The sequence below is a fragment of the Streptomyces roseolilacinus genome, from assembly GCF_014649335.1.
GTDB classification, from domain to species: domain Bacteria; phylum Actinomycetota; class Actinomycetes; order Streptomycetales; family Streptomycetaceae; genus Streptomyces; species Streptomyces roseolilacinus.
This window is the reverse complement of the sequence record NZ_BMSV01000009.1, coordinates 115344-230686: the sequence shown is the minus strand read 5'-3', so window position 1 is coordinate 230686 and position 115343 is coordinate 115344. Positions and strand designations below refer to the sequence as shown.

At 73.6% G+C, this 115343-nt stretch carries 94 protein-coding genes, 1 tRNA gene and 2 pseudogenes (2 of these 97 cut by a window edge); 39 read left to right on the top strand and 58 right to left on the bottom strand.

Going from position 1 to position 115343, the window contains the following annotated elements:
- Positions 1–1849 carry the 5' portion of a serine/threonine-protein kinase gene (locus IE106_RS22385; protein WP_229840689.1) on the bottom strand. It extends 80 nt beyond the left edge of the window, so only the first 1849 of its 1929 coding nucleotides appear in the window; its start codon is at positions 1847–1849; its stop codon lies beyond the left edge, outside the window.
- A 310-nt stretch (positions 1850–2159) separates the two neighbouring features.
- On the opposite strand from IE106_RS22385, the gene IE106_RS22380 reads away from it, so the two are divergent.
- Together IE106_RS22380 and IE106_RS22375 are read left to right on the top strand one after the other, a co-directional pair.
- A complete protein-coding gene (locus IE106_RS22380; protein WP_189536902.1) occupies positions 2160–2558 on the top strand; it encodes a beta/gamma crystallin-related protein in 399 nt (132 codons plus the stop codon).
- A gap of 135 nt (positions 2559–2693) precedes the next feature.
- Entirely contained in the window at positions 2694–3566 is an 873-nt protein-coding gene (locus IE106_RS22375) for a hypothetical protein (protein WP_189536900.1), read from the top strand.
- A gap of 70 nt (positions 3567–3636) precedes the next feature.
- Here IE106_RS22375 and IE106_RS22370 read toward each other — a convergent pair whose 3' ends face one another.
- From IE106_RS22370 to IE106_RS22335, 8 genes are all read right to left on the bottom strand, one after another.
- Positions 3637–5052, bottom strand: a complete 1416-nt coding sequence (locus IE106_RS22370) for a GH1 family beta-glucosidase (RefSeq protein WP_189536898.1) — start codon at positions 5050–5052, stop codon at positions 3637–3639.
- Positions 5053–5112: 60 nt separating this feature from the next.
- Positions 5113–6018, bottom strand: coding sequence for a carbohydrate ABC transporter permease (locus IE106_RS22365; RefSeq protein ID WP_189537005.1), 906 nt, complete (start codon positions 6016–6018; stop codon positions 5113–5115).
- A 16-nt stretch (positions 6019–6034) separates the two neighbouring features.
- Positions 6035–6991, bottom strand: coding sequence for a carbohydrate ABC transporter permease (locus IE106_RS22360; protein ID WP_229840704.1), 957 nt, complete (start codon positions 6989–6991; stop codon positions 6035–6037).
- A gap of 26 nt (positions 6992–7017) precedes the next feature.
- A complete protein-coding gene (locus IE106_RS22355; protein ID WP_189537003.1) occupies positions 7018–8373 on the bottom strand; it encodes an ABC transporter substrate-binding protein in 1356 nt (451 codons plus the stop codon).
- A gap of 107 nt (positions 8374–8480) precedes the next feature.
- Positions 8481–9926, bottom strand: coding sequence for a GH1 family beta-glucosidase (locus IE106_RS22350; RefSeq protein WP_189536894.1), 1446 nt, complete (start codon positions 9924–9926; stop codon positions 8481–8483).
- A 76-nt stretch (positions 9927–10002) separates the two neighbouring features.
- Positions 10003–10851 (bottom strand): carbohydrate ABC transporter permease, encoded by an 849-nt coding sequence (locus IE106_RS22345; protein ID WP_189536892.1) that lies wholly within the window; start codon positions 10849–10851, stop codon positions 10003–10005.
- Positions 10852–10854: 3 nt separating this feature from the next.
- Entirely contained in the window at positions 10855–11862 is a 1008-nt protein-coding gene (locus IE106_RS22340; RefSeq protein ID WP_189536890.1) for a carbohydrate ABC transporter permease, read from the bottom strand.
- A 499-nt stretch (positions 11863–12361) separates the two neighbouring features.
- Entirely contained in the window at positions 12362–13714 is a 1353-nt protein-coding gene (locus IE106_RS22335) for an ABC transporter substrate-binding protein (protein ID WP_189536888.1), read from the bottom strand.
- 516 nt (positions 13715–14230) lie between these two features.
- On the opposite strand from IE106_RS22335, the gene IE106_RS22330 reads away from it, so the two are divergent.
- The gene (locus IE106_RS22330; RefSeq protein ID WP_189536886.1) at positions 14231–15259 is read left to right on the top strand and encodes a LacI family DNA-binding transcriptional regulator; all 1029 of its coding nucleotides are present in this window, start codon (positions 14231–14233) and stop codon (positions 15257–15259) included.
- A 401-nt stretch (positions 15260–15660) separates the two neighbouring features.
- Here the strand turns inward: IE106_RS22330 and IE106_RS22325 are convergent, their stop codons facing one another.
- The 4 genes from IE106_RS22325 to IE106_RS22310 all read right to left on the bottom strand — a co-directional run bounded on the left by IE106_RS22325 (position 15661) and on the right by IE106_RS22310 (position 20267).
- On the bottom strand, positions 15661–16047 hold the full coding sequence (locus IE106_RS22325) for a VOC family protein (RefSeq protein ID WP_189536884.1): 387 nt from the start codon (positions 16045–16047) through the stop codon (positions 15661–15663).
- A gap of 336 nt (positions 16048–16383) precedes the next feature.
- On the bottom strand, positions 16384–17481 hold the full coding sequence (locus IE106_RS22320) for a YihY/virulence factor BrkB family protein (protein ID WP_189536882.1): 1098 nt from the start codon (positions 17479–17481) through the stop codon (positions 16384–16386).
- 166 nt (positions 17482–17647) lie between these two features.
- Positions 17648–18244 carry a hypothetical protein gene (locus IE106_RS22315; protein WP_189536880.1) on the bottom strand — a complete coding sequence of 199 codons (597 nt, stop codon included), beginning with the start codon at positions 18242–18244 and terminating at the stop codon, positions 17648–17650.
- Between the two features lie 274 nt (positions 18245–18518).
- Complete coding sequence (locus IE106_RS22310) at positions 18519–20267, bottom strand: glycoside hydrolase family 6 protein (protein ID WP_189536878.1); 1749 nt, start codon at positions 20265–20267, stop codon at positions 18519–18521.
- Positions 20268–20957: 690 nt separating this feature from the next.
- On the opposite strand from IE106_RS22310, the gene IE106_RS22305 reads away from it, so the two are divergent.
- A complete protein-coding gene (locus IE106_RS22305) occupies positions 20958–23879 on the top strand; it encodes a glycoside hydrolase family 48 protein (RefSeq protein WP_189536876.1) in 2922 nt (973 codons plus the stop codon).
- Positions 23880–24005: 126 nt separating this feature from the next.
- Positions 24006–26693, top strand: a complete 2688-nt coding sequence (locus tag IE106_RS22300; protein ID WP_189536874.1) for a cellulose binding domain-containing protein — start codon at positions 24006–24008, stop codon at positions 26691–26693.
- On the opposite strand, the gene IE106_RS22295 is transcribed toward IE106_RS22300, so the two are convergent.
- The 6 genes from IE106_RS22295 to IE106_RS22270 all read right to left on the bottom strand — a co-directional run bounded on the left by IE106_RS22295 (position 26680) and on the right by IE106_RS22270 (position 31740).
- Positions 26680–28554 carry a rhamnogalacturonan lyase gene (locus IE106_RS22295; protein WP_189536872.1) on the bottom strand — a complete coding sequence of 625 codons (1875 nt, stop codon included), beginning with the start codon at positions 28552–28554 and terminating at the stop codon, positions 26680–26682. The two genes, IE106_RS22300 and IE106_RS22295, sit on opposite strands and share 14 nt — an antisense overlap.
- A gap of 88 nt (positions 28555–28642) precedes the next feature.
- The gene (locus IE106_RS22290; RefSeq protein WP_189536870.1) at positions 28643–29056 is read right to left on the bottom strand and encodes a hypothetical protein; all 414 of its coding nucleotides are present in this window, start codon (positions 29054–29056) and stop codon (positions 28643–28645) included.
- Entirely contained in the window at positions 28965–29393 is a 429-nt protein-coding gene (locus IE106_RS31020; RefSeq protein WP_373295972.1) for a helix-turn-helix domain-containing protein, read from the bottom strand. Before IE106_RS31020 ends, IE106_RS22290 begins: the two co-directional genes overlap by 92 nt.
- A 254-nt stretch (positions 29394–29647) precedes the next feature.
- A tRNA-His gene (locus tag IE106_RS22280) sits at positions 29648–29720 on the bottom strand.
- A gap of 115 nt (positions 29721–29835) precedes the next feature.
- Positions 29836–30447 (bottom strand): oligoribonuclease, encoded by a 612-nt coding sequence (gene orn / locus IE106_RS22275; RefSeq protein ID WP_189536866.1) that lies wholly within the window; start codon positions 30445–30447, stop codon positions 29836–29838.
- Positions 30448–30534: 87 nt separating this feature from the next.
- Complete coding sequence (locus IE106_RS22270; RefSeq protein ID WP_189536863.1) at positions 30535–31740, bottom strand: helix-turn-helix domain-containing protein; 1206 nt, start codon at positions 31738–31740, stop codon at positions 30535–30537.
- 1178 nt (positions 31741–32918) lie between these two features.
- On the opposite strand from IE106_RS22270, the gene IE106_RS22265 reads away from it, so the two are divergent.
- The 3 genes from IE106_RS22265 (at position 32919) to IE106_RS22255 (ending at position 35919) form a co-directional block, all read left to right on the top strand.
- Positions 32919–33440: a universal stress protein gene (locus IE106_RS22265; RefSeq protein ID WP_189536861.1), complete on the top strand. Its 522-nt coding sequence runs from the start codon at positions 32919–32921 to the stop codon at positions 33438–33440.
- A gap of 475 nt (positions 33441–33915) precedes the next feature.
- Positions 33916–35154: an alpha/beta hydrolase family protein gene (locus IE106_RS22260; RefSeq protein WP_189536859.1), complete on the top strand. Its 1239-nt coding sequence runs from the start codon at positions 33916–33918 to the stop codon at positions 35152–35154.
- A gap of 264 nt (positions 35155–35418) precedes the next feature.
- Positions 35419–35919, top strand: a complete 501-nt coding sequence (locus tag IE106_RS22255; protein ID WP_189536857.1) for a hypothetical protein — start codon at positions 35419–35421, stop codon at positions 35917–35919.
- A 60-nt stretch (positions 35920–35979) separates the two neighbouring features.
- Here IE106_RS22255 and glmS read toward each other — a convergent pair whose 3' ends face one another.
- The 12 genes from glmS to IE106_RS22195 all read right to left on the bottom strand — a co-directional run bounded on the left by glmS (position 35980) and on the right by IE106_RS22195 (position 51369).
- Positions 35980–37797 (bottom strand): glutamine--fructose-6-phosphate transaminase (isomerizing), encoded by a 1818-nt coding sequence (gene glmS / locus IE106_RS22250; RefSeq protein WP_189536854.1) that lies wholly within the window; start codon positions 37795–37797, stop codon positions 35980–35982.
- A gap of 68 nt (positions 37798–37865) precedes the next feature.
- Positions 37866–38141: a hypothetical protein gene (locus tag IE106_RS22245; RefSeq protein WP_010472110.1), complete on the bottom strand. Its 276-nt coding sequence runs from the start codon at positions 38139–38141 to the stop codon at positions 37866–37868.
- 178 nt (positions 38142–38319) lie between these two features.
- Positions 38320–40113, bottom strand: coding sequence for an IucA/IucC family protein (locus tag IE106_RS22240; protein WP_189536853.1), 1794 nt, complete (start codon positions 40111–40113; stop codon positions 38320–38322).
- Positions 40110–40676 carry a GNAT family N-acetyltransferase gene (locus tag IE106_RS22235; RefSeq protein ID WP_189536851.1) on the bottom strand — a complete coding sequence of 189 codons (567 nt, stop codon included), beginning with the start codon at positions 40674–40676 and terminating at the stop codon, positions 40110–40112. The genes IE106_RS22240 and IE106_RS22235 overlap by 4 nt, the downstream gene beginning before the upstream one ends.
- Entirely contained in the window at positions 40673–41941 is a 1269-nt protein-coding gene (locus tag IE106_RS22230; RefSeq protein WP_189536849.1) for a lysine N(6)-hydroxylase/L-ornithine N(5)-oxygenase family protein, read from the bottom strand. The genes IE106_RS22235 and IE106_RS22230 overlap by 4 nt, the downstream gene beginning before the upstream one ends.
- Positions 41925–43367, bottom strand: a complete 1443-nt coding sequence (locus IE106_RS22225) for a pyridoxal phosphate-dependent decarboxylase family protein (protein WP_189536847.1) — start codon at positions 43365–43367, stop codon at positions 41925–41927. Before IE106_RS22225 ends, IE106_RS22230 begins: the two co-directional genes overlap by 17 nt.
- 165 nt (positions 43368–43532) lie before the next feature.
- Entirely contained in the window at positions 43533–44414 is an 882-nt protein-coding gene (locus IE106_RS22220) for a siderophore-interacting protein (protein ID WP_189536844.1), read from the bottom strand.
- 4 nt (positions 44415–44418) lie between these two features.
- On the bottom strand, positions 44419–45456 hold the full coding sequence (locus IE106_RS22215; protein ID WP_189536842.1) for an ABC transporter substrate-binding protein: 1038 nt from the start codon (positions 45454–45456) through the stop codon (positions 44419–44421).
- A 211-nt stretch (positions 45457–45667) separates the two neighbouring features.
- Entirely contained in the window at positions 45668–46828 is a 1161-nt protein-coding gene (locus IE106_RS22210; protein ID WP_189536840.1) for an acyl-CoA dehydrogenase family protein, read from the bottom strand.
- 4 nt (positions 46829–46832) lie between these two features.
- Positions 46833–47750 (bottom strand): hydroxymethylglutaryl-CoA lyase, encoded by a 918-nt coding sequence (locus IE106_RS22205; protein WP_189537001.1) that lies wholly within the window; start codon positions 47748–47750, stop codon positions 46833–46835.
- Between the two features lie 14 nt (positions 47751–47764).
- On the bottom strand, positions 47765–49717 hold the full coding sequence (locus IE106_RS22200) for an acetyl-CoA carboxylase biotin carboxylase subunit (protein ID WP_308427895.1): 1953 nt from the start codon (positions 49715–49717) through the stop codon (positions 47765–47767).
- A gap of 20 nt (positions 49718–49737) precedes the next feature.
- On the bottom strand, positions 49738–51369 hold the full coding sequence (locus IE106_RS22195; RefSeq protein WP_189536836.1) for a carboxyl transferase domain-containing protein: 1632 nt from the start codon (positions 51367–51369) through the stop codon (positions 49738–49740).
- A gap of 96 nt (positions 51370–51465) precedes the next feature.
- On the opposite strand from IE106_RS22195, the gene IE106_RS22190 reads away from it, so the two are divergent.
- Entirely contained in the window at positions 51466–52095 is a 630-nt protein-coding gene (locus IE106_RS22190) for an SACE_7040 family transcriptional regulator (protein WP_189536834.1), read from the top strand.
- Positions 52096–52202: 107 nt separating this feature from the next.
- Here IE106_RS22190 and IE106_RS22185 read toward each other — a convergent pair whose 3' ends face one another.
- Complete coding sequence (locus IE106_RS22185; RefSeq protein ID WP_189536832.1) at positions 52203–52718, bottom strand: lamin tail domain-containing protein; 516 nt, start codon at positions 52716–52718, stop codon at positions 52203–52205.
- Positions 52719–52932: 214 nt separating this feature from the next.
- On the opposite strand from IE106_RS22185, the gene IE106_RS22180 reads away from it, so the two are divergent.
- Together IE106_RS22180 and IE106_RS22175 are read left to right on the top strand one after the other, a co-directional pair.
- Positions 52933–53712: a phosphatase gene (locus tag IE106_RS22180; RefSeq protein ID WP_189536830.1), complete on the top strand. Its 780-nt coding sequence runs from the start codon at positions 52933–52935 to the stop codon at positions 53710–53712.
- Between the two features lie 291 nt (positions 53713–54003).
- Positions 54004–54276 (top strand): hypothetical protein, encoded by a 273-nt coding sequence (locus tag IE106_RS22175; RefSeq protein ID WP_189536828.1) that lies wholly within the window; start codon positions 54004–54006, stop codon positions 54274–54276.
- Positions 54277–54355: 79 nt separating this feature from the next.
- Here IE106_RS22175 and IE106_RS22170 read toward each other — a convergent pair whose 3' ends face one another.
- The 3 genes from IE106_RS22170 to IE106_RS22160 all read right to left on the bottom strand — a co-directional run bounded on the left by IE106_RS22170 (position 54356) and on the right by IE106_RS22160 (position 57732).
- Positions 54356–55228: an acyl-CoA thioesterase gene (locus IE106_RS22170; RefSeq protein WP_189536826.1), complete on the bottom strand. Its 873-nt coding sequence runs from the start codon at positions 55226–55228 to the stop codon at positions 54356–54358.
- Positions 55229–55234: 6 nt separating this feature from the next.
- Positions 55235–56392, bottom strand: coding sequence for an acyl-CoA dehydrogenase family protein (locus IE106_RS22165; protein WP_189536824.1), 1158 nt, complete (start codon positions 56390–56392; stop codon positions 55235–55237).
- 104 nt (positions 56393–56496) lie between these two features.
- On the bottom strand, positions 56497–57732 hold the full coding sequence (locus IE106_RS22160) for a helix-turn-helix domain-containing protein (protein WP_189536822.1): 1236 nt from the start codon (positions 57730–57732) through the stop codon (positions 56497–56499).
- Positions 57733–57899: 167 nt separating this feature from the next.
- Between IE106_RS22160 and IE106_RS22155 the strand changes: the two genes are divergently transcribed.
- The 5 genes from IE106_RS22155 to IE106_RS22135 all read left to right on the top strand — a co-directional run bounded on the left by IE106_RS22155 (position 57900) and on the right by IE106_RS22135 (position 62130).
- Positions 57900–58505: a hypothetical protein gene (locus IE106_RS22155; protein ID WP_189536820.1), complete on the top strand. Its 606-nt coding sequence runs from the start codon at positions 57900–57902 to the stop codon at positions 58503–58505.
- A gap of 222 nt (positions 58506–58727) precedes the next feature.
- Positions 58728–59987, top strand: coding sequence for an AAA family ATPase (locus tag IE106_RS22150; RefSeq protein ID WP_189536818.1), 1260 nt, complete (start codon positions 58728–58730; stop codon positions 59985–59987).
- Positions 59987–60646: an RloB family protein gene (locus tag IE106_RS22145; protein ID WP_189536816.1), complete on the top strand. Its 660-nt coding sequence runs from the start codon at positions 59987–59989 to the stop codon at positions 60644–60646. The genes IE106_RS22150 and IE106_RS22145 overlap by 1 nt, the downstream gene beginning before the upstream one ends.
- A gap of 189 nt (positions 60647–60835) precedes the next feature.
- Positions 60836–61318, top strand: a complete 483-nt coding sequence (locus IE106_RS22140; RefSeq protein WP_268255322.1) for a type I restriction-modification system subunit M N-terminal domain-containing protein — start codon at positions 60836–60838, stop codon at positions 61316–61318.
- A gap of 326 nt (positions 61319–61644) precedes the next feature.
- Entirely contained in the window at positions 61645–62130 is a 486-nt protein-coding gene (locus IE106_RS22135) for a hypothetical protein (RefSeq protein ID WP_229840685.1), read from the top strand.
- Positions 62131–62231: 101 nt separating this feature from the next.
- Here IE106_RS22135 and IE106_RS22130 read toward each other — a convergent pair.
- Both IE106_RS22130 and IE106_RS22125 read right to left on the bottom strand, forming a co-directional pair.
- Positions 62232–62363 (bottom strand): annotated as a pseudogene (locus tag IE106_RS22130) (helix-turn-helix domain-containing protein); the annotation flags it as partial.
- A gap of 43 nt (positions 62364–62406) precedes the next feature.
- Positions 62407–63357: a helix-turn-helix transcriptional regulator gene (locus IE106_RS22125; RefSeq protein ID WP_189536811.1), complete on the bottom strand. Its 951-nt coding sequence runs from the start codon at positions 63355–63357 to the stop codon at positions 62407–62409.
- Positions 63358–63422: 65 nt separating this feature from the next.
- On the opposite strand from IE106_RS22125, the gene IE106_RS22120 reads away from it, so the two are divergent.
- Positions 63423–63797, top strand: a complete 375-nt coding sequence (locus IE106_RS22120; protein WP_189536809.1) for a VOC family protein — start codon at positions 63423–63425, stop codon at positions 63795–63797.
- A gap of 86 nt (positions 63798–63883) precedes the next feature.
- Here IE106_RS22120 and IE106_RS22115 read toward each other — a convergent pair whose 3' ends face one another.
- Positions 63884–65356, bottom strand: a complete 1473-nt coding sequence (locus IE106_RS22115; protein WP_189536807.1) for a PucR family transcriptional regulator — start codon at positions 65354–65356, stop codon at positions 63884–63886.
- Between the two features lie 132 nt (positions 65357–65488).
- Here IE106_RS22115 and speB point away from each other — a divergent pair, with 132 nt between their 5' ends.
- On the top strand, positions 65489–66466 hold the full coding sequence (gene speB, locus IE106_RS22110; RefSeq protein ID WP_189536806.1) for an agmatinase: 978 nt from the start codon (positions 65489–65491) through the stop codon (positions 66464–66466).
- Between the two features lie 86 nt (positions 66467–66552).
- Complete coding sequence (locus IE106_RS22105; RefSeq protein ID WP_189536803.1) at positions 66553–68241, top strand: thiamine pyrophosphate-binding protein; 1689 nt, start codon at positions 66553–66555, stop codon at positions 68239–68241.
- An 18-nt stretch (positions 68242–68259) separates the two neighbouring features.
- On the opposite strand, the gene IE106_RS22100 is transcribed toward IE106_RS22105, so the two are convergent.
- Entirely contained in the window at positions 68260–69087 is an 828-nt protein-coding gene (locus IE106_RS22100; protein ID WP_189536801.1) for an endonuclease I family protein, read from the bottom strand.
- 373 nt (positions 69088–69460) lie between these two features.
- Between IE106_RS22100 and IE106_RS22095 the strand changes: the two genes are divergently transcribed.
- The 5 genes from IE106_RS22095 to IE106_RS22075 all read left to right on the top strand — a co-directional run bounded on the left by IE106_RS22095 (position 69461) and on the right by IE106_RS22075 (position 77477).
- Complete coding sequence (locus IE106_RS22095) at positions 69461–70570, top strand: hypothetical protein (RefSeq protein WP_189536799.1); 1110 nt, start codon at positions 69461–69463, stop codon at positions 70568–70570.
- Between the two features lie 219 nt (positions 70571–70789).
- On the top strand, positions 70790–74533 hold the full coding sequence (locus IE106_RS22090) for an ABC transporter ATP-binding protein (protein ID WP_189536797.1): 3744 nt from the start codon (positions 70790–70792) through the stop codon (positions 74531–74533).
- Between the two features lie 378 nt (positions 74534–74911).
- Entirely contained in the window at positions 74912–75343 is a 432-nt protein-coding gene (locus IE106_RS22085) for a DUF8189 domain-containing protein (RefSeq protein WP_189536796.1), read from the top strand.
- A gap of 206 nt (positions 75344–75549) precedes the next feature.
- Positions 75550–75957: a hypothetical protein gene (locus IE106_RS22080; RefSeq protein WP_189536794.1), complete on the top strand. Its 408-nt coding sequence runs from the start codon at positions 75550–75552 to the stop codon at positions 75955–75957.
- 95 nt (positions 75958–76052) lie between these two features.
- On the top strand, positions 76053–77477 hold the full coding sequence (locus IE106_RS22075) for a S28 family serine protease (protein WP_189536792.1): 1425 nt from the start codon (positions 76053–76055) through the stop codon (positions 77475–77477).
- A gap of 73 nt (positions 77478–77550) precedes the next feature.
- Here the strand turns inward: IE106_RS22075 and IE106_RS22070 are convergent, their stop codons facing one another.
- Positions 77551–79395, bottom strand: a complete 1845-nt coding sequence (locus IE106_RS22070) for a glycoside hydrolase family 3 protein (protein WP_189536790.1) — start codon at positions 79393–79395, stop codon at positions 77551–77553.
- A 206-nt stretch (positions 79396–79601) separates the two neighbouring features.
- Between IE106_RS22070 and IE106_RS22065 the strand changes: the two genes are divergently transcribed.
- The gene (locus IE106_RS22065; RefSeq protein ID WP_189536788.1) at positions 79602–80381 is read left to right on the top strand and encodes an SDR family NAD(P)-dependent oxidoreductase; all 780 of its coding nucleotides are present in this window, start codon (positions 79602–79604) and stop codon (positions 80379–80381) included.
- 23 nt (positions 80382–80404) lie between these two features.
- Here IE106_RS22065 and IE106_RS22060 read toward each other — a convergent pair whose 3' ends face one another.
- From IE106_RS22060 to IE106_RS22045, 4 genes are all read right to left on the bottom strand, one after another.
- Positions 80405–81337 (bottom strand): hypothetical protein, encoded by a 933-nt coding sequence (locus IE106_RS22060; protein ID WP_229840683.1) that lies wholly within the window; start codon positions 81335–81337, stop codon positions 80405–80407.
- A gap of 299 nt (positions 81338–81636) precedes the next feature.
- Positions 81637–84492 carry a CHAT domain-containing protein gene (locus IE106_RS22055; RefSeq protein WP_189536786.1) on the bottom strand — a complete coding sequence of 952 codons (2856 nt, stop codon included), beginning with the start codon at positions 84490–84492 and terminating at the stop codon, positions 81637–81639.
- A gap of 76 nt (positions 84493–84568) precedes the next feature.
- Complete coding sequence (locus tag IE106_RS22050) at positions 84569–85354, bottom strand: sugar phosphate isomerase/epimerase family protein (protein ID WP_189536784.1); 786 nt, start codon at positions 85352–85354, stop codon at positions 84569–84571.
- A gap of 126 nt (positions 85355–85480) precedes the next feature.
- The gene (locus tag IE106_RS22045; RefSeq protein WP_189536781.1) at positions 85481–87064 is read right to left on the bottom strand and encodes a right-handed parallel beta-helix repeat-containing protein; all 1584 of its coding nucleotides are present in this window, start codon (positions 87062–87064) and stop codon (positions 85481–85483) included.
- Between the two features lie 597 nt (positions 87065–87661).
- Between IE106_RS22045 and IE106_RS22040 the strand changes: the two genes are divergently transcribed.
- Positions 87662–88243: a hypothetical protein gene (locus IE106_RS22040; protein WP_189536779.1), complete on the top strand. Its 582-nt coding sequence runs from the start codon at positions 87662–87664 to the stop codon at positions 88241–88243.
- A 76-nt stretch (positions 88244–88319) separates the two neighbouring features.
- Here the strand turns inward: IE106_RS22040 and IE106_RS22035 are convergent, their stop codons facing one another.
- From IE106_RS22035 to IE106_RS22025, 3 genes are all read right to left on the bottom strand, one after another.
- The gene (locus IE106_RS22035) at positions 88320–88826 is read right to left on the bottom strand and encodes a DUF6624 domain-containing protein (RefSeq protein WP_189536777.1); all 507 of its coding nucleotides are present in this window, start codon (positions 88824–88826) and stop codon (positions 88320–88322) included.
- Positions 88827–88949: 123 nt separating this feature from the next.
- Positions 88950–89830 (bottom strand): IS5 family transposase gene (locus tag IE106_RS22030; RefSeq protein ID WP_189536995.1). Its coding sequence is split into 2 segments (ribosomal slippage): positions 88950–89470 and positions 89470–89830, totalling 882 coding nucleotides; the frame shifts between segments, so codons are not numbered across the junction.
- Between the two features lie 119 nt (positions 89831–89949).
- Positions 89950–90519, bottom strand: coding sequence for a MepB family protein (locus IE106_RS22025; protein WP_189536775.1), 570 nt, complete (start codon positions 90517–90519; stop codon positions 89950–89952).
- Positions 90520–90643: 124 nt separating this feature from the next.
- On the opposite strand from IE106_RS22025, the pseudogene IE106_RS22020 reads away from it, so the two are divergent.
- A pseudogene (locus tag IE106_RS22020) lies at positions 90644–90958 on the top strand (IS982 family transposase); the annotation flags it as partial.
- A gap of 99 nt (positions 90959–91057) precedes the next feature.
- A complete protein-coding gene (locus IE106_RS22015) occupies positions 91058–91957 on the top strand; it encodes a MerR family transcriptional regulator (protein ID WP_189536771.1) in 900 nt (299 codons plus the stop codon).
- A gap of 94 nt (positions 91958–92051) precedes the next feature.
- Here IE106_RS22015 and IE106_RS22010 read toward each other — a convergent pair whose 3' ends face one another.
- The 6 genes from IE106_RS22010 to IE106_RS21985 all read right to left on the bottom strand — a co-directional run bounded on the left by IE106_RS22010 (position 92052) and on the right by IE106_RS21985 (position 97017).
- Positions 92052–92999 carry a phosphotransferase family protein gene (locus IE106_RS22010; RefSeq protein ID WP_229840701.1) on the bottom strand — a complete coding sequence of 316 codons (948 nt, stop codon included), beginning with the start codon at positions 92997–92999 and terminating at the stop codon, positions 92052–92054.
- 242 nt (positions 93000–93241) lie between these two features.
- Positions 93242–94549: a VanZ family protein gene (locus IE106_RS22005; RefSeq protein ID WP_189536768.1), complete on the bottom strand. Its 1308-nt coding sequence runs from the start codon at positions 94547–94549 to the stop codon at positions 93242–93244.
- 66 nt (positions 94550–94615) lie between these two features.
- Positions 94616–95014 carry a hypothetical protein gene (locus tag IE106_RS22000; protein WP_189536766.1) on the bottom strand — a complete coding sequence of 133 codons (399 nt, stop codon included), beginning with the start codon at positions 95012–95014 and terminating at the stop codon, positions 94616–94618.
- A gap of 748 nt (positions 95015–95762) precedes the next feature.
- Positions 95763–95957: a DUF397 domain-containing protein gene (locus tag IE106_RS21995; RefSeq protein WP_189536764.1), complete on the bottom strand. Its 195-nt coding sequence runs from the start codon at positions 95955–95957 to the stop codon at positions 95763–95765.
- A gap of 14 nt (positions 95958–95971) precedes the next feature.
- Entirely contained in the window at positions 95972–96166 is a 195-nt protein-coding gene (locus IE106_RS21990; protein ID WP_189536762.1) for a DUF397 domain-containing protein, read from the bottom strand.
- Positions 96163–97017, bottom strand: coding sequence for a helix-turn-helix domain-containing protein (locus tag IE106_RS21985; protein ID WP_189536759.1), 855 nt, complete (start codon positions 97015–97017; stop codon positions 96163–96165). Before IE106_RS21985 ends, IE106_RS21990 begins: the two co-directional genes overlap by 4 nt.
- 149 nt (positions 97018–97166) lie before the next feature.
- Between IE106_RS21985 and IE106_RS21980 the strand changes: the two genes are divergently transcribed.
- On the top strand, positions 97167–97598 hold the full coding sequence (locus IE106_RS21980; protein WP_189536757.1) for an ATP-binding protein: 432 nt from the start codon (positions 97167–97169) through the stop codon (positions 97596–97598).
- A 209-nt stretch (positions 97599–97807) separates the two neighbouring features.
- Here the strand turns inward: IE106_RS21980 and IE106_RS21975 are convergent, their stop codons facing one another.
- The gene (locus IE106_RS21975) at positions 97808–98866 is read right to left on the bottom strand and encodes a LacI family DNA-binding transcriptional regulator (RefSeq protein ID WP_189536755.1); all 1059 of its coding nucleotides are present in this window, start codon (positions 98864–98866) and stop codon (positions 97808–97810) included.
- 193 nt (positions 98867–99059) lie between these two features.
- On the opposite strand from IE106_RS21975, the gene IE106_RS21970 reads away from it, so the two are divergent.
- From IE106_RS21970 to IE106_RS21950, 5 genes are all read left to right on the top strand, one after another.
- The gene (locus tag IE106_RS21970) at positions 99060–100211 is read left to right on the top strand and encodes a Gfo/Idh/MocA family protein (RefSeq protein ID WP_189536753.1); all 1152 of its coding nucleotides are present in this window, start codon (positions 99060–99062) and stop codon (positions 100209–100211) included.
- Positions 100208–101380: a dihydrodipicolinate synthase family protein gene (locus IE106_RS21965; RefSeq protein ID WP_189536750.1), complete on the top strand. Its 1173-nt coding sequence runs from the start codon at positions 100208–100210 to the stop codon at positions 101378–101380. The genes IE106_RS21970 and IE106_RS21965 overlap by 4 nt, the downstream gene beginning before the upstream one ends.
- A 35-nt stretch (positions 101381–101415) precedes the next feature.
- Positions 101416–102195, top strand: coding sequence for a sugar phosphate isomerase/epimerase family protein (locus tag IE106_RS21960; protein WP_189536992.1), 780 nt, complete (start codon positions 101416–101418; stop codon positions 102193–102195).
- 283 nt (positions 102196–102478) lie between these two features.
- Complete coding sequence (gene recD2, locus IE106_RS21955; protein WP_189536748.1) at positions 102479–104710, top strand: SF1B family DNA helicase RecD2; 2232 nt, start codon at positions 102479–102481, stop codon at positions 104708–104710.
- 167 nt (positions 104711–104877) lie between these two features.
- Positions 104878–106167: a citrate synthase gene (locus IE106_RS21950; RefSeq protein ID WP_189536990.1), complete on the top strand. Its 1290-nt coding sequence runs from the start codon at positions 104878–104880 to the stop codon at positions 106165–106167.
- Positions 106168–106640: 473 nt separating this feature from the next.
- Here the strand turns inward: IE106_RS21950 and IE106_RS21945 are convergent, their stop codons facing one another.
- The 3 genes from IE106_RS21945 to IE106_RS21935 all read right to left on the bottom strand — a co-directional run bounded on the left by IE106_RS21945 (position 106641) and on the right by IE106_RS21935 (position 107894).
- Positions 106641–106877: a heavy-metal-associated domain-containing protein gene (locus IE106_RS21945; protein WP_189536746.1), complete on the bottom strand. Its 237-nt coding sequence runs from the start codon at positions 106875–106877 to the stop codon at positions 106641–106643.
- A gap of 63 nt (positions 106878–106940) precedes the next feature.
- Positions 106941–107522, bottom strand: coding sequence for a GNAT family N-acetyltransferase (locus IE106_RS21940; protein WP_189536744.1), 582 nt, complete (start codon positions 107520–107522; stop codon positions 106941–106943).
- Positions 107523–107696: 174 nt separating this feature from the next.
- Complete coding sequence (locus tag IE106_RS21935) at positions 107697–107894, bottom strand: helix-turn-helix transcriptional regulator (protein WP_189536742.1); 198 nt, start codon at positions 107892–107894, stop codon at positions 107697–107699.
- A gap of 326 nt (positions 107895–108220) precedes the next feature.
- On the opposite strand from IE106_RS21935, the gene IE106_RS21930 reads away from it, so the two are divergent.
- The 3 genes from IE106_RS21930 to IE106_RS21920 all read left to right on the top strand — a co-directional run bounded on the left by IE106_RS21930 (position 108221) and on the right by IE106_RS21920 (position 113437).
- Positions 108221–109723: a CoA-acylating methylmalonate-semialdehyde dehydrogenase gene (locus IE106_RS21930; protein ID WP_189536740.1), complete on the top strand. Its 1503-nt coding sequence runs from the start codon at positions 108221–108223 to the stop codon at positions 109721–109723.
- Positions 109724–109934: 211 nt separating this feature from the next.
- Positions 109935–112583 carry an alpha/beta fold hydrolase gene (locus IE106_RS21925; protein ID WP_189536738.1) on the top strand — a complete coding sequence of 883 codons (2649 nt, stop codon included), beginning with the start codon at positions 109935–109937 and terminating at the stop codon, positions 112581–112583.
- A complete protein-coding gene (locus IE106_RS21920; protein WP_189536736.1) occupies positions 112580–113437 on the top strand; it encodes an ABC transporter permease in 858 nt (285 codons plus the stop codon). The genes IE106_RS21925 and IE106_RS21920 overlap by 4 nt, the downstream gene beginning before the upstream one ends.
- A 124-nt stretch (positions 113438–113561) precedes the next feature.
- Here the strand turns inward: IE106_RS21920 and IE106_RS21915 are convergent, their stop codons facing one another.
- Positions 113562–114314 (bottom strand): helix-turn-helix transcriptional regulator, encoded by a 753-nt coding sequence (locus IE106_RS21915; RefSeq protein ID WP_189536734.1) that lies wholly within the window; start codon positions 114312–114314, stop codon positions 113562–113564.
- A gap of 320 nt (positions 114315–114634) precedes the next feature.
- Here IE106_RS21915 and IE106_RS21910 point away from each other — a divergent pair, with 320 nt between their 5' ends.
- On the top strand, positions 114635–115324 hold the full coding sequence (locus IE106_RS21910; protein WP_229840682.1) for a DUF4142 domain-containing protein: 690 nt from the start codon (positions 114635–114637) through the stop codon (positions 115322–115324).
- A 5-nt stretch (positions 115325–115329) separates the two neighbouring features.
- Positions 115330–115343, top strand: the 5' portion of a protein-coding gene (locus IE106_RS21905) for a class F sortase (RefSeq protein WP_189536730.1). Its footprint extends 625 nt past the window's final position; 14 of the gene's 639 nt are visible here — the first part of the coding sequence; it begins with the start codon at positions 115330–115332; its stop codon lies off the right edge, out of view.

Sequence of the window (115343 nt, the reverse complement as noted above, 5' to 3'; positions counted from 1 at the left end):
TGAGGACCATGCGGCCGCGCACCGGGCACGAGGACGCGGCCGGTTCGAGCGGGCTGAGGACCAGGCGGTCGTTGTGCGCACCGGCCAGGACGGACACCCAGGAGCAGTCCGCGTGGCGGCCCGCGCCGGTCGCGGTGGCGACCTTCGCCCCGACGTCGCCCTGCTTGATGGTGATCCTCATCCGGTCGTCGGTGTGCTGCGCGGCCAGCCGCCACGTGCCGAGGAACTTCGGATGGACGGCGGCGTCGCTGGTCGTGGCCGGTTCGAGGACCGCCTCGGCGCCGCCCATCAGCCAGTCCAGCTTGCCGTCCGTACGGAGGGCGAGCGTCTGCGGCGGGGGCGGCGCGCACTCCTTCGTGCCCTTCGGGACCGCCCGCGTCTTCCTGCCCCCGTCGAGAGTGATCTTCTCGTCGTCGACCGCGCGGAGCGTGTTCTCGCCCTCGCAGAGCGCCTCGGGGCCGGTCAGCCTCACCTTGGCGACCGACATGCCCTTCTCGCCCTGCGAGATCTCGAAGCGGCCGTGCACCCGCTCGCCGGACGACGTGCGGATCACGCCCTCCCAGGAGCCGAGGTACGGGTCGGGCACGGCGCCCTCGATCTTCTTCAGCTCGGGCGTCCCCTCGTCGTCCTTCTCGACGAGGATGCCGATGACGATCAGCAGGATCGGTACGAGCAGGATGCCGCCGAGGACCGAGCAGACGACGATCAGCGCGGTGCGCCCGCCGCTGCGGGCCGGCGCGGGCGGGGGCAGGGGCGCGTAGGTCTGGAGGTGCGGGACGGGCTGCACCGACGCGTACGGCGAGGGCTGCGCGGGCCCGTACGGGCCGGGGCCCGGCGGCGGCGTGCCGAAGGCGGTGGGCCCGTACGGCGACGGGGCCGGGGTCGGCGTCGGGGCGACGGCCGGGGACGGTGCCGGGGCGTGCGGGGACGGCCGGAACGACTGGGGCGCCTCCGCGTCCAGCAGCCGCGCCGCCCGCTGCCCCAGCTGCGCCAGGAGCGCGCCGGGCAGCCAGGCCCCCGCCGGTTCGGCGTCCCGGGTGGCGTCGACCAGTTCGGCCACCGAGGGCCGCCCGGCCGGGTCCTTGACGAGGCACGCCCGGATGAGCCCGGCCACCCTCGACGGCACGCCCTCCAGGTCCGGCTCCTCCTGCGCGATCCGGTAGAGCACGCTGTGGACGCCGCTGTCGGCGCCGCCGAACGGGGTGCGTCCCGTCGCCGCGTACGCGAGGACCGCGCCCAGGCAGAAGACGTCCGACGCCTCCGTGACGCTCTCCCCGCGCACCTGCTCGGGCGACATGAAGCCGGGGGAGCCGACCATCACCCCGGTCCGGGTCCGCACGTCGGCGGCGGCGCTGCGCCCGTCCAGCGCGCGGGCGATGCCGAAGTCGATGACGCGCGGCCCGTCGACCGTCACCAGGATGTTCGACGGCTTCAGGTCCCGGTGGACCAGGCCCACCGCGTGGATGGACGCCAGCGCCTGCGACAGCCCGCTCGCCAGGGCCCGCACGGACGTGTCGGGGAGGGGGCCGTGGTCCCGGTCGACGACCTCCGTCAGCGAGGGGCCCGGTACGTACCCGGTGGCCACCCACGGCACGGCCGCGCCCGTGTCGGCGTCGAGCACCGGGGCCGTCCACTGCCCGCCCACGCGCCGCGCGGCGGAGACCTCCTGGGCGAAGCGCTGCCGGAACTCGGCGTCCCGCGCCAGCTCCTGGAGGACCAGCTTCACAGCGACCGTGCGACCGCCCTCACTCCGCGCGAGGTACACGCGGCCCATGCCCCCCGCGCCGAGCCGGCCGAGGAGACGGTAGGGGCCTATCCACGCGGGGTCTTCGGCGGTGATCGGTTGCACCGTCGGATCTTCGCACAGCGGCCGGGGCAAAGGGCCCCGGGACCGGACCTCGTCGGGGCGCTCCGCGCCGCCGGGCGGCGCGGCCGACGCGTGCGGGTGCGCGGACCGGCGGCCGTGGACTCCCCCGTGCGCGGGGGTGGCCGATCACCCGTGCAGGACTCATACGGGCGGGGAATCAGTGGCGGATTCGGCCGCATCAATGAACCCTTTCCCACCGATTCCCGTTCCGCCAGGATGAATTCACAGCCAGTCGGCCCGGATAAGCGGGCGCTGGAAAACGAGGGGAAGAACGTTGAAGAAGAATCTGGCAATGTCGCTCGGTGTGGTGGTGCTCGGTGTCACGGGCCTGGTCGGCCTCGGGACGGCGAACGCCGGAGCCACGCCTTCCGCGACCCCCGCGGCGTCGGCTCCCGCCGACGGCCACGCGGGCGTCGCCGCGGCGAAGGCCCGCATCACGAAGGTCGTCGTCTTCCAGGACGCCAAGTTCAAGAACAGGAGCACGACCTTCACCAAGAACGTGCCGCACCTGAAGAAGTTCGGCTGGGACAACACGATCAGCTCTGCCAAGAACAAGGGGAACCGCACGGTCTCCTTCCACCAGCACCCCGACTACAAGGGCGCCAAGTTCGCCCTGGCGCCGGGTCACACGGAGGCCCACTTCAGCAAGCGTGGCATGCACGACAACACGAGTTCCATCAAGTTCCACTGACGGCCGGCGGTGTCGGCGGTGAACCGCTGACGGGCGGGGTGCGGCGTCCGGGGCCGCACCCCGCCCCCCCCCGCCTGTCCGCCCCGCGCACCACACGTCCGCCGCGCACCGCGCACCGTACGACGAGAGGTCACCATGCCGCCCTCCCGCGCCCGGACCACCACCGCGCTCGCCCTGCTGCTCCTGGCCGCCACCGCCTGCACGGCCGGGGAGCCCGGATCCGCGCCCGCCCCGGGGACCGCCGCCCCCTCGCCCGCCGCCCGGCAGACCGGGCAGCGGCTCCGACTGCCGCTGGACGCCTACGTGTCCGACGTGGCCGAGACCCACGCCGTGGAGGACGCGCAGGACGTCCTCATGCGGCCGTGCATGAACGCCCTGGGCCTGGAGTGGAAGCCCCTGCCCCGGGTGGACGCCCGGGACCTCGCGCCGTGGAACCTCGGCCGGTACGGGGCCGACGCGGCGGATGCCGTCCGCCACGGGTACCACTCGCCGCCCGACCCGCCGTCGGTGGTGCGGCGCGACCGCGCCTGGGACGAACGCGACGCCCTTCCGGACCGGGTGCTGCGCGCGGCCTACGGCCCCACCGGCCGGGGCGGGTGCCTCGAAGTCGCCCGGCGCCGGCTCGTCGGCGACACCGCCCCGCCCGACTACGGCGCCTACAACCAGCTGACCGGCACCGCCCTGGAGACCTCCCGGCGCACCCCCGAGGTGCGGGCCGCCGCGGGTAGGTGGAGCGCGTGCATGGCGGAGGCGGGCTTCGACTACCCCGACCCCCTGGCCGCCGCCACCGACGAGCGCTGGAGGACGCCCGAACCCACACCGGCCGAACGCGCCACCGCCCGCGCCGACGCGGCCTGCCAGCGGACCAGCGGGGTGATGGCGGTGTGGGCGGCGGCCGAGACCCGCGTCCAGCACGGCCTGATCCGGCGGAACGCCGACCGGCTGCGCGAGGCCAAGGCCCGCAAGGACCGCTGGCTGGCGGCGGCCCGCCGCGTCCTGGACCGCTAGGCCGCACGCGGCACGGCCGGGACCGCGCGCGCCCCGGCCGACACCCGGCCCCGGCCGGGGCGCGCGCCCGTCACGGCACGACCGGGTCCGGCAGGACGCCGGTGCGGGCGAGCCGCGCGTACCAGCGGGCGCTCGCCTTGGGCGTGCGGGTCTGCGTCGCGTAGTCGACGTGCACGATCCCGAAGCGCTTGGCGTACCCGTACGACCACTCGAAGTTGTCCAGCAGGGACCACACGAAGTAGCCGCGCACGTCGGCGCCGTCGGCCAGCGCCCGGTGCAGGGCGGCGATGTGGCCGTGGAGGTAGCGGATGCGGCGGACGTCGTGGACGGTGCCGTCGGCGGCGGGCCGGTCGGGGTAGGCGGCGCCGTTCTCGGTGACGAACAGCGGCAGGCCGGGCGCCTCCCGGGCGTAGTGGGTCAGCAGGTCGTACAGGCCGGTCGGGTCGACGCCCCAGCCCATGTCGGTGCGCTCGCCGGGCTGCTGGTGGAAGGAGACGCGGTCGGCGCCCGGCCAGGGGGAGTGGGCGCTGGCGCCGTGGCCGTCGTCGGCGGTGGAGGCCGGGCCGCCGGCGGCGGCCGACACGACGGTCGGCGCGTAGTAGTTGACGCCGAGCGAGTCCAGCGGATGGCGGGCGATGGTGGCCGGGTCGTCCGCGTGGACGAAGGACCAGTCGGTGAGGTGGGCGGTGTCGTCGAGGAGGTCCTCGGGGTACGCGCCGTGCAGCAGCGGCCCGGTGAAGACCCGGTTCGCGAGGGCGTCGACGCGGCGCCGGGCGTCCCGGTCGGCGTCACGGTCCGTCCGCGCCCGGACGGCGCAGGTGTTGAGGCTGATCGACAGCTGGGCGTGGCCGGGCAGGACGGCCCGCAGGGCGTGCGCGGCGAGGCCGTGGGCGAGGTTCAGGTGGTGGGCGGCGCGCAGCGCGTCGACGGGGTCGGTGCGGCCGGGGGCGTGGACGCCGGAGCCGTACCCGAGGAAGGCGCTGCACCAGGGCTCGTTGAGGGTCGTCCACCGCTCGACGCGGTCGCCCAGCGCGTCGGCGACGAGGCCCGCGTAGTCGGCGAACCGCTGGGCGGTGTCCCGCGCCGGCCAGCCGCCCTCGTCCTCCAGGGCCTGCGGCAGGTCCCAGTGGTAGAGGGTGAGGACGGGCGTGATGCCGCGGTCGAGGAGGTCGTCGGCGAGCGCGCGGTAGAAGTCGAGGCCCTTCTGCACGGCCGGTCCGCGCCCGGTCGGCTGGACGCGCGGCCAGGAGACGGAGAAGCGGTAGGCGTTGACGCCGAGCTCCGCCATCGTGCGGACGTCGTCGGGCGCGCGGTGGTAGTGGTCGGCGGCCACGTCGCCGGTGTCGCCGCCGCGGGTGCGGCCCGGGGTGTGGCTGAAGGTGTCCCAGATCGACGGTCCGCGGCCGTCCTCCTGGGCGGCGCCCTCGATCTGGTACGCGGCGGTGGCGGTGCCCCACAGGAAGCCGGGCGGGAAGCTGACGGGCAAGGGAGGTCTCCCAACGGGTCGGGACGGGGTACGGGTGGAGGGGGCGCGCCGGCGCGGGTGTCAGCCCTTGACGGCGCCCCGCATGATGCCGCCGACGATCTGCCGGCCGAAGACGACGAAGACGAGGAGGAGCGGGAGGGTGCCCAGCAGGGCGCCCGCCATGATCACGGCCTGGTCGGGGACGTAGCCGCGGCCCAGGCCGGTGAGGGCGACCTGCACGGTCGGGTTGCCGCTCTGGGTGAGCGCGATGACGGGCCAGAGGAAGTCGTTCCACGCCATGACGAACGTGAGCATCGCCAGGACCGCCATGGCGGGCCGCGCCGCCGGGAAGACGACGTGCCACACGATCCGCCCCGCGCCGGCGCCGTCGACGCGGGCGGCCTCGACCAGTTCGCCGGGCAGCGCGCCGAGCAGGTACTGCCGCATGAAGAACACCCCGAAGGCGCTCACCAGGGCCGGCAGGATCACCGCCTGGAGCCGGTCGGCCCAGCCGAGCCGCGCGACCAGCAGGTACAGCGGGACGGCCGACAGCTGCGGCGGCACCGCCATCGCGCCGACCACCACCAGCAGCAGCGCCCGGCGGCCCCGGAACCGCAGCTTGGCGAAGGCGAAACCGGCGAGGGTGGAGAACAGCACGGTCCCGGCGGCGACGGTCCCGGCGACGAACGCCGTGTTGCACAGCGCGGCGCCCAGGTCGGCGTCGGCCCAGGCGGTGGAGAGGTTGCCGGCGAGGTGGCCGTCGAACCAGAGGGGCGGCGGCGTCCGGGCGAGCCGGGTGGTGTCGCTGGACGCGGCGACCGCCGTCCACAGCAGCGGGAACAGCGACACGGCGGTGACGCAGGCCAGGACCGCGTAGGTGAGCGCCCCGCCCCGCCGGGGACGGCCCCCGTACGGACGGGGGCGGCCCGTGTGCGGACGGGGGCGGCCCGTGTGCGGGCGGGAGCGGCCCGGCCGGGTACGGGGCATGGGTGGCACGCGCATGTCAGCGGCCCCCTTCCCGCGCCGCCGACCGGGCCCGCGACAGGCGGACGGCCAGTCCCGCGGCCAGCGCGAGCAGCGCCAGCAGCAGGAACATCGTCCACGCGACGGCGGCGGCCCGGCCCAGGTGGAAGTTCACCCACCCCTGCTCGTACAGGTACAGGCCGAGCGTCTGGAACTGGTGGTCCGCGCCGCCGGTCGCGCCCGCGCCGCCGTTGAACAGCAGCGGCTCCCCGAACAGCTGGGTCGCGCCGATCGTGGCGACGACACAGGTGAACAGGATCGTCGGCCGCAGCGAGGGCACCGTGACGTGCACGAACTGCCGCCACCGGGACGCGCCGTCCAGCTCCGCGGACTCGTACAGCTCGGGCGGCACGGACTGGAGCGCCGCCAGGTAGATCAGCGCGTTGTAGCCCGTCCACCGCCAGACGACGATCGTCGACACCGCGACCTGCGACGACCAGCGGCCGTTCTGCCAGTCGACCGGGTCGATCCCGGCGAGGCCCAGCAGCCAGTTCACCATCCCGTGGTCGCGGCCGAACAGCAGCACGAAGACGAGCGTCGCGGCGGCGACGGACGTGGCGTACGGGGTGAGGACGACGACCCGGAAGAACGTCGAGCCGCGCAGCCGGTGGTGCAGCAGGTGCGCGATGCCCAGGGCCGCCAGCAGCTGCGGCACGGTCGACAGCAGCCCGATCGTCACCGTGTTGCGCAGCGCGTTCCAGAAGAACTCGTCGACGGCCAGCCGGGAGAAGTTGCGCAGCCCCACCCACTCCATGCGGGTCGGGGAGGTCAGTTCGACCCGGTGCAGCGCCGCCCAGCCCGTGTAGAGCAGGGGGAACAGCCCGAAGGCGAGGAAGAGGACGAAGAACGGCGCGAGGCAGGCGTACGGAGTCCACCGCCCGTCCGGCCCGGAGCCCCGCGCGGCCGGACCGCCCGCCGCCGGGTCCCCCGCGGACACGGGTGCGGCGGCCGCGGGGGGCGCGTTCACCGGTCGAGGGCGTTGTCGATGGTCCGCACGGCCGACCGCCACGCGTCCCCGGGCGGCTCGCCCCGCTGCTCCACCTGGAGCATCCCCACGTCGGCCAGGTTCTGGGCGATGACCAGGTCCTTCGGGCCGAGGATCGTCACCGGCACGCCGCGGGCGGCACGGGAGAACACCGCCCCGATCGGCGCCCCGCCGAAGTACGGGTGGCGCGCCCCGGCGACGGACGGCCCGGCGTACGCGGCGGACGCACTGGGGAAGCTGCCGCGCCGCTCGAACAGCACCGCCTGCTGCGCGGGGGCCGTCAGCCAGGCCGCGAGCCGCACCGCCTCCGCCCGGTGCCGGCCCGCCCGGGGGACGACCAGGAACGAACCGCCCCAGTTGCCCGGCCGGGGCGCCGCCGCCACGTCCCACCGGCCGCGCCCGGCGGGGCCCGCCTTGTCCTGGATGTAGCCGAGCATCCACGCGGGGCAGGACACGGTGGCGAAGGTGCCGTTCGCGAAGCCCTGGTCCCAGGCGGGGGTGAACTGCTGGAGCCGCGCCGTCAGCCCGCCCGTCGCGAACGCCGCCGCCACCGACCACGCCTCCCGCACGGCGGGGCTCGACCGGTAGACGACGGTGCCGTCCGCGCCGTAGAACCGCAGGGCGCTGGACCCGGTGATCGCGGCCATCACCCCGGACGCCGAGTCCACGAAGGCCGTACCGGCGGGGGCGTTCGCCCGGTAGCGCCGCCCGGCGGCCAGGTACGCCCGCCAGTCGCCCGCCCACAGCCGGCCCACCTCCTCCCGGTCCGTGGGCAGCCCGGCCCGGGCGAACAGGTCCTTGCGGTAGCAGACGGCCTGCGGCCCGACGTCCGTGCCGAGGGCGACCGTGCGGCCGTCCCGGGTGGTGCCCTGCGCCCACTTCCACGGCAGGAAGTCCTCCTTCCGCACGCCTTCGGCCGTGCCCAGCTCCACCAGCCGGTCCGCCTGGGTGGCGGTGATCTCGGCGATGTTGTTCACCTCGACGGCCTGGACGTCGGCGAGGCCGCTGCCGCTGCCGAGGTGGGTGAGCAGCTGCGGGTAGTAGTTCTCGTTCCGTGCGATCGAGGTCTGCTCGACGACGACGCCGGGACGCAGCCGCGTGTACGCGTCGTACAGCCCGGCCTCCGCGTAGCCGAACGACCCGAAGACGCCGACCGTCAGCCGGATCCGGCCGTCCGCCCCGTCGTCACCACCGCCGCCCGCGCAGCACCCCGCGAGCAGGGCGCCCGCGAGCAGGGCGGCGGCACGGGCGCGGCGGGCGCGGCGCGGCCGGCGGGGCCGGGGACGGGGGCCGGGGCGGTCGGGCGCCCCCGCCCCGCGGGTGCGGCTGCGCATCGCGTCCTCCCGGTACGGAACCTCCACCACGAACAAGGACGATTCTGTACGTACCGGGCGCCGCCGCCGTGCTCCCGCCGGGGCGTGTCACCCGCCGCCGGGCCGGGTCACACGGTGCCGCCCGGCGCGGGCAGCTCACCGCTGCGCGCCACCCGCGCGTACCAGTGCGCACTCGCCTTCGGCGTGCGCACCTGCGTCTCGTAGTCGACGTGGACGGCGCCGAACCGCTTCTCGTACCCGTACGCCCACTCGAAGTTGTCCAGCAGCGACCACAGGAAGTACCCGCGCACGTCCGCGCCGCTCTCCACCGCCCGGTGCACCGCCTCCAGGTGGCTGTGGACGTACGCGATGCGCTCCGGGTCGTGGACCGCGCCGTCCGGCCCGACCACGTCCTCGTACGCCGCGCCGTTCTCCGTGATGTACAGCGGCAGCTCCGGGTACTCCCGCGCCAGCCGCATCAGCAGGTCGTACAGGCCCGACGCGTCCACCGACCAGCCCATCGCGGTCCGCGCGCCCGGCGGCTGGTGGAACACCACGTCCTCCGCGGCCGGCCACGGGGAGAAGGCGCCGCCGCCGTGCCCGCCGTCCGCCATCCCCGGCTGGGCGCCGCCGGCCGCCGACACCAGCGTCGGCGTGTAGTAGTTGACGCCCAGGAAGTCCAGCGGCTGGTGCGCCGCCGCCGTGTCGCCGGGCCGCACGAAGGACCAGTCCGTCAGCCGCGCGGTGTCGGCCGCCAGGTCCTCCGGGTACGCCCCGTCGAGCATCGGGCCGAGCCAGACGCGGTTGCCGACCGCGTCGATCCGCCGCGCCGCGTCCACGTCGCCCGGTGCCTGCGTCAGCGGCCTGACCTGGTGCAGGTTGAGCGACACGCCGACCTCGGCGCGCGGCGGCAGGGCCGCGCGCAGCGCCTGCACGGCCAGGCCGTGGCCGAGGTTCAGGTGGTGGGCGGCGCGCAGCGCGGCGACCGGGTCGGTGCGCCCCGGCGCGTGCACCCCGGAGGCGTACCCCAGGAACGCGCTGCACCAGGGCTCGTTGAGCGTGGTCCACCGGTCGACGCGGTCGCCCAGCGCGTTCCCGACGAGCGCCGCGTACTCCCCGAACCGCTCCGCGGTGGTGCGCTCCGGCCAGCCCCCCGCGTCCTCCAGCTCCTGCGGCAGGTCCCAGTGGTACAGGGTCAGCGCGGGCCGGATGCCCGCGTCGAGCAGCTCGTCGACGAGGGCCCGGTAGAAGTCGAGGCCCTTCTGCACGGCCGGGCCGCGCCCGGTCGGCTGCACCCGCGACCAGGACACCGAGAAGCGGTACGCGGTCAGGCCCAGCTCCTTCATCAGCCGGACGTCGTCGCGGAACCGGTGGTAGTGGTCGACCGCCACGTCACCGGTGTGGCCGCCGAACACCTTGCCCGGCGTGTGGGAGAAGGTGTCCCAGATGGAGGGCGTGCGGCCGTCCTCGGCCGCGGCACCCTCGATCTGGTACGCGGCGGTGGCGGAGCCCCACAGGAAACCGGGCGGGAACTGGCGGGTCGCGGTGAGCGGCCGGGCTTCGGACGCAGTCATGGAGAGCGCTCCCAACGCGGAGGGGAATGGGTGGTGGAAGACGGGGGAGGAGCGGCGCGGGCGGCGCCCGGGCGCGTCAGCTCTTGACCGCGCCCGAGGTGATGCCGCCCACGATGTGCTTGCCGAGCAGGGCGAAGACCAGCAGCAGCGGAACGGTGGAGATCAGCGCGCCGGTCAGCACGATGGCCTGGTTGATGGTGTGGTTGCCGGAGCCCAGGCCGGCGAGCGCCACCTGGAGGGTCGGGTTGCCGTCCGGGGTCAGGGCGATGAACGGCCAGAAGAAGTCGTTCCACGCCTGGACGAAGATCAGCATGCCGAGCACGGCCATCGCGGGCCGCGCCACCGGGAACACCACGTGCCAGATGATCCGCAGGCTGTGCGCGCCGTCCACGCGGGCCGCCTCGATCAGCTCGATCGGCAGCGCCTCCAGCAGGTACTGCCGCATGAAGAACACGCCGAACGCGGCGACCAGCGACGGCAGCACCACCGACTGCAGCTGGTCCACCCAGCCCAGGTCGGTGATGATCTGGTACAGCGGGATGACGCTGAGCTGCGGCGGGATCGTCATCGTCGCCACCACCAGGGCGAGCAGGACGTTGCGGCCCCGGAACGGCAGCTTGGCGAAGGCGAACCCGGCGAGCGTGGAGAACACCACCGTGGACACCGCCACGAGCCCCGCCACGATCGTGGTGTTGACCAGCGCCTCGCCCATGTCGACCTGGTTCCAGGCGAAGGTGAGGTTCTCGAACAGCCGCGGCCCGGGCAGCAGCGGCGCCGGCGCCTCGACGACCCGCTCGCCCGTGTGGGACGCGGCGACGAGGTTCCAGTACAGCGGGAAGAGGGAGACCAGGGCGGCCAGGCCCAGCAGGACGTAGGTGACGGGGCCGGCGTGGTGCTGCCGCCCGGCCGTTTGCTTGAGCTTCATGGATCAGGCCCCCAGCTTCCTGCGGTTGACGCGGGCGACGAGCAGCCGGAGGCCGCCGATGAGCAGCAGGAGCAGCAGCATCACCCAGGCGATCGCCGAGGCCTGCCCCAGCGCGCCGGTCACCCAGCCCTTCTCGTACATCAGCAGGCTCAGCGTCTGGAACTGGTTGCCGCTGCCGCCGCTGACGCCCAGGCTGCCGCCGAACAGCATCGGCTCACCGAACAGCTGGGTCGCGCCGATGGTCGAGACGACGATGGTGAAGAGGATCGTGGGGCGGATGGACGGGATGGTGACGCTGACGAACTGCCGCCAGCGCGACGCCCCGTCGAGCGAGGCCGCCTCGTACAGGTCCTGCGGGACGGCCTGCATCGCGGCGAGGTAGATCAGCGCGTTGTACCCGGTCCACCGCCACGTCACGATCACCGAGATGGCGATCTGCGCGGGCCACTTGGAGGACTCCCAGCTGACCGGCTCGAAGCCGACCCAGCCGAGCACCGTGTTGATCAGCCCGTAGTCGCTGTTGAACAGCTGGGCGAAGACGAGGGTCGCGGCGGCGATGGAGGTGGCGTACGGGGCGAGGACGGCGACGCGGAGGAAACCGCGGCCGCGCAGCTTGTAGTTGAGCAGGTGCGCCAGGCCCAGCGCCATGAGGAGCTGCGGGACGGTGGAGATGACGCCGATGGTGAAGGTGTTGGCGAGCGCGTTCCAGAAGAAGTCGCTGTCCCACAGGGCGGTGTAGTTGTCGAAGCCCCGCCACTCGGGCTCGCCGCCCAGTTCCACCCGGTGCAGGGAGAGCCAGCCCGTGTAGATCAGCGGGAACAGCCCGAACGCCGCGAAGCAGAGGAAGAACGGGGCGACGAACACGTACGGGGTCGCCTTGAGGTCCCAGCGGTAGAGCTTGCTGCGCCAGCCGGTGCGCGCCGGGGGCGGTGTGGTCTTCCGGGATGCGGGGGGCGGAGGCGGGGCGGGCGGCGGTGTGCCGTCGGCCGCCGCCCGGACGGAGGTGGCCACGAGGGGCGTCCTTCCAGGTCGGTGCGTACGTCGGGGAGGCTGCCGGACCGCTCCGGCGCCCCGGGGTGCCGCCCGGGCGCGCACCGGTCCGGTTCGCGCCGGGCGGGTGCCCGTGGGTCCGGGTCCGGTGGCCGGGTGCCCGCGGTCCGGTGGCCGGGCCGGCCCGTCCGGGTACGGCCGCGGGGCGGTGGTCCCGGCGGGCCGTGGGCCCGGCGCGGGGCCGGGCGGGCCGTACGGCGGGGACGCGGTCGTGCGGGCGCGGTCGTGCGGCACGGGTGACGGGCGGGCGGCGGGTACGGGCGGCTGGTGCGGGTGGCGCGGGGCCGTACGGGGAGCCGGGCCGTACGGCCCGGCGCCGGACCCCGTGCGCCCGGCCCGCGCCCGTGGCGGGCCGGGCCCGCCGGAGGCACCGGGCGGGCCGCCCCGGCGGGCCGGGCCCGCCCGCCCCGCGCGGACCCGGCCGGGCGGCGGCGGGCGCCGCGCGGCCGGGCCGGACCGCCTACTGGGCGATCTTGTCGTCGATCAGCTTCTTCACGTTGCTCCACGCCTTCTCGGGCGAGGTGCCGCGCTGCTCGATGTCGAGGATGCCGTTGTCGGTGATGAAGGTCTTCACCTGGCCGTCGTGGCGGCTGACCGGCGCCGGGGTGATCCCGGCCGCGGCCGACGAGTAGATCTTGCCGACGGGGGTGTCGCCGAAGTAGTCGATCTTGGCGTTCTGGACGGTCGGCGAGGCCAGGGTCTCCTTGGTGGAGGGGATGTTGCCGTTGACGCCGAAGACCTTGGCGTGCTGCTCGGGCGCGGTCAGCCAGGCGGCCAGCTTGGCGGCCTCCTCGGCGTGCTTGCCGGCCTTCGGGACGGCGAGGAAGGAACCGCCCCAGTTGCCGGCCACGGGCGGGGCGGCGATGTCCCACTTGCCCTTGTTGGCGGGCCCGGCCTGGTCCTTGATGATGCCGGTCATCCAGGACGGGCAGGCGACGGTGGCGAACTTGGAGTTCTTGAACCCGGCGTTCCAGGTGCCCTTCTCGTCGAACTGGCGCAGCTTGGCGGTGATCTCGTTGCCGGCGGCGTCGACGGCGAGCTTCCAGGCGGTCTTGACGCCGGGGCTGTTCTCCCAGTCCAGCTCGCCCTCGTCGTTGGCGTACTGCTGGGGCTGGCTGGACAGCACGGCGTTGAACAGGCCGCTGGCGGAGTCGTGGAAGGCGGTCCCGGCGGGCGCGTTGCGCTGGTACGTCTTGCCGGTGGCGACGAACTTCGCCCAGTCGCCCGCCCACAGCTCGGCGACCTGGTTGCGGTCGGTGGGCAGCTTGGCCTTGGCGAAGAGGTCCTTGTTGTAGCAGATGGCCATGGGGCCGATGTCGGTGCCGAGGCCGATGACCTTGCCGTCGGCGGTGGTGGCCTGCTTGACCTTCCAGTCCAGGAAGGCGGAGGTGTCGGCGCCGCCGGTCTTCGACAGGTCGACCCACTTGTTGCCCATGGTGGGGCCGGTCGCCTCGGCGATGTAGCCGACCTCGACGGCCTGGATGTCGGCGAGGCCGCTGTTGCGGGAGAGGCGCAGCTTCAGGGTGTCCCAGTACTTCTGGCCGTCGGCGACGTTCGACTCGACGATCTTGATGTTGGGGTTCAGCTTCTCGTACTCGGCGTAGAGCTTGGCGCCGTTCTCGTTGTCGTAGCCGAAGGACCCGAAGGTGCCGATCCGCAGGGTGATCTTCCCGTCGTCGCCCGCCGAGGCGGAGCCGTCGCCCCCGCCGTCGCTGCACCCGGCGATCAGGGCCGCGCAGGCCGTGAGGGCGGTCGCCGCGAGTGCGGGGCGACGTCTGCGGGCCAGGTCACGGGTACTGCTGGAAGTGCGCATTCTCCACTCTCCTCGTCCAGGGTGGTGCTGGTTGTGCGCCGGGTGGGGCAGGGGCCGGAGCCGGGGAGCGGGGTCCTGTGCGGAGTCCTCCGCCGGTCCTCGGGCGGTCCTGATCGGTGCGGATCGGATCGGTGTGCGGCGGCTCGCGCGCCGTGGGGGCACGCATTCGTGGGAGCGCTCCCACGTGGTCATGCCCGGAAGGTTGCTGCCTGGCGGGTACGGGTGTCAAGAGATGAACGCGAATTGTTGCGGGAGGGGGGAGGTGGGTGTCCGCAGTGCGGTGACTGCCTTCAGGTCATCAAGGCGCCCGCTGGAGGCGACGGCCACGATCCGCTAGTTTGGGAGCGCTCCCACTACCCAGGGTCAATTTTCGGGTCTCCTGTTGGGGCCGTGGAGCGCGGCAGGCTCTACTTTGACTGCATCAGAAGCCTCGCGGCCCGGCCGGGCGCGCGGCTTCCCGGCTTCCCGCCCGGCGGCGGGCCGGCGGGCCGAGGAACGGACGGGAGACGTGACGCGATGGCGGTGAACGGACGGCAGGGGGGCAGGCCCACCCTGGAGGAGGTCGCGGCCCGGGCCGGTGTCGGCCGGGGCACGGTGTCACGCGTGATCAACGGCTCGCCGCGGGTCAGCGACCGCGCGAAGGCCGCCGTCTCCCGGGCCATCGCGGAGCTGGGGTACGTGCCGAACCGGGCCGCCCGCGCCCTGGCGGGCGCCCGCACGGACGCGGTGGCGCTGGTGATCCCGGAGACGGAGGCGCGGCTGTTCGCGGAGCCGTACTTCCTCGACATCATCCGCGGGGTGAGCGCCGAGCTGGCCGACGCGGACAAGCAGCTGCTGCTCACCCTGATCCGCTCCCGCAAGGAGCGCCAGCGCTTCGAGCAGTACCTGGCGGCGCAGCGCGTCGACGGGGTGCTGCTGGTGTCGGTGCACGCGGACGACCCGCTGCCGGACGTGGTGCGGGAGCTGAGCATCCCGGCCGTCCTCAACGGCCGCCGCTCGGAGTCGGAACCGGTGGCGTACGTCGACTCCGACAACGTGGGCGCGGGCCGCTCGGCGGTGGCGCACCTGGCGGAGCGCGGGCGCCGCCGCATCGCCACGATCACGGGCCCCCTCGACATGTACGTGGCCCGCTGCCGCCTCGACGGCTACCGCCAGGGCCTGGCGGCGGCGGGCCTGGTGGGCGACGAACGGCTGGTCGCCGCGGCCGACTTCACCGAGGAGGGGGGCCGGCGGGCGATGCGCGACCTGCTGGAGCGGTGCCCGGACCTGGACGCGGTGTTCGCGGCGTCGGACGTGATGGCGGCGGGCGCCCGGGTGGCCCTGCGCGAGACGGGCCGCCGGGTCCCGGACGACGTGGCGCTGGTCGGCGTGGACGACTCGGCGGTGGCCCGCCACATGGACCCGCCGCTGACGAGCGTCCGCCAGCCGATCGAGGAGATGGGCCGGGTGATGGCCCGGGTCCTGCTCCAGGAGATCGCCGGCACCGAGGCGGAACCGCGCCAGCTGGTCCTCCCCACCGAACTGGTCGTCCGCGACTCGGCCTGACCCCCGGCCCGGGCCCGGCGGCCCCGTGGCCGCGCGCTCCGGCGGCTTCGCGTGCTTCGGCGGCCGCGCGTGCTCTGGCACCGGGCCGCGGGGGCGCGGGAGCCCGGTGCGCGGGCCGCTTCGGGCGGTGCCCGGGGCGGCCCGCGCACCTGAAAACCCCTGGGGAGGGGTCCGCCGGAGCGGTGAGGGTCCGCGCATGGCTGACGCGCCGCGACTCGTGGAGATCACCCCTCGGCAACGTCCTGGACGCGTGCGCGCTCCGGGTGCGGCCCGAGCAGGAGGGGTTCGTCGCGCGGTCGCTCGCCGAGGCGCACGCCCCACCACGCCGGGCCCGGCTTCCGGCCGGCCGGTGGGACGAGCGGCGACCGGGTCGTCGCCGGACTCGGCCTCGGTGCCGCGCTCTAGGCGGGGCGCGCGTACGGGCGGGTGATGATCTCCATGTTGTGCCCGTCGGGGTCGTCGAAGTAGGCGCCCTTGCCGCCGAAGAGGCGGTTGGTCCGCCCGGGCTCGGTGTGGTGGGGGTCGGCGTAGTACGTGACCCCGGCCGCCTCCAGCCGGTCGATCATCGTGTCGAACTCCTCGTCGGGGACGAGGAACGCGTAGTGCTGGGGGGCGACCGGCGTGTCGCCCGCCTCGTAGAAGTCCAGCGTCACACCGTTCCCGGTGTCCACCGGGATGAACGGCCCGAACGGCGCCCCGACCTCCAGCCCCAGGATCCCGGCGAGGAACTCGGCGGAGGCCAGTCTGTCGGTGGCGTGGACGACGGTGTGGTTGAGATCGGCGGTCATGGTGACCCTCTCGTGCGTGGGTGGAAGGGGTGCGCGGGGAGGCGGCGCGCGTACGGCGGCGCGCGGCGCTCCGGCGGGCCCCTGGCCCACCCGGGCCTCACGAGGAGGCCGGGGACTTCTCTCGCTCGTGGCCCATGGCCGACCCGGCAGTCACGCGTCCGACCCTAGCCCCGCGTCCCACCTCCCACAACGGGGTTCCGGCCGTTCCGGCGACCGGAAAACCCCCTGCGGCGCGGCTTTCGACTCCGACCGGTGCGCCGGGCCGCTCCCCGGGCCGCGGACGCGGCGCGGGGCCGCCCCCACCTGTGGGGACGGCCCCGCGGGGCGCGCGGACGGTCAGTCGAGGCGGCGGCGGTCCTCCTCGGTCCACTTCGTGGTGTCGCGCGGCCGGACGTACGGCTCCTCGGTGGTGGGGTGGCCGCCCTCGATGGCGCGCTGGCGGGCCATCTCCGCGTCGAACTCCAGGCCCAGCAGGATCGCGAGGTTGGTGATCCACAGCCACACCAGGAAGACGATGACGCCGGCGAGGGTGCCGTAGGTCTTGTTGTACGAGGCGAAGTTCGCCACGTACAGGGCGAAGCCGGCCGAGGCGATCATCCACAGGACCAGCGCGAGGAAGCTGCCGGGGGTCACCCACCGGAACCCGCGGCCGCGGGCGTTGGGCGCCGCCCAGTACAGGATCGCGATCATCATCGTGACCAGCAGGATCAGGACCGGCCACTTGGCGATCGACCACACCGTCAGGGCGGTGTCGCCGATGCCCAGGGCGGAGCCGGCGCGCTGGGCGAGGGGCCCGGTGAAGACCACGATCAGGGCGCTCACGACCGCCAGGACCATCAGGACCACCGTCAGGATGAGGCGCAGGGGCAGCACCTTCCACACGGGGCGGCCCTCCGGCATGTCGTACACGGCGTTCGAGGTGCGGATGAACGCGGCGATGTACCCGGACGCCGACCACACGGCCAGCAGCAGACCGACGATCGCCATGAGCGAGCCGGTGCCGCCGTTGCCCTGGAGCTGCTCCACGGCGTCCGTGACGATGTCCCGGACCGGTCCGGGCGCCAGTTTCTGCAGGTTGTCCATCACCTGCTGGGTGGCCGACCGGCCCGCGATGCCCAGCAGGGAGACCAGGACCAGCAGGGCGGGGAAGAGGGAGAGGACCCCGTAGTAGGTGAGGGCCGCGGCCCGGTCGGTGAGCTCGTCGTCCGTGAACTCCTTGACCGTGCGCTTCAGCACCGCCAGCCACGACTTCCTCGGCATGGAGGTCGGCTCGTCGGGGGCGTCGCGCTCCACCTGGGGATCGGGCCCGACGGCGCCCTCGGACCCGCGCGGGGCGTCGGGTCCGGCGTCCCGCCGGTCGGGGTGGCGGCCGCCACCGTCGCGGCCCGCGGGGGTCTCGTCTCCAGGGCGCCCTGGTTCTGGTGTCCGTGCCATGTCAGTGGGGTAACCGCTCCGGCGGGAAGAAAACGAATCGCTTTGACGGGATCCGCTGGGTTTCGTCCCGCTCCTGTCGAAGGACCGCGCCGACGGGGGACCGGGCGCCGTCGCCGTCCGGGGGCGGACGGCGACGGACGGCCCGGACCCGTACCGGACGGCCGGCTCAGTGCGGCGTGTGGCCGCAGTACGACGCGTAGGCGGACGGCACCATCGACCGGGCGCGCTGCCACCTGCCGCGCGCCTGCTCCTCGGGGCGCTGCTGTTCGCCGTGGAGGGCGCTGAGGACGAGCAGGCCGCCGGTGAGGGCGGGCACGATCCACTGCATGAGGGTCAGCCGGCGCTGCGCGTCGTCCGTGTCGACGGGGTGTTCGGCGGCCTCCCGCACGTCCTCGGGGTCGTCGGAGGAGGCGAGTTCGATCTGTTTGCCCAGGACGCGGCTGTACGCGGTGGCGGCCAGGGCCGCGCCGGTCAGCACGGTCTTGGCGAGGGTGGACGCGCCCACGCCCCGCTGGGTGGCGACCCGGTCGGCGTTCACCGCCAGCATGCCGGTCGACCCGATGAGGTGGGCGGCGATGGCCGCGGCGTTGACCGGCGTCCACCTCGCCCATCCCGCACTGGCGATCCGGGCGGTGTCCCGCCACGTCCCGCCCTCGTCCCGGGCCGCGCCGTTCAGGCCGACCGCGCCCATCAGCGACCCGCCGAACCACGCGGCGAGGCCCAGGTCGTGCAGGCTGCGCAGCCCTGTACTGCGTTCCGACATCTCATCCGCTCCCTGTGACGACCACGGCCGGCACCCCGCCGGCCCGCCCCCACGTTTCCCCGTCCGACCGCCGGCCGCACCCGGTACTACTGCGAACGGAGCACACCGCCGGCACGAGGGGAAGGCCGCCGGCACGAGGGGAAGGCCGCCGGCCGCCCGCGCGGCGGCCGGCGGGCGGATGCGCGGCGGTCGGTGGGCGGACGTGCGGAGCCCCCGCACCCGGGGGTGTGTCGACACCGGGTGCGGGGGCTCGTTCAGGAGCCGGCTCGGGCTGTCAGAGCGCCGGGTGGGCGTTCTTCAGCAGCTCCTGGAACTGGGCCGAGAACCAGTGGCCCGAGATCGGGGCGTCCCCGAGGGCGCCCGACATGTTGTTGTTGTTCCTCGGGTTGCCCGTGTACGTCGGGTCGCACATCCGGTCGAAGCCCTTGCCCTCGTCGTTCGGGATGGCCTTGCTCGACCCGTCGGACTCACCCGGGGGCTTCATCCACACGTAGGCGTCGATACCCGGCTCCGGGTTGGCCTTCGGCCGCTCGCCGAGGCCCGCGCCGGCCTGGTTGCACCAGTTGCCGAGGTGGATGCGGCGGTCGTAGCGTCCGCCGTCGACGTACGTGTCGACGTTGGTCTTCGCGCCCGGGCCGGTGGGCCGGGCCGCGCCGCCCCAGCCGTTGCGGGACGTGTCGATCAGCATGCCGAGCTTCGAGTCGAAGCCGATGCGGATCAGCTCGGCCCGCATGGCCTGCGCGTACGACAGCTCGTCGGTGTAGCGGTTCCAGTCGACCCACTTCGAGGTGCGCACCGACTGGCCGTTGACCGTGTCGTTGATCGTGAAGTGGTCTTCCTTCAGGGCGCTGTAGTTCGCCGTGTTCACGATGAAGCCGTGGACGTTGGCGACCGTCGAGCCCTCCGCCGTGGCCGCCTGCTTGAGGATCTGGGCGGTCGCGCCGAAGTTGTCGTCCCAGCCGAGCCAGCCGTGGTGTCCGGCGTCGACGTAGTTGTAGACGTTCTTGACGGCGCCGAGCTTGGCCAGGGCGTAGCCGACGCCCTTGACGTAGTTGCCGTTCGCCTTCATGACGTCGCAGTTGGGCGTGGCGGTCGGGCGCGGGGTGACGTTCGTGATCAGGTTCGGCAGGCTGTCGATCTCGACCGTGGTGACGATCCGCAGACCCGCGTACTTCGGGTCGGAGAGGATCTTCGCGATCGGGTCGATGTACTCGGTCTTGTACCGGTCGATCTCCGTCGGGCCCAGCTCGCCGTTGGAGGCGAGGGCGGAGCAGTCGCGGCCCGGCAGGTTGTAGATGACGAACTGGATGGTGAGCTCGCCGCTGCCCTTCTGGCGCAGCGCCTCGTCGAGGTGGTCGCGCAGGCCCATGCCGCCGTTGACGCCGTTGATCGCGGCGATCCGGTCCAGCCAGACACCGGTCGGCTGGTTGGAGACCTTCGTGCCGCCCGGCTCGGCGGCGGCCTTCGCCGACCACTCCGGGTTCACGTACCCCTTGGCGCCCGCGTACGGGTTGTCGACGCGGCTGCCGACCGGCGGGTCGGTGGGCGGGTCGGTGGGCGGGTCGGTCGGTCCCGTGGAGCCGTTGCAGACCACGCCGTTCAGCTTGAACACGGTCGGCACGGCGTTGGTGCCGCTGTACGAGGCGTTGAAGCCGAACGACGCGGAGGCGCCGGTCGCCAGGGCGCCGTTCCACGAGACGTTCTTCGCGGTGACGGCCGCGCCGGACTGGGTGAGGCCGGCGTTCCAGTGCTGCGACACCTGCTGGTTGCCGCCGAACGACCACTCCAGCGTCCAACTGCCGACGGCGTCGCCGGTGTTGGTGATGGTGACGTTCGCGCCGAAGCCGTTGCTCCACTGGTTGGTCACGGAGTAGTCGACCTTGCAGCCCGGGGCGGCGGCCCCGGCGGGGGAGGACAGCGCGGTCGCGGTGGCGCCGGCCGTGGCGATCAGGGTGCAGGCGGCCAGCAGGGCGGTTCTGCGGCGCTGGGGTGAGGAGGTGGTGCTGGTACCGGTGCGGCTCATGGGGGTGGGGTTTCCTCTCTGGATTCTTCTGTCGTGCCTGGTGGTTCTCGGCTTCCTCGGTGTTCTGCCGGGTGGGCGCGGGCGCGCCCGGGTGACCCGGGATGCGGTGTGGGGACGCGACCGGCCGGTCCGCGCGGGCGGTCGTGCGGATGGGCGCCGGACGGTGTGGAAGTGCCATCCCGGCCGTGGGTGTGCCCTCGCCGGTCCCGCCCGTCGTCAGGGACGCGGGCGGCGAGGGGGACGCGTACGGGGTGGGGCGTGCGGACCCGCGGCGGCTTCTCCGGGTGGGACCGCCCACCGGGCCGTCGCCGGCTGCCGGGACGGAGCCCGGGCAGCCGCCCGCCCGCCGGTCGGCGGCGGAGCGCTCCGCCGTGCGGACCGGGGCGGGTGCGGATCCCGCCCGGAGCGCCGCGGGACGCGGGGTGTCACATGAGCGACTCCTTGCAGCTTGGGTGCGTACCTGACAAACGCACCGACTGGATGGAACCGCTCCCACTGGTGCCGCCGACCGTAGCGCCCTCCTGTCGTCAAGCAACAGAGGGTGGGCAAAGTTTTTCTTTCGAACTTCTTCGGGTCTTCAAGCACCTTGACCCCGCACCGGCCCCTCCTCATAGTGGGAGCGCTCCCACTGGTTCAAGGCTTGTCACCCCCACCCTCCTGCCCCACTGAGCCGCTAGGAGAGTCACCCGCATGTCGCCAGGACCACGCACGAGTCGCCGCAGGCGGCTGACCACCGTCCTGGCCGCGCTCCTCGCCCTTCCCCTGGGCGTGACCGCGGCCAACGGCGCACCCGCCGAGCCGCAGGCCGCCGCCGCCGTACAGTGCAGCGTCGACTACAAGACCAACGACTGGGGCTCCGGCTACACCGCCGAGCTCACCCTCACCAACCGGGGCACCGCGCCCCTCGACGGCTGGACCATCCGCTACGACCAGACCGGCAACCAGCAGCTGGTCAACGGCTGGAACGGCACCTGGACCCAGACCGGCAAGACCGTCGCGGTCACCAACAGCGGCTGGAACCGGACCGTCGCCGCCGGCCAGGCCGTCACGACCGGCGCCCAGTTCACCTACAGCGGCAGCAACGCCGCACCCACCGCCTTCACCGTCAACGGCACCACCTGCGCGGGCGCCCACCAGCCGCCCATCGCCGTGCTGACCAGCCCCGCACCGGGCGCCACCTACACCGCCGGCGACCCGGTCCCGCTGGCCGCCACCGCCGCGGCCGCCGACGGGGCCACCATCGCCAAGGTGGAGTTCTACGACGACACGACCCTGCTCGGCACGGACACCACCTCGCCCTACGCCTTCACCGCCCAGGGCCTCGCCGCCGGCACCCACTCGCTCTACGCGAAGGCGTACGACAGCCAGGGCGCCGCCGCCGAGTCCGCACCCGTCGGCATCACCGTCGCCGCCGGACCGGCCCTCGTCGCGACCCCCGCCCAACTCGGCGTCCGGCAGGGCGAGTCCGCCACCTTCGACGTGAAGCTCTCCACCCGGCCGTCCGCGAACGTCACGGTGACCGTCGCCCGCGCCTCGGGCAACACCGGCCTCACCGCGTCCCCCGGCACGCTCACCTTCACCCCGGCCAACTGGAGCACCGCCCAGAAGGTGACCGTCACCGCCGCCGCGTCCGGCACCGGCTCGGCCGTGTTCGCCGTGACGGCCCCCGGCCACACCAAGGCCGAGGTCACCGCCACCCAGCTGGACGGCGACTCCACGTACGACGCCCGCTTCCTGGCCATGCACGCCAAGATCACCGACCCGGCGAACGGCTACTTCTCGCCGGAGGGCATCCCGTACCACTCGGTCGAGACGCTGATCGTCGAGGCGCCCGACCACGGCCACGAGACGACGTCCGAGGCGTACAGCTACCTGATCTGGCTCCAGGCCATGTACGGCAAGGTCACCGGCGACTGGACCAAGTTCAACGGTGCGTGGGACACCATGGAGAAGTACATGATCCCCACCCACGCCGACCAGCCGACCAACGACAAGTACGACGCCTCCAAGCCGGCCACGTACGCCCCCGAGCACGACCTGCCGTCGCAGTACCCGGCGCGCCTCGACGGCGGCGTCCCCTCGGGCTCCGACCCGATCGCCGGTGAGCTGAGGAGCGCCTACGGCACCTCCGACGTGTACGGCATGCACTGGCTCCAGGACGTCGACAACGTCTACGGCTTCGGCAACGAGCCCGGCAAGTGCTCCGCCGGCCCGACGGCCACCGGCCCGTCGTACATCAACACCTTCCAGCGCGGCCCGCAGGAGTCCGTCTGGGAGACCGTCACCCACCCGACCTGCGACAACTTCACCTACGGCGGGCGCAACGGCTACCTGGACCTGTTCACCGGCGACGCGTCCTACGCCAAGCAGTGGAAGTACACCAACGCCCCCGACGCCGACGCCCGCGCCGTCCAGGCCGCGTACTGGGCCGACATCTGGGCCAAGCAGCAGGGCAAGGGCTCCGCGGTCGGCGGCGTCGTCGCCAAGGCCGCCAAGATGGGCGACTACCTGCGGTACTCGTTCTTCGACAAGTACTTCAAGAAGGCCGGCAACTGCGTCGGCCCGACCAGCTGCCCCGCCGGCACCGGCAAGAACAGCGCCCACTACCTGATGTCCTGGTACTACGCCTGGGGCGGCGCCACCGACACCTCCGCCGGCTGGGCCTGGCGCATCGGTTCCAGCCACGCCCACAGCGGCTACCAGAACCCGCTGGCCGCGTACGCGCTCAGCGAGTACGCCCCGCTGAAGCCCAAGTCGCCCACCGGCGCCCAGGACTGGGCGACCAGCCTGGACCGGCAGGTCGAGTTCTACCGCTGGCTCCAGTCCGACGAGGGCGCCATCGCGGGCGGCGCCACCAACAGCTGGCAGGGCCGCTACGCCACCCCGCCGGCCGGCACGCCCACCTTCCACGGCCTCTTCTACGACGAGAAGCCCGTCTACCACGACCCGCCGTCCAACCAGTGGTTCGGCTTCCAGGCGTGGTCCATGGAGCGCGTCGCCGAGTACTACCACCAGAGCGGTGACGCCCTCGCCAAGAGCGTCCTCGACAAGTGGGTCGACTGGGCCCTGTCGGAGACCACCGTCAACCCCGACGGGACGTTCCGCTTCCCCTCCACCCTCCAGTGGACCGGCAAGCCCGACACGTGGAACCCGGCCTCCCCCGGCGCCAACGCCGGCCTGCACGTCACCGTCGCCGACTACACCAACGACGTCGGCGTGGCCGCCGCGTACGCCAAGACCCTGACGTACTACGCCGCCAAGTCCGGCGACGCGGACGCCAAGCGGGTCGCCAAGGCGCTCCTCGACGGCATGTGGCAGCACCACCAGGACCCGCTGGGCATCGCCGTCCCGGAGACCCGCGCCGACTACAACCGGTTCGACGACCCGGTGTACGTCCCCAGCGGCTGGACCGGCACCATGCCCAACGGCGACCGGATCGACTCCACGTCCACCTTCGCCTCGATCCGCTCCTTCTACCAGGACGACCCCGCCTGGTCGAAGGTCGAGGCCTACCTGAAGGGCGGCGCCGCGCCCGTCTTCACGTACCACCGCTTCTGGGCGCAGGCGGACATCGCCCTCGCCATGGGTTCGTACGCGGAGCTTCTCGAGTAGCCCCGCGCTGACTCCGCGTACGTCACAGCCGGGTGGGCCGCGGTGCCCGTGGTCCACCCGGCTTCCGCACGTCCCCGCACGTTCCGGCACGTTCCCCACACCCCGCGCGTCCCGAGAGGAAGCACCGTGCGCAAGAAGTGGAGCCTGCTCACCGCACTGGCCCTCGCGGCCGGTCTGCTCACCACCGCACCACCCGCCGCCCACGCCGCGCCCCGCGCCGAGCCGGCCCCGCGCGCCACCGTCGCCGCCGACACCTACACCTGGAAGAACGTCCGCATCGACGGCGGCGGCTTCGTCCCCGGCATCGTCTTCAACCGCTCCGAGAAGGACCTCGCCTACGCCCGCACCGACATCGGCGGCGCCTACCGCTGGCAGCAGTCCACCAAGACGTGGACACCGCTGCTCGACCACGTCGGCTGGGACCGCTGGGGCCACACCGGCGTCGTCAGCATCGCCACCGACACGGTCGACCCGGACCGGGTGTACGCCGCCGTCGGCACGTACACCAACAGCTGGGACCCCGGCAACGGCGCCGTCCTGCGCTCCACCGACCGGGGCGCCACCTGGCGCACCGCCGACCTGCCGTTCAAGCTCGGCGGCAACATGCCCGGGCGCGGCATGGGCGAGCGCCTCGCCGTCGACCCGCACCGCAACAGCGTCCTCTACCTCGGCGCGCCCAGCGGCAACGGCCTGTGGCGTTCCACCGACTCCGGCGCCACCTGGTCGAAGGTCACCGCCTTCCCCAACCCCGGCGACTACGCCCAGGACCCCTCCGACACCAGCGGCTACGCCTCCGACAACCAGGGCGTCGTCTGGGTCACCTTCGACGAGTCCACCGGCACGGCCGGGCAGGCCACCCGCACGATCTACGTCGGCGTCGCCGACAAGGAGAACGCCGTCTACCGCTCCACCGACGCCGGCGCCACCTGGTCCCGGCTGCCGGGCCAGCCCACCGGGCTCCTCGCCCACAAGGGCGTCCTCGACGCGGACAGCGGCCGGCTGTACCTGGCGTACAGCGACACCGGCGGCCCGTACGACGGCGCGGACGGCGCGGTCTGGCGGTACGACACGAAGGCCGGGACCTGGCAGGACATCACCCCGGACGCCGACCCGTACTACGGCTTCAGCGGCCTGAGCGTCGACCGGCAAAAGCCCGGCACGGTCATGGTGACCGGCTACAGCTCCTGGTGGCCCGACACGCAGATCTTCCGCACCACCGACGGCGGGTCGACCTGGACCCGGGCGTGGGAGTTCACCTCCTACCCGAACCGCTCCGACCGCTACACGATGGACGTGTCCTCCTCGCCCTGGCTCAGCTGGGGGGCGAACCCCTCCCCGCCCGAGCAGACCCCCAAGCTCGGCTGGATGACCGAGGCCCTGGAGATCGACCCGTTCGACTCCGACCGGATGATGTACGGCACCGGGGCCACCGTCTACGGCACCGAGGACCTCACCCGGTGGGACACCGGCGGCAAGATCACCATCAGGCCGATGGTCCGGGGCCTGGAGGAGACGGCCGTCAACGACCTGGTCTCCCCGCCGTCCGGCGCCCCGCTCATCAGCGCCCTCGGCGACGTCGGCGGCTTCCGCCACACGGACGTCACCAAGGTCCCGGCGATGATGTTCACCTCGCCCAACTTCACCAGTTCCACCAGCCTCGACTACGCCGAGACGAAACCCGACACCGTCGTGCGCGTCGGCGACCTCGACTCCGGCCCGCGCATCGCGTTCTCCACCGACAACGGCGCCAACTGGTTCGCCGGGCAGGAGCCCCCGGGCGTCTCCGGCGGCGGCACGGTCGCCGCCGCGGCGGACGGCGGCCGCTTCGTGTGGAGCCCCGCCGGCACCGGCGTCCACACGACCTCCGGCTTCGGCGGCGCGTGGACCGCCTCCCGGGGCATCCCGGCGGGCGCCGTCGTGGAGTCCGACCGCGTCGACCCGAGGAAGTTCTACGGCTTCAAGGCCGGGACGTTCTACGTCAGTACGGACGGCGGCGCGACGTTCACCGCCGGGGCCACCAACCTGCCCGCGTCCGGCAACGTCCGCTTCAAGGCCGTCCCCGGCCGGACCGGTGACATCTGGCTCGCCGGCGGCACCGCGGGCGCCTACGGGCTGTGGCGCTCCACCGACTCCGGGGCGACGTTCACGAAGGTCCCGGGGGTGGAGGAGGCCGACACGATCGGCTTCGGCAAGGCCGCGCCCGGCGCCTCGTACGACACCCTCTACACGAGCGCCAGGATCGGCGGAGTGCGCGGCGTCTTCCGCTCCACCGACACGGGCGCGACCTGGACGCGCATCAACGACGACGCCCACCAGTGGGGCTGGACCGGCGCCGCCATCACCGGCGACCCGCGGATCTACGGCCGGGTGTACGTGTCGACCAACGGCCGCGGCATCGTCTACGGCGACACCTCCGACACGGGCGGCCCCACCGACCCGCCGGACCCGACCGACCCGCCGGTCCCCGCGGCGTGCGAGGCCACCTACAAGGTGACCAACCAGTGGCAGGGCGGCTTCCAGGCCGACGTGACCGTCAGGAACACCGGCACCACCGCCTGGAGCGGCTGGCAGGCCGGCTGGTCCTTCCCCGACGGCCAGCGCGTCACCCAGGGGTGGAATGCCACGTACGCCCAGTCCGGCGCCGACGTGACGGTCGCCCCGGCGGGCTGGAACACGAGGGTCGAACCGGGCGGCACGGTCGCCTTCGGGTTCACCGGCTCGTGGTCGGGGACCAACCGGCCCCCGACCGCGGTCAGGATGAACGGCGCGGCCTGCACGACGACCGCGCCCACGGGCACCGCTACGGCGTCGTGACCGCCGGCCGGGGTGCGGTCCGCATCCCGGCCCCGATGTGGAAGCTCGGGTGCGGGGGCTGGTTGTAGCCGGTGTTCTGCCAGGCCAGCCCCGTCCGGTACATGGTGTCGTGCAGCAGGGTCGTGATCCGGGTGTCCGCCACGTGCGGCGTGGAGTAGATCCGCAGCGCCCGGTTGTCCGCCGTGCGCCACACCACCTCCTCGCGCCAGTCGCCGAGGATGTCGCCGGAGAGGGCCGGGGTGGCCTTGGTGCCGTTGTTGGACGCCACGTCCGCCCCGGTCAGCAGCCGCGTGTCGGCGCTCGTCCCGTACTTGTCGACGCGCGTGCCGTCCAGCAGCTCACGGGTCGTGTCGCCGTCCCACCAGGCGAGGAAGTTCACCGCCGAGGGGCGGCGCCCCTTCACCGCGCCCCCCTCGTCGCGGACGTTCCCGCCGGAGGTGGACCACACCTCGGCGCCGTCGTTGCCGGCCCAGACGTCCCCGGCGACACCGCGGCCGTTGTCGCAGCAGGCGGCGAGCTTCCAGCGGATCGCCCCGTTCGCCGGGTTGACGTACACCTCGGCGGGCTGGCTGGTCGACTCCGACACCTTGAAGTACTCCAGGCCGGGCGTGCCCGGGTCGAGGTCGCCCAGGTGCTGGGCGTCGCCGTGCCCGGTGCGCGTCGTCCACAGGCCGCTGCCGTCGTCGTCGACGGCCATGGAGCCGTACACGACCTCGTCCCGCCCGTCGCCGTCGACGTCGCCGACGGACAGGCTGTGCGAGCCCTGCCCGTCGAAGCCCTTCCCGGCGTTGGCGGAGGAGTTCGTGTCGAAGGTCCAGCGCCGGGTGAACCGCCCGTCGCGCCAGTCCCAGGCGGCGATGACGCTGCGCGTGTAGTAGCCGCGCGCCATGATCAGCGAGGGCCGCGTGCCGTCGAGGTACGCGGTGCCCGCGAGGAACCGGTCGACGCGGTTGCCGTAGCCGTCGCCCCACGAGGAGACCGTGCCGCGGGCGGGCACGTAGTCGGTGGTGCCGAGCGCCGCGCCGGTGCGCCCGTCGAACATGGTCAGGTACTCGGGCCCGGCCAGCACGTACCCGCCGGAGTTGCGGTGGTCGGCGGACGCGCTGCCGATGACGCGGCCCGCGCCGTCCCTGGTGCCGTCGGCGGTCTTCATGGCGACCTCGGCGCGCCCGTCGCCGTCGTAGTCGTACACCTGGAACTGCGTGTAGTGGGCGCCGGAGCGGATGTTGCGCCCGAGGTCGATCCGCCACAGCCGGGTCCCGTCGAGGGTGATCCCGTCGACGAACGTGTTGCCGGTGTACCCGCTCTGCGAGTTGTCCTTGGCGTTGGTGGGCTGCCACTTGAGGACGAAGTCGAGGTCGCCGTCGCCGTCGAGGTCGCCGACGGAGGCGTCGTTGGCCTCGTACGTGTACGCCACCCCGTCGGGCGTCGTGCCCCCGGTGGGCGGTGACAGCGGCACGTCCTTGTACCCGGCGCGGAACTGGACGGCGTGCACGGAGTCGCCCTGCTCGACGCCGCCCACGACGGCGCGGACCGTGTAGTCGGCGTGGCTGGGGGCGCCGGAGTGGAAGTAGTTGGTGGAGCCGGTGACGGGCGTGGCGTTGACCTTCGTGCCGCCGCGGTAGACGTTGAAGGCGACGTTGTCGGCGTCGGTCCCCAGCCAGCGCCAGCTGACGAGGTTGCCGGTGCCGGTGTGGACGCTGACCACGCCCCGGTCGAGCCGCTCGACCTGCCGGGCGGCGGCCGCGGTGTCGGCGGCGTCGGCGGGCAGGGCGGTGAGGGTGAGCGCGGCGGCACCGGCGACGGCGGCACCGGCGAGCACCGCGGACGTGAGCGCCCGGCGCGTTCTCCTGTGGTGCACGGGGTTCCTCCTGCGGGGAGAGGACGGGTGGGGTACCCCCCAGTCGCCACCCGCCCGGAAAGGGTTGCCGCGCACGGGCCGGGGAGGGTCAGAGGACGCGGGCGAAGATCCGCGCGCCGTTGTGGAAGGTGACCGTGAGCCCCTTCTGCGCCCCCGGGTCGGGCCGTGTCGACCAGCGCTCGACGTTCGCCACCTCCGGGCACTCGGCGAGGGCGAGGGCCGCGGCCAGCCACGCTTCGGGCTCGTCGCCGGCCTGCGGCGCGGGCCCGGCGGGGACGGGCGTGCCGTGCACCGGTTCGTCCGTGAAGCCCTCGTGCTTGACGCCGTCGGGAAGCTGCCCGGTGAACTGCCACCGCGTCTCACGGCTACTGCCCTGGAGCGTGAGGGCGATCCCGTACGGGTGCGTGGAGTCACCCGCCTCGTCGAGGGACCGCACGCGGCCGGTGGTGGGCTGGTTCTTGACGACGTCGACGACGAAATCGGTGAAGCGGGCGGGGCGCATGCGTGAGCATCTCCTTTCGGCGGGCCCGGTCGGCCCGGGGACGGCGGTCAGGGGTCACAGAGCGGTGTGATCCCCGTGGGCGGGCACGTGGAGGGTGCGGAAGGGGCCGGGGCGCCCGCACCCGTCCGTCGGTCCGGGACCGGTCGGTCAGCAGTCGACCAGGGTCGAGACCGAGTGCGGTCGCGACGGTGTCGAGGGCGTCGTCGCTGGGAAGCCGCGTACCCTGTTCGATCCTTCGCACCATGCTGAGCGATACGTACGCGATGGCGGCCGGCTCTGATCGGGACGTGCGGCGCGCGCGTCGAGCCGCGGCGATACGGCGTCCGACCTCCCGCATCGGGTCCGTGGACATGCCCGCACGGTATCTCTCACGCCGTCCACCCGGTGGGTGAACGGTGCGGGGCCGGGCTGCGGTTACCTCGATGCGGTGACGATGGGCAGAAGGTCGTGCAGCGAACCGATCGAGTGGTCGGCCGTGGCCGCCGGAGCGCCGCCTGGCCGGGGAGGAGGGGGAGGGCCCGACGAGGCCCGGTGGGGGCGGACACGACGAAGGGCCGACCTGCTTTCACAGGTCGACCCTTCGTCTGTCAGGGTGAGTGACGGGACTCGAACCCGCGGCATCCTGGACCACAACCAGGTGCTCTACCAGCTGAGCTACACCCACCGCGTCCGGTCTTTTTCCTGACCGGCCGAGAAAAAGTGTACAGGGTCCGGAGGGGTGCTCGCGCACACGTTTCCGTGGGGCCGTTCCAGGGCCGGTCCGGAGCCGTGCGGGCCGCCTATCTCGGGGGCTCCGCGGGCAGGACGTGGCGGGCCGCGATGGTCTTCGCCGTGTCCGAGTCGGGGCCGGGCTGCGGGACGAAGACCGCCTCGCGGTAGTACCGCAGCTCGGCGATGGACTCGCGGATGTCGGAGAGCGCCCGGTGGTTGCCGCTCTTCTCCGGACTGTTGAAGTACGCCCTCGGGTACCAGCGGCGGGCCAGCTCCTTGACGGAGGAGACGTCGACGATCCGGTAGTGGAGGTACTTCTCCAGCGTGGGCATGTCACGAGCGAGGAAGCCGCGGTCCGTGCCGACGGAGTTGCCGCACAGCGGGGCCCTGCCGGGCTCCTTGACGTGCTCGCGGATGTACGCCATGACCTGCGCCTCCGCGTCCGCGAGGGTGGTGCCGCCCGCGAGCTCGTCGAGGAGTCCGGAAGCGGTGTGCATCTCGCGCACCACGTCCGGCATCGTCTCCAGCGCCGCGTCCGGGGGGCGGACGACGATGTCCACACCCTGGCCGAGCACGTTCAGTTCCGAGTCGGTGACCAGCGCGGCCACCTCGATGAGTGCGTCGTCCGTCAGCGAGAGCCCGGTCATCTCGCAGTCGATCCACACCATGCGATCGTTCATGCGTCCACCTTAAAGGGGCCGCCGGTGAGGGGGTGCTCTCGCGTTCCCCTCGCCGGCGGCCCCTCGGGGACGTGCCGTGCCCCGCGGCTACGGTGCGCTGCGCTGGCCGGGCAGCGAGGCCCGGCCGGACGTCAGCGCGTCCATGTGCTGCTTGCCCGGTTCGCCGCCCATGCCGGCCGCGGCGCCCGCGGTGGGACGGCGCAGGCCGGGGCCGTGCCCGCCCGGTCCGCCCACGCCCTGCGGCGGTACGACGTCGGCGACCGCCGTCGCGCCGTCGCCCTGCGGGCGGCGCGCCCGGTAGGCGGCCCGGTACGCGGCCGGGGACGAGCCCAGCTGGCGCCGGAAGTGGCCGCGCAGCGCCACGGGCGAACGGAAGCCGCAGCGTCCGGCGACCTCGTCGACCGAGTAGTCGGAGGTCTCCAGCAGCCGCTGCGCCTGGAGCACCCGCTGGGTGATCAGCCACTGCAGCGGCGCGCTGCCGGTGAGCGAGCGGAACCTCCGGTCGAAGGTCCGCCGGCTCATGTACGCCCGGGCGGCGAGCGTCTCCACGTCGAACTGCTCGTGGAGGTGCTCCAGCGCCCACGCCACCACCTCGGCCAGCGGGTCGGCGCCGATCTCCTCGGGGAGGGACCGGTCCAGGTACCGCTCCTGGCCGCCGCTGCGGCGCGGTGGCACGACGAGCCGCCGGGCGAGCGCGCCGGCCGCCTCCGTGCCGTGGTCGGTCCGCACGATGTGCAGACAGAGGTCGATGCCGGCCGCCGTTCCCGCGGACGTCAGGACGTCGCCGTCGTCGACGAACAGCTCCCGCGGGTCCACGTGGACCGACGGGTAGCGCTTGGCGAGCGTCGGCGCGTACATCCAGTGCGTGGTGGCGGGCCGTCCGTCCAGTAAGCCGGCGGCCGCCAGTACGAAGGCACCGGTGCACAGGCCGACGATCCGGGCGCCCTCCTCGTGTGCGCGGCGCAGCGCGTCGAGCGCCTCGGCGGGTGGCGGCGAGGTGATCGACCGCCAGGCCGGTACGACGACGGTGCCCGCTCTGCTGATCGCCTCCAGGCCGTACGGTGCGGAGAGTTCGAGTCCCCCGGTCGTGCGCAATGGCCCGTCCTCGCCCGCGCAGACCAGCAGCCTGTAGCGCGGAACTCCGGCGTCCTGGCGGTCAACCCCGAACACCGAAAGTGGGATGGAACTCTCGAAGATGGGGCCGCCGCTGAACAGCATGACGGCGACGACCTCGCGACGGCGGCGTCCGGACAGTTTGCGTCCGGCCTCCGGTGCGGCGGAGTCCTGGCTCATGACGCTAAGCCCCCCTCGGTGTTCGCGTCTCCTAGGTCCTGTCGCTCCTGCACGTTTCCCCTCGGTTTTGCACGAGACCCCGTTCTCCGATAGTCATGATCGAATCTACTGCGTCCCGCGGCGCCGGAACGACAAGTTCCGCATCCGGCACTATGTCGACAAGGCAACTTGGCGCGAAGCATTCGATCACGAAGCGTTTCACCCTCGGGGCCCCGCAGGGAAGTGCGTCTCGCACTCATGGCCCATCCGCGTAGGGTGCGCGAAAGCCCTGCGGCCCTTATCTCCCAGGTGACAAGGGGGTTCGCAGGCCATTCCGGCATGGATCGCCGGGTTCCCTCAAGTTGGCCGAAAACATACGGGTCCGTGTGTGCGAAACCATCGGTCGCACGATGTCCGCGCCGTCCCGGACCGCCCCGCGCGAGGGCCGGCAGGGCGCCGGTACGCCACTGGCGGGTACTCGCCACCTCCGTAGGGGGCCCGCCTACCCCCGACCCGGCACGGCACGCCTCACGGAGCGGGACCGCTTCGGACGGGGCGTGGGCGGAGGGCCGGGGCCGCGCCGGAAAGGGGAGGGCTGGGGGAGGGGTGAAGAGGGCTTGTGGTGACGTGAGAACGCCGGCCGTCGGATCCGGGCGGTGTCCCGGCCGCGCCCCGGCTCCTCCGGGTGGGTGGGGCGCCCCGCCCGCCGTTCCTGCGCGGGGTCCCGGCCGCCGGTCCTGTGAGGGGCCCGGGGGTGGGGTCTCGCGCAGGGGGCCCGGGTGGTGGTTCGCGGGGCCGGAGCGCCGACGTGCCGCCCGGCCTGGTCCGACGCCTGCCCGGGCGGCCGCCCGGACGGGCCGGGGGCGTCCCGGGTCCGTGGGGCGCCCCGAGGGGCCGGTGGTGCCCGGCCGGGTCGGGAGGGGGTGGTGCGGAACCCCGCGGCGCCGCCGGGGCGGTCACTGTGGGAGCATCCCGGGTGACCCTCCGAGACCGCTGTAGGGGCCAACCGGCGTTGCGTCGGGGAGCGGGCTCGTGCATGCTCCCTGGAACGCCGCGAGCGCGGCGGCGGATCCTGGGCACGAGAGGAGTGGCGCCGTACCCTTGGGGGTATGGGGTTGGGAAGAAGATTCCCGGACACGGCTCCGCTGCCACCCGTCCCTTGAACCCTTCCCACAAGGACCTTCTTCGCCGAGACACCCATGGCCGGTCACGAATTCCCTGAACCAGCCGACCGCAGACGGGTCGCCGATTCGACGGTGGACCCCCTGGCGGCGGCAGACACGCGTCATGCATGTGACCCCGCGTTCCAGCACGGCGTCGTCGTCGGCTTCGACGGCTCGACCTCCAGCGAGCGGGCGCTCGCGTACGCGATCGGCATGGCGCGCCGGTCCGGGTCCGGCCTGATCATCGTCCACGTCGCCAACCGGCTCCCCACCACCGTGTGGGCCGGCTGCGAGCCGCCGGTCTTCGTCGACGTGCCCGACCACCGCACCGAGGTCCTGGGGCTGGAGCTGGCCTGCGCCGACCACCTGTCCGAGGTGCCGTGGATCCTCGTCGAGCGCGGCGGCGACATCTGCCACGAGCTGGAGGAGGTCGGCCACGAGTACTCCGCCGACGCCATCGTCGTCGGCTCCACCCACGGCCTCGTCGGGCGCATCTTCGGCTCCGTCGCCGGCCGGCTCGCGCGCCGGGCGCAGCGGCCCGTCATCGTCATCCCGTAGCGCGTCCCACGGGCCCGCCCCCTCGCGGCGCGCGCCTCCGGGGACGCCTCGTAGCGCACCCCAGATAGTTCACGAATAAATCAAGCCACCGCTTCGGGGCGATCACGCGTGCGTGAAGGGCCGCCGGGAAGGTCGCCCGGGGGCGTGGAGTGGTGCCCCCGCGCCCCGGGCGCACCGCGGCCCCGAGTGCCCCACGCCCCCGAGTGCCCCACGCCCCGGGCGCCCCACGCCCGGCGCCTTCACGAGGGTCCGCGGGGCCCGTACGAGGGCCCGCGCCGAGGTCCGCGCGGGGCCCGTCCGGGGCGGGACCGCGGCCTCGCCTCCCCCCTGCCCCTAGGGTCCCGTCTGCCCCCACGGTCTTACGCTGACGAACCGTCATACGCCTTTGGTCGTAACGGAGATCAATCGGCAGGCGTATCGGTCGTGGACCAGAGGGCGACGCCCCGGGGCCCGGCGTCCACCTAGCGTCCTGCTCATGAAGTCGCCACGCACCCTGCGCACGGCCGCCGCCGCGGCCCTCGTCATCGCCCTCACCGCCGCCGCCCCGGCGGTCGCCCAGACCCAGAGCCAGACCCAGAGCCAGGCCCAGGCCACCGTCTCCGCCGCCGCCGTCTCCTCCGCCCCGGCCGCCCGGCAGTCCGCCGAAGGGGTGCTGCTGCCCCGGCCCACCGGCGCCTCCCCGGTCGGGCGGGAGACCCTCCACCTCGTCGACCGTTCGCGCGCCGACCTGTGGGTGCCCGAGCAGCGCCGCGAGCTGATGGTCGACCTGTACTACCCCGCCCGGTCCGGCGCGGGCACCCCCGCCCCGTACGCCGACCCGCGCGAGGCGCGGCTGCTGCTGGAGGCCGTCGGCGTGCGCGACCCCGCCGCCGTCGCCAAGCTGGCCGCCACCCGCACCCACGGCGTCGCCGGCGCCCGCCCGGAACGCGGCCGCCACCCGCTGGTCGTGCTGTCGCCCGGCTTCGGCGGGCCCCGGTACACGCTGACCACCCTCGCCGAGGACCTCGCCAGCCGCGGCTACGTCGTCGCCGTCGTCGACCACGCCCACGAGGCGGCCGGCACGGTCTTCCCCGGCGGCCGCGTGCTGACCTGCGTGGCCTGCGAGAAGGCCGAGACGCTGGAGGACATGCGGAAGGCCACCGTGAACCGCGGCCAGGACATCGCCTTCGTCCTGGACCGGCTGACCGGGCCGCGCCCCGCCTGGCGGCACGCCTCGATCATCGACCGGAAGCGGATCGGCGCTGCCGGCCACTCCCTGGGCGGCGCGGCCGCGGCCTCCGCCATGGCGCAGGACCCCCGCGTGCGCGCGGGGATCAACATGGACGGCACGTTCGGCGACCCGGTGCCGGCCGGCGGGCTCGACGGGCGCCCGTTCATGATGCTCGGCACCCACAGCAGCGTGCACCTGCCCGACGGGGAGGGGGACCCCACGTGGGGCGAGGCCTGGCGGAACCTCGACGGCTGGAAGCGCTGGCTGAGCGTGGCGGGGACCGACCACCTGACCTTCTCGGACGTGCCGGTCCTCTTCGACCAGCTCGGCATCCCCTACGACGCGCCGACCCAGCCGACCATCCGCGCCGAGCGCGCCGTGGAACTGGTCCGCGCGTACACCGCGGCGTTCTTCGACCTCCACCTGCGGGGCCTGCCCCAGCCGCTCCTCGACGGGCCCACGGCCGACAACCCGGAGGTGCACTTCAACCGGCCCGAGGAGTGATCCGGCGGCCGGGGGCGCGGTCCGCGCCGTTCCGGTCATGCCGAAAGCCCTGACGGGAGCGGTACGCCCCGGTCGACCCGCAGGTCGGCCGGGGCGCCGGGGCGGCCGAAAGGCGGCGGGCCGCGGGGGAGGGCACTTGTCCGGGGCGGATGCCGCTGACAGTCTTCCTGCGCGTCCCGCGGCGGCCGGGGAACGGGTCAGACCTCCGGTCGGTCCCCCACCCGTTGGCTCTGCCCGATGGACCGTCGACCAGGAGTGCCCCCGATGTCGCGAACGACCCTGCGCACGCTGCTCGCCGCCGCGGCCACCGCCGCCCTCGCCGTCGCCACGGCGACCACCCCGGCCGCCGCCGCGCCCGCCCCCGACACGGCGCCCGCCGTGCCCGCCGCGGAGGCGGGCGGCACGGCGGCCGCCTCGGGGTTCTGGGCCTGCACCGTCCCGTCCGGCTACACGTACACCAGCGCCCGCAACTCGTACGCCTGCTCCAACGGCAGCTACACGGCCAAGGAGTACTACGTCCAGCCGCCCGCCGAGGGCCTGTGGGCCTGCACCCCCGTGTCGGGGTACACCCACATCGCGGTGCAGAACAGCCACACGTGCTCCGCCGCGAGCTACCCCCAGACCGCGTTCCTGATCTACAAGCCCGTGACCGGCATGTGGGCCTGCTCCGTGCCGTCCGGGTTCACCTACACGGCCGTCCGGCAGGGGCACGAGTGCTCCACCGGGAGCTACACCGCCACCACCTTCCAGCTGCGGGCCCTGTAGACACCGGTACCCGGGGGCCGGCCGCGACGGCCGGCCCCCGGGCACCCGGGACGCGTGCGCCTACTCGACCGTGACGGACTTGGCGAGGTTGCGCGGCTTGTCGATGTCGCGGCCCATGGCGAGGGCCGTGTGGTACGCGAACAGCTGGAGCGGGATGCCCATGAGGATCGGGTCCAGCTCGTCCTCGTTCTTCGGCACGACGATGGTGTGGTCGGCCTTCTCCTGCTCCTGGTGCGCGACGGCGAGGATGCGGCCGCTGCGGGCCTTGATCTCCTCCAGCGCGGCGCGGTTCTTCTCCAGCAGGTCGTCGTCCGGGACGATCGCGACGGTCGGCAGCGCCGGCTCGATCAGCGCCAGCGGACCGTGCTTCAGCTCGGACGCCGGGTACGCCTCGGCGTGGATGTACGAGATCTCCTTGAGCTTCAGGGAGGCCTCCAGCGCCACCGGGTAGCCGCGCACCCGGCCGATGAACATCATGGACTGGGCGCCCGCGTACTCGGCGGCCAGTTCCTTGATCTCGTCCTCCAGCTTGAGGATCTCGCTGATCTGCTCCGGCAGCCGGCGCAGGCCCTCGATGATCCGCTTGCCGTCCGTGACGGACAGGTCGCGGATGCGGCCGAGGTGCAGGGCGAGCAGCGCGAAGGCGACCACGGTGTTGGTGAAGCACTTGGTGGAGACCACGCAGACCTCCGGCCCGGCGTGGACGTACACGCCGCCGTCGGCCTCGCGGGCGATGGCCGAGCCGACGACGTTGACGACGCCGAGGACGCGGGCGCCCTTGCGCTTCAGCTCCTGGACGGCGGCCAGCACGTCGTAGGTCTCGCCGGACTGGGAGACCGCGATGTAGAGGGTGTCGGGGTCCACGACCGGGTTGCGGTAGCGGAACTCCGAGGCCGGCTCGGCGTCGGCGGGGATGCGGGCCATGGACTCGATGAGCCCGGCGCCGATGAGGCCGGCGTGGTACGAGGTGCCGCAGCCGAGGATCTTGATCCGGCGGATGGTGCGGGCCTCGCGCGGGTCCAGGTTCAGGCCGCCCAGGTGCACGGTGGAGAAGCGGTCGTCGATCCGGCCGCGCAGCACGCGGTCGACCGCGTCGGGCTGCTCGGAGATCTCCTTGTGCATGAAGGTGTCGTGGCCGCCCATGTCGTAGGAGGCGGCCTCCCACTCGACGGTCTCCGGGGTGGCGGTGGTGGTGGCGCCGGAGGTGGTGTACGTGCGGAAGTCGTCGGCCTTGAGGGTGGCCATCTCGCCGTCGTCGAGGGTGACGACCTGGCGGGTGTGGGCGATCAGGGCGGCGACGTCGGAGGCGACGAGCATCTCCTTCTCGCCGATGCCGAGGATGACCGGGGAGCCGTTGCGGGCGACGACGATGCGGTCGTTGAAGTCGGCGTGCATCACGGCGATGCCGTAGGTGCCCTCGATGACCTTGAGCGCCTCGCGGACCTTCTCCTCCAGGGTCTCGGCCTGGGAACGGGCGATGAGGTGGGTGATGACCTCGGTGTCCGTCTCGGAGGCGAAGACGACGCCGTCGGCCTCCAGCTTGGCGCGGAGCTCGGCGGCGTTGTCCACGATGCCGTTGTGGACGACGGCGACCTTGTTCTCGGGGTCCAGGTGCGGGTGCGAGTTGACGTCGCTGGGGGCGCCGTGGGTGGCCCAGCGGGTGTGGGCGATGCCGGTGGTGCCGGTGAAGCGCTTGGGGATCCGCGCCTCCAGGTCGCGGACGCGGCCCTTGGCCTTGACCATCTTCAGGCCCGAGGACTTCGGGCTGGTGATCACGACGCCCGCGGAGTCGTAGCCGCGGTACTCCAGCCGCTGCAGGCCCTCCAGCAGCAGCGGGGCGACGTCACGCTTGCCGATGTAACCGACGATTCCGCACATAGAGTTGGTACCCCTCCTGGTTTCACGAGTGTGTGCCCGGGCGCTTCCCGGCCACCGGCCCGGCCGGTTCAGCCGTAGACGATGCGGCGCAGCTGCCGGAGCGAGAGCTCCGGGGGCGCCACGGCGCGGTGCGGCAGTTCCGCCGCGATCCGCTCGAAGATCTCCGAGTTCACCGCGCCGGCCGCCTGGAGTTCCCGGTGGCGGCGGCGGACGAACTCCTCCGTCGTCTCGTCGAAGTACGCCAGCACGTCGAGCACCACCCGGGCGGCCTCACCGCGCTGGAGCGCGGTGCTGCGCACCAGGTGGTCGATGAGGTCGTCATGCGACGGGCGGCGATCGAGCACCCGTAGATACTGAGGGGTGGAGGGCCGTCTTCGCAAGAAATCTGCCCGCTATCGGGCAGGAGCCCTCATGATCGAAAGCTGAAACGGGGTTGGTCTAGACCGGACGGGCCGGAAACGGCGAAACCGGGGCCCGGAGGAGGACCGTACTCCTCCGGGCCCCGGCCGGTCCGGGGCGCCCCTACGGGCGGTGCTCGGCGAGCGGGTTGCGGAGCGTCCCCACCAGCTGGAGCGCCGCCGACGGGTCCGCCAGGTCCACCATCTGCCGGTTGTTGCGCAGCTGGAGCCGGTTCAGGCAGGACAGCGTGAACTCCTCCGCGAAGATGTCGTACTGCGCGAACCTGTCCGCCAGCTCCGGCCGGGACTCCTGGTACGCCGTGACGCACTCGGCGACCGTCCGCCAGAACGTCTCCTCGTCGAGGACCCCGTCGGCGTCCAGCGTGGCGCCCAGGAAGCGGAAGAAGCAGTCGAAGACGTCGGTGAAGACCGACAGCAGCTTCTGGTCCTCGGGCACCTCGACCCGGATGCGCTCCACGGCCGGCGGCAGCACCGCGTCCGGGTCCATGACGACGATCTCCTCGGCGATGTCCTTGAAGATCGCCCGCTGGACCACGCCGTCCTCGATGACGAGGATCACGTTCTCGCCGTGCGGCATCCACGCCAGGTCGTACGCGTAGAAGGTGTGCAGGATCGGCAGCAGGTACGCGTCCAGGTAGCGGCGCAGCCACCGGTCCGGGGCGAGGCCCGACTCCGCGATCAGCGCGCCGGCGAACGACGCGCCCTCGTGGTCGACGTGCAGCAGCGACGCCATGGTGGCCAGCCGCTGCCCCGGCTCCAGGGACGGCACCGGGCTCTCCCGCCACAGCGCGGCGAGCATCTTGCGGTAGGGCGAGTACCGGTCGGTGGCCGCCTCGTACTCCAGGTGCCGGTAGCCGACCGCCGCGCGCTCCCGGATGATCGAGAAGCGGGCCGCGCGCAGCACGTCGTCGCGGTCGATCAGGTTCGCCAGCCAGTCGTTGATGGCGGGCGTGGCCTGCATGTACGCGGCGGACAGGCCCCGCATGAAGCCCATGTTCAGCACGGACAGGGCCGTCTTGACGTAGTGCTTGGCCGGGTCCGAGGTGTTGAAGAACGTACGGATCGACTGCTGCGCCAGGTAGGCGTCGTCGCCCTCGCCGAGGTACACCAGCCGCTGCTGGGCGATCTCCGCGGCGAAGGTGACGGTCAGCTTGTTCCACCACTGCCAGGGGTGGACCGGCACGAGGAGGTAGTCGGCCGGGTCCAGGCCCCGCTCGGCGAGCGTGCGGGCGAAGCCGTCGACGGCGGCGTCGCCCAGCTCGGCGCGGACGAACGCGTCGTACTCGATGCCCGCGCCGGCCGTGAAGGCGGTGCGGTCCCGGTGCGCGGCCAGCCAGACGAGCCGCAGCGGGCTCGCCGCCTCCGGGGCGTACGCGTGGTACTCGTCCCCGCCGAAGCCGAGCCGGCCGTTGTTGGCGACGAAGCACGGGTGGCCCTCGGTCATGCCCGTCTCGACGGCCTGGAAGTCGCTCCTCGCCAGCTCGGCGGCGGTCACCCGCGGTTTGGCGGACTTGTACGCCGTGCCGGAGAGGGTCGAGGAGATCTCCTCCAGGTACACGGGGAGGATCTCGTCGCTCAGGCCCAGCGCGCCGCGCAGCTCGATGACGAACTCCAGCGCGTCGACCGGCAGCTCCCGGCCGTCGCGGTGGCGGCTGACGGAGTCGGCGTACACCTGCCAGTGGTCCAGGGCGAACCGGCCGGCGGTGAAGCGGTACTCGGTGGCGCCGTCGTCGCTGAGGACGCGGTAGCGGCCCTCGCCCAGCGGCTGCGGGTCGAGCAGCCGCTCGTGGGAGAACTCGGCGAGCGCCTTGCGGACCAGGAGGCGGTTGGCGTGCGCCCAGCGCTCGGGGGTGAGGTGGGCGACGGCGCCGGCCGTGCGGGGGGTGGGGGTGCTCATCGGGCGGCTCCCGTGGCCGCCTCGAACGCCTCGCGGGTGCACACGCTCAGCAGTGCCTCTTTCTCGGGCTTGACGATCTTGTCCACGGGTACGAAGCCGACCGCCTCGTTGAGGGCGTGGACGGCGGTGTTGCGGACGTCCGGCTCGACCACGACGCGGGCGGTCGCCGGGTCGCGGAACAGCTCGGCCATCACGGCGGTGATCACGGCGCGGGTGAAGCCGTGGACCGGGGTGTCGGTCGGGGCGACCAGGAAGTGCATGCCGACGTCGCCGGGGAGCGGGTCGTACAGGCCGACCAGCTCGACCCGCGCGGGGTCGTAGCGCTCCATCAGGAACGCCGGCTCCCCGTCGCGGAGCCCGATGAACGCGTCGTGGTGCGGGTGCGCGGCGATCGCCGCGTAGTCCCGCTCCACGTCCTCCTGCCGGTGGTCGCCCATCAGCCAGTAGGACGCCTTGGGGTGGGTGACCCAGCGGTGCACCAGCTCGGCGTCGGCCGACGGGTCGAGCGGGCGGAAGGTGAAGGTGCCTATGCCGGGTGCCGTGTGCGCGGCGGTGGTGCTCATACGGTGAACTCCTGGAACGCGATGGACTTCTCGACGGGGTAGTACTCGGTCCCCAGCAGCTCACGGATGATGTAGGAGTTGCGGTACGCCCCCATGCCCAGGTCGGGCGAGGTGATCGAGTGGGCGTGGACCCCGGCGTTCTGCAGGAAGACGCCGCGGCCCGTCACGTCGACGGAGTAGTTGCGGGCGATGTCGAACCGGCCGCGCCCGTCCCACTTGAGCCGGTCGTGCACGGGCTCCAGGAACGCGGGGACGCGGTACTTGTAGCCGGTGGCCAGGACGAGGCCCTCGGTGCGGACCTCGTAGTCCTTGCCCTGCTCCTCCTGGCGCAGGCCCAGCGTGTACGTGCCGGTCGCCTCGTCGTACGACGCGGTGTTCAGCGAGGAGTTGGTGAGCAGGCGGGTGGGGACCGGGCCGTCCAGGTTCTTCTGGTACAGCAGGTCGAAGATGGCGTCGATGAGGTCGCCGTTGATGCCCTTGAACAGGCCCTTCTGCTCGGTCTCCAGCCGGTAGCGGGTCTCCTCGGGCAGGCCGTGGAAGTAGTCGATGTACTCCGGGGACGTCATCTCCAGCGTGAGCTTGGTGTACTCCAGCGGGAAGAAGCGCGGGGAGCGGGTCACCCAGTTCAGCTGGTAGCCGTGGACGTCGATCTCGGAGAGCAGGTCGTAGTAGATCTCCGCCGCGCTCTGGCCGCTTCCGACGAGGGTGATCGACTTCTTCGCCTTGAGGGCCTCGCGCCCCTGCATGTAGCGGGAGTTGTGGAGGAAGTCGCCGCCCAGGTCCTGGCAGGCGTCGGGGACGTACGGCGGGGTGCCGGTGCCCAGGACGAGGTGGCGGGCGTGGAGCGTGTCGCCGGCGTCGGTGTGGACCGCGTACAGCTCGGAGGCGGCGTCGTACTCGACGCGGGTGACGGTCGTGCCGAAGCGGACGTTGCCCAGCTTCCCGGCGGCCCAGCGGCAGTAGTCGTTGTACTCGGCGCGCAGCGGGTAGAAGTTCTCGCGGATGTAGAACGAGTACAGCCGGCCCTTCTCCTTCAGGTAGTTGAGGAAGGAGTACGGCGAGGTGGGGTCGGCGAGCGTGACCAGGTCCGACATGAACGGCGTCTGGAGGTGGGCGCCCTCGAGGAACATCCCCGAGTGCCACTCGAAGTTCGGCTTCGACTCCAGGAACAGGCCGTCGAGCTCCGCGATGGGCTCGGTCAGGCAGGCGAGTCCCAGGTTGAACGGACCCAGTCCGATACCGATCAGGTCAAGAGGCGTGGACAAGGTTCTCTCCCAGGTACTGCTCGGCGTGGCCGGCTATCAGATCGAGGACGGCGGCGATGTCGCGCACGGTCGTCTCGGGGTTGAGCAAGGTGAACTTCAGGTACTGGCGGCCGTCGACCTTCGTGCCGGCGACGACGGCCTCGCCCGACGCGAAGAGCGCCTTGCGGGCGTGCAGGTTGGCGCGGTCGATCTCCTCGGGGGAGGTGACGGCGCCCGGGACGTAGCGGAAGACCAGCGTGGACAGCGACGGCCGGACCACCACGTCGTACCGCGGGTCGGCGGCGAGCAGGTCGAAGCCCTCCGAGGCCAGGTCGCACACCTCGTCGAACAGCTGGCCGACGCCGTCGGCGCCCATGACGCGCAGCGTCAGCCACAGCTTGAGCGCGTCGAAGCGGCGGGTCGTCTGGAGCGACTTGTCGACCTGGTTCGGGATGCGCTCCTCGATCGTGCGGCGCGGGTTGAGGTAGTCCGCGTGGTACGTGGCGTGGCGCAGCGTCGCGGCGTCGCGGACCAGCACGGCGGAGGAGCTGACGGGCTGGAAGAACGACTTGTGGTAGTCGACGGTGACGGAGTCGGCGCGCTCGATGCCCTCCAGGAGGGAGCGGCGGGTGGGGGAGGCGAGCAGCCCGCAGCCGTAGGCGGCGTCGACGTGCATCCACGCGCCGTACTCGGCGGCCAGCGCGGCGATCTCGGGCAGCGGGTCGATGGAGCCGAAGTCGGTGGTGCCGGCGGTGGCGACGACGGCCATCGGCACGAGGCCCTCGGCGGCGCAGCGGGCCAGCTCGGCGGCGAGGACGACGCTCTGCATGCGCTTGTCGCGGTCGCACGGGATCGACACGACGGCGGACCGGCCCATGCCGAGGAGCTGCGCGGACTTCTGGACGCTGAAGTGGCTGCACTCGGAGGTGAAGATGCGCAGTTTCGTCAGGTCGTCCGTCTTGGCCTCCTCGCGGGCCAGGAGCAGCGCCTGGAGGTTGGACTGGGTGCCGCCGCTGGTGAACACGCCGTCCGCGGACGGGCCGAGGCCGATGCGCTCGGTGGTCCAGTCGATGAGGCGGCGCTCGATCAGCGTGCCGCCGGCGCTCTGGTCCCAGGTGTCCAGGGAGGAGTTGACCGCCGAGAGGACCGCCTCGCCGAGCACGGCCGGGATGACGACCGGGCAGTTCAGGTGGCCCAGGTAGCGGGGGTGGTGGAAGTAGACGGCGTCACGGAGGTACAGCTCCTCCAGCTCGTCCAGGGCGGCGGTGGTGTCGCCGAGGGGCTGGTCGAGGTCGACGGCGGAGACGAGCGGTGCCAGGTCGTCGGGGGTGACGCCGGTGAACGGGCGCCGCGTGGTGGCGAGCTTGCGCGCCACCCGCTCGACTCCTTCGGTGACGGAACGCCGGTACTGCTCCGCCGTTGCGTCGTTGAGCAGGTGCGAGCGCATGCGACATCCTCCCGGATGCGGGGACTTGGGCGTCCCTCTCAGGACAGGGTGAGGGGCGAGGGACGTTGCGTGAGTAAGGTTAGCCTAACCTAAATTGATCTCGCAACGCCGCTCGCCCCCGCGGGTACGGCGTGAACTGCGGCGATGGGCGCGGCAGTCCGGGCACTACACGTCGGCGGCGGTCTCGGGATCGGTCTCCGGGACCTCGCGCAGGGCGTCCTCGCTCAGGCCCCTGCGCCAGTACCCGACGAACGTGACACGACGGCGGTCGAACCGGCGCTCGTTCACGAAGTGCCGGCGCAGCGCCTTCACCGCACCGGACTCGCCCGCGAGCCACACGTACGGCGCCGAACCGGTCACCTCGGCCGCGCGGACCGCCTCGACGGCCGGGGGAGCGCCCTCGTCCCGCACCAGCCAGGTCACCGTCGCGTCCGCCGCGGTGCGCGGCTCGATCCGGTCGCCGGCGTGCGGGACCTCCAGCCACACCCGGGCCCTCGTCCCGGCCGGCAGCCACTCCAGGATCGCCGAGGCGGCGGGCAGCGCCGTCTCGTCGGCCCACATCAGCACCTCGTCGGCGTCCGCGGGCGGCTGGAAGCGGACACCGGTGTTGTCCTCCACGGCCGGGCCCAGGACGGCCACGCGGTCGCCCTGCGCCGCCCGCAGCGCCCAGCGGCAGGCGGGGCCGCCGTCCTCGTGGACGGCGAAGTCGATGTCGACCTCCGTCGTGCCGTCGTCGGCCCGGCGCTGCTCGCGCACGGTGTACGAGCGCATGACGGCCCGTACGTCGTCGGGCATGGCCCGCCACGCGCCCAGCGCGCCGTACAGGTCGCCGTCGACGACGGGCGGCAGGACCGGCTCCGGCTGGCCCGGGTGCGGCAGGAACAGCGACAGGCTCTGGTCCCGGCCCCCGGACGCGAAGCCCGACAGGTCCTCGTCACCGGCTCCGGTGAAGGTCACGCGGACCAGGGACGGTCCGAGCCGCCGCGTCCGTGCGACCTGCAGGGGGAAGAAGTTGAACGGCGGTGCGGCGGTCTCGGCGGTCGTCATGGGGTCAGGCCACCTTCTTCGCGTTCTCGAGCGCCTTGGCGAGGTCCTCCAGCAGCGGGGCGCACTTCTCGTAGGAGTAGACGGGCTCCGTGACGCGCGGGATGACCTGGCCGGCCTTGACGGCGGGCAGCTGCGCCCAGGTGGGCTTGGAGGCCAGGTCCTTGGGCTGGATGGCCGAGCTGCGGTTGTCCATCATGATGATGTCGGCCTGGTACTTGTCGACGTTCTCCCAGCTCAGGCCCTCGAACCAGCCGCCCTGGTCGAGCTTCGTGGGCACGACGACGTTCACGCCGAGCTCCTTGAAGTACAGGGTGTCGGTGGGGCGGGCCGGGGTGGAGACGTAGAACAGGTCGGCGCTGGCCGAGCCGATGAGGACCTTGATCTCCGGCTTGGCCTTGGCGGCGGCGCGCAGCCGGGCCGCGGCCTTCTCGAAGCGGGCCTTGCTGTCGGCGACCTCCTTCGACTTCACGTCGCCGCCCAGGCTCTCGGCCAGCTCCACGTGGCGCTGGATCACCTTCGGCATCGACTGGTCGGCGGCCCACAGGGCGACGCTCGGGGCCAGCTTGAGGATCTTGTCCTTGGACTCGTCCGGCACGTACCAGAGCGCGTCCTTCTCCCACATGTCCGTGATGAGGAGCTCGGGCTGGAGCTTGACGTACTCCTCGATGTTGAACTCGCCCCAGACGTTGCCGATGATCTTGACCTTGTCGACGTCGAGGTCGCCGGCCTGGACGTCGGGCTTGCCGTCGGCGGTCTTCGTGGGGCCGAAGACGCCCTTCACCTCGACGCCGAAGTCGTGCAGCGCGGCCGCCATGCCGGTGAAGGCGACGATGTTCCTCGGGGTGGTCTTGGCCTCCGCCACGGTGCCGCGGTCGTCGGTGAACTTCCACGGCCCCGCCTTCGCCGCGGCACCCTTGTCACCGGACGGCTCGGCGGCCTTCTCCTTGCCGCACGCGGCGAGCGCGGCGCCCAGGCCCAGGGCGCCTCCCGCGGCGAGGAGTCCACGTCGGGTCAGGTGGGTGGCTCGGGCGTTGCTGGGCATGGCGGAGTCGCTTTCGTACGGCCGAGTTCCGGCCACTGGGCACGTTCGAAGGTAGGTTAGCCTAACCTCAGATCATGTCCAGGGGGCAGATCGGTCATACGGCTGTCGATCACGTCACGTCCGTACGGACCGCCCCGCCCGCGCGAGGACCCCGGTCCGGAAGGCGCGGCGGGAACCGCGCCCCGGCCGGGGTCCGGCGGGTGGCCGACCGTCAGGCGGTGAAGCCCAGCTCGCGGGCGATGAGCATGCGCTGCACCTCGCTGGTGCCCTCGCCGATCTCCAGGATCTTGGAGTCCCGCCACATCCGCGCCACCGGGTACTCGTTCATGAAGCCGTACCCGCCGTGGATCTGCGTCGCCTCCCGCGCGTTGTCGACGGCGACGGTCGACGAGTACAGCTTCGCCAGCGCCGCCTCCTTCTTGAACGGCTCGCCCAGCACCAGCCGGGACGCCGCGTCCCGCCAGCCGATCCGGGCCATGTGCGCCCGCATCTCCATGTCGGCCAGCTTGAACTGGATGGCCTGGTTGTCGCCGATGGGCCGGCCGAAGGCGCGGCGCTCCTTCGCGTACTTCACCGACTCGTCCACGCAGCCCTGCGCCAGGCCCGTCGCGAGCGCCGCGATGGCGATGCGGCCCTCGTCCAGGATGCGCAGGAACTGCGCGTACCCGCGGCCCTCCTCGCCCAGCAGGTTGGACACCGGCACGCGGACGTCGGAGAACGACAGCTCGCGGGTGTCCGAGGCGTTCCAGCCGACCTTCGAGTACGGCGCGGCGACCGTGAAGCCCGGCGTCCCCGACGGGACGATGATGGACGAGATCTCCGGGCGCCCGTCCGGCTTGCGGCCCGTCACGGCGGTCACCGTCACCAGGCCCGTGACGTCCGTGCCGGAGTTGGTGATGAAGCACTTGGTGCCGTTGATCACCCACTCGTCGCCGTCCCGCACGGCCGTCGTGCGCGTCCCGCCCGCGTCGGAGCCGCAGTCGGGCTCGGTCAGGCCGAAGGCGCCCAGCATCTCGCCGGAGCACAGCTTCGGCAGCCACTGCCGCTTCTGCTCCTCCGTGCCGAACCGGTGGATCGGCATCGCGCCCAGCGAGACGCCCGCCTCCAGCGTGATGGCCACCGACGAGTCGACGCGGGCCAGCTCCTCCAGGGCGATGCCCAGCGCCAGGTAGTCGCCGCCCATGCCCCCGTACTCCTCGGGGAAGGGCAGGCCGAACAGGCCCATGCGGCCCATCTCCCGCACGATCTCGTACGGGAACTCGTGGCGCTCGTAGAAGTCGCCGATCTTCGGCGCCACCACGTCGTGGGCGAACTCCTCGACGGTGCGGCGCAGTTCCTCGTGCTCGGCGGAGAGCCGGTGGTCCAGGGGCATGGGGTCACTCCTTGTGGGAGAGGGCGCGGACGGTACGTGACGGGCTCGGGCGACCCAGCTCCTCGGCCAGCCACACGCTCGTGGCGGTCAGCCGGTCCAGATCGACCCCGGTCTCGATGCCGAGGCCGCGGAGCATCCACACGAGGTCCTCGGTGGCGAGGTTCCCGGTGGCGGACTTGGCGTAGGGGCAGCCGCCGAGCCCGCCCGCGGAGGCGTCGACGGTGGTCACGCCGTGCCGGAGCGCGGCGAGCGTGTTGGCGAGGGCCTGCCCGTACGTGTCGTGGAAGTGCACGGCGAGCGCGGAGGCCGGCACCCCCGCCTCGCCGAGGGCGGTCAGCAGGGCGTCCACGTGGCCGGGGGTGGCCACGCCGATCGTGTCGCCGAGGCTCAGCTCGCCGCAGCCGAGGTCGGCCAGGGCGCGCGTCACCCGCACGACCCGGTCGACCGGCACGGGGCCCTCCCACGGATCCCCGAAGCACATCGACAGGTAGCCGCGCACGGCCAGCCCCTCCGCCCTGGCGCGGGCGACGACCGGTTCGAACATGGCGAGCGCCTCGTCCACCGTGCGGTTCAGGTTGGCCTTGGCGAACGACTCGGTCGCGCTGGCGAACACGGCGACCTCGCGGGCGCCGAGCGCGAGCGCCCGGTCCAGGCCCCGCTCGTTCGGCACGAGGACGGGCAGCCGCACGTCCAGGTCGGAGACGAGCGGGAACAGCTTCTCGGCGTCGGCGAGCTGCGGCACCCAGCGGGGGTGGACGAAGCTGGTCGCCTCGACCGTGTCCAGGCCCGCCCCGGCGAGGCGGCGGATGAACTCGGCCTTCACCTCGGTCGGTACGACGCCCTGCTCGTTCTGCAGGCCGTCGCGCGGGCCCACCTCGTGGATCCGCACGCGCGCGGGCAGCCCCGGCGCGGGGAAGGCCATCGGCAGTCCGTCGGTCACTTCGCTTCCTCCTCCGGGGCGTGCGGCTCGACGACGGCCAGCACCTGGTCCATGGCGACCGTCGTGCCGGGCGTCACGTCCAGTTCGACGACCGTGCCGTCGTGCGGGGCGGAGATGACGTGCTCCATCTTCATCGCCTCGACCACGAGCAGCCCCTGCCCGGCCGTCACCTCGTCGCCCACGGCGACCTTGACCACCGTGACGGTGCCGGGCATCGGCGCGGTCAGCGAGTCGGCCCCGGAGTGCGCCGAACCGGTGAGGGAGGCGGCCACCGGGTCGTGGTCCAGCACGTTCCAGCTGTCGCCGTCCCGGCCGAGCCAGGTGCCGGCGCGGTGGAACGTGTGGGTGACGCCGTCCAGGGTGACCGTCACCCGGTCGGCGGTCACCGTGCGGCCGGTGGCCCGCGCCACGTGCGCGACGGGTTCGAGCCCCGGCACGCGCAGGTGGTGGGTGACCGGCAGCCGGTCGCCGCCGATCCGCCATCCGCTCGGCACGGAGAACGGGTCGGTCCAGCCGCGCGCGTCGGGCCGCGCGGCGAGCGCGTCCTGCCGTACGGCGGCGGCCGCCTCGTACACCTCGTCCGGGACGCCGTCGGGGACGAGCCCGTCGGCGTCCCGCTCCACCAGGCCGGTGTCCAGGTCGCCGGAGACGACGGCCGGGTGGGCCAGGAGGCGGCGCAGGAACCCGGCGTTCGTCGGCACGCCGAGCGTGACCGTGTCCGCGAGGGCGGCGCGCAGCCTGCGCAGGGCGGTGGCCCGGTCCGGGGCGTGCACGATGACCTTCGACAGCATCGGGTCGTACAGGCTGGACACCTCGGTGCCCACGCTGAGCCCCGAGTCCGTGCGCACCCCCGCGCCCTGCGGCTCGCGCAGCGCGAGGACCGTGCCGCCGGACGGGAGGAAGCCGCGCGCGGGGTCCTCGGCGCACAGGCGGGCCTCCACCGCGTGCCCGGTGAGGGTGATGTCCTCCTGCCGCAGCGGCAGCTCCTCGCCGGCCGCGACCCGCAGCTGCCACTCCACCAGGTCCAGGCCCGTGACCAGCTCGGTCACCGGGTGCTCCACCTGGAGGCGGGTGTTCATCTCCATGAAGTAGTACTGCGAGGGGTCGTTGCCCGGGACGATGAACTCCACCGTGCCCGCGCCCCGGTAGCCGCAGGAGCGGGCCGCCTGCACGGCCGCCTCGCCCATCGCCGCCCGCGTCGCCTCGTCCAGCAGGACGGACGGCGCCTCCTCGATGATCTTCTGGTGGCGGCGCTGGAGGGAGCACTCGCGCTCCCCGAGGTGCACCACGTTGCCGTGGCCGTCGGCGAGGACCTGGATCTCGATGTGCCGGGGCCGGTCGATCCACCGCTCCACCAGCAGCGTGTCGTCGCCGAACGACGCCCGCGCCTCCCGGCGGGCCGCCGCGATCTCGTCCGCCAGCGCGGCCTCGTCGCGCACCAGGCGCATGCCCTTGCCGCCGCCGCCCGCCGAGGGCTTCAGCAGCACCGGCATGCCGATCTCCCGCGCGGCCGCCGCCAGTTCGCCGTCGGTCAGGCCGCTGCCCGAGGAGCCCGGCACGACCGGCACCCCGGCCGCCCGCACGGTCTCCTTCGCGCGGATCTTGTCGCCCATCAGGGAGATCGCGTCGGCGGGCGGCCCGATGAAGACCAGTCCCGCGTCGGCGCAGGCCCGCGCGAACACGGCGTTCTCCGCGAGGAACCCGTACCCGGGGTGGACGGCCTGCGCGCCCGTGCGGGCGGCGGCCTCCAGCAGCCGGTCGACGCGCAGGTAGCTCTCGCCGGCCGGCGGCGGGCCGATCCGCACGGCCGTGTCCGCCTCCCGCACGTGCCGGGCGTCGGCGTCGGCGTCGCTGAACACGGCGACCGAGCGCACCCCGAGGGCGCGCAGCGTCCGGATGACACGGACCGCGATCTCGCCGCGGTTGGCGACGAGGACAGTGTCGAACATCGTCATGGTCGTCAGGTCCCTCACATCCGGAAGACGCCGAAGGCGGGCGCCCCCGGCTCCCGCTGGGGGAGCGGGGCGTTGGCGCACGCGGTCAGGGCCAGGCCCACCACCTGGCGGGTGTCCAGCGGGTCGATGACCCCGTCGTCCCACAGCCGGGCCGTCGCGTAGTACGCGCTGCCCTGCCGCTCGTACTGGGCGCGGACCGGGGCCTTGAAGTCCTCCTCCGCCTCCGGCGGCCACTCCTCGCCGCGCGCCTCGATCTGGTCGCGCTTGACGGTGGCGAGGACGGACGCGGCCTGCTCGCCGCCCATGACGGAGATCTTGGCGTTGGGCCACATCCACAGGAAGCGGGGGCTGTAGGCCCGGCCGCACATCGAGTAGTTGCCCGCGCCGTACGAGCCGCCGACGACGACCGTCAGCTTCGGCACGCGCGTGCAGGCCACGGCCGTGACCATCTTCGCGCCGTGCTTGGCGATGCCGCCGGCCTCGTAGTCCCGGCCCACCATGAAGCCGGAGATGTTCTGCAGGAACAGCAGGGGGATGCCGCGCTGGTCGCACAGCTCGATGAAGTGGGCGCCCTTCTGGGCGGACTCGGCGAACAGGATGCCGTTGTTGGCGACGATCCCCACCGGGTGCCCGTGGATCCGGGCGAAGCCCGTCACCAGCGTCTGCCCGAACTCGGCCTTGAACTCCGCGAAGCGGGACCCGTCGGTGATGCGCGCGATCACCTCGCGCACGTCGTACGGGGTGCGCGAGTCGACCGGCACCGCGCCGTACAGGCCCGCCGGGTCGACCTTGGGCTCCTCGACCGGCTCGACCGTCCAGGGCAGCTGCCCGCGCGCGGGGAGCGTCGCCACGATGTTCCGCACGATCCGCAGGGCGTGCGCGTCGTCCTCCGCGAGGTGGTCGGTGACCCCGGAGACGCGGGAGTGGACCTCGCCGCCGCCCAGCTCCTCGGCGGTGACGACCTCGCCCGTGGCGGCCTTCACCAGCGGCGGGCCGCCCAGGAAGATCGTGCCCTGGTTGCGGACGATCACCGCCTCGTCGCTCATCGCCGGCACGTACGCGCCGCCGGCCGTGCACGAACCGAGGACGGCGGCGATCTGCGGGATCCCCGCGCCGGACATGCGGGCCTGGTTGTAGAAGATGCGCCCGAAGTGGTCCCGGTCCGGGAACACCTCGTCCTGCATCGGCAGGAACGCGCCGCCCGAGTCGACCAGGTACACGCAGGGCAGCCGGTTCTCCAGCGCCACCTCCTGCGCGCGCAGGTGCTTCTTGACGGTCATCGGGTAGTACGTGCCGCCCTTGACCGTCGCGTCGTTGGCGACGACGACCACCTCGCGGCCGCTGACCCGGCCGATGCCGGCGATCACCCCGGCGGCGGGCGCCTGGTCGTCGTACAGGCCGTTCGCCGCGAGCGGGGCCAGCTCCAGGAAGGGCGAGCCCGGATCCAGCAGCGTGTCCACCCGGTCGCGCGGCAGCAGCTTGCCGCGCGCGGTGTGCCGGGCGCGCGCCTTCTCGCCACCGCCGAGCCGGGCGGCGGCGAGCCGCGCCCGGAGGTCGTCGGCCAACTCCCGGTGTGCCGCCTCGTTGGCCTGCCAGGCCGGCGACGCGGGATCCGCCGCGCTCGCCAGCACAGGTGCCTGGTGCATCGTGTCGAGCCCCCTTGCCCGTACGAGAACGTTAATGAGCGTTAACGTATGGCCTTCAGGTTAACGACCGCTAACCGCGTTGTCTAGAATCGATCCATGACGACCAGGACCGACGCCCCGACACGCCGCGAGCAGATCCTGCGGGAGGCCGCCCGCCTCTTCGCCGAGCGCGGTTTCCACGGCGTGGGCGTCGACGAGATAGGCGCCGCCGTCGGCATCAGCGGGCCCGGCCTGTACCGGCACTTCCCGGGCAAGGACGCCATGCTCGCCGAACTGCTCGTGGGGATCAGCGAGCGCCTCCTCGACGGCGGCCGCCGCCGCGTCGCGGAGTCCGACGGCGACCCCGAGGCGCTGCTCTCCGCCCTGATCGACGGCCACATCGACTTCGCGCTCCACGACCGCGCCCTCATCACCCTGCACGACCGCGAGCTGGACCGCCTGCGCGAGACCGACCGCAAGCTGGTCCGCCAGCTCCAGCGCCAGTACGTCGAGCTGTGGGTGGAGGCGGTTCGCCGCGCCTACCCGTCCCTGGCGGAGCCCGACGCCCGGGCCGCCGTCCACGCGGTCTTCGGCCTGCTCAACTCCACCCCGCACCTCGGCCCCGCCGGCACCCTCGTGGGCCGCCCCGCCACGGGCGCCCTGCTGCACCGGCTCGCCCGCGGCGCCTTCGCGGCGGCGGCGCACGAGGACTCGGGCGACGCGCCCGGAGCGCCCGCCGCCGACTGAGCCCCGGGCCGCCGGCCCCGCGGGTGCGCGGGCGCGGCCCCGGGCGCGCGGAGGGCCGGCCGGGTGGTCGGTGCCACCGCGGCCGGCCCCTTCACGTCACGCCCGCGTCAGCAGGCGTACGTCGTGCCGTCCGCCGCGAGGTTCCAGTTGCAGGGGCTGACGGAGCCGGTGGACGTGTTGTTGTCCGGGCTGCCGGGCGTCTTCAGGCGCAGGTCCGGGTTGCGGGACCGGCCGTCGTTGGGCAGGACGTGCCGCGCGTAGCCCCGGTAGACGTGGTGCCAGCCGGCGCTGTCGCGGTGGTGGGTGCCGCTGCCGGTGTGCACGTACGCCTTGGCGCCGGCGGGCAGGTTGTACGAGGGCAGCGCCCGGCCGTACGTGTTGCTGGTGATGTCGGGGACGTACCCGCCCGTGTTCACCGTCCGCGCGGTGACGTTCTTGATGATGAAGTACTCGCCGTTGAGGTTCAGCTGGCGGGTGCCGCTGACGTCCGCCCCCGAGGTGTTGGGCCGCACATGGGTGATCATGAGCGCGCCCGTGGTGGACGCCGCCTGGGCCGGCGTGTACAGCGCGGCGAGGGACAGGGCGGCCGTCGACAGGGCGGCGGCGCGTATCGCACGGTTCAAAGAGGTGCCTTTCTCCAGTGCCGGGCGCGGCGGCCCGGCCGTTCGGGGACTTACCGCGTCCCGGGCGGTGTGGGGTGGCGCGCGCCAGTCTGCCCGCCCGAACGGTGGTTACCGGTGGGTTTCGCCCGACTGGGGCCGAAGGTCCCTCGTGACCCCGCCGCCCACGCCGCGGAACGCCTCGGCCACGGCGGGTGGCGGGCGGCACAATGGGGGAATGCCGATACCCAGCCGCGCCGCCCTCGTCGAGCACCTCGTCCGCACGCGCATCGCGGGGGACGTCGCCACCCCGCGCGACAACAACCTCGCCCACTACCGCAAGCTCGCGAACGGCGACCGGCACTACTGGCTGGGCCTGGAGCTGGGGGACCGCTGGACCGACGAGCAGGACGTCCTCGCGGTGATGGCCGAGCGGTGCGGCGTCGACGACGACCCCGGGCACCGGGCCGGCCAGGACACCATCGACCCCGAGCTGACCGTCGACGCCCTGGACCGGATGGCCGCCCGCCTGCGCAAGGCCGCCGCGGCCCGGGAGCGGGTCCTCTTCGCGACCGGCCACCCCGGCGCGCTCCTCGACGTGCACAGCCGCACCGCCGCCGCGCTGCGCGCCGCCGGCTGCGACGTCGTCCGCATCCCCGGCGGGCTCACCGCCGACGAGGGGTACGTGGTGCAGTTCGCGGACGTGGCCGTGTTCGAGCGGGGCGCCACGCTGTGGCACACCCACTCGCCGGAGCCGATGAACGCGATCCTCGACGGGCTGCGCGCCATGGACCAGCCCCTCCCGGACCTGGTCGTCGCGGACCACGGCTGGGCGGGCCGCGCGGGCCAGCGCGGCATCGACGCGGTCGGCTACGCGGACTGCAACGACCCGGCCCTGTTCATCGGGGAGGCCGAGGGCACCCTCCAGGTCGCGGTCCCCCTCGACGACCACGTCCTGGACCCGCGCTTCTACGAGCCCCTGACCGCCTACCTGCTGGACGCGGCCGGCCTGCTCTGACCCGCGGTCCGCCCGGCCGCGCCCGCCCCGTCCGGCGACCGCGCGCCGGGTGGGCGGCGGTCCGGCACGGTGACCGGAGGGCGCCGGCCGCGCCCCCGGAGGAGGCCGGTGTCACCTGCTCGGAGCAACACCCCCGTACGGGGGATCTCGTTGACCGTTCGGCGGGGACGGGTGGCGTGCGGAGACCGGCGCCCGCGCGGCGGAGAGCTTCGCGCCCCGGACCGACGCCCGGCCGCGCGGCTCCGTGCCGACGCGTCCGCACCGCGGAAGACCTCGAAAGGCACGACACCCATGAAGTTCAGGAACACCCTCGCCTGCGCGTTCGCCGCCCTGGCCGCCACCGGCGGCGCCGCCGGGACCGCGCAGGCGGCCGACGACGACACGACGAAGTTCGGCAACGACGGGCAGATCGTCAGCTGCGGGTTCATCGAGATCGTCGACCAGCCGAACCTCGGGCCCTCCGACAACAACACCGACTGCTCCGAGAACGTCAGGGAGAAGAAGACCGGTCTGGTGCACGTGGTGGACGAGGTGCTCCTCCCCCGGCACCACGAGTACCGCTGACCCCGGCCTCCCGCCCCCGGCGACCCGCCGGGCGCGCCCGCCCGCCCGGCGGGCCCCCACGGCCCCTCCGGGAGGCGGCTCACCGCGGGACGCGGACCACGCCCTCCTGGACGACGGAGATCGCCAGACGGCCGTCGCGCGTCCAGATGCGGGCCTGACCCAGGCCGCGGCCGCCGGACGACGTCGGGGACTCCTGGTCGTACAGCAGCCACTCGTCGGCGCGGAACGGGCGGTGGAACCACATCGCGTGGTCCAGGGACGCGCCGACCACGTCGCCGACCGCCCAGCCGCCCCGCCCGTGGGCGAGCAGCACCGGGTCGAGGAGCGTCATGTCGGAGACGTACGTGGCGAGGCAGGCGTGCAGCAGGGGGTCGTCCGCGAGCTTGCCGTCCACGCGGAACCAGACCTGCGAGCGCGGCTCGCGGGGCTCGCCCGGCGTGGCGTACGGCGGTTCGACCGCGTAGCGCAGGTCCACCGCGGCGCGGGCCTCCAGCAGCCGGTCGACGGCGCCCGGGTCGGTGAACCGGTCGGCGTACCGGGGGAGGGCCTCCCGCCCCGGCGGCAGGGTCTCCGGGTCCGGCGCGGGCGGCATGTCCGCCTGGTGGTCGAGCCCCTCCTCGTCCCTCTGGAACGACGCCGAGAGGTGGAAGACCGGCCTGCCGTGCTGGACGGCGACCACCCGGCGGGTGGTGAAGGACCGCCCGTCGCGGATGCGGTCCGCGGTGTAGACGATCGGCGCGTCCGGGTCGCCCGCGCGCAGGAAGTACGCGTGGAGGGAGTGCGGCGCGCGGTCCTCGGGCACCGTGCGGCCGGCCGCGGCCAGTGCCTGGGCCGCGACCTGGCCGCCGAAGACCCGGGGCACGACCGCGCTGCGCGACCGGCCCCGGAAGATGTCCTCCTCGACCCGCTCCAGGTCGAGCAGGTCGAGGAGGTCGTCGAGTGCTTCGCCCACCTGTGCTTACAGGCCCATCGACTTGGCGATGATCGACTTCATGATCTCGCTGGTGCCGCCGTAGATGCGGTTGACGCGGTTGTCCGCGTACAGGCGGGCGATCGGGTACTCGTTCATGTAGCCGTAGCCGCCGTGCAGCTGGAGGCAGCGGTCGATGACGCGGTGCGCGACCTCGGTGCAGAACAGCTTGGCGGACGCGGCCTCGGCCGCGGTCAGCTCGCCCGCGTCCAGGGCCTCCAGGGCGCGGTCGGCGACGGCCTCGGCGGCGTCCACCTCGGCCTGGCAGGCGGCCAGTTCGAACTTGGTGTTCTGGAAGTGCGCGACCGGCTTGCCGAAGACGGTGCGCTCCTGGACGTAGTTCTGGGCGAACCGGACGGCGGCCTTGGCCTGCGCGTACGCGCCGAAGGCGATGCCCCAGCGCTCGGAGGCCAGGTTGTGGCCCAGGTAGGAGAAGCCCTTGCCCTCCTCGCCGAGCAGGTCCTCGACCGGGACCTTGACGTCGACGAACGCCAACTCGGCGGTGTCGGAGGTGCGCAGGCCCAGCTTGTCCAGCTTGCGGCCGACGGAGTAGCCGGCGGACTTGGTGTCCACCGCGAACAGGGAGATGCCGAAGCGGCGGTCGTCCTCGCGCGGCGCGGACGTGCGGGCGCAGACGATGACGCGGTCGGCGTGCACGCCGCCGGTGATGAAGGTCTTGGCGCCGTTGAGGACGTAGTGCGTGCCGTCCTCGGAGAGCTTGGCGGTGGTCTTCATGCCCGCGACGTCGGAGCCGGTGCCCGGCTCGGTCATCGCCAGCGCCCACATCTCCTCGCCGGTGACGAACTTCGGCAGGTAGCGCTTCTTCTGCTCGTCGGTGGCGAGCATCTTGAGGTACGGCAGGGCGAGCAGGACGTGCACGCCGGAGCCGCCGAAGTTGACGCCCGCGCGGGCGGTCTCCTCGTACAGCACGGCCTCGAACTTGTGGGTGTCCAGGCCGGCGCCGCCGAACTCCTCGGGGACGTTGATGCCGAAGACGCCCAGCTCGCCGAGCTTGTAGTAGAAGTCGCGCGGCGCCTGGCCGGCGGCGAACCACTCGTCGTAGACCGGGACGACCTCGGCCTCGACGAAGGCGCGGATGGTGTCCCGGAACGCCTCGTGGTCCTCGTTGAATACGGTACGGCGCACGAGCCGCCTCCTTCGGTTCCTGTCCTGGTTCGGCCGGATGCTCCGACGCTCCGGCATGTGCCTAAGCGCTTGCTCAGCCTGTGTCAGTCGAAGTTACTCACCGGTCACCCGGTCTGTCCAGACTCCGTGTCTGTGATCCAGAGCCCTTCGGCGGGGTCGTACACGTACGTCGGCCTCCCGCGGGTCCCGCTCGTGCGGAAGGGCTTCCCGCCGTCCGTGATCCGCACCGTCCCCGAACGGCCCCCGGCGCTCCACTCCAGCTCCAGGTACCAGCGGCAGTCGCACCCCGCCGTCCGGGCGGAGACGAGCAGCTCCTCGGGGTCGGAGGAGGTGACCTTGTACGGGAAGGAGACGGCCGGGATCGTCCGGACCTCGGCGCCGGAGGCGTCGAGGCCGTCGACGGGCCTCGCGAGCGGGCGCGGCCGGTCGAGGTCCACGGCGAAGTGGCGCGGTGTGACGGCGCCGCCGCAGCCGTCGTCCATCCGGTACGCGTTCCACGGCAGCGGCGCGGCCCGGTCGACCACGCGCACGTGCAGGGCCTGGAGGACGACGGCGTCGGACGGCGACCGGCCCTGGAGCGTGATCCGCACCAGCGCCTCCCCGCCGTGCACGGCACCGTGCGTCCGGGCCCACGCCCCGGAGTCGGCCGCGACCGGCGGCGGGGCGACCGCGCGGGGGGCCCGGTCCACGGCGTAGGTGTGCCCGCAGCCGCCCTGCCAGAGCTGGGAGCCGACGGTCCAGGTGAAGGGGAGGGGGGCCGCGGACCGCCCCGGAGGGGTGGGAGCGGGAGCGGAGGGCGTACGGGTGGGGCGGCCGAGCAGGGCGGCGGCGAGGGCGAGCACGACGAGGGTGACGGCGGCGGCGACGAGGCGGGGAGCGGGGACGGCACGACGGGGGCGGGCGCGGGGCGCCTCCGGCGCGGCCGGGTCCGGGGCGGGGTCGGGCCCCGGTTCCGGCGCGGCCGGTTCCGGGTCGGGGTCGGGCCCCGGTTCCGGCGCGGCCGGTTCCGGGTTCGGTTCCGGCTCGGACGGCGTGGACGGTTCGGGCGTGGGCGTGGGCGTGGGCGAGGGCACGGGCGAGGCCGTGCGGCGGCGGGCGCGGTCCGCCGCCGTCCAGGCCGCCTCCAGGGCCCGCCGTTCCTCCTCGCCCACCCCGCACAGCAAGGCGAGGCGGTCGACCACGGCGAACTCCTCCGGGACGGTCGCGCCGGAGCAGTAGCGGTGGAGGGTGGACGCGCTGACGCTCAGGCGCCGGCCCAGCGCCTCGTAACTCCTCCCGTCCCGCGCCTTCAGCGCGCGCATGAGCCCCGCGAACTCCTCGACGGCTGCGTCCTTCGGCATTCCATCCCCCTCGGCCCCGCGTCCCACCCTTCACGTTCTTGCACGTCAGCAGGGGTGGAATGGTTCCGGGACGGAGGGTGGGCCCGTGATCGTTGCAGGCGGCGGGCGCCGGCCCCACGCTGGTTGAGCACTGACCGAACGAACGACCCGACGGGGGATCCACCACCGTGAACAAGCTCCGTACCGCACTCGCCACCGCCGCCGCTGCCGCCCTGGGCCTCGCGGCCCTCGCCACGGCCCCGGCGCAGGCCGCCGCCCAGCCCGCCTTCCTCTCCGCCTCCGAGATGCCGAAGTCGTCCACGCCGTGGACCGCCTCCCAGGTCTTCGCCGGCGTCCCGGAGAACGGTGGCACCCTCTGCGCCCCGTACAAGATCCCGGCGCAGAACAGCCGCTACCGCGACTTCAGCAACGGGCTCGACGCCTACGGCGTCCAGATCACCAACGTCGCCCCCACCGAGGCCGACGCCGTGAAGCTGGTCGACACCCTGCGCAAGTCCCTCGCCGGCTGCGGCCCCCTGTTGGAGCAGCAGAACCCGGGCCTGCAGGCCGTCAGCGCCTCCCACGGCCAGCTCGCCGTCGAGGAGGGCGCCTGGGTCTACAGCCTGGACACCGCCGACCCGCAGATCGGCAACAGCGACATCCACCTGTTCGCCGTCGGCCGCGACGGCCGCACCGTCACCCTCGTCCGCTGGGGCCAGATGGGCGACCTCGAGGACGCCCCGCTGACCGCCTTCCGCACCACGACGAAGACCGCCGTCAACAAGCTCCACTGACCCGGGGCTCCCCCGGGGGGCCGACCACAGTCCGACAGCGGCGCGTCCGGAACCCGGGCGCGCCGCCGTCGCGCTCCTCCGGTTCGCGGCGCCGGAAGTGAGGACCGCCCCGGTGCGGGCCCTGCCCGACGGGGGCAGGCACAGCGGTCTCCACCTGTCCCTCGCCGTGCAACGGGATGCTGTCGCAGCCAACCACTACGCTGGCGGCGGAGAGGGGCCGGCATGCTGCTGAGATTCCGCACGGCCAATGTGCGGTCACTGCGCGACGAGCAGGAGTTGACGTTCGTCGTGTCCGAGGACGAGCAGGGCGGTGCGGCGCGGCGCATCGAGTTGGCGGGGGGCGCGGTCGGCGTGCTCCCCCTGGTGGGCATCTTCGGCGCCAACGCCTCGGGCAAGTCGAACGTCCTCGCCGCGATGACCGACATGAGCGGCGCGGTGCAGAACTCCTACGCCCGCTGGGCCGCCTACGACGGCACGGACCGGACCCCCTTCGCGCTGGACGGCAAGGGCGGCGAGGAGGCCAGTTTCTACGAGGTGGACCTCGTCCTCGACGGCGTGCGCTGGACGTACGGCTTCGAGCTGGGTCCCGAGCGCGTCGAAGCCGAGTGGCTGCACGGCTACCCTCGCGGACACCGCCAGGTGTGGCTCGACCGGGACGCCTCGCGCGCCAAGGTCTACGACTGGCCTGGCGCCCGGGTGAAGGACCGGGCGGGCCTGGAGCGCCGCACCCGGCCGAACGCCCTGGTGCTCTCCACCGCCGGCACGGACAACCATCCGCAGCTCACCCCCCTCTTCCACTGGTTCCGCCGCAACCTCTGGCTGGTCAACCCGGAGGTGGAGCGGGAGGAGCGGGAGACGTTCACGACGCGTGAGCTGGCCGGCAGGCGCGCCCGCCGCATCAACGAGCTGCTGAGGGTCGCCGACCTCGGCATCACCGGGGCCCAGGCCGTGGAGGGCCCCGGGGGGCGCCCGGAGGTCCGGCTCACCCACCGGTCCGCCACGGGCGACGTCCCCCTCGACTGGCGCGACGAGTCCTACGGGACCCGCTCCTGGTTCGCCCTCCTCGGTCCGCTGCTGCTGGCCCTGGACGAGGGAGCGGTGCTGCTCGTCGACGAACTCGACGCCAGCCTGCACCCCCGCTTCGCCGCCGAGGTCATCCGGCTGTTCCACGACCCCCAGGCCAACGCCAAGGGGGCGCAGCTCGTCTTCACCTCGCACGATCCCTCCGTCCTCACCACACCCAGCGGGGGCCGCCTGCTGGAGCCCCCGCAGGTGTGGTTCACCGAGAAGGACGAGGACGGGGCGACCGAGCTGTACCCGCTGACCGCGGCCTCCCCGGGGGAGGACGAGGACCTGATGAAGTCCTACCTGGCCGGCGCCTTCGGGGCGGTCCCCTCGCTGCTGGAGGGTCAGATCGCCCGGCGGCTGCTGGCGGCGAACGAGCGGGAACGCGAATCCGGGGCGGAGCGGAGCGGCGACTGATGGCACGTACGAGGGGGAAGGACGCGCTGGGGCCCGCGAAGAGGGGACAGCGGCGCTACAAGATCGTCCATGTCTTCACCGAGGGCCTGGTGACCGAGCCGCAGTACATCGAGATCGTGCGCGGCAAGCCCGACAAGACGGGGGTCGAGGTCCGGATCGCGAACGCGTCCGCGCCGGGCTCGCAGCGCAAGCCGATCGTGCTGGTCGAGGCCGCGGCACGGCTGATGCGCGAGGAGACGCGGGCCGCGAGGAAGGCGAAGCTGGACGAGAAGCTGTGGCCGGAGGTCTGGTGCCTCTTCGACCGCGACGAACACCAGCAGATCCCGGCGGCCCTGCGGCTCGCCGACGAGGCGGGGGTGCGGGTCGCCTTCTCGCACCCGTGCTTCGAACTGTGGCGGCTGCTCCACCACAAGCCGGTGCACGGCAAGTTCAGCGGTGTGTGCGGGGAGGTCGTGAGGCAGCTCCCCCTCGCGGGGACCCCCGAGAAGCTCAAGCACATGGCGCCGGACGAGCTCCCGGAGAACAGCTTCGCCCAGGCGAAGAAATGGGCGCAGAAGATCAACGCCCAGCACCCCGCCCACGTGCCGATGGACCAGCGCGACCCGTACACGGACGTGTACGAGTTCGTCGAGAAGGGCCTCAGGGTCGCCGGATACTGAGGGATCGCGGCCGGCGGGGTCCGCGGTTTCCACCTCCGCCCCGAGTCGCCGTAGGGTTCCCTCGTCATATCGGGTCGTAGGGAAGACGGTGACGTGGCCAAGCTCACGCTCGCGCAGCTGGAGCGGCACCTGTTCGCCGCCGCGGACATCCTCCGCGGCACGATGGACGCCTCCGAGTAGAAGGACTACATCTTCGGCCTGCTGTTCCTGAAGCGGGCCAACGACGAGTTCGAGGCGGCACGCGAGCGGATCAGAGAGCACGCGGAGACCTTGCCGGGCATGACCGGGGAGCGGCTGGAGGGCTGCCTGGAGCGCCCGTCACCGTACAGCGAGCGCGGAGTCCTCTTCGTCCCGCAGGAGGCTCGCTGGGCGAGGACCGCGTCCGGCACCCACAACATCAACGAGACGCGTCTGAGGCCCGCCCTCCAAGCGCTCGAAGGGCAGAACGCCAAGCTCAGGGGCCTCTTCAACCAGCTCGACTTCAACCGTATCGGCGGCTCGGGCGCCACGGCGGGTGCCGCCAAGCTCGCCGATCAGCGGCTGAAGCTGCTGATCGCCCACTTCGGGCGGGTGCGGCTGCGGACGGGACGCCGCGGTCACCCTGCACGCGCCTCAGGGACGTCCGATCTGCCGTGGAGTACCACCACGACCGAGGGCCTCCGATCGGTGTGATCCCGTCCTGGTCAATGCCTGTCCGGAGACACCGGACCGCTGGGACGGTGACCGTCCAGGCTCCGTCCACGGCGCAGTGGTCCATGACCGTCGGACGAGGTGAGCCCGCCGCGCAGGAATCACCCGCGACGGCCCGGCTGAGCCGACCACTCGGCGGTTCTTGCCACCCGGGTTCGACCGGGCGGCAAGAACCGCTTCACAGGTGCACGGGCCCGGGGTGACGCGGTTGAGGGCGTCGACCGTGCGGGTATGCCCCGTCCAGCCGCGCGCGGGGAACGCGGGCGGATCCGGCTTCGACCGAGGGGGCGTCAGTGGGGAACGACAGAGTGGCTGGCCTGGGGCTCGGCGCGGTCCGCGGTGACTACGCCGTCATCAACCCGGCGCTGGGCGCCGTGGCGCAGGTACTGCGGGGGTTTCTGCTGCTCTTGTGGGGCGCCCTGCTCGTCACCACCGTCGTCAACCCGTCCGCGGTCGATGGGAACGCCGCCGTCGCGACCGCCGTGGTGGCCGCGGTGTACGCCCTGAAGTTCGGATGGCGCCGGCTGACCGCCCGGCTCGGCGTCAACAGGTGCTACCTGTGCGCGGACGGAGTGGCCGTCACCGACCGGTTCGGCCGGATACGCGACTCCGTGGCGTGGAGCGAGGTGACCGGGGTGCGGCAGCAAGCGGTGGCGGGTCTCGTCGTGGCCTGCCACCGCGTCGAGGTCCTCAGACGCGGTGCCGCGCCCCTCTGGTTCGTGGCGCCGGGAGCCAAGTCCGCCCTGGTGCGGGCCCTGCTCGACGAGGGCAGGCGTAGCGGCGTCCTCCGGTGACCACCCACGCGGACGCCGGAGGCCCCGACACCGCGTAGGCGCGCTGGTGGGCTTGCGGGCCCTTCAGCCCGTGGGGGCCCGGCCTGCTTCCGGGGCCCCGCCTACAGGGCGGACCAGAGCTCCATCCGCACGTCCGGGTCCTCCAGGTCCGTGTCGAGTAGCGTCGCGCAGCGGGCCACGCGCTGGCGGACGGTGTTGCGGTGCACGCCCAGCGCCGCCGCGGTGCGGTTCCAGACCAGCGGGGGCCGGTGTTCGCCGCCCCGGTGTCCGTCGCGGTCAGCGGTTGGCCGACAGGAGGGCGTGGGCGTGGTGGACGAGTGCCTGGCGCACCTCGTCCGGGGACAGCACGGTGAGCGGGGTGGCCAGGCCGAGGAGGTAGGCGGCGAGCTGGTCGACGCTGTTGCCGCCGATCCGGACCACGGTGGTCGCGGGGCCGTCGGAGTGGTGGGTGCCGATGGTGGGGGGCACCTTCCGCAGGGCGCGGTCCAGGGGGAGGGGGAGGCGGACCGTCGTGTACACCGGGTACACGACGCTCGCTATCCCGTGGGAGACCAGCGCCGCGGCGTCGGGCGGGTCGGTCAGGTCGGCCGGTTCGGTGGTGGAGCGCACGCCCACCACCCGGTCGGCGCGGAACGTGCGCCACTCCTGTTTGGCGACGTCCCGGGCGACCAGGTACCAGCGCAGGCCGGTGTGGACCAGGCGGTAGGGGTCGGCGGCCCGCACGGAGGCCCGGCCGGCGTGGTCCCGGTAGGAGAGGGTGACGCGCAGGGCGCTGTGGCAGGCCCGCGCCAGTTCCAGCAGCAGGAGCGGGTCGATCTGCGGCTCGCCGGAGCGGGGGGTGTGTTCCAGGGCCGCGTCCATCGTGCCCAGCCGGCCCGCGAGGCGTGCGGGCAGGCTCTGGCGGAGCTTGAGCAGCGCGGAGAGGGCGGCCTGCCCGGTGCCGAGGACCCCGCTGAGCGCGGCTTCGCGCAGGGCGACGGCGACGGCCAGGGCCTCCTCGTCGTCCAGTACCAGCGGCGGCGTCCGGGTGCCGGGGCTGAGCCGGTAGCCGCCCCAGGGGCCGGGGGCGGACTCGACCCCGTAGCCGAGGTCCCGCAGCCGGGCGATGTCGCGGCGGACCGTGCGGTCGGTGACCGCCATGCGTTCGGCCAGCTGGCGGCAGGTCCACTCGGGACGCGCGGACAGCAGCGACACCAGGCGCAGCAGGCGGGAGGAGGTCGTGGTCACGAGCAGCCAGTGTCCCGTACGACCAGGACACGTCCTGTCCGGGTCATGGCCTACGGTCCGGTCCCATGAGCACCCCAGAGATCCGTCTCCTCTCCTGCGACTTCGACTGCCCCGACCCGGCCGAGCTGGCCCGCTTCTACGGCGAGGCCCTGGGCCTGCCCGTGCTGTACCGCAGCGACGACTTCGTCCTGCTGGGGCGGGAGGGGGCCCCGGGGCTGGGCTTCGTCCGCCAGGCGGGCTACCGGCCCCCGGCCTGGCCCGACCCCTCCCACAGCAAGCAGGCCCACCTCGAACTGGGCGTCGACGACCTGGACGCCGCGCAGGAGAGGATGCTCGCCCTGGGCGCCGTCCTGCCCTCCTTCCAGCCGAAGCCCGACGCGTGGCGGGTGCTCCTGGACCCGGCGGGCCACCCCTTCTGCCTGGCGACGCACGGGACCTGAGTCCCCCGCGCGGCCTCCGGCCCGCGTCCGGCTCGCGGCGCGGCAGGGGGCCGAACCGCCCGCCCCGCCCCCACGCCCGCCCCGCTTCACAGCCGCCGCAGCGCGAACCACAGCTCCATCCGCGTCTGGGCGTCCTCCAGGTCCGCGTCGAGGAGGGCCGCGCACCGGGTGATGCGCTGGCGGACCGTGTTGCGGTGGACGCCCAGCGCGGTGGCCGTGCGGTCCCAGCCGCCGTGCAGGGACAGCCACACGCGCAGGGTCTCCACCAGTGCCGGGCTGTCCAGGAGCGGGCCCAGCAGGGCGCGGGCGTGGGCGTGGGCCTCGGCCGGGTCCACCAGGGCGTCGAGGCCGCCCGCGTGGTGCCGCGCCAGGCCCGTGTGCGCGGCCTGCGCGCGGCGCAGGGCGCGGCGGGCCTGCGCGTCGGCGGCGGCCAGCTCGCCGGGCCCGGCCGGGGCGCTCACCCCGAGCGTCCAGCCCGGCTGCGGCGCCACGTCCCGCCCGGCCGGGAGCAGCGCCCGTACGGTGCCCTCCGCGGCGTCCACCAGCGGGGTGCCCAGCGCCGGCGGCGGGGCCTGCCCGTCGCCCCCGCGCGCGTGGACCACCGTCCAGGGCGCCTCGCCCAGCAGCGGCGCCACCTCCTCGGGGCGGGCGCCCAGCAGGAGCCGTACCAGCGCGGCCGACCGGGTGGCCTCGTCGGCGCCCTGGTGGGGCGCGGTCAGCAGGGACAGCAGCACCATCGCGGTCTCGGCGATCCGCTGGTCGGCCTCCTCGTGCCGCGCCAGGGCCAGGCCGAGCGTCAGCCCCTCCCGCCCGGTGCCCAGGCTGTAGGCGGCGAGCCGTACGCCGGGGGCACCGGGCGCGCCCTCCGCCGCACCGGGGCCGGTCCCCGCGGGCCCGCCCGTCCCGCCGACCGTGTCCGCCGCCGACGACGGGCGCCGCTCCTCCCCGGCGACCACCGCGACCAGCCGGTCCAGCGCCGCCGCCTCCCGCGGGGTGAGCCCCCGGCCGGCCGCCGCGTACTCCGTGCCGTCCGGCGCGTACAGCGCGGCCCGCCCGCCCAGCCGCGCGGCCAGCACCCTCAGCACCGCCGGCACCGGGCCGGGGCGCGCGGCGGCCGTGGCCAGCGCCCGCTGCGCGTCCGTCACCCGGCGCAGCTCGTGGAGGCGGGCGTCCGCCATCAGCCGCCACACCGCCCGGGCGACCGCCGCGAACGTCGTGCCCGGCTCCACCTCCACCAGCGGCAGCCCGTGCCGCCCGCACGCCTCGACCAGGGGGGCCGGCACCGTGTCGTACACCGGGGTCACCCCGAAGCCCAGCGCCGCCGCGCCCGCCTCGGCGGCCCGCGCCACGAACCGCTCCGGGTCCGCCAGCTGCACGCCCGCCGTGAGCAGCAGCTCCCCGCCCAGCAGGTACGGGTAGGGGTCGGCCATCTCGGAGGTGTGCACCCAGTGCAGCTCCGTGTCCGGATCGCCGGCGACCAGCCGCAGCCCCAGCTCCCGGCGGGCCAGCAGGGCGGCCAGCCGCACCGGCGGGGCGAACGGCACCAACGGCTCCACCATGGACGCTTCCTCCATTCCGACACGCCCGAATGGAAGAAACGTACACTTCTGCGGCCCGGGTGCCGCCCGTACCGTCGTATCCATGGACGCCGTGTGACGTACGGCGCGAGCGCAGGAAAGAAGGCACCCCACATGAGCAGCACCAGCGGCACGCCCCGCGGCCCCGTCGACTCCTCCCGCGTCCCGCGCTACGCCGGCCCGGCGACGTTCGCCCGGCTGCCGCGCCTCGACGAGGTCGGCACGGCCGACGTCGCCGTCGTCGGCGTCCCCTTCGACTCGGGCGTCTCCTACCGGCCCGGCGCCCGCTTCGGCGGCAACGCCATCCGCGAGGCCTCCCGCCTGCTGCGCCCGTACAACCCGGCGCAGGACGCCTCCCCGTTCGCCCTCGCGCAGGTCGCGGACGGCGGCGACATCGCCGTCAACCCGTTCAACATCAACGAGGCCGTCGAGACCGTCGAGGCCGCCGCCGACGACCTGCTGGGCACCGGCGCCCGCCTGATGACGCTGGGCGGCGACCACACCATCGCCCTGCCGCTGCTCCGCTCGGTCGCCAAGAAGCACGGCCCGGTCGCCCTGCTCCACTTCGACGCCCACCTCGACACCTGGGACACCTACTTCGGCGCCGAGTACACCCACGGCACGCCGTTCCGCCGGGCCGTCGAGGAGGGCATCCTCGACACCGAGGCGCTCTCCCACGTCGGCATCCGCGGCCCGCTGTACGGCAAGCAGGACCTGACGGACGACGAGAAGATGGGCTTCGGCATCGTCACCTCGGCGGACGTGTACCGCCGCGGCGCCGACGAGGTCGCCGACCAGCTCCGCCAGCGCATCGGCGACCGCCCGCTGTACATCTCCATCGACATCGACTGCCTCGACCCGGCCCACGCGCCCGGCACCGGCACGCCCGAGGCGGGCGGCATGACCTCCCGCGAGCTGCTGGAGATCCTGCGCGGCCTGGCCTCGTGCAACCTGGTCTCCGCCGACGTGGTCGAGGTCGCCCCGGCGTACGACCACGCGGAGATCACCTCGGTCGCGGCGTCCCACACGGCGTACGAGCTGACCACGATCATGTCCCGGCAGATCGCGGCGGCCCGCTCCGCCGGGGCGTAGCGGCGGCCGGGTAGCCTCCGCTGAGCGGCGCCGGACCGTTGCGTACGGGGCCGGCGCCGCCGCACCGCCCACGGAGTCCGGAGACCATGACCCACGACCACGACGTCGTCCTGCGCCCCACCGCCGCGCAGACGGAAGCCGCCCTGAATCTGACGCCCGGACGGATCGGCGGCGACCTCGTCGTCGAGACCCTGCGCGGCCTCGGTGCCACGACCGTGTTCGGGCTGCCCGGGCAGCACGCGCTCGGCGTGTTCGACGCGCTCGGCCGCTCGGACCTGGAGTACGTGGGCCTGCGCGTCGAGAACAACGCGGGCTTCGCCGCCGACGCGTACGGCCGGATCACCGGCGAGGCCGCGCCGCTGCTGCTGTCCGCCGGGCCCGGCGCGCTGACCGCCCTGCCCGCCCTGCAGGAGGCCGCCGCGGCCTCGGCGCCCGTCGTCGCGATCGGCGCGCAGGTCCCGGTCCGGGGCCTGGGCGGCGGGCGCCGCGGGTACCTGCACGAACTGCGCGACCAGCAGGCGTCGTTCCGCGACGTCGTGAAGTCCGTGCACCCGGTGCGCGCGGCGTCCCAGATCCCGTCCGCGATCACCGCGGCCTGGGAGTCGGCGCTCACCGCCCCGCACGGGCCCGTGTGGGTGGAGATCCCGGCGGACGTGCTGGACGCCCCCACGGACCTGCCCGTCGTGACGGCGGCGGACGCCACCCCGCACGAGCTCGTCCCCCGCCCGGAACTGACCGCGCTCGCGGCGCACTGGCTGTCGCACGCCGAGCGCCCGGTGATCGTGGCGGGCGGCGGCGTCGTGCGGGCGGACGCCTCCGGCAAGCTGCGGGCGCTGGCCGAGCGCCTGTCCGCGCCGGTCGTGACGACCTTCGGCGGCAAGGGCGCCTTCCCGTGGGAGCACCCGCTGTCGCTCCAGTCGTGGCTGGAGGACCGGCACACGACGGAGTTCCTCCAGGACGCGGACGTCCTGCTCGTCGTCGGCTCCGGGCTGGGCGAACTGTCGTCGAACTACCACACGTTCCGGCCGCGCGGGCGGATCGTGCAGATCGAGGCCGACCTCGGGAAGCTGGAGTCCAACCACCCGGCGCTCGGCATCCACGCGGACGCCCGCCTCGCGCTGTCGGCGCTGCTGGAGACGGTGGAGGAGCGCCGGGACCCGGCGGCCCCGGAGCGGGTGCGGGAGGTCCTCGACGCGGTCCGCGCGCGGATCGACGCGCAGGACCTCGACCTGGAGCGGGGCCTCCTCGCCTCGGTGCGCGCGGCGCTGCCGGACAGGTCGCCGAGCTTCTGGGACATGACGATCCTGGGGTACTGGGCGTGGTCGGCGTTCGACGCCCGGCGCCCCGGCACGATGCACTCCGCGCAGGGCGCGGGCGGCCTCGGCTACGCCTACCCGGCCGCCCTCGGCGCCGCGGTGGCCGACCGCAGCCGCCCGGTCCTGGCGGTCTCCGGCGACGGCGGCGCCCTGTACTCGATCGCCGAGCTGGCCACGGCCCGCCAGCACGACCTGCCGGTGACGTGGCTGATCGTCGACGACGGCGGCTACGGCGTCCTGCGCGCGTACATGTCGGACGCCTACGGCCGGGCCACGGGCACGGAGCTGGCGCGCCCCGACTTCGTGGCCCTGGCCGAGTCGTTCGGCGTGCCGGCGCGACGGACGACGCCGGAGGGGCTGGAGGGCGACCTGCGGGACGCGCTCAGGGCCCCCGGTCCGTCGGTGGTGGTGCTCCCGGCGGTCCTCCGCATGTTCGCGCCGACCCACACGGAGGACTGACGGGCGGTCAGCCGGCGGTCACCAGATGGACTCGACCCACTCCGGGTGGTCGATGAACGGGTTCCGGTTGTGCTGGTAGGTGCTGTGGATCAGCTCGTTGCGGTTGCGCTCGAACGCGTCCGGCGGGTCCTGCTCGTTCCACTGCTTCAGCACGGAGAGGCGGCCGTGGAACGGGACGGTGCCGTTGGTGACGGTGTCGTTGGGCTCCAGGTCCGGCCAGCCGTCGGTGCCCTCGTAGCGGACGGCCATGTACAGGATCATGCGCGCCACGTCGCCCTTGTCGGCGGCGCGGGGCTCGAAGCTGTTGGAGTCGGTGTAGCTGCCGGGGGCGCCGCTGACCGCGCTGCCGCCCATGTCGAAGTCCTTGTTGCCGCGGATGCTGTTGACCTGCACGTCGGCGGGGCGCAGGTGGTGGAGATCGGTGCCGGGCCCGGCGGAGGTGCCGAAGTCGCCGTGGGACTGGGCCCACACGTGCTCCCGGTTCCAGTCGCCGACGTCGCCGCCGTTGAGCGACTTGCTGCGGGAGGTGCCGCTGTAGAGGAGCCGGACGTTGGCGCTGTTGGCCGGGTCCTCGTCGGTCTCCTTCAGGGCCGTCCAGACCGCGGAGTACGAGATCTTGGTCTGGTTGCGGATGATGGAGTGCAGCGCGCTCTTGAGACTGGTGCCGGTCTTGCCGACGGCGGGCGCGTAGTACGTGTCGTCGTACGCGGTGACGGCGGCGGCGCCGGTCGTCCCGGGCGCCGGAGCGGCGGCCGCCCCCGGTACGGCCACCCCGACGAGCAGGGCGGCGGCGGCCAGGACGGGAAGCCTCCAGCGGCGTGCGGAGGCGGCCGGGGATGACGGCATGGGGGAGTCCTTTCCCGGGGTGGGGACGCGAGGGAACGTTTCTGCGATCTACGCGAGTTGACCGCTGCGGCAAGGGGAGAGTGCCACGGCCGCGGTCACCGGCGTGTGAACGGGGCGGGGCGGTCTTGTGTCGTTGTCATGGACGTGGCGATATGGCCGGGATCCGCCTCCCCGGGGTGACGGCGCGTCATCCGCCCGCGCGGCGGGGCGCGTCCGCCGGGGGAGTCCCACCGCGGGCCACCGGCGTGCGGGCGGGACCCCGCGGGGCGGTGACCGGACGGGACGGCTCCGGCCGGACGATGGCTCCCTCATAGGGCGGAACCGAAGGATGGGACGGACCGTGTGTCCGCGAACTCCGCGAGGGAGATCCCCCTTGAGACCGTTCCCCTCCTCCGGCCGCCGGCTGGCCGGTGCCCTGACCGCGCTCGCCCTCTCCGTGCCCCTGACGACCGGGCTCGCCGCCGCGCCCGCCGCCGCCGCGACGGTGTGGACCCCGTACGACCCGCCGCTCTCCGGCAGCACCCTGCAACGCGCCGTCGGCGACGTCCTCCCGTTCGGACCGTCGGACGCCTTCGCCGCCGGCGCCGAGTACTCCCCGTGGGGCGACGCCCCCGGCGGGCCGCGGCTGTGGCGCTGGAACGGCACGGCGTGGAGCGGCCTCGCCCTCCCGTCCGGCGCCGAGACCGGAGGCGAGGTGGCGCTGGCCGGGACCGCCCCCGACGACGTGTGGGCGTTCAGCCGCCACGTCACCGGCCGCCACCCCGGCCACCACTGGGACGGCCGCACCTGGACCACCGGCGGCCCCGGTCTCGAGGACTTCCAGCCCGTGGACGCCCACGCCCTGACCAGGACCGACGTGTGGGCCGTCGGCGACGACCGCACGGACGGCGGCTTCCACGCCGCCGTCGCCCACTACGACGGGAGCGCGTGGTCGGTGGTCCGGGTGCCCGGCGCCGACACGCTCGGCGTCACCCTGCACGCGGTCCGCGCGGTCGCCGCCGGCGACGTCTGGGTGGCGGGCACCGCCGGCGGCCAGCCCTACGCCGCCCACTGGGACGGCCGCGCCTGGACCCGGATCGCCACCCCCGCCGTCCCCGGCGGGGCGTCCCTCACCGCCGTCGCCGCCGGGAACGGCGCCGTCTCGCTCGGCGGCACGTCCGCCACCCCCTCGAACCGGGCGTTCGTGCTCCACCGCACCGCCACGGGATGGACCACCACCCACCCGCTGGCCTCGGCCGGGCGCCTGCGGTCCCTGACGTACTCCGGGGACCGGCTCGTCGCGGGCCTCGCCCGGCCCGCCGGCGCCGGCGACTGCGGCACCGCCTGCGTCGCCGAGTGGACCGGCACCGCCTGGACCGGCCGGGCCGCGCCCCTCGTCCGGAGCGAGGCCGTCGAACTGACCGGCATCCCCGGCGGCGGCCTGTGGGCCGCGACCACCAGCAGCCTGGACCGCTCCGAGCACCTGGCCCGTTCCACCCCGTGACCGGGCGCCCCGCGCGCTTCCCGCCCCCGGGAGGCGCGCGGGCCGCACGGCCGGGGCCCCGGACCGGCCCCGGACCGGCCCCGGACCGGACCTAGGTCCGGCCTAGGCCGAAAGGAGGGACTTCGGAACCCGGGGGCCGCGCCGGGATGAAAATCAGACCCCGCCCTGTTGGTGCCTTCCGGTAGATCAGCGGAAACGGGCGAAACGGGAGGCCGGAACGTGGTGTCGGCGGCGGGGGAGAAACAGGGGCGCACGGCGGAGCGGGGGTGGGCCAAGCGGCTGTGGGGCTACGCCTGGCGGCACCGGCTGGACGTCGTGCTCGCGCTCGGCTCGTCGCTGGGCGGCATGGCGCTCATGGCGCTCGTGCCGCTCATCACGAAGATCGTCATCGACGACGTGATCGGGGACGGCGGCGGCTCCCTCGGCCTGTGGATCGGGGTGCTCGTCGCCGCGGCCGTCGCCGTGTACGCGCTGACGTACGTCCGCCGCTACTACGGCGGCCGCCTCGCGCTCGACGTCCAGCACGACCTGCGGACCGACATGTACGGGACGATCACCCGGCTCGACGGGAGGCGGCAGGACGAGCTGTCCACCGGGCAGGTCGTCGGGCGGGCCACCAGCGACCTCCAGCTCATCCAGGGCCTCCTCTTCATGCTCCCGATGACCCTGGGGAACTTCCTCCTCTTCTTCATCTCCCTGGGCATCATGGCGTGGCTCTCCCCGCCGCTCACGCTCGTCGTCCTCGCCGTCGCCCCCGCCCTGTGGTTCATCGCCCAGCGCAGCCGCACCCGCCTCCACCCCGCCACCTGGTACGCCCAGGCGCAGGCCGGGCACGTCGCCGGGGTCGTCGACGGGGCCGTCACCGGGGTGCGGGTCGTCAAGGGCTTCGGGCAGGAGGACCAGGAGACCGGCAAGCTCCGCGACGCCGGCCGGGAGCTGTTCGCCGCCCGCCTGCGCACCATCCGGCTGAACGCCCGCTACACCCCCGCCCTGCAGGCCGTGCCCGCGCTCGGCCAGGTCGCCATGCTGGCGCTCGGCGGGTGGCTCGCCACCCGCGGGGAGATCACGCTCGGCACGTTCGTCGCCTTCTCCACCTACCTCGCCCAGCTCGTCGGCCCGGTGCGGATGCTCGCCATGGTCCTCACCGTCGGCCAGCAGGCCCGCGCCGGCGTCGAGCGCGTCCTGGAGCTGATCGACACCGAGCCGTCCCTGAAGGACGGCACCGGGGAGCTGCCCGCCGACGCCCCCGCCGGCATCGAGTTCGACGACGTCTCCTTCTCCTACGGCGACGACGGGCCCGCCGTCCTCGACGGCTTCTCCCTCACCGTCCGGCCCGGCGAGACCGTCGCCGTCGTCGGCGCGTCCGGCAGCGGCAAGTCCACCGTCTCCCTGCTGGTCCCCCGCTTCTACGACGTGACCGGCGGCGCCGTCCGGGTCGGCGGCCACGACGTGCGGGACCTGACCCTGGAGTCGCTGCGCGCCGCCGTCGGCCTCGTACCGGAGGACAGCTTCCTCTTCTCCGACACGGTCCGCGCCAACATCGCCTACGGGCGGCCCGACGCCACCGACGAGGAGGTCGAGGCCGCCGCCCGCGCCGCCCAGGCCGACCGGTTCATCGCCGAACTGCCCGACGGGTACGGCACCACCGTCGGCGAGCACGGGCTCACCCTCTCCGGTGGGCAGCGCCAGCGCATCGCCCTCGCCCGGGCCATCCTCACCGACCCCCGGCTGCTCCTCCTCGACGACGCCACCTCCGCCGTCGACGCGCGCGTGGAGCACGAGATCCACGAGGCGCTGCGCTCCGTCATGGCCGGGCGGACCACCCTCCTCATCGCCCACCGCCGCTCCACCCTCAACCTCGCGGACCGCATCGCCGTCATCGACGGCGGGCGCCTGGCCGACATCGGCACCCACGAGGAGCTCCAGGAGCGCTCCGCCCTGTACCGGCGGCTGCTCACCGACCCCGACGAGCTGGGCGGCGTCTCCCCCGGCCACGCCCCCCGGGCGCACGTCCCCGACGAGGACGACCGCACCGTACGGGAGGAGCTGAACGCCGAGTTCGACGCCGAGCGCGGCATCACGCCCGCCCTCTGGGACCGCGGGGCCGCCGTGTCCGGCCCGGCCGCCGCGCCCGGCGCCACGCCCGAACTGCTCGCCCGGCTGGAGGCGCTGCCCCCGGCGGCCGACACCCCGGACGTGGACGAGGCCGGCGCCGTGCGGCCCGAGGAGTCGTACGGGCTGCGCCGCCTGCTGCGCGGCTTCGGGGCGCCGCTGCTGGTGAGCCTGCTGTTCGTCGCCGTCGACGCCGGGATGGGCCTGCTGCTGCCCGTGCTGATCCGGCACGGCATCGACGAGGGCGTCACCCGGCTGGCGCTCGGCGCGGTGTGGGCCGCGTCCGCGCTGGCGCTGCTGACCGTCGTCGTGCAGTGGGCGGCCCAGGTCGGCGAGACCCGCATGACCGGGCGGACCGGCGAGCGGGTGCTGTACGCGCTCCGCCTGAAGATCTTCGCCCAGCTCCAGCGGCTCGGCCTCGACTACTACGAGCGCGAGCTGACCGGGCGGATCATGACCCGGATGACGACCGACGTGGACGCCCTGTCCACGTTCCTCCAGACCGGCCTCGTCACCGCCTTCGTGTCCGTGGTGACCTTCTTCGGGATCATGGTGGCGCTCGTCGTCATCGACGTGCAGCTGGCGCTGGTCGTCTTCGCGACGCTGCCCGTGCTGGTCGTCGGGACGTTCTTCTTCCGGCGCGCCAGCGTCCGGGCGTACGAGCTGGCGCGCGAGCGCGTCAGCGTCGTCAACGCCGACCTCCAGGAGTCCGTCGCCGGGCTGCGGATCGTGCAGGCCTTCCGCCGCGAGCGGTCGGGCGGCGCCCGGTTCACGCGGCGCAGCCTGGAGTACCGCGAGGCGCGGGTGCGCGGCCAGTGGCTGATCTCCGTGTACTTCCCGTTCGTGCAGCTGCTGTCGTCGCTGGCCGCGGCGGCGGTGCTGGTCGTCGGCGCGGGCCGCATCGAGGCGGGCACGCTGACGCCGGGCGCCCTCGTCGCGTACCTGCTGTACATCGACCTGTTCTTCGCGCCCGTGCAGCAGCTGTCGCAGGTCTTCGACGGCTACCAGCAGGCGTCCGTGTCGCTCGGCCGCATGCAGGAACTGCTGCGCGAGCCGACGTCCACGCCCCCCGCCGCCGACCCGCGGCCGGTGCGGTCCCTGAAGGGCGAGATCGCCTTCGAGGACGTGACCTTCGCGTACGGCGACGACGAGGAGGCGCTGAGCGGGGTCTCCCTGCGCATCCCGGCCGGGCAGACCGTCGCGTTCGTCGGCGAGACCGGCGCGGGCAAGTCGACGCTGGTGAAGCTGGTCGCCCGGTTCTACGACCCGACGTCCGGGCGGGTCACCGTCGACGGCACCGACCTGCGGGAGCTGGACCTCACCGCGTACCGGCACCGCCTCGGCGTCGTCCCGCAGGAGGCGTACCTCTTCCCCGGCACGGTGCGGGACGCCATCGCCTACGGGCGGCCCGGCGCGACCGACGCCGAGGTGGAGGCCGCGGCGCGGGCGGTCGGCGCGCACGACATGGTCGCCACGCTGGACGGCGGGTACCTCCACGAGGTCGCCGAGCGCGGGCGCAACCTGTCGGCGGGCCAGCGGCAGCTGATCGCCCTGGCGCGCGCCGAGCTGGTCGCCCCGGACGTGCTGCTGCTCGACGAGGCGACGGCGGCGCTGGACCTGGCCACGGAGGCCCAGGTCAACGCCGCCACCGAGCGCCTGGCGGGCCGCCGCACCACCCTGGTCGTCGCCCACCGCCTCACCACGGCCGCCCGCGCGGACCGCGTGGTGGTCATGGACCACGGCCGGGCCGTCGAGGACGGCACCCACGAGGAGCTCCTGGCCCGCGGCGGCCGGTACGCCGAACTGTGGCGCACCTTCGTGGGCGAGCCCGAGCCGGAGCACGTGGGCTGAGGCGGGGGCGCCGTGCCGGTTCCGGCGGCGCCCGCCCCGCCGAGGGCCTCCGGGAGCGGGGCCCTCTTTCGTGCGCCGGCGAGCGCCGGGCGGCGCGGGGGAGGGGGCGGGGCCGCATCGTCCGGCGCCCCGCCGGCCCCGTACTCCGGCCCGGCGGCGTCCGGGCGGAGGGCGCCGGCCCTTCGCGGGTGGCGCGGCCCGCCCCGCCCTCCGCGGCCCACCGGCCCGCTCCCGCCCCGCGACCGGCAGATCCTACTTCTGCCGGTGATTTTGCATGGTCCGCCCCCGCACGCCCGTGATCGACTGTCCGAAGGCGCCGGGGGCGCCGGTCCTTCCCCTCCCCGGCACGACCGCACCACTCGGCAAAGGAACACGGACATGCGCAGATTCAGGAGTGCCCTCGCGGCGACCGCGGCCCTGGCGGCCTTCGCGGGGCTGGGGGCCGCGGCGGCGCCCGCACAGGCGGCGACCTACTGCACGAACAAGGGGCAGAAGTACCTCTGCGAGTACGGCGTCTCGACCACGAAGTTCCTCAACGGGACGAAGGAGGAGTTCGTCGTCGGCGCCGACCACGCGGTGTGGACGAACTGGACCCACCCCGACGGCTCCTGGAACGGCTGGGTGTCCATGGGCGGATGGGTCCAGAGCCGCGTGAACGTCGACCCCGAGGAGACCAGCAGGACGCTCATCGTCATGTCGGCCATCGGCAAGGACGGCAACCGCTGGTTCCGGATGCGCCACACCAACGGCTACTGGACCGAGTGGCAGGTGAGCTGCCACGTCGAGCCGAACGGCCCGAACTGCCCGTGACCGCCGGCGTCCGCCCCGCGGGAGCGGCGCCCCACGGCTGAGCGGCGCGCGGCCGCGCGGGGACGGCGCCGGGGCAGGGCGGGGGCCCGGGCGCGCGCCCTGCCGTCCCCGCGCCACCGGCCGCCGGCCCCGGAGGGCGGAGGGCAACCCTCCAGGGGGTTCCCGCGTCGTACGCATGTACGGAGACCAGGAGAGGGGGACGGCGCATGTCCAGGTGGGGTACGCGTGCGTGGCGGGGGCGGGTCGCCGGCGCGGTGGCCGTCGCCGTCGCCACCGGGGTGCTCGGCGTCGCCGGGCCGGGCGTGGCCGCGGCGGAGGCCGCCGCGCTCGCGGGCTGCTCGGGGCGGCTGGCCAAGACCGTCAGGTTCGCCACCGGGGAACTGCGGGTCTACAAGAACCGCCAGTACGCCTGCGCCGTCACCGTCGCCAAGGCGCCCGGCGCCCGCCGCGCCATGTCCGTCACCCTCCAGCCGCGCGGCGGGCGGGCCGTCGTCGACGCCGGCCGGTTCACCCGGCAGGCCGGCCCGGTGACCGTCCACGCCCTCAACCGCTGCGTCCGCGCCGTCGGTTCGGTCGCCGGGCGGGGAGGCGCCACCGGCTGGATCCTGTGTTGACAGGGCATCAGGTGCACCGGGCCGGGGGCTGGCCACGCACCCGCGCGCACCGCTAGGTTCACCGCGACCGCAACGAACCCAGTGGAAGGCAGCGCATGCGCACGACGCTCAGATGGCTGCTGTCGCTCGTGGTGCTCATAGGCACCCTGAGCGCGGCCGGCACGGCCACCGCCGTCGGCCGGGACAGCACCGCCCCGGACATCAAGGACCGCATCCTCGCGATCCCCGGGATGTCCCTCGTCGAGGAGCAGCCCCACCCCGGCTACCGCTTCTTCGTCCTCACCTACACCCAGCCGGTGGACCACCGGCGGCCCTCCAAGGGCACCTTCCGGCAGCGCCTCACCCTGCTGCACAAGGACACCACCCGGCCCACGGTCTTCTTCACCAGCGGCTACGGCCTCAGCACCACGCCCCGCCGGTCCGAGCCCACCCGGATCGTCGACGGCAACCAGGTGTCCCTGGAGTACCGCTTCTTCACCCCCTCCCGCCCGCAGCCCGCCGACTGGTCCAAGCTGGACATCTGGCAGGCGGCCTCCGACCAGCACCGGCTGTTCGCGGCGCTGAAGAAGGTCTACGACCGCAAGTGGGTCGCCACGGGCGGATCCAAGGGCGGCATGACCGCCACGTACTACGAGCGGTTCTACCCGCGTGACATGGACGCCGTCGTCGCGTACGTCGCGCCCAACGACGTCGTCGACAAGGAGGACTCCGCCTACGACCGCTTCTTCGCGACCGTCGGCACCCAGGAGTGCCGCGACCGGCTGAACGCCCTGCAGCGCGAGGCCCTCGTCCGCCGCGAGCCGCTCAGGAAGCGCTACCAGGAGTGGGCCGCCGCCGAGGGCGCCACGTTCCACACCGTCGGCGGCGTCGACAAGGCGTACGAGGCCGTCGTCCTCGACTTCGTGTGGGCGTTCCGGCAGTACTGGGGCGAGCAGGACTGCGCGAGCATCCCGGACGCCGCCACCGCCACCGACGACGCCGTGTACGAGACCATCGACGCGTACTCCGGCTGGTCCGCCTACACCGACCAGGGCCTGGAGCCGTACACGCCGTACTACTACCAGGCGGCCACCGAGCTCGGCTCGCCGAGCCTGCGCCTGCGCCACCTGGAGGGCCTCAGCCGCTACGGCTACCAGCCCGCGCGCGCCTTCGTGCCGGACGACATCCCGGTGCGGTTCAAGCCGTGGGTGATGCGCGACGTCGACACGTGGGTCCGCCACAACGCCCACCGCATGCTGTTCGTCAACGGTGAGCACGACCCGTGGAGTGCCGAGCCGTTCCGCGTCGACCGGGGGGCGAAGGACAGCTACGTCCTCACCGCGCCCGGCGCCAACCACGGTGCCAACATCGCCGGCCTGACCGAGCGGGAGCGGGACCTCGCCACGGCGAAGCTCCTGGAGTGGACGGGCGTCGCCCCGGCCGCCGTCCAGGCCGACCCGGAGCGCGCCGAGCCCCTCGCCCGGTACGACGCCCGCCTCGACAAGCGCGACGTCCGGCGCGAGCTGACGCTCCGCCCGTAGCGCCACCGGGGACCGAACGGGGTGCGTGCGCCGGCGCCAGTGCCGGCGCACGCACCCCGCGCGCTTCTCCCGGTCAGTACGACAGGCCGTGCCCGATCGGGTACAGCACCCGCGACGGGTCGTCCGCGCGCTGCACCGGCACCGGCAGCCGGCCCTCCGGGCGGGCACGGCCGGCGAGGACCCGGGCGGCGGCCCGCAGCTCCACGTCGGTCCACGCGTACGCGGCGACCGTCGCCCGCTGGCCCGTCAGGTGCGCGACGTCGTACGGGTTGCGGATGGCCACCGTGACGACGGGCACGCCCGTCGCGGCGAGCCGCGCGACGAGGGTGCGCTGCGCGCTCGTCGCCGACACGTTGTACGTGCCGACGACGACCGCGTCCTTGCCGGCCGCCGCCGCGACCGCCTGTTCGATGCGGGCGGCGGACGGGGCGGTGCCCGTGGACAGGGCGGTCGCCGTGAAGCCGAGCTCGGTGAGGGCCGCGGCGAGCGTCGCGGTCGGCGGGCCCGTCGTCCCGGACGGCGACGCCGGGTCGGCGCCGACGACGAGCAGGTCGCGGTGGGTGAGCCGGTTGAGCGGCAGGAACCCGTCCGTGTTGAGCAGCAGCGTCGTGGTCGCCTCCGCGATCCGGTCGGCCGCGTCGAGGTGGGACCGCCTGCCGACGACCCGGTCCACCTTCTCGCGGGTGACGTAGGGGTCGCGCAGGAGCCCCAGCCGCGCCTTGAGCCGCAGGATGCGGAGAATCGATTCGTCCAGCCGGTCCTCGCCGATCTCCCCGCCGCGCACGGCGTCCAGCACGGCGTTCCAGGCCAGGTCCAGGTCCGGCGGGTTGAGCAGCTGGTCGCAGCCCGCCTTCAGCGCCAGCACCGGCACCCGGTCGTCGCCGTACTTGGTGCGCACGCCCTCCATGCCGAGCGAGTCGGTCACCACCACCCCGTCGTAGCCGAGCCGCTCCCGCAGGATGCCGGTGAGGATGGGCCGCGACAGGGTCGCCGGGTCCTCCGACGGGTCGAGGGACGGCACGACGATGTGCGCGGTCATCACCGAGTCGATCCCGGCGGCGATCGCCGCCCGGAACGGCGGCGCGTCCAGGGTCTCCCACTGCTCGCGCGTGTGGTGGATGTACGGCAGCTTGGTGTGGCTGTCGTCGGTGGTGTCGCCGTGCCCGGGGAAGTGCTTCGCGGTCGCCGCGACACCGGCCCCCCGGTACCCCTTCACCTGCGCGGCGACCATCCGGGCCACGGCCTGCGGGTCGGCGCCGAAGGACCGCACGCCGATGACGGGGTTGGCCGGGTTGACGTTCACGTCCGCCACGGGCGCGTAGTTCTGACGGATGCCCAGTGCGGCCAGCTCGGCGCCGGCGATGTGCGCGGCGCGCCGGGCCACGTCGCGCGCGCCGGACGCGCCGAGCGCCATCGCGCCGGGCAGCAGCGTCGCCGGCTCGCCCACGCGCGCGACGATGCCGTGCTCCTGGTCGGTGGAGATGAGCACCGGCAGGGGGATCCGCTGGGCGAGCGCGGCCCGCTGGATGCCGTTGGACAGGTCGGCGATCTGGTGCGGGTCGCGGGTGTTGTGCGCCCAGGTGAAGTAGATGACGCCGCCGACGTGGTACCTGGCGACCAGCTCGGCGGCGGTGCGCACGCCGATCTCGCGGAGGTTGGCGTCGACGTCGGCCTGGTCGGGGTGGGTGGCGGAGTGTCCGTACACCCGCATGACGAACAGCTGGCCGACCTTCTCCTCGAGGGTCATGCGGGAGACGGTCCGCACGAGCCGGCGCTCCTCCCCGTCGGCGTCGGAGGCGGCGGTGGCGGACGTGGGGGCGGTGGCGGCGGCGGTGCGCGGGAAGGCGATCCCGGTGGCGGCGGCCGCGGCGGCGGTGGCGGCGAGGACGCTGCGTCTGGAGGTGGCTCGGTGGTGCACTGGTGCTCCTTCCGGCCGTACGTGACGAGGGATGAAGGAAACTTCCAAGGTGTCACACGTAGGCGAAAGTAACTGCCAGGTCAAGGACGCGCGCAGGACGGACCCGCGACCGGCGCCGCCCGACGACCTGAGTGCCGGACACCGCGCGGCGCCGCGGCCGGGCCCGCCCGCACCCCCCGGGAGGGCCCCCGCCTAGGGTGGCGGCCATGGACTCCCAGACGTACCTCTCCGAACTGTTCTCGCTGGACGGCCGGGTCGCCCTGGTCACGGGCGGCAGCTCCGGCATCGGCCGGGCCATCGCGGGGGCGCTGGCCCGCGCGGGCGCGAGCGTCGTGGTCGTCGCCCGGCGCGAGGCGGAGCTGGCCGCGACGGTGGAGGAGCTGGAGGCGCTCGGCTGCCGCGCCGCCCGGGTCAGCGCCGACCTCGCCACGCGCGACGGCGTGCGGGAGGCGGCCGAGCGGGCCGCCGCCGCGTTCGGGGAGCCGGACATCCTGGTGAACTGCGCCGGGATCAACCTGCGCCCGCCGATGGGCGAGCTCGGCGAGGACGTGTGGGACACGACGATGGCGGTGAACCTGGACGCGCCGTTCCTGCTGGGCCAGCGGTTCGGGCCCGGCATGGCCGAGCGCGGCTTCGGCCGGATCATCCACGTCACCTCCCAGCAGGCGCACCGCGCGTTCGTCCAGAGCGGCGCGTACGGGGTGTCCAAGGGCGGTCTGGAGTCGCTGGCCCGCTCCCAGGCGGAGGCCTGGTCGCCGTACGGCGTCACCTGCAACACCCTGGTGCCCGGCTTCGTCCTGACCCCGCTCAACGCGCGGCTCCAGTCCGACCCCGGCACGGTCGAGGCGCTGGCGAAGCGGACCCTCGCCGGCCGCAACGGGGTCCCCGGGGACTTCGCGGGCGCGGCCGTGTTCCTCGCGAGCCGCGCCTCGGCGTACGTCACGGGCCAGTCGGTGTTCGTCGACGGCGGCTTCCACGCGCACTGAACGGCCCCGTCGGTAGCGCCGGTTCAGCCGCGCACGGTCACCCCGTACCGCAGGCGCAGCTGCCGCATCTCCCACCACGCCACGGCCGTCACCGACGCCGGGCCGCCGAGCAGGGCGCAGACCTGCACCAGCGGGGGGCCCGGCGGGGGGCCGCCGTAGGAGAGGTTGACGGCCGCCATCTCCCACACCAGGACGCCCGTCAGCAGCGCGGGCAGCGCGGCGTGCACCTCCGTCGTGTTGAACGCGCTGCGCACCGCCCGCCCCGACGAGAACACCAGGAACAGCGACGTCGCCAGCGCCACCACCAGCACCGACATGCCCATCAGCGCAGCGACCGGCTCGGGCACCCGCCCCCGCGCGGCGTCGCCGACGAGGACGCTGCCCCAGGCGAGCAGCGGCGTCGCGGTGAGCGCCCCGAAGTACCACAGGACCGACCGGATCGCCGGCCGCAGCCCCGCCCGCATCCTCGGGCGGGCCGCCGGCGGCGACAGCCGGAACAACACGAGGACCACCACGGGCGTGCTCAGCAGCAGCAGCCACGGCGTGAGCGCGAGCCGCAGGAAGTACTGCTCCTGCGCCTGGTCCCAGTCCTCGGCCGTGCCGTAGACGGCGAGGATCAGCAGCGACGCGACGGCCGCCGCCCAGGCCCGGGTCTTCTGCACCCGCGCGATGTCCGGGGCCCCGATCCGGCGCGCGTCGTACGGGAAGACCTGCCGCGCCTTCCTGCGCGCCACGCGGGCCATCGGGTAGCCGACCAGGATCGCCAGCGCGGGCCACACGCAGCACACGAACGGCACCCACAGCAGCGCCCGCGCCCCGCCCATGTACCCGAGCAGCTCCCGCAGGGTCGGCCACTCCTCCTCCCTGAACCGCTGCCACAGGGGCGGCCGGCGGTACGGGTGGGGGTAGTGCGGGTACGGGTACGGGTGCCGGTGGGGCGGGCGCGGCCCCGGCACGTGCGGACCGGGACCGCCGCCGTACGGATTCCCGCCGTACGGGTTTCCCCCGTGCGGACGGCCCGTGTACGGACGACCCGCGTACGGATCGCCCCCCTGTGGACTCTGTCCCCCGAACGACACGTCGACGTCCCTCCTGGATGGCGCACCTGCGGTGGCGGCGGAACCGGCCGGACACCGGTCAACTCCTATCGCGTAGGGCCGACATCGCGCCAACCGCCGCCCGTCCCGCCGTCCGTCCCGCGCCCGCACCGGGCACGCCCGCCCCGGAGACACCCCGCCCGCGCCCCCCCGCGCCGTCACCGGCCCAGGTGCGTGAAGCCCGCCCAGCCCGTCGGGTCCGCGGCGTCGATGCGCCCCACCCGGGGCAGCAGGTGGGCCGGCATGCCCGGCGGGGCCTCGCGGCGGTCGTCCAGCATCCACAGCTGGGCACCGCGCAGCGCCTGGCCGGGGGACCGGCCCTCGCGGCTCATGTAGTGGTGCGTCATGTACATCAGCAGCGAGGTGGCCTCGTCCGGTACGGGCCACAGCGACCCGACCACCGACCGGGCGCCCGCCACCAGGAACGCCGTGGCCAGGCTGTACGCCTCGTCGTAGCCGTGGCCGGAGACGCCGGTCCGGCACGCCGCGAGCAGCACCAGGTCCAGGCCGCCGTACCGGGCGGTGCCCTCCGTCAGCTCCTCCGCGGCGAACCGGCCGCCGGACAGCTCCAGGTAGGCGCTGTGCCGCTCGCCCGGCCGCACGACCCCGTGGCAGGCCAGGTGCAGCAGCCCGCCGCGCTGCCGGCGCAGCCAGTCGGCGACGGCCGCGGGCGTGGCCTCGCCCGGGCCCAGCAGCAGCCCGTCGGGGTGGAACGCCGCGTGCACCGCCCGGGCCTCCTCACCCGCGTGCGGCAGGTCGTGCGTCGGGTTGCCCACGACGAGCGCCTGCCGCGCGGCGCCCGGCCCCGTCGCGGCGGGACGCGCGGCGACCTCGCACAGCAGCCGGGCGGACGGCACGTACGAGACGCGGGCCTCCTGGCAGGCGTACCGGCGCCGCCCGCGCCGCCCGGCCAGGCGCGCGGCGTGCCAGGGCACCATGCCGAGCTCCGCCAGGGGGACCAGCACCAGCGACGGCACGCCCCCGAACCGCCGCGGGACCTGCCGGAGCAGCGGCTCCATGACGGTCCGCCCGGCCCAGTCGCACAGCCGCTCCAGGGCGGCGCGGCCGTCACCCGGGGGCGGCCCGGCGGCGGGCGGCGCGACGTACCCGGCCGGGCGCCCGACGTCACGCCCGGCGCGCCCCGGCGCGCCCGTCGCCCGGTACTCCGCCAACGCCGGTGGGTGCGCCTCCAGTTCGGGCAGGCGCACGAGGCGGACGGAGGCGTCCGGGGCGACGACGACCGCGGCGCCCGGCTCGCGCTCCTCGGCCGGCAGCAGGTACACCAGCGCGTCCGCGTCCAGCGCGCGCAGCGCCGCGGCGATCTCGGCCGGTGACGGCGCCTTCAGCAGCCGCTCCTGGTGCGGGGAGTCCGTCAGGGCGGCCAGCACCCGCCGCCGCAGCCGGCTGGACGGGCCCGTCGCGGCGGCCGGCGGCAGCCCGGCGACCGGCTCCGGCGCGGCCCCCGCCGTCCGCCACTTCTCCGCGAGGTCGTGCCGCCCCAGCGAGGCCAGCATCTCCGGTACGGTCGCCGCGACCGCCGCCGCGTGCAGGACGAGCCCCCGCCCCGAGTCCAGCGCCTCCACGGCCTCCTCGTACGCCCCGTCCGCCAGGCACCAGCGGGCCACCTCGTGTGCTTGCTCCCCGGTCAGCCGGCCGGTCGCGGCGGCGTGCGCGGTACCGGACTGGAGCAGGACGCTGCGGGCGCTGATCCGCACGCCCTCCAGACCGACACGGCGCGCCTCCTCGTGGTCGAGCCGCGCGGCGCGCCGGTCGAGGCGCCGTGCGTCGCCCCGGGCGCGGTACGCGCGGGCCAGGACCTGGGTGATGTTGTGCCACAGCGCGTGCTCCGGTCCGCCCGCCCGCCGTGCGTGCCGCAGCCATCCGATGCCCTGGTCCAGCGCGTCGGAGCGCTCGGCCGGCGGCACGCCCCCCGGGGCGGCCAGCATGACGTGCGCGGTGCCGAGGCTCAGCGCGTACCGGGCCCACCGCTCGTCGTCGGGTTCGAGCAGCTCCATCGCCTCGTCCAGCAGTTCCACCGCCTCGGCGATCCGTGCGGTGTCGCGGACGAGGGCGGCGTGGCCGGTGCGGGCGATGGCGGCCTCGCCGAGCCGGTCGACCCGGCCCTCGCGCGGCAGGACGGCGATCTGCCGCCGCACCTCCTCGATCGGCGGGACGGCGTCGGGGGGCGGGGCCTGTGGGCCGGACCGGTCGGGCCGGTCCCCCCGGAGCACCGCGAGCTGCGCGCGCATGATCCCGGCGTTGGACCGGACGGCGAGCCGGTCGACGTGGTCCGGCGCCATGCGGGCCGCCACCTCGTCCAGTTCCGCGATGTGCGCGGCCAGCGCCGCCCCGTCCCGGCGGAGCGCCGCCCGGCGGGCCCGGAACGAGGCGAGCTGCCCGGCCAGGGAGAGCCGCTCCGGGGCGGAGAAGGCGGGCGAGTCGAGGAGCCGGCCCATGTCCTCGATGGCGGAGTCGAAGTCGTCCTCGCCGCCGCCCAGTTGGGCCAGGTGGGCGCGCAGCCCGGCGTGCACGGCCTTCAGCGGGAGCTGCGCGGGGTCGCCGGGCGGCAGCATCGCCATGGACTCCTCGATCCGGGCCAGGTCCGCCTCCAGGTCGGCGGGGCGCCCGACGGAGTCGCGCAGCCCGGTCATGCCGTGGATGCCGGTGACGGTGGCCTGCCAGCCGGCGTCCCGTGGGCCGTGCTCCCGCTGCTCACGGGCCAGTTCGTCGAGCCGCTCCCTCCGGCCGGAGACCGCGGACGCCTGGTCGAGCTGGAGCATCGGCAGGACGGCGAGGATCTGCCCGGCCCGCGTGCCGGAGAGCAGCGTCCCCCGGGGGAGCGCCAGCCAGTCCCGGTACAGCCGGTCGTACGCCTCGCCGGCCGTGGCGCACCCCAGCCGCTCGCAGACGAGCGCCGTGACGCGCCCGAGGTCCGCGCCCCCGTCGCCGCCCCGCCGCCAGACCTGCCGCACCTCCCCCATCACGGCGTCGAGGTCGTACGTGATCTCCGGCATGGGCCCGCCCCCTCCGTACGGTCGTCCCGACCACGCTAGCGCCGGGGCGGGCCGTTACCGGGGCGGATACGGGTCGTCATCCGGCGGCGAGCAGTCCCTCGACGTGGGCGCGCCCGGCCGCGAGCAGGGCGGGCAGCTCCGGGGCGTCCGGGTACCACCGCTTCTCGTACTCCCAGCAGAACCAGCCGTCCGGGTCGAGGGGCGCGACGCACGCGCCCAGCGGCAGGGCGCCGGCGCCGAGCGGCACCGGCGTCGTGTCGTCGCGCCCGGCGCAGTCCTTGACCTGCACGTACCCGAGGTAGGGCGCCAGCAGCCCGTGGGTGCGCACGGGCTCCTCGCCGGCCCGCCAGGAGTGCATCACGTCCCACACCGCGCCCACGTGGGGATGGCCCACGGCGGCGACGACCCGGGCGACGTCGGCGCCCGCGGGGTGCGAGTCGTGGTTCTCCAGCAGGACCCGCACACCGGTCTCGGCGGCGACCTCGGCGGCGGCCCCGAGCCGCCGCGCGGCGGCGGCGTCGGCGCGCTCCCGCGGCTGCTCGCCGCCGCCGGGGAAGACCCGCACGAACGGCGCCCCGAGGTCGGCCGCCAGGTGGATCAGCCGGTACAGCTCCTCGTACACGGTGTCGTCGTCGCCCTCGGCGGCCACCCGGGCGTACCCGGCGACGCTCAGGACCTCGACCCCGGCGGCGGCGAACTCCCGCACCACCTGGCGCCGCTCGTGCGCGACGAGCCCGGGGTGCACGGGTTCCTCGGGGTGGGCCCGCAGCTCGACCCCCCGGCACCCGGCCTCGCCGGCCAGCCGCACCACGTCACCGACAGCCGTCCCGGGCACCCCGAGGGTGGAAAATGCGAATTTCATCCCCCGAAGCTACCCCCGTCCGCGCCGCCCGAACATGACCGGCCCCGGCCGCCGTGTGGCGGCCGGGGCCGGGGGCGTGCGGCGGCCGGGGCCGGGGGCGTGCGGCGGCCGGGGCGGTGCGGGCGGCTACAGGGTGACCACCCTGCCGCCGAAGGAGACCACCAGACGGCCGTCGGAGGCGTGGGACCAGGTCAGGGTGCCGGTGTAGGAGGAGCAGCGGGAGCCGTTCGTGCCGGTCCAGAACTGGTTGGTGGCGTCGGCGTCACCGACGACCTTGTCGTTCGTGCCGCCGCCGCTGCGGCAGGAGGTGTTGTTCCGGAACACCGAGCTCCCGGCCTCCCAGGTGTAGTTGCGCTGGGCGTTGTCGACGCTGAGGTTGTTCGACACCGTCATCGACCCCGGGTTGCGGTTGTACGTGAACCCGTGCTTGCCGTTGTCGTAGGCGATGCTGCGCCGCACGACGTGGGGGACGCCGATGTCCTCGCCGCCCAGCTTGTAGCCGTTGCGGTCGCCGCTGGAGTTCTGCGTGCCGTCGCTGAGGGTGCCGTTCTCGTAGGCGAGGGAGTCCTCGACGGTCACCGGGCCGATGGGGCCGGTGTCCGTCTTGGTGTACAGGTCCCAGCCGTCGTCGATGTTGTGGTGGGCCACCGCGTACCGGAAGACGTTGCCGGGGCCGACGGTGAGCTTCGCGGCGAAGCCGTCGGCGTCCTCGCCGTCGGAGTCGGCGTTGTCGTGCGACTCCGCGCCCAGGACGAGGTTGTGGGACGGCCACTGGTCGCGCGGGGTGGTGGAGGCCGCCCGCGACAGCTGCAGGCCGGTGTCGCGGTTGAAGCGGGTCACGGTGCGCTCGATGACGTTGTTGCTGCCGCCGACGAAGATGCCGTTGTCGCCGGCGCGCTGGACGACGAGGCCGTGGACGTGCCAGTACGACGCGTTGAGGGCGAGCCCGCGGTTGGCGGGGTCCTCCGCCATGGCGGAGAAGTCCAGCACCGGCGTCTCGCCCGGGTACGCGGCCAGCCTCGTCCGGGCGCCCGCCGTGCCGTTCCTGCCGGCCGGGATGGTGACGGTCTGCGAGAAGCGGTACGTGCCGCCGCGCATGTGGATGGTCCCGCCGGGGGCGATGCGGCTGATCGCCGAGGTGAGCGTCGTCGGCGCCGACACGGTGCCGGCGGCGCCGTCGGTGCCGTTCGGCGCCACGTACAGGGCGCCGTCCACGGGCGGCGGGGTGGTCGTGCCGCCCGCCTCCACGTCCAGGGCGTCGATGTTGGCCAGGCCGCCGGCGGTGGTGGGGCTGAACCGGACGGTGTTGCTCCCCGCGTTGAGCGGGACGGTGAGCGTCGCCATCGCCCAGGTCATCCAGGTGCCGGTGCCGGCGAACGACGCCGACCCGGCCGACGCGCCGTTGACCGTGACACCCGCGGGCCGCGGGGTGGTGGTGCCGTTGGCGTAGCGGACCGTCAGCGTCGCGGTGCCGGCCTGCGGGGCGTCCACCGTGAACTGCAGGGCCGCGCCGACGGCGTTGCGGCCGTTGCAGAAGCCGGTACCGGAGTACCCGGCGTGGTCGGTGTCGACGGTGCCGTCGCAGGTGGCGGGGGCGCGCTCGGCCTCGTAGCGGGTCGGCGCGGCCGACGCGGTGGCGGGCAGCACCACGACGGTGCCGGCCGCCAGGGCGGCGCACGCCAGCGCGGACAGTGCGGATTTCGTCCTCATGGGGGGTCCTCGTCCTTCTCCGTGGCCGCCCGCGGGGTGCGGGCGGGGGAGTGCGGCTCTCGACACGAGAGATGGAAAGCGCTTGCTAAGCTAGGAGTGCGCCATGGGCACGTCAATCACCGCGAACCGAGGGAAACTTTCGGACCCGGTCGCCTCGCCCGTCGCCCTCCCGCCCCCGGCCGCGCCCCGCCGCCTCGTCCCCGTCGTCGCGTCGGAGCGCCCCCGGAGCGGAATCCGGGGGCGTCGCTCCGGCCCCGTGCCCGCCCGGGCGGGGGAGGGCCCGTGCCTCCCGGAAGCCGCCGGCCCCGGACCGGCCGGGCCCGCCCGCCGGGCGCGCGGGCCGGCTCGGCGAGCGCCCCGGCACCGCGTACGGAGGCCCGGCGCCTCGGTGGTCCGCCGGAAGGGGCCGCGGACGGTGCGGCGGACGAGCCGCCACCGAGCACCGCGGCGCGCCGAGGGGCCGGCCGCTACCGGGCCTTTCCGCTCCGGACACGAGGAACTCCCGTGCAGTATGGGGGAGTCCGAGGTCCTGCGGTGGCGCGTGAGAGGGAGCGCCCGCCGCGGGGCGCGATCTTTCGGCTTCACGGAGGGGGCGTCATGGGTACCGCCTGGGCGGGGTTGCTGGTCGCTGTCGTGGGTGTGGCGGGAACGCTGGGGGCCGCGCTGCTGACGCAGAACCGCGCGGATCGCACCAAGCGGATGGAGCTCCAGGCCGCGGCCGAACAGCGCCGCGAGGAACGCGACCACGCCGAGGAACTGCTCCGGGCGGAGCAGGCCAGGCAACGGCAGAGCGAGAGCCTCGAACGCCGACGCACCTGCTACATCACGTTGAACACCACCGCGCGCCAGTACCTGACGGCGATGACCAACCACCTCCACGCACTTCAGCGCGGCGAGGACGTCGACGCGTCCCTGAAAGATCTGGAGACGGGTCGGTTCTCCTTCCGGGACAGTTACGCGGAAGCCCAGATGATCGCTCCGGACGCGGTACTGCGCGCGGCCAGCGCGGCCAAGAAGCACCTGAACACCGCATACGGCAAGCTCAGAAAGTACGGCACGCCGCCCTCCGCCGGTGACGGGGAACTGTCCTTCCTGGAGGAGGAGTTCCACCAGGAGGTCTGGCCCCACCTGGGGGAGATGAAGCGGGCCATGCGCGCTGACCTGGGCGTCGACGACTAGGTTCTGTCCAGCGGATCATGGCCTGCGGCAGCGAGCCTCGGGCAGTGATCCGCAGCACGCGACTTGGAACAGCGCGTCAGGCCAGGGAGAACTTGGCAACGTACTCGTCGAAGGGCTCGATCCCGACTTCTGCACGGAGCTCATTCATGCGCTCGGGCTCTTCACAGGGCCACGGAATCGGCGCCCCGTCCTTCACACCGGCGATTTGAGTGCCGTAGACCTGCTTGCGGCCCTCATTGACCAGCGTGCGGTCGCGCAGGAAGGCCAGCTCGCGCGGGCTGGCCGAGCCTGTCGACACCGCCTGCTGCATCAGATGGAGGGCGCGCCGCTGAACATCGAGCTGCCGGTCGGCGTGCTGGGCGATCAGCCATGCCGCGCGTGCGGCCTCCTCACCGACCAGTTCTGCCGTCGGCCAGCCGTATTCGTCCATGATCTCGCCCAGCCGGTCGCCGTGCCGTGCGGTCAGCCGCCGCCAGGCCAGCTGCTCGGCAGGGTCATCGCTGTTCGCGCGGACCGCGGACTGGTGATCGGCCGCAGCCATATCCGCGAGCTCCACGGCCAGCGCGGCAATGTCGTGCGCCACTCTCAACTCCCAAGATAAATCAGTGCGTTGTGCCGGTTGCCCGCAAGCCTAAAGGCGCAAATCAGGCGTAAAGATCATCCCGGAGAACGGTGACAGGCACCTCCCCACATGGGGATAATGGATCTATCCCTGAAGCCAGAGCCGGATCGCTACGACAGTCACGGTGCCCTGGAAGACATAGGCACGCTTGTCGAACCTCGTGGCTACGGCCCGGAAGTTCTTGAGGGCGTTGATCGTCCGCTCAACTTCATTCCTTCGCTTGTAGATCGTCTTGTCGAAGCCGGTCGGCCTGCCGCCGCGGCTGCCGCGACGCTTTCGGTTGGCCCGCTGGTTGCCCGGTTCGGGGATGGTGTGCTTGATCTGCCGTCGGCGCAGGTAGCGGCGGTTACGGCGCGAGGAGTACGCCTTGTCACCGCCGAGATGATCCGGGCGGGTGCGGGGATGCCCGCCGCCGAGGCGAACAACACGGATACGTTCCATGACGGGGATGAGCTGTGGGGCATCGCTCCACTGGCCCGGAGTGATCAGCAGGGCCAGCGGACGGCGCCCGCCCTCGCCGGCGAGATGAATCTTGCAGGTGAGACCGCCCCGGGATCGCCCGAGCCCCTCGTCGGGCCGGTGCTGCCGGGGCGTGCGTCTTTTCCCGGCACTCGCGGGGGTCTCCTGCGCGCTCCGGCGGCATGCTGGTGGGCCCGGCAGGAGGTGGAGTCCACACTCACCATGGACCAGTCGATACGGCCTTCCGCGTCGGCGTCGGCCAGGACGGCCGCGAAGACCGTGTCCCACGTGCCGTCCGCCGACCAGCGCCTGTGTCGCTCATACACGGTCTTCCACTTGCCGAAACGCGCAGGCAGATCCCGCCACGGCACCCCGGTGCGCTGCCGGAAGAGGATTCCGTTGATCACCCTGCGATGATTCGCCCAACGCCCACCCCGCTGGCCGGACTTCGGCAGGTGCGGACGCAGGCGTGCCCATTCGTCGTCTGTGAGATCTCCCCGCCCCATGAACATGCCAACGACTCGAATCCGAGGCAGTCACATGATCCGTCGGACAGGGCCTAGGCGAGTCGTTCCGAGTGATCAGGGGCCGTAGGCGATCGTGTCACTCCGGCTGGTCGTCCGCCCTAGGGGCGGTACAGCTCTCGGGCGCGGGCGGTAGCGACGGGTCGGTCCTGGGGCAGGTGCAGGAAGTAGTCCAGTTGCCACGCCTGCGCAGTGCCGGCTTGGCGGTTGGTGGTGGTCACCCAGGGCGGGTAGACGCGGAAGGCCCGTTTCCCACCGGAGCCGTCTGCTGACGCGACACCGTGGTGGCGGAGCGCGTCCATGGGAAAGACGAACTGGCCGAAGTGATGGTGGTCGCGGGTGCTGACGACGAGGAGGTCGACGGGGTCGGTGGCGTCGAAAGGCCGGATGGGCCCGCACGGGGACCTCTTCCATACGGTGACGAACTGGCCGACCTTGGTCGGGGTCGTCCTGGCCGCGCGGAATCGGACGGCGAGTCCGTCAAGGGTGAAGGCGTGGGCGGCGTATGCGGCGCTCTCGGGTTCCGGGGCCGGCTGCGAGCAGGTGAACCCGCAGGGGTCGTAGACGAGCGTTTTCGCCGCGAGGAGATCCCCGTGGACCGGGGTGGTGCCCGACCACGGTTCGAATCCGGTGGAGTGGAGATCGGGTGAGTGCCCGCGGTTCGTCGCCATTCGTTCACCCTGTCACGGATACGGGGACGGAGTCGGCGACCGAACTGGCGGTGCGGCCCCCGTGGGGACATGCGCATGCTGACGGTGTGCCCGGGAACGCAGGCAGGGCGTCCGGGATCGTTGTGTGACGAACAACCTGGCCGCCCTGCCGACCGCGCTGTACGTGGAGATCGACGACGGGATCGGAGGCACCCGGCGGCTGGGTCGACCGCCGCAGCCGGCGGACTCCGAGCCCCTCCGCCCCGCCGTCGCGCAGGCGCCGCTGGGCTTCACCTCGGAGCCGCGGTGGCTGAGGTTCGTGGATTCCCGCTCGGGTGAGACGTTCCCGTACGCGCCCGAGCAGCCGGGCTGGAACGAACGGCTGAGGGCCGCGTCGTCACTGGTCGAGAAGACCGTACGACTCCCGGCCGCCGACCCGGACTTCCGGTTCGACGACCACGCCCCCGCCACCGCGCCGCGGCCGGCGGGGAACCGGAGTGCGCGCACGCGCCGGCCCCGGGCTTGAGTCTCCCCCGGGGAGAAGGTCCACAGTTGCCGGGTGAACGACGAAGAACCCCTGCTCACCATCGGGCAGCTCGCCGACCGGACGCGCCTGAGCGTCCGCAGCATCCGCCGCTGGTCGGACGCCGGCGTCATCACCCCGGCCCGCCGGTCGGCGGGCGGCTACCGCCTGTACGGGCCCGACGCCGTCGTACGGCTCGGCCTCGTCCACAGCCTGCGGCAACTCGGGCTGGGCATGGAGGAGGTGCGCCTGGTTCTGCACGACGAGACGACGGTGGCCGAGGTCGCCGCCCGGCACGTCGCCGCGGTGGACGCGCAGATGCGGGTGCTCAGGGTGAACCGGGCGGTTCTGTCCGCGATCGCACATCGCGGATCCACCACCGAGGAGACGGTATTGGTGAACAGACTGGCACGGCTCTCGGTCGAAGAGCGCCGAACGATCATCGAGGACTTCATGAAGGAGGTGTCCGACGGACTCCGGGGCGCCGACGCCCTGGAGGAACGCCTGCGCCGCTCCCCCCTGGAGCTGCCCGACCACCCGTCCGCCGAACAGGTGGAGGCGTGGCTCGAACTCGCCGAGCTCATCCAGGACCCGGACCACCGCGCCCGGATGCGCCGCATGCTCGAACTGAACGCCCCCGGCCGCCCCGGCAGCTCCATCTGGTTCACCCGGCACGTCGTGCAGGTCGTCGCCGAGGCCCGGGAGCGCGGCGTGGACCCCGCGGGACCACAGGCCGCGGCCGTACTGTCCCGGCTGTTCCACGACGCCGACAGGGCCGAGGTCCTGGCGGCCCTGCGGGCGGGGTTCACGGCGGACGCCCAGCGCTTCCGCCGGCTGCTGTCCCTCGTCCGCGGGAACCGGCCCCGCCCGGTCCCCGAGGAGGACTACCTCTGGCTGGAGCAGGCGCTGGAGGCGGAGCTCGGTCCACGGACGTGACGCGCCACGGCCGACGGCCGCCGGGGGCGCCGACCGGGCGTGACCGGCGCCCCGCGGCACATCCGCTCTCGCCCGTGCCCTTCCGCCCCCCTCCTCAGCCGTAGCGGTCGAAGAGGGCCCGGAGGTAGCTTTCGAGCCTCCCGGTCAGCACGTCGGGGGTGAGGTCGGTACGTCCGAGCCCGCGCCAGGGGGCGGCGACCTTCTCGGCGTCGGGCGCGAACCCCAGCGCGTCGAGCAGCCGCCAGTACAGGTGGGCGCCCGGGTCCTCCGACAGGGCGCCCCCCGCCGCCACGTACAGGTCGGCGAAGCCCAGACCCGCCTGCACCCCGTGCAGCAGTGCCAGGGCGGTCGAGCAATGGGCCACGTCCAGGTCCGCGGGCCCCCAGGAGGTCTCCACCCAGTCGACCACCCCGCTGATCCGCGTCCCGTGCCCGTCGCCGGTGAACAGGACGTTGCCGGGGTGGAAGTCCCGGTGCAGGAAGCACCCCTGGTAGGCGGGCGCCTCCCGCCGGATGACGTCCACGGCCCGGCGCCACAGTTCGGGTCGCCCGGTCCCGGCGGGCACGCTCACCCGCTCGGGCGACACCCAGGGCTGGTACGTCCGGGGGCGTGCGCCCTCCGGCACCGCCAGCCGGTGGATCGCCACCAGCCGGCGGGCCAGCAGCCCGGCACGCGGCCCGGCCCCCGCGTCGTCCACGCGGACGGTCCCGGGGAGCAGGGACATCAGCAGGGAGGGATGGTCGCAGTGCTCGGCGGTCGCGTCCACGGCGACCAGCTCGGCGGCGGGCACGTCCGTGGGGGCGAGGAGCCGCAGGACGTCGGCCTCACGGCTCAGCAGCCCGTGGGCGTGCCGTACGAAGAAGGGCCTGACGAACGACCGCAGCACCAGCGACCGCCGCCCTCCCGGCCCCTCCACCTCCAGCCGCCGCATCTCCGACGTCCACCCGCCCCGCAGCGCCGTGGCCCCGACGACTCTTTCCCCGCTGCCGAGCCGCCCCTCCACCCAGGCGCGCGTCGCCTCCGGCGGTTCCACACTCGTGATCACACACGCACGCTAACCCGGGGCCCCCGCGTCCGGGGCCGGTTCGAACGATCCGGACGGATGTGACGCACGCAGCACCGACCGCGCCCCGGCGGTCGTCCCGACCGTGGTCACGTTGCCGGCGGGGCAGTGGTACGGGAGCCGTTCGGGGACCGTTGCTGCGGCGGGTTCCGTGAGCACGGCGGTCTCACGGGGGCGGACCGGGGTGGATCCCGTACCGCCCCTCCGGCGCAAGGCGCACGTCACGGACCGTCTTCGACCAACGGCACTTTCATCTCAGGTGTCTTCACCGGGTCGGGACGCACTTCCTTCCCCGTGACGGCGTCCAGGTTGATGTCCTCATCGTCCAGGCCGATGAGCCATACGGGGCGCCACTGACCGCGAACCTTCTGGGCGAGCAGCAGTGCGGTAGCGGCCTTCTTCCCCGTTTCCCGGGTCGCGATCCGCTTGGCGGACTCCGCCGACACGGTGACCTCGGGCAAGGCGGGATCCTTCTCGTCGCTGGACGTGAATCCCATGATGCGACCCGCCTTGGTGACCGTCAGGTCAAGGCGCATGGGCATCATCACCCCGGCACTGTAACGGCGATAGCTGACCTGGTACGGGGCGGTCGTGTCGGTCCCGTCCCCGAGCTCTCTGACCTTCACCCTGCTTCCTTCGGTGAATCCCGGAAGCCACTTCACCGCGTACGTGTGCGCGACCCTCCGGGCCTGTTCCTGATCGAGTGCCCCGGGGTCGCCCTTGCTCCGCGCCGTCCACCCCCATCGCAACGTGCGGTCGGGCCAAGACCCCGATACGTTGCCCCGATCCGTCGTCGCAGTGATCACGGAGTGCGGTCCGTCCTTCTCCACGGAGCTTTGCCTGACGACGGTCCCCGGGCCGAACAGACCTTCCGCGGCCTCGCCGATCCACTGGTCGGCCCCGTCGAGGCTGTCGGCGTACTCCTGACGCCGCTCGTCCATGGTGACAACGTCCACGGCCCGCACCCGTCCGTTGAACCCGACGGCCAGCAACGTCGCCCCCGCGGTGATGACCGCGACTCCGCTCAGCAGGTCCCGCAGTGGCTTTCTGAAATGCTGCCGCCTGCCCCTGGACCACACGACACCGAGGCCGATGCCCGAAAGGGCGCCGATCGAATTGGCGACCATGTCCGTGATGCTGCAGGAGCGTCCTGCCGGGATCACCGTCTGCAAGAACTCGATGCCACCCGTGAGGACTGCGAACACGGCTGCGGTGGTTACCGGACGACGCCAGATCAGGACGGCCAGGAAGGGCGCGGGGACGAAGAGTGCGACATTCAAGAGCGCGCTGGACGAGGTGAGGACGTTTCGGGGTGTCCCCACGTCGCACTGGGCGACTTCGGCGCCGGATCCGCTCGGCAGGAGGGTCACCGACAGGATCCCCGTGACCGCCACCGCCAGCAGGACGGGGAGCAGCGGCGGCTTCTTGAGGAGCCTGGCCGCAAGGAAGGTAACGGCGCTGACTGCCATCGCGCCGACACAGAAGAACAGGAGGAGCCGGGGGACCGCTCCCATGGATGCTTCAATCACGGAAAACCTCGGTGGCTGCGGGTCGGGGCGCGGCGGATTCCGCGCCCCGACACCAGGAGAGTCGGATCAACAGACCTTGAGGTTCGGTGTCCAGTACTTGCCTGTGGTCGCTACCATGTACCCTGCCACGCTGCAGTCCTTCGCCTTGGACTTCGGCATGCCGCCCCAGCTCTTGCTCTTCGTCTGTCCGGACGAAATGGTCATGGCCTCGGTCTTGTGCAGGGAGTTCCCCGTGTCCAGGGCGAGCTGGATGGAGACCTTGCTGCCGCTTGTCTTCTTGTACTGCGTGGCGGGGAAGAAAAGCTTGCAGTTTCCTCCCAGGACGCATCCGTCCTCTGCGATGACCGTGAGAACGCCGTTCGACAGCTTCGTGCTGACGGATTTCTCGGCCGCGGCCATCCCGCCCGTACAGAAGACCAGACCGGCACTCGCCGTCACGGCGACCATCGCCTGCTTGAGTCGCATTTTCCCTCCCGGTTTCACTTGGCTTTGTATTTTCACCTGTATGTGCCGGGCGAAATGGTGTCCGGGAGGAGAGCCCTCTCTCAAATGTGAAAAATTCAACGAGGCTTGAAAGTGCCCTCATGTTATATACCCCCGAACTGGTGTGATTCGGGCTCCCGTTGAGGTGGGTGCCTTGTGAGCCGTGGGGAATGGGTGGTCTTGCGGCACGGCTGGCGCCCCGGGCGAAGCGGCTGTTGTGTCTCATAATCATCTTTGGAGCGAAATGCTCCGCTTTTGGGTGATGCGGTGAAGTCGGGGAGGATCCTCTCCCCGAAGCCGCCCAGACGGACTGTTGCCTCGACGAGGTACCCGTACGCGCCGTAGGTCGCCGCTGAATCCACGCCGCACCGACACCCGCCCGCCGTGCCGTGTGGTCTCTCGGAGCCGGAGTGTCGGGGCGGCATCGGCGACTGGTGTGACAGGGCGGTCCTCCGGGGAGGGCTGGGTGTATCCGCGCATTGACGGCAGCCGGCGCCGTCCGTGTGGTGCCATCGGGCCGTCGCGGCCCGGCGGTCCGGGCCGCGCTTCCATGCCGGAGTGACCATCAAGGAGTTCAGGGATGCGGTGAAGGGGCCGGACGACCGGGTCCGGCGGAGGACCGAGGCCGACGTCGAGGAATGGGTATGCCTACTCGCGGAGGTCCACCGGCGGCGACTTTCCCGGCGTTGGTGAGGTGCGGAAGACGGTCCAGCCGGAGCCGATCCTGGCCCTAGCGGGTGCGGGGGCCAACCGCGTGGGTGAGGAAGGCGGTCCAGGCGGTGGGGGAGAGGGTGAGGGGGGTGATGCGGGTGTCCTTGGAGTCGCGGACGTGGACGGCGCCGGGAGCGTGCGCGACCTCGACGCAACTGTCGCCTCCGCCGCCGCTGTAGCTGCTCTTGAACCAGTGCGGGTCTGGGGTGCTCACGGCGCTCCTCGCGATCACTCCTGCGGGTTCATCGCCTCGGAGGCGAGGAAGGCGGTCCAGGCGGTGGGGGAGAGGGTGAGGGGGGTGATGCGGGTGTCCTTGGAGTCGCGGACGTGGACGGCGCCGGGCACACGGGCGACCTCGACGCAGTTGCCGCCGCCGGGGTCGCTGTGGCTGCTTTTGAACCAGTGCGGGTCTCGGATGCTCATGGGGCTCCTCGCATGTGTTCAAGCAGGCTCATCGAGGCTTCTGGATCGAGAGCCTGCGAACGCATCCTGCCATAGCGCTGGAGCATCCCACTGACCTGATTCCGGTCGGTGATGAGGAGGCTGGTTTCCTGGTTTTCCACGTACCCGACCCACTCGTGAGCCCGTGTCTCCGCCAGGTACATGGGTCCGTAGACCCCTGCGTGCTCGACTCCACGAGTCGGCATGACCAGCAGTTCGACGTTGCGTGACCGCGCGCAGGTCAGCAGGTGGTCGACGAGGTGGCGGGTGACGTCCGGCCCGCCAAAGCCCCTCTCGATGACGGCCTGCTCGATGATGAATCCGAACGAGGTGTTCTGCCGTTCACTGAGCAGCCGCTGTCGATCCAGCCTCGCGGCCAGTCTGGCCTCCACCTGCTCGTCGGTCACGGGGGGCAAGTGGCTCTCCAGCACCTTCCGCGCGTACGGTTCCGCCTGCAACAGCCCTGGCACCACGCGGCATTCGTAGGCGTACAGGGTCAGCGCCTCTTCTTCGATCTCGACCCAGTGCTGGAACCACGACGCCAACCCCGACCTCCGGCTCAACTTCTTCGCCGCAGCCTTCAGAACACTCGCCGCCGTCTCACCCAGTACCGGTTCCACCCGTTCGGGCAAGTCGCACGGAGGGAACCGCTTGCCCTGCTCGATCTTGGCGATGTAGTGGGCCGAGTACCGTACCTTCGGCGCGAAGCTCTCCTGGGTCAGGCGAGCAGCCTGCCTGAAGGACTTCAGCACGGCGCCGAACACCTGCAGCCCCTCCGACAGTTCGAGTCCCGCGCCCGTGACGTCACATCCCTCGCCGTCGTCCCGTCCCATCGCCGCCCGCCTCCGGTGGTTCGTGCTCGCCCAACGGAGAAATCTTCACGGTGCGTGACTCTTCCGGTCCAGTCGGTGAACTGGTACAGATCGTTCTGTACCGGTGAAGCCCCTGGTGCCGGGTATGATCCGCCCCGACGCTGGGCCGCATGCGCACAGCTCGGGACCAAGACGCCCTCACCGTACGTGTTTTCGCCCAGCGGTTCTCCGCCACCCGTCAAGGCGCGCGGCTCGCCCGGATGCTCGCCGGGCACCGGCTGCACGTGTGGGGCGTCCCGTACGACAGCCCGCAGGGGCAGGCCGTGGAACTGGTCGTCGCCGAACTGACCGCCAACGCCGTGCTGCACGGGCACGTGCCCGGCCGGAAGTTCGAGCTGCGGCTCGTACGGGACCGGGGGGCGGGCACCGTGCGGGTCGAGGTGTCCGACGCGCATCCGGGTCGCCCCGAACGTGTCGCCGCGCCGCCCGAGGGCGAGGGCGGGCGCGGGTTGCTGCTGGTGGAGGCGGTGGGGTCCCGCTGGGGCGTGGCGCCCCGGAGGGGGCCGGGCAAGACGGTGTGGGCCGAGGTCGACTGTCCGTGACGGCCGGGTGGGGCGTGCCGTACGGCGGCCGCGGGACGTACGCGTACGGCAAGGCGGCGCCGGGGAGGACGGCGCCCGGCAGGGCGGCACCCCGCAAGGCCCCCCCGCAGGCCCCCGGCGAAACGCCCCGCAAGGCACCTCGCAAGGCCCCGGCGAAACGCCCCGCAAGACACCCGCAAGGCCCCAGCGAAACGCCCCGCGAGCCGTCCCTAACCGCGCGGCGGCGCCGTCGACGCGCGCACCATCAGTTCGCCCGGGATCGTCGCCACGCCCCCGGGCGGCGGGGTGTCCGCGCCCATCGCGAGGCGGCCCGCCCGTACCCCCGCCTCGTGCAGCGGGAGCCGCACCGTCGTCAGGGAGGGCACCGCGTCGATCGAGAAGGGCAGGTCGTCGAAGCCGGCCACGGACACGTCGTCCGGGATGCGCAGCCCCGCCTCCCGCAGGGCCGCGCAGGCGCCGAGCGCGACCGTGTCGTTGGCGGCGACGACGGCGGTGAGGGAGGGGTCGCGGGCGAGGAGTTCGCGGGTGGCGTCGTACCCGGAGGCGCGGGTGTACCGGCCGTGGACGGTGAGCCGGTCCGCGTCCGGCCCGTCCAGCCCGGCGGCGGTCATCGCGTCGCGGTGGCCGTCCAGCCGGTCGCGGGTGGTGGACCGCTCGACCGGGCCGGCGACGTACCCGATGCGGCGGTGGCCGAGGGACAGCAGGTGCTCGGTGAGGCTCCGCGCGCCGCCCCGGTTGTCGAAGGCGAGGGTCGCCGCGACGGCGTCGCCCGGCATGGGCGGCCGTCCGCACAGGACGACGCGCGTCCCGGCGTCGCCGAGCTTCGTCAGCTTGGCGGTGAGCGCGGCGATGTGCGCCGGGTCGACCAGCGCCCCGCCGGTGACGACCACGGCGGCCGCGCGCTGGCGCTGCAGGAGCGTCAGGTACGTCAGTTCGCGCTCGGGGGAGCCGCCGGTGTTGCAGACGACGGCGAGCTTCTCGCCGCCCGCGCGGCCGGTGCCGGTGTCGCCGATGGCGCTCTGCGCGGCGCCCGCCATGATCCCGAAGAACGGGTCGGCGATGTCGTTGACGAGGATGCCGACGAGGTCGGAGGTGGCGGCGGCGAGGGCGCTGGCGGGGCCGTTCAGGACGTAGTCCAGCTCGTCGACGGCGCGCAGCACCCGCTCCCGGGTGGTCGCGGCCACCGGGTAGTTGCCGTTGAGGACCCGCGAGACGGTCGCCGGCGACACCCGTGCGCGTGCCGCCACGTCGGCCAGGGTGACTGTCATCGCGTTCCCTCCGAGGAGAAGTCGGGGAAGTCGGGCGCGGCTCTTGTACGGGCCACTGTCGGCAGGCTAGCGTCATCAGCGATAGAAAGCGCTTGCTACGACGATAAGCCGCACTTCTCGCAGAAGTCGCGGCACCCCGCATACACCCCGCGGAGCCCGCGCGGCTCACGCGGCCAGACAGGGAGGGACCTTCGTGACACGCAGGACAGTGCGGATCGCCATGAACGGCGTCACGGGGCGGATGGGCTACCGCCAGCACCTGGTGCGCTCCATCCTCGCGATCCGCGAGCAGGGCGGCCTCGACCTCGGCGACGGCAACGTCCTGTGGCCCGAGCCGGTCCTCGTCGGCCGCCGCGAGCACGCCCTGCGCGAGCTCGCGGAGCGCCACGGCCTCACCGAGTGGTCCACCGACCTCGACGCCGTGCTCGCGGACGACCGCACCGACGTCTACTTCGACGCCCAGGTCACCTCCGCGCGCGTGGACGCCCTCACCAAGGCGATCGCCGCCGGCAAGCACGTCTACACCGAGAAGCCCACCGCCGCCGACCTGTCCGGTGCCCTGGAACTGGCCCGCCTCGCCCGCGCGGCCGGCATCAAGCACGGCGTCGTCCAGGACAAGATCTTCCTGCCGGGCCTGCTCAAGCTGAAGCGCCTCATCGACGGCGGCTTCTTCGGCGAGATCCTCTCCGTGCGCGGCGAGTTCGGCTACTGGGTCTTCGAGGGCGACTGGCAGGACGCCCAGCGCCCCAGCTGGAACTACCGCGCCGAGGACGGCGGCGGCATCGTCGTCGACATGTTCCCGCACTGGGAGTACGTGCTGCACGAGCTGTTCGGCCGCGTGACCAGCGTCAGCGCCCACGTCACCACCCACATCCCGCAGCGCTGGGACGAGCAGGGCAAGCCCTACACCGCCACCGCCGACGACGCCGCGTACGGGGTCTTCGAGCTGGAGGGCGGCGCCGTCGCCCAGATCAACTCCTCCTGGGCGGTGCGCGTCCACCGCGACGAGCTGGTCGAGTTCCAGGTCGACGGCACGCACGGCTCCGCCGTCGCCGGGCTGCGCGGCTGCCGCGTCCAGCACCGCTCCACGACCCCCAAGCCGGTCTGGAACCCGGACCTGCCCGTCACCCACTCCTTCCGCGACCAGTGGCAGGAGGTGCCGGACAACGCCGAGTTCGACAACGGCTTCAAGGCCCAGTGGGAGCTGTTCCTGCGCCACGTCTACCTCGACGAGCCGTACCACTGGGACCTCCTGGCGGGCGCGCGCGGCGTGCAGCTCGCCGAGCTGGGCCTGAGGTCCTCCGCCGAGGGCCGCCGTTTCGAGGTGCCGGAGCTGTCGCTGTGACCGCGGCCGCCGGACCGACGGTCCCCCTCCCGAACCCGGACGGCTCCACGCGCGCGTACCGGCCCCGCACCGAGCCGCGCGCCTTCGCCACCGGCGCCCCGCTCGCCTCCCGCACGGTCTTCTCGGCCGCGCACGTCGTCGCCGACCCGTACGCCGACACCAGCCCCGACTCCCCGGCGGCCGTCGACTGGGACGCGACCCTCGCCTTCCGCCGCCACCTGTGGTCGCACGGCCTGGGCGTCGCCGAGGCCATGGACACCGCCCAGCGCGGCATGGGCCTGGACTGGGCGGGCGCCGCCGAGCTGGTCCGCCGCTCCGCCGCCGAGGCGAAGGCGGTCGGCGGCCGCATCGCCTGCGGCGTGGGCACCGACCAGCTGACCGGCCCGGCCGGCCTGGACGCCGTCCGCGCCGCGTACGAGGAGCAGCTCGCCCTCGTCGAGGAGACCGGCTCCCAGGCGATCGTCATGGCCTCCCGCGCGCTGGCCGCCGCCGCCCGCACCCCGGACGACTACCTGGAGCTCTACGCCCACCTGCTGCGGCAGGCGGGCGAACCGGTCGTCCTGCACTGGCTCGGCCCCATGTTCGACCCCGCGCTGGAGGGCTACTGGGGCTCGTCCGACCTCGACGCGGCGACGGAGACCTTCCTGGAGGTCATCGCCACCCACCCGGACAAGGTCGACGGCGTCAAGATCTCCCTGCTGGACGCGCAGCGCGAGATCGACCTGCGCCGCCGCCTCCCGGAGGGCGTGCGCTGCTACACGGGCGACGACTTCCACTACCCGGAGCTGATCGCCGGCGACGACCGCGGCTTCAGCCACGCCCTGCTGGGCATCTTCGACCCGCTCGGCCCGCTGGCCGCCGAGGCGGTGCGGCTCCTCGACACCGGGGACACCGGGGGCTTCCGCAAGCTCCTCGACCCCACCGTCGAGCTGTCCCGGCACCTCTTCCAGGCCCCGACCCGCTTCTACAAGACGGGCGTGGTGTTCCTGGCGTGGCTCGCCGGCCACCAGGACCACTTCGCGATGGTCGGCGGCCTGCAGTCGGCGCGCTCCCTGCCGCACCTGGCACGCGCCTACGAACTCGCCGACGGGCTCGGCCTGTTCCCCGACCCGCAGCGCGCGGCGGCCCGCATGACCTCCCTCCTCGCGGTGTACGGGGTGGCCCGGTGACCGACCTCGACCTGTCCCGCTTCAGCATCAACCAGATGACCGTCAGGCAGCTGTCCCTCCCCGAACTCACCGAGGCGTGCGCGCGCCTGGGCGTCCCCGGGGTCGGCCTGTGGCGCGAGCCGGTCCGGGAGTACGGCGTGGAGGCGGCCGCCAAGCTGGTCCGCGACGCCGGGCTGGCCGTCACCACCCTGTGCCGGGGCGGCTTCTTCACCACCGCCGGGGACCTCGACGACAACCGCGCGGCGATCGACGAGGCGGCGGCGCTCGGCACGGACACGCTCGTCCTGGTCTCCGGCGGCCTGCCGCCCGGCGGCAAGGACCTGGCCGCGGCCCGCGAGCGCATCGCGGACGCCGTCGCCGAACTCGCGCCCCACGCGGCCGAGCGCGGCGTGCGCCTCGCGATCGAGCCGCTGCACCCGATGTACGCGTCGGACCGCTGCGCGATCTCCACCCTGGACCAGGCGCTGGCCGTCGCCGAACGCTTCCCGGCGTCCCTGGTCGGCGTGGGCGTGGACACGTACCACGTCTGGTGGGACGACCGGGCCCCGGCGGCGGTCGCCCGCGCGGGCGCGCAGGGCCGCATCCACTCCTTCCAGCTGGCCGACTGGGTCACCCCCCTCCCGGAGGGCGTCCTCAACGGGCGCGGGCAGATCGGCGACGGGTCGATCGACATGCGCGAGTGGCGGACGCGCCTCGACGCGGCCGGGTACCGGGGCCCCATCGAGGTCGAGCTGTTCAACGACGCGCTGTGGGCACGCGACGGCGTGGAGGTGCTGGAGGAGACCGTCCGCCGGTACGCCGAGCACACCCTCTGACGGAGGGCTCCGGCGTCCCGTGGCGGCGCGGGGCCCTTCCGGACACCGCCCCCCGCCCCTGTGCGGCCCCTTTGGCGCGACGGGCGCCGTCACCGGCGCCGGAAGCCCCGGAGGGGAAGGCGGGGGGACGGAAGGCCCCGGCAGGGGAGGAGGGCCGGGCCCCGCCGGGCCCCGCCGGGCCCCGCCGGGCCCGGCCCTCCGGCCGCCCGTGCCGGCCGCCGCCCGCGGACGGGCCGCCCCCGGGGGCGGCGCGCTGTCGGAGGGGATCGGTAGCGTCGGGGGCATGTCGCAGACGGCGGTGGTGGAAGGCGTCCTCGAACGCATCACCTACAGCAACGAGGAGAACGGGTACACGGTCGCCCGGGTCGACACCGGGCGCGGCGGCGGTGACCTGCTCACCGTCGTCGGCTCGCTGCTCGGCGCGCAGCCGGGCGAGTCGCTGCGGATGGAGGGCCGCTGGGGCTCGCACCCGCAGTACGGGCGGCAGTTCACCGTGGAGAACTACACGACGGTGCTGCCCGCGACGATCCAGGGCATCCGCCGCTACCTGGGCTCGGGGCTGATCAAGGGCATCGGCCCGCGCATCGCCGACCGGATCGTGGAGCACTTCGGCACGGACACGCTCGACGTCATCGAACGGGAGCCGGAGCGGCTCGTCGAGGTGCCCGGCCTCGGCCCGAAGCGGACCCGGATGATCGGCGCCGCCTGGGAGGAGCAGAAGGCCATCAAGGAGGTCATGGTCTTCCTCCAGGGCGTCGGCGTGTCCACCTCGATCGCGGTGCGGATCTACAAGAAGTACGGCGACGCGTCGATCTCCGTCGTGCGCAACCAGCCGTACCGGCTGGCCGCCGACGTGTGGGGCATCGGCTTCCTCACCGCCGACCGCATCGCGCAGGCCGTCGGCATCCCCCACGACAGCCCCGACCGGGTCATGGCCGGGCTGCGCCACGCCCTGTCCCAGTCGGCCGACCAGGGCAACTGCTTCCTGCCCGAGGAACGGCTCATCGCGGACGCGGTGAAGCTCCTCCAGGTCGACACGGGCCTGGTCATCGACTGCCTCGCCGAGCTGGCGGCGGACGAGGAGGAGGGCGGCGTCGTACGGGAGCGGGTGCCCGGCCCGGACGGCGAGCCGGTCACGGCCGTGTACCTGCTGCCGTTCCACCGCGCGGAGGTGGCCCTCGCCGCGCAGCTGCTGCGGCTGGTGCGGGCCGAGGAGGACCGCATGGCCGCCTTCCGGGACGTCGCCTGGGACAAGGCCCTGGCGTGGCTCGCGGACCGTACGGGGGCGGAGCTGGCGCCCGAGCAGGAGGCCGCCGTACGGCTCGCCCTCACCCGGAAGGTCGCCGTGCTGACCGGCGGGCCCGGCTGCGGCAAGTCCTTCACGGTGCGCTCGGTCGTGGAGCTGGCCCGCGCCAGGAGGGCGAAGGTCCTGCTGGCCGCGCCCACGGGCCGGGCGGCCAAGCGGCTCGCGGAGCTGACGGGCGCCGAGGCGTCCACGGTGCACCGGCTGCTGGAGCTGAAGCCCGGCGGCGACGCGGCGTACGACCGGGACCGGCCGCTCGACGCGGACCTCGTGGTGGTCGACGAGGCGTCGATGCTGGACCTGCTGCTGGCGAACAAGCTGGTCAAGGCGGTCGCGCCGGGTGCGCACCTGCTGCTGGTGGGGGACGTGGACCAGCTGCCGAGCGTCGGCGCGGGCCAGGTGCTGGGCGACCTGCTGGCGCCGGACAGCCCCATCCCGTCGGTGCGGCTCACCCGGATCTTCCGCCAGGCGCAGAAGTCCGGGGTCGTCACCAACGCCCACCGGATCAACGCCGGGGAGCACCCGGTGACCAGCGGCCTGCCGGACTTCTTCCTGTTCGTGGCGGAGGACACCGAGGAGGCCGGGCGGCTCACGGTCGACGTGGCCGCCCGCCGCATCCCGGCGCGGTTCGGCCTCGACCCGCGCCGGGACGTGCAGGTCCTCGCGCCCATGCACCGCGGCCCGGCCGGCGCGGGCACGCTCAACGGGCTCCTCCAGCAGGCCGTCACCCCGGCCCGCCCCGGACTGCCGGAGAAGCGGTTCGGCGGCCGCGTCTTCCGCGTCGGGGACAAGGTCACGCAGATCCGCAACAACTACGAGAAGGGCCGCAACGGCGTCTTCAACGGCACGGTGGGGGTGGTCACCGCCCTCGACCCGGACGAGCAGCGGCTGACGGTGCTGACGGACGAGGACGAGGAGGTGCCGTACGACTTCGACGAGCTGGACGAGCTGGCCCACGCGTACGCGGTGACGATCCACCGCTCGCAGGGCAGCGAGTACCCGGCCGTCGTCATCCCCGTCACGACCGGCGCCTGGATGATGCTCCAGCGCAACCTCCTCTACACGGCCGTCACCCGGGCCCGGAAGCTGGTCGTCCTCGTCGGGTCCCGCAAGGCGATCGGCCAGGCCGTCCGGACGGTTTCCGCGGGGCGGCGCTTTACCGCACTCGACCACCGGCTGACAGGAGCACGTCCCGTGGGAAACATCACCTAGGACTTTCGGAACCGGGGCGAAGGGGGCAAGATGAGCAGGTTGACGGCACTCAGTGCCGCCAATAGGCCCAATGGTCGACCCCGAGTGCACTCTGCTGAGCCAAGTGGGGGATGGTAGAGACAGTCAGGGCACCTCGAAGAAGAGGCACAACGTCGGTGAGGGATGACGTGAGCGACAACTCTGTAGTACTGCGGTACGCGGACGGCGAGTACACCTACCCGGTGGTCGAGAGCACCGTCGGGGACAAGGGCTTCGACATTGGGAAGCTTCGGGCGCAGACGGGTCTGGTGACCCTGGACAGCGGCTACGGCAACACGGCCGCGTACAAATCCGCGATCACCTACCTGGACGGCGAGCAGGGCATCCTGCGCTACCGCGGCTACCCGATCGAGCAGCTCGCCGAGAACTCCACCTTCCTCGAGGTGGCCTACCTGCTGATCAACGGTGAGCTCCCGAAGGCCGACCAGCTGGAGACCTTCACCAACGAGATCACGCAGCACACGCTGCTGCACGAGGACGTCAAGCGGTTCTTCGACGGCTTCCCGCGCGACGCGCACCCGATGGCGATGCTGTCGTCCGTGGTCAGCGCCCTGTCGACGTTCTACCAGGACAGCCACAACCCGTTCGACGAGAAGCAGCGCCACCTGTCGACGATCCGGCTGCTGGCGAAGCTGCCGACGATCGCGGCGTACGCGTACAAGAAGTCGATCGGCCACCCGTTCGTCTACCCGCGCAACGACCTGTCGTACGTCGAGAACTTCCTGCGCATGACGTTCTCCGTGCCGGCGCAGGAGTACGAGCTCGACCCGGTCGTCGTCTCGGCGCTCGACAAGCTGCTGATCCTCCACGCGGACCACGAGCAGAACTGCTCGACGTCCACGGTCCGCCTGGTCGGCTCGTCGCAGGCGAACATGTTCGCCTCGATCTCCGCCGGCATCTCGGCCCTGTGGGGCCCGCTGCACGGTGGCGCCAACCAGTCGGTGCTGGAGATGCTCCAGGGCATCCAGGCCAACGGCGGCGACGTCGACTCCTTCATCCGCAAGGTGAAGAACAAGGAGGACGGCGTCCGCCTGATGGGCTTCGGCCACCGCGTCTACAAGAGCTTCGACCCGCGGGCGAAGATCATCAAGGCGGCGGCGCACGACGTCCTCTCGGCGCTCGGCAAGAGCGACGAGCTGCTGGACATCGCGCTGAAGCTGGAGGAGCACGCGCTCGCCGACGACTACTTCGTCTCGCGCAACCTCTACCCGAACGTGGACTTCTACACGGGCCTGATCTACCGCGCCATGGGCTTCCCGACGGAGATGTTCACGGTGCTGTTCGCCCTGGGCCGCCTGCCGGGCTGGATCGCCCAGTGGCACGAGATGATCAAGGAGCCGGGCTCCCGCATCGGCCGCCCGCGCCAGATCTACACGGGCGAGGTCCTGCGCGACTTCGTCCCGGTCGAGGGCCGCTGACCCCTCCGGGCGCCGCCCGGGCCGTGACGAAAGCGCCCCGCCTGCCGATCCCCCCACGGGTCGGCGAGCGGGGCGCTTCCCTATCCCCGGTGCGGATTCCCCCCACGGGATCCGGGCCGGGCGTCTGCCGGTGTCCCGGCAGAAGCTCGCGTGTGCGGTCTGCCGGGGTACGTACGGGAGGGCCGCTCAAAGCTCCCCGGTGCACGTGCCCCGGCCAACGCTTGCCTGGGACGTCCCCCAAGACATCCCATGAACGTCCCCCAAGACGTTCTCGGCATCGCCCATTTAGACTCGCGAGCCGTCCAAATGGTTACCCCTAAATATCTGTGATCTAGGTCTCCTTGTGAAGGTCTGGTGAGTCACGTGAAGGTGAATTCACGTGAACGCGCGTTCAGGTCCCGCAAGCAGGGCGGGCCGCACCGCGGCATTTGTCGCGATACGGCCCGTACGGGGGGCGCGGTGGGGGCGGGCCCTCAGGCGCCCGTGCCGACCAGTTCGTAACCCGCCTCGTCCACGGCGGCGCGCACGGCCTCCTCGTCGAGCGGCGCGCCGGAGGTGACCGTCACCTCGCCGGTGGCGGCGACGGCCCGGACCGAGGTGACGCCCGGGAGCGCGGACAGCTCCTGCGTGACGGCGCCCTCGCAGTGCCCGCAGGTCATGCCCTTGACCTCGTACACGGTGGTGACGTCGGTGTTCGTCTCGGCGGTCATGGTGCTTCTCCTCGTGGAGGTGGGGGAGGGGTGGTGCCCCGGTGCGGTCGCCACTCTATACCCCTAGGGGGTATGAGTTCCAGTGTGACCGCGGTGTCGTGCCCACTCGGGCGCCAGGATCGCCATCCGGATCGAGTCGATCCACGCGCCCTCGTGCAGCAGAGCCTGCCGCTCCACCCCCTCCCGGACGAAGCCGACGCGCTCGTAGACGCGCAGGGCGCGCGGGTTGAAGGCGTACACGCCGAGGTGGACGCGGTGCAGGCCGAGCCGCTCGAAGCCGTACGCCAGGAGGAGCCGGATCGCCTCGGTCCCCAGGCCCCGGTCCCGCCCCGCCGGGCCGATCATGACGCGGAAGTTGCAGCTGCGGTTCGGCTCGTCCCACTCGTTCAGCACGAGCTCCCCGACCAGCCCGCCGGACGCGCGGTCGACCAGTCCCAGGTCGAGCCGGTCGTCCTGCGCGCCCCGCGACCCGTACCAGTGGCGCAGGTGCGCGAACGTGAAGGGGGGCCGGCCGGCGCCGCCGGTGAGCCGCGAGGTCTCGGGGTCCTCGATGATCGCCGCCATGGTGGCGGCGTCGTCCTCGGTGAAGGGCCGCAGGACCACCCGGTCGCCGGTGAGGACGGGTTTGTGGGAGAAGTCGCTCATCCCCCGATCGAAGACGACCGGCGGCGGCGGGGCAACGAGGTTTCCCCGCCGCCGCGCAGCCGGCCGGCGGCCCCGGCGCGCGGGGTCGCGCGCCGGGGCCCGCGCGCCGGAGCGGGAGGCCACCGGGGGGCGGGCGGGTCCCGGGTCCCGCCCGGCCGGGGCCCGCGCGCCGGGTCAGCCGCCGCGCGGGCGGTTGCCGGGGCGGTTGGCCACCCAGGTGCGGATCGTGTCCGCGTACCAGTAGGGCTTGCCCGCCTCCACGTGGTCGGGCCGTGGCAGGAGGCCGTGCTTGCGGTACGAGCGGACGGTGTCCGGCTGCACCCGGATGTGCGCCGCGATCTCCTTGTACGACCAGAGTCTTCGGTCCGTCATCTGGATGGCACCTCCCTGCGTACGCCGCGGCGCGACCCGGGGAGGGCCGTCGCGGGAGCCGCGGCGCGGACTGATGATCAACGACCCTGTGCCCAGTCCGCGACGCAGAGTGACCGGATGGGCGCGTACTGGTGAACGGCTGTGACCGTACATCCGACGATCGGTGACAAACGTGACGGCCGTGGAACACCTGTGACACGGGGGAGGACAGCACCGCACCCGTCCACGGCCGCGCCCCGGCGCCCGGCACGCTGCCGGGCGCGACGCGGCCGCGGGGCGTGGTGGGATGGGCCCGACGCCGCCGTCTGTGAAGGAGTACGCACGCCATGACGAAGACCGTCCACCACTGGATCGGCGGCAAGCCCGTCGAGGGCGCGTCGGACCGCTGGGGCCCGGTCGCCGACCCGGCGACCGGCCTGGTCGCCGCCCGCGTCGCGCTCGCCTCCGCCGACGAGGTCGACGCCGCGGTCGCCGCCGCCAAGGACGCCTACGCCACCTGGGGCACCTCGTCGCTCGCCCAGCGCACCGCCGTGCTCTTCCGCTTCCGCGCCCTGCTGGACGCGCACCGCGACGAGATCGCCGCGCTCGTCACCGCCGAGCACGGCAAGGTCCACTCCGACGCGCTCGGCGAGGTCGCCCGCGGCCTGGAGATCGTCGAGCTGGCGTGCGGGATCACCACGCAGCTGAAGGGCGAGCTGTCCACCCAGGTGTCGAACCGGGTCGACGTCGCCTCGATCCGCCGGCCCCTCGGTGTGGTCGCCGGCATCAGCCCGTTCAACTTCCCCGCCATGGTGCCGATGTGGATGTTCCCGCTCGCCATCGCCTGCGGCAACACCTTCGTCCTCAAGCCCAGCGAGAAGGACCCGTCGCCCTCGCTCCGGCTCGCCGAGCTGCTCGCCGAGGCCGGACTGCCCGACGGCGTGTTCAACGTCGTCCAGGGCGACCGCGAGGCCGTCGAGGCGCTGCTCGCCCATCCCGACGTGGCGGCCGTGTCGTTCGTCGGCTCCACGCCCGTCGCCCGGCACGTCCACGCCACCGCCACCGCCCACGGCAAGCGCGTCCAGGCGCTCGGCGGCGCCAAGAACCACATGCTGGTCCTCCCCGACGCGGACCTCGACGCGGCCGCCGACGCGGCGGTCTCCGCGGCGTACGGCTCCGCGGGCGAGCGCTGCATGGCCGTCTCCGCCGTCGTCGCGGTCGGCGCGGTCGGCGACGCGCTCGTCGCGGGGATCCGCGAACGCGCCGAGAGGATCAAGGTCGGCCCCGGCTCCGACCCGGCCTCCGAGATGGGCCCGCTCATCACGGCCGCCCACCGCGACAAGGTCGCCTCCTACGTGACCGGCGCCGCCGCCGAGGGCTGCGAGGTCGTCCTCGACGGCACGGGCCACGTCGTCGAGGGCCACGAGGGCGGCTTCTGGATGGGCCCCTCGCTGCTCGACAGGGTGCCGCCCACCGCCCGGGCGTACCGGGAGGAGATCTTCGGCCCGGTGCTGTGCGTGCTGCGCGCCGAGACGTACGAGGAGGGCATCGCCCTGATCAACGCCTCCCCGTACGGCAACGGGACCGCGATCTTCACCCGCGACGGCGGCGCCGCCCGCCGCTTCCAGCTGGAGGTCGAGGCGGGCATGGTCGGCGTGAACGTGCCCATCCCGGTGCCCGTCGGCTACCACTCCTTCGGCGGCTGGAAGGACTCGCTCTTCGGCGACCACCACGTCTACGGCGACGACGGCGTGCGCTTCTACACCCGCGGCAAGGTCGTCACCACCCGCTGGCCCGACCCGTCCGAGGCCCCCGACGGCGTCGACCTGGGCTTCCCCCGCAACCACTGAGGCAGCCGCACCCGGGCCCCTCCGCCCCGCCCGCCGGGCGGGAGACCGCGCGGGCCCGGGAGCGGGGCGACACGTCCTCTTCGTCCGCTTGCGTCCCCGCGCGTCTACCGCGCCCGCGGTACGCGGGCACCGGCGCCTACGCCTGAAGGAGGCCGGGGACTTCCGACCGGTGGCGGCGGGGCGCCCCACCCGGGCCGTTTAGGGTCGAGACATGCGGATCCGACTTTCCCGGCGGTGGGCGGCGCTCACCGTGGCCGGTGTGCTGCTCGCCGGCGCCGGCACCCTCAGCGCCGTCGCCTCCGACGGCGAGGCCGCCGTGCACCGCGAGGACACCGTGCTCGCCATGGAGGGCGCGGAGATCGACACGTCGTTCTTCACGTCCGGTTCCGGGCGCCGCCCCGCCGTGCTGCTCGGGCACGGCTTCGGCGGCAGCAAGGACGACGTGCGCGCCCAGGCGGAACGGCTCGCCCGCGACGGGTACGCCGTACTGACCTGGACCGCCCGCGGGTTCGGCCGCTCCGGGGGCCGCATCGGCCTCAACGACCCCGCGTACGAGGTCAAGGACGTCCGGCGGCTGGTCGACTGGCTGGCCGAGCGCCCCGAGGTGCGGCTCGACAAGGCCGGCGACCCGCGCGTCGGGGTGTCCGGCGCCTCGTACGGCGGGGCGGCCTCGCTGCTCGCCGCCGGGCACGACCCCCGCGTCGACGCCATCGCCCCGCAGATCACGTACTGGAACCTCGCCGACGCGCTGTTCCCCGACGGCGTCTTCAAGAAGCTGTGGGCCGGGATCTTCTTCACCACCGGGTCCGGCGGCGGGCCCGGCGGGGGGAAGCCCACCGCCTGCGGCCGGTTCCAGCCCGAGCTGTGCGCCATGTACGAGCGCGTCGCCGTCACCGGCGAGCCCGACCCCGCCGCCCGCGCGCTGCTGGAGGCCCGCAGCCCGTCCGCCGTCGCCGACCGCATCAAGGTCCCCACCCTCATCGTCCAGGGCCAGTCCGACTCGCTCTTCCCGCTCTCCCACGCCGACGCCATGGCCGAGGCCGTCGCCGCCAACGGCGCGCCCGTCTCCGTCGACTGGATCGCCGGCGGCCACGACGGCGGCGCCGCCGAGACCGACCGCGTCCACGCGAGGATCGGCGCCTGGTTCGACCGGTACCTGAAGGGCGACACGGCCGCCGACACCGGCCCCGCCTTCCGCGTCAGCAGGACCGGCGGCGTCGACTCCACCGACGGCCGCGCGACCCTGCGCGGCGCCACCGCCGACCGTTACCCCGGCCTGCGCGAGGGCACCCGCACGTTCCCGCTCGCCGGACCCCCGCAGACCTTCCGCAACCCGGCCGGGGCCGCCCCGCCCGGCATCTCCGCCGTGCCCGGCGTCGGCGGCGGCCTCTCCCGGCTGTCCACGCTCGGCGTCGGCGTCTCGCTCGACTTCCCCGGCCAGCACGCCCGCTTCGAGACCCGCCCCCTCGGCGAGCCGCTGCGGATCACCGGCACGCCCACCGTCCGCGTCACCGTCACCTCCGACAGCGGGAAGGCCGTGCTGTTCGGCAAGGTGTACGACGTCGGCCCCGACGGCCGCAGCCAGGTGCTCCCGGCCCAACTCGTCGCCCCGGTGCGGATCGACGGCGCCGCGGGCGGCCGGACCGTCGACCTGACGCTGCCCGCCGTCGACCACGAGGTGGAGGCCGGGCACCGGCTGCGCCTCGTCCTCGCCGCCACCGACCTCGGCTACGCCTCCCCGACCGCCCCCGCCGCGTACACCGTCGCCCTCACCGGCGGCGGGCTGTCCGTGCCGACCGCGCCCGCCGTGCGCACCCAGGCCGCCGGACTGCCCTGGTGGGTGTGGGGCCTGCCGGCCGGCGGCGCCCTCGTCGCGGCGGCGCTGCTGCTGACGGCCCGCCGCAGGACCGCCGCGCCCGCCCCTGACCCCGAGTCGGCCGACGTGCCGCTCACCATCAGCGGCCTGACCAAGCGCTACGCCCGGTCCTCCGACGCGTACGCCGTCCGCGACCTGTCGTTCCGCGTCGAGAAGGGGCAGGTCCTCGGGCTGCTCGGACCCAACGGCGCCGGCAAGACCACCACGCTGCGCATGCTGATGGGCCTCATCACGCCCGATGCCGGCGAGATCCGGGTCTTCGGGCACGCGGTCCGGCCCGGCGCGCCCGTCCTGTCCCGCGTCGGCGCCTTCGTCGAGGGCGCCGGCTTCCTGCCGCACCTGTCGGGGCGGGAGAACCTGGAGCTGTACTGGCGGGCCACCGGCCGCCCCGCCGAGGACGCCCACCTCGACGAGGCGCTCCGGATCGCCGGGCTCGGCACGGCCCTGGCCCGCGCCGTCCGCACGTACTCGCAGGGCATGCGGCAGCGGCTCGCCATCGCCCAGGCCATGCTGGGCCTGCCGGACCTGCTCATCCTCGACGAGCCGACGAACGGCCTCGACCCGCCGCAGATCCGCGAGATGCGGGACGTGATGATCCGCTACGCGGCCGGCGGCCGGACCGTCATCGTCTCCAGCCACCTCCTGTCGGAGGTCGAGCAGTCCTGCACCCACCTCGTGGTCATGGACCGGGGCCGGCTCGTCCAGGCCGGTCCCGTCGCCGAGATCACCGGGAACGGCGACACGCTGCTCGTCACCACCGAGGGCGACCTGCCCGAGCCCCTCGTCGAGAAGGCCGCCGCGCTGCCGGGCGTCGCCTCCGCGGTCCGCACGGACGGCGGCCTGCTGGTACGGCTCGACGGCACCACCACCGCCGCCGCGCTCGTCGCCGGACTGGTACGGCTCGACGTGCCCGTGGCCGGCGTGGGCCCGCACCGCCGCCTGGAGGACGCGTTCCTCACCCTGATCGGAGGAGGCGCCGCATGACCGCGCTGCTCGACTCGGCGCCCGGCTACCGCGCCGGGCACACCCTGCCCCTGCGCGTCGAGGCGGTGCGGCAGCTCAAGCGGCGCCGCACCGCCGTGATGGGCGCGATCCTCGCCGTCCTGCCGTTCGTCCTGATCGTCGCCTTCGCCATCGGCGGCGGCGAGGACGACGGACCGGACAACCGGATCACGCTCATGGACACGGCGACCGCGTCGGCCGGGAACTTCGCCGCGACGTGCCTGTTCGTCTCGGCCGGCTTCCTGCTGGTGATCCCCGTGGCGCTGTTCTGCGGGGACACCGTCGCCTCCGAGGCCGGCTGGTCCTCGCTGCGCTACCTGCTCGCCGCGCCCGTGCCCCGCGCCCGGCTGCTGTGGTCGAAGCTCGTCGTGGCGCTCGGCTTCAGCGCCGCCGCGATGGTGCTGCTGCCGCTCGTCGCGCTCGCCGCCGGGACCGTCGCGTACGGGTGGGGGCCGCTGCGGCTGCCGACCGGCGGGACGCTGCCCGCGGCGGACAGCCTGGGGCGGCTCGGGATCGCCGTCGCGTTCGTCTTCGTGTCCCAGCTGGTCACCGCCGGGCTGGCGTTCTGGCTCTCCACGCGCACCGACGCCCCGCTGGGGGCGGTGGGCGGCGCGGTCGGCCTGACCATCGTCGGCAACGTCCTGGACGCCGTGACGGCGCTCGGCGACTGGCGCGACTTCCTGCCCGCGCACTGGCAGTACGCCTGGGTCGACGCGCTCCAGCCGCAACTGGAGTGGGGCGGCATGGCCAAGGGGGCGGCCGTGTCCGTGGCGTACGCGCTGGTGCTGTTCGCGCTCGCCTTCCGCGGCTTCGCCCGCAAGGACATCGTGTCCTAGCGGCCGGCCGCACGGCCCGGCCCCCGACCGTCACGGCCCGGCGCCCCGAACGGCCACGGCCCGGCACCCCGACCGCTGGGTGCCGGGACGGCCGGCCGCCGGGCCGCGGCGGCGCGGCGCGGGGTCACAGCCAGCCGCGCCGCGCCGCCTCCGCCCCGGCGCGGAACCGGCTCGTCGTGCCCAGCGCGGTCAGCAGCTCGCCGACGCGCCTGCTGTACGTACGCGCCGATATGCCCAGCCGCGCCGCGGCCGTCTCGTCGGTCAGCCCGGCCAGCAGCGCGTTCAGCACCGGACGCAGCCGCGGCGGCAGCCCGGAGCCCTGCTGCCGGCCCTCGCCGACGTCCTCGCCCGCGTCCCACCACGCGTGGTGCGCCCGCACCAGCGCGTGGACGACCACCGGGTCGCGGATCAGCAGCAGCCCGTTGCAGAGCAGCTCCAGGTCGAGCGGGACCGCCGCGACCGTCCGGTCCACCACGATCATCTTGAACGGGATCGCGTCCGTCAGCCGCGCCCGCCCCGCCAGCCGCGCCGCGCCGCCCGGGTCGGCGGCCGCCAGCCGGGCCAGCGCGTGGCGCGGCACCACCTGACGGACCGTCCGCACCCGCTCGGCGGCCGTCCGGACGCACGCGCCCGCCAGCTCCGGGAACGGCTCCGGGACCGGCCGCCGCAGCCCGACCGCCGGATCGTCGAAGGTCAGCAGCTCCCGGCGGGCCGACTCGGTCAGCGCGGCGAGCGCGGCGCAGATGTGGCGCGCGCCCGTCACCGGCTGGCCGGGCGGGCGCGGCGCGGGCAGGGGAGCCGCCCGTGCGGGGGCGCCCTCACGGCTTCCCTCCCGCGCAGCCACCAGGCCCAGTACGGAGCCCTGGACGTTCGCCACGGCCGACCACCCCCGTCATCCCACGGTACGCACATACGCCACTCCATGTACTCATGCAACTGCACACGGTGACAAGGCCCGTTTTCCCCGATGGCGAGTCCAAGCCAAGCGCTTCGCATCGCGGAAGAAGGGCGTCCACTCTGGTCGGTTCGCCCCAGCGCACCCCCCGGGCCTCGGCGCGCCCGCCGTCCGGGTGACGACTGAACCGGTTCGCAGTACCGCGGATGGCGCCGGGCGCGGTGGTGTGCCCGGATGGGATCGAGGCCGGCGCGGTGCGCCGGCCGACGACCGACCGACCACGAACGGATGACGACATCACCATGCGCATGCACCGTTGGGCCGCGACGGCCCTCACCTGCCTCACCCTCTCCGGCATAGCCGCGGCCCCGGCGTTCGCCGCCGACGAACCGCCCACCGACTACGCGCTCCTGCGCGCCGCCCACCAGGGGAACCTGACCGAGACCGCCGCCGGCCGGGACGCCCAGAAGAACGCCATCGCCGCCTGCGTGAAGAAGGCCGGCGGCGTCCTCGAACGCGACCACACCAAGCTCGACGCCGCCGTCCGCGCCCTGGCCGACAAGTTCGGCGTCGACCTGCCCGCGGCGCCCACCCCCGAGCAGCAGCAGACCCTCGCCTCCGTGATGGCCAAGGCCGGCACCAGTGCCTACGACCCGGCCTGGCTGAAGGCCATGGACGCCGCGCACACCAAGACCCTCGCCATGCTCGACCACCAGATCGCCGAGGGGAAGATCGCCGAGATCACGGCCGGCGCGAAGGCCGCCCGCCCGATCGTCGCCCACCACCTGGCCATGGTCCGCGGCGGCACCTGCCACGAGGACGCCGTGGCCGCCCCGAGCCACATCCACGCCGGCAGCGGCGGCCAGGTGGCCCTCGCCGACGAGGGCGTGCCCGTGTTCGTCGCGGTGCCGGCCATGGCCATCGGCGGGGTCCTCGTCGCGGGCGGCGCCTTCTGGGCGGCCGGGCGCATCCGCCGCAACGACGTCCGCTGACGCGCATGGGCGGCCTCCT

What these genes read in the sequence shown, in the direction of transcription:
- IE106_RS21910 (WP_229840682.1), top strand. Translation starts at nt 114,635, where the DNA reads ATGCGCATGCACCGTTGGGCCGCGACGGCCCTCACCTGCCTCACCCTC.
- IE106_RS22290 (WP_189536870.1), bottom strand. Translation starts at nt 29,056, where the DNA reads ATGCGCCCCGCCCGCTTCACCGATTTCGTCGTCGACGTCGTCAAGAAC.
- IE106_RS21960 (WP_189536992.1), top strand. Translation starts at nt 101,416, where the DNA reads ATGACCGTCAGGCAGCTGTCCCTCCCCGAACTCACCGAGGCGTGCGCG.
- IE106_RS22325 (WP_189536884.1), bottom strand. Translation starts at nt 16,047, where the DNA reads ATGACCGCCGATCTCAACCACACCGTCGTCCACGCCACCGACAGACTG.
- IE106_RS21920 (WP_189536736.1), top strand. Translation starts at nt 112,580, where the DNA reads ATGACCGCGCTGCTCGACTCGGCGCCCGGCTACCGCGCCGGGCACACC.
- IE106_RS21990 (WP_189536762.1), bottom strand. Translation starts at nt 96,166, where the DNA reads ATGAGCATCCGAGACCCGCACTGGTTCAAAAGCAGCCACAGCGACCCC.
- IE106_RS22160 (WP_189536822.1), bottom strand. Translation starts at nt 57,732, where the DNA reads ATGCCGAAGGACGCAGCCGTCGAGGAGTTCGCGGGGCTCATGCGCGCG.
- IE106_RS22210 (WP_189536840.1), bottom strand. Translation starts at nt 46,828, where the DNA reads ATGCCCCTGGACCACCGGCTCTCCGCCGAGCACGAGGAACTGCGCCGC.
- IE106_RS22305 (WP_189536876.1), top strand. Translation starts at nt 20,958, where the DNA reads ATGTCGCCAGGACCACGCACGAGTCGCCGCAGGCGGCTGACCACCGTC.
- IE106_RS21935 (WP_189536742.1), bottom strand. Translation starts at nt 107,894, where the DNA reads ATGACGGACCGAAGACTCTGGTCGTACAAGGAGATCGCGGCGCACATC.
- IE106_RS22355 (WP_189537003.1), bottom strand. Translation starts at nt 8,373, where the DNA reads ATGCGCAGCCGCACCCGCGGGGCGGGGGCGCCCGACCGCCCCGGCCCC.
- IE106_RS22000 (WP_189536766.1), bottom strand. Translation starts at nt 95,014, where the DNA reads ATGCGACTCAAGCAGGCGATGGTCGCCGTGACGGCGAGTGCCGGTCTG.
- IE106_RS31020 (WP_373295972.1), bottom strand. Translation starts at nt 29,393, where the DNA reads ATGCGGGAGGTCGGACGCCGTATCGCCGCGGCTCGACGCGCGCGCCGC.
- IE106_RS22115 (WP_189536807.1), bottom strand. Translation starts at nt 65,356, where the DNA reads ATGGTGGAGCCGTTGGTGCCGTTCGCCCCGCCGGTGCGGCTGGCCGCC.
- IE106_RS21930 (WP_189536740.1), top strand. Translation starts at nt 108,221, where the DNA reads ATGACGAAGACCGTCCACCACTGGATCGGCGGCAAGCCCGTCGAGGGC.
- IE106_RS22365 (WP_189537005.1), bottom strand. Translation starts at nt 6,018, where the DNA reads ATGCCCCGTACCCGGCCGGGCCGCTCCCGCCCGCACACGGGCCGCCCC.
- IE106_RS22065 (WP_189536788.1), top strand. Translation starts at nt 79,602, where the DNA reads ATGGACTCCCAGACGTACCTCTCCGAACTGTTCTCGCTGGACGGCCGG.
- IE106_RS22260 (WP_189536859.1), top strand. Translation starts at nt 33,916, where the DNA reads ATGAAGTCGCCACGCACCCTGCGCACGGCCGCCGCCGCGGCCCTCGTC.
- IE106_RS22225 (WP_189536847.1), bottom strand. Translation starts at nt 43,367, where the DNA reads ATGCGCTCGCACCTGCTCAACGACGCAACGGCGGAGCAGTACCGGCGT.
- IE106_RS22345 (WP_189536892.1), bottom strand. Translation starts at nt 10,851, where the DNA reads ATGAAGCTCAAGCAAACGGCCGGGCGGCAGCACCACGCCGGCCCCGTC.
- IE106_RS22055 (WP_189536786.1), bottom strand. Translation starts at nt 84,492, where the DNA reads ATGCCGGAGATCACGTACGACCTCGACGCCGTGATGGGGGAGGTGCGG.
- IE106_RS22265 (WP_189536861.1), top strand. Translation starts at nt 32,919, where the DNA reads ATGGCCGGTCACGAATTCCCTGAACCAGCCGACCGCAGACGGGTCGCC.
- recD2 (WP_189536748.1), top strand. Translation starts at nt 102,479, where the DNA reads ATGTCGCAGACGGCGGTGGTGGAAGGCGTCCTCGAACGCATCACCTAC.
- IE106_RS22235 (WP_189536851.1), bottom strand. Translation starts at nt 40,676, where the DNA reads ATGAGCACCACCGCCGCGCACACGGCACCCGGCATAGGCACCTTCACC.
- IE106_RS22375 (WP_189536900.1), top strand. Translation starts at nt 2,694, where the DNA reads ATGCCGCCCTCCCGCGCCCGGACCACCACCGCGCTCGCCCTGCTGCTC.
- IE106_RS22100 (WP_189536801.1), bottom strand. Translation starts at nt 69,087, where the DNA reads ATGCCGTCATCCCCGGCCGCCTCCGCACGCCGCTGGAGGCTTCCCGTC.
- IE106_RS22040 (WP_189536779.1), top strand. Translation starts at nt 87,662, where the DNA reads ATGGGTACCGCCTGGGCGGGGTTGCTGGTCGCTGTCGTGGGTGTGGCG.
- IE106_RS22045 (WP_189536781.1), bottom strand. Translation starts at nt 87,064, where the DNA reads ATGAGGACGAAATCCGCACTGTCCGCGCTGGCGTGCGCCGCCCTGGCG.
- IE106_RS22335 (WP_189536888.1), bottom strand. Translation starts at nt 13,714, where the DNA reads ATGCGCACTTCCAGCAGTACCCGTGACCTGGCCCGCAGACGTCGCCCC.
- IE106_RS21975 (WP_189536755.1), bottom strand. Translation starts at nt 98,866, where the DNA reads ATGACAGTCACCCTGGCCGACGTGGCGGCACGCGCACGGGTGTCGCCG.
- IE106_RS21985 (WP_189536759.1), bottom strand. Translation starts at nt 97,017, where the DNA reads ATGGGACGGGACGACGGCGAGGGATGTGACGTCACGGGCGCGGGACTC.
- IE106_RS21980 (WP_189536757.1), top strand. Translation starts at nt 97,167, where the DNA reads ATGCGCACAGCTCGGGACCAAGACGCCCTCACCGTACGTGTTTTCGCC.
- IE106_RS22240 (WP_189536853.1), bottom strand. Translation starts at nt 40,113, where the DNA reads ATGAGCACCCCCACCCCCCGCACGGCCGGCGCCGTCGCCCACCTCACC.
- IE106_RS22310 (WP_189536878.1), bottom strand. Translation starts at nt 20,267, where the DNA reads ATGAGCCGCACCGGTACCAGCACCACCTCCTCACCCCAGCGCCGCAGA.
- orn (WP_189536866.1), bottom strand. Translation starts at nt 30,447, where the DNA reads ATGAACGATCGCATGGTGTGGATCGACTGCGAGATGACCGGGCTCTCG.
- IE106_RS22075 (WP_189536792.1), top strand. Translation starts at nt 76,053, where the DNA reads ATGCGCACGACGCTCAGATGGCTGCTGTCGCTCGTGGTGCTCATAGGC.
- IE106_RS22270 (WP_189536863.1), bottom strand. Translation starts at nt 31,740, where the DNA reads ATGAGCCAGGACTCCGCCGCACCGGAGGCCGGACGCAAACTGTCCGGA.
- IE106_RS22175 (WP_189536828.1), top strand. Translation starts at nt 54,004, where the DNA reads ATGAAGTTCAGGAACACCCTCGCCTGCGCGTTCGCCGCCCTGGCCGCC.
- glmS (WP_189536854.1), bottom strand. Translation starts at nt 37,797, where the DNA reads ATGTGCGGAATCGTCGGTTACATCGGCAAGCGTGACGTCGCCCCGCTG.
- IE106_RS22205 (WP_189537001.1), bottom strand. Translation starts at nt 47,750, where the DNA reads ATGGCCTTCCCCGCGCCGGGGCTGCCCGCGCGCGTGCGGATCCACGAG.
- IE106_RS22150 (WP_189536818.1), top strand. Translation starts at nt 58,728, where the DNA reads ATGCTGCTGAGATTCCGCACGGCCAATGTGCGGTCACTGCGCGACGAG.
- IE106_RS22050 (WP_189536784.1), bottom strand. Translation starts at nt 85,354, where the DNA reads ATGAAATTCGCATTTTCCACCCTCGGGGTGCCCGGGACGGCTGTCGGT.
- speB (WP_189536806.1), top strand. Translation starts at nt 65,489, where the DNA reads ATGAGCAGCACCAGCGGCACGCCCCGCGGCCCCGTCGACTCCTCCCGC.
- IE106_RS21940 (WP_189536744.1), bottom strand. Translation starts at nt 107,522, where the DNA reads ATGAGCGACTTCTCCCACAAACCCGTCCTCACCGGCGACCGGGTGGTC.
- IE106_RS22195 (WP_189536836.1), bottom strand. Translation starts at nt 51,369, where the DNA reads ATGCACCAGGCACCTGTGCTGGCGAGCGCGGCGGATCCCGCGTCGCCG.
- IE106_RS22320 (WP_189536882.1), bottom strand. Translation starts at nt 17,481, where the DNA reads ATGGCACGGACACCAGAACCAGGGCGCCCTGGAGACGAGACCCCCGCG.
- IE106_RS22350 (WP_189536894.1), bottom strand. Translation starts at nt 9,926, where the DNA reads ATGACTGCGTCCGAAGCCCGGCCGCTCACCGCGACCCGCCAGTTCCCG.
- IE106_RS22380 (WP_189536902.1), top strand. Translation starts at nt 2,160, where the DNA reads ATGTCGCTCGGTGTGGTGGTGCTCGGTGTCACGGGCCTGGTCGGCCTC.
- IE106_RS21925 (WP_189536738.1), top strand. Translation starts at nt 109,935, where the DNA reads ATGCGGATCCGACTTTCCCGGCGGTGGGCGGCGCTCACCGTGGCCGGT.
- IE106_RS22120 (WP_189536809.1), top strand. Translation starts at nt 63,423, where the DNA reads ATGAGCACCCCAGAGATCCGTCTCCTCTCCTGCGACTTCGACTGCCCC.
- IE106_RS22085 (WP_189536796.1), top strand. Translation starts at nt 74,912, where the DNA reads ATGCGCAGATTCAGGAGTGCCCTCGCGGCGACCGCGGCCCTGGCGGCC.
- IE106_RS22255 (WP_189536857.1), top strand. Translation starts at nt 35,419, where the DNA reads ATGTCGCGAACGACCCTGCGCACGCTGCTCGCCGCCGCGGCCACCGCC.
- IE106_RS22145 (WP_189536816.1), top strand. Translation starts at nt 59,987, where the DNA reads ATGGCACGTACGAGGGGGAAGGACGCGCTGGGGCCCGCGAAGAGGGGA.
- IE106_RS22315 (WP_189536880.1), bottom strand. Translation starts at nt 18,244, where the DNA reads ATGTCGGAACGCAGTACAGGGCTGCGCAGCCTGCACGACCTGGGCCTC.
- IE106_RS22180 (WP_189536830.1), top strand. Translation starts at nt 52,933, where the DNA reads ATGCCGATACCCAGCCGCGCCGCCCTCGTCGAGCACCTCGTCCGCACG.
- IE106_RS22105 (WP_189536803.1), top strand. Translation starts at nt 66,553, where the DNA reads ATGACCCACGACCACGACGTCGTCCTGCGCCCCACCGCCGCGCAGACG.
- IE106_RS22080 (WP_189536794.1), top strand. Translation starts at nt 75,550, where the DNA reads ATGTCCAGGTGGGGTACGCGTGCGTGGCGGGGGCGGGTCGCCGGCGCG.
- IE106_RS22025 (WP_189536775.1), bottom strand. Translation starts at nt 90,519, where the DNA reads ATGGCGACGAACCGCGGGCACTCACCCGATCTCCACTCCACCGGATTC.
- IE106_RS22330 (WP_189536886.1), top strand. Translation starts at nt 14,231, where the DNA reads ATGGCGGTGAACGGACGGCAGGGGGGCAGGCCCACCCTGGAGGAGGTC.
- IE106_RS21945 (WP_189536746.1), bottom strand. Translation starts at nt 106,877, where the DNA reads ATGACCGCCGAGACGAACACCGACGTCACCACCGTGTACGAGGTCAAG.
- IE106_RS22200 (WP_308427895.1), bottom strand. Translation starts at nt 49,717, where the DNA reads ATGTTCGACACTGTCCTCGTCGCCAACCGCGGCGAGATCGCGGTCCGT.
- IE106_RS22220 (WP_189536844.1), bottom strand. Translation starts at nt 44,414, where the DNA reads ATGACGACCGCCGAGACCGCCGCACCGCCGTTCAACTTCTTCCCCCTG.
- IE106_RS22215 (WP_189536842.1), bottom strand. Translation starts at nt 45,456, where the DNA reads ATGCCCAGCAACGCCCGAGCCACCCACCTGACCCGACGTGGACTCCTC.
- IE106_RS22190 (WP_189536834.1), top strand. Translation starts at nt 51,466, where the DNA reads ATGACGACCAGGACCGACGCCCCGACACGCCGCGAGCAGATCCTGCGG.